The 115,343-nt window shown below is 61.9% G+C and carries 95 protein-coding genes and 2 pseudogenes (2 of these 97 running past the window's edge); 39 read left to right on the top strand and 58 right to left on the bottom strand.

The window, feature by feature from the left end; genetic code table 11:
* From selB to fdnG, 6 genes are all read right to left on the bottom strand, one after another.
* Positions 1-676, bottom strand: partial view of a selenocysteine-specific translation elongation factor gene (gene selB / locus P3T17_RS23140; protein WP_429409060.1) — the 5' end (the start) only. Its footprint begins 1,247 nt before the window's first position; the window shows 676 of its 1,923 coding nt (coding positions 1-676); its start codon is at positions 674-676; the stop codon falls past the left edge of the window.
* Positions 673-2,190 carry an L-seryl-tRNA(Sec) selenium transferase gene (gene selA / locus P3T17_RS23145; protein WP_429409061.1) on the bottom strand — a complete coding sequence of 506 codons (1,518 nt, stop codon included), beginning with the start codon at positions 2,188-2,190 and terminating at the stop codon, positions 673-675. The genes selB and selA overlap by 4 nt, the downstream gene beginning before the upstream one ends.
* Positions 2,191-2,206: 16 nt before the next feature.
* A complete protein-coding gene (gene fdhE / locus P3T17_RS23150; protein WP_429409062.1) occupies positions 2,207-3,139 on the bottom strand; it encodes a formate dehydrogenase accessory protein FdhE in 933 nt (310 codons plus the stop codon).
* Between the two features lie 75 nt (positions 3,140-3,214).
* Complete coding sequence (locus P3T17_RS23155) at positions 3,215-3,841, bottom strand: formate dehydrogenase subunit gamma (RefSeq protein ID WP_074267747.1); 627 nt, start codon at positions 3,839-3,841, stop codon at positions 3,215-3,217.
* Positions 3,828-4,763 carry a formate dehydrogenase subunit beta gene (fdxH, locus tag P3T17_RS23160; protein ID WP_429409063.1) on the bottom strand — a complete coding sequence of 312 codons (936 nt, stop codon included), beginning with the start codon at positions 4,761-4,763 and terminating at the stop codon, positions 3,828-3,830. Before fdxH ends, P3T17_RS23155 begins: the two co-directional genes overlap by 14 nt.
* A 15-nt stretch (positions 4,764-4,778) precedes the next feature.
* Positions 4,779-7,850, bottom strand: a complete 3,072-nt coding sequence (gene fdnG / locus P3T17_RS23165; protein WP_429409064.1) for a formate dehydrogenase-N subunit alpha — start codon at positions 7,848-7,850, stop codon at positions 4,779-4,781.
* A gap of 220 nt (positions 7,851-8,070) precedes the next feature.
* On the opposite strand from fdnG, the gene P3T17_RS23170 reads away from it, so the two are divergent.
* Positions 8,071-9,444, top strand: coding sequence for a YhjD/YihY/BrkB family envelope integrity protein (locus tag P3T17_RS23170; protein ID WP_429409065.1), 1,374 nt, complete (start codon positions 8,071-8,073; stop codon positions 9,442-9,444).
* A 383-nt stretch (positions 9,445-9,827) separates the two neighbouring features.
* Positions 9,828-10,967: a porin gene (locus P3T17_RS23175; protein ID WP_429409066.1), complete on the top strand. Its 1,140-nt coding sequence runs from the start codon at positions 9,828-9,830 to the stop codon at positions 10,965-10,967.
* A 138-nt stretch (positions 10,968-11,105) separates the two neighbouring features.
* Here P3T17_RS23175 and P3T17_RS23180 read toward each other — a convergent pair whose 3' ends face one another.
* From P3T17_RS23180 to P3T17_RS23205, 6 genes are all read right to left on the bottom strand, one after another.
* Positions 11,106-11,984, bottom strand: coding sequence for a proteasome-type protease (locus P3T17_RS23180; protein ID WP_074267741.1), 879 nt, complete (start codon positions 11,982-11,984; stop codon positions 11,106-11,108).
* Between the two features lie 73 nt (positions 11,985-12,057).
* Positions 12,058-12,855: a transglutaminase family protein gene (locus tag P3T17_RS23185; RefSeq protein WP_429288023.1), complete on the bottom strand. Its 798-nt coding sequence runs from the start codon at positions 12,853-12,855 to the stop codon at positions 12,058-12,060.
* 13 nt (positions 12,856-12,868) lie between these two features.
* A complete protein-coding gene (locus P3T17_RS23190) occupies positions 12,869-13,819 on the bottom strand; it encodes an alpha-E domain-containing protein (RefSeq protein ID WP_074267739.1) in 951 nt (316 codons plus the stop codon).
* A 160-nt stretch (positions 13,820-13,979) separates the two neighbouring features.
* Complete coding sequence (locus P3T17_RS23195) at positions 13,980-15,389, bottom strand: circularly permuted type 2 ATP-grasp protein (RefSeq protein ID WP_074269340.1); 1,410 nt, start codon at positions 15,387-15,389, stop codon at positions 13,980-13,982.
* 397 nt (positions 15,390-15,786) lie between these two features.
* Positions 15,787-16,239, bottom strand: a complete 453-nt coding sequence (locus P3T17_RS23200) for an HU family DNA-binding protein (protein WP_074267738.1) — start codon at positions 16,237-16,239, stop codon at positions 15,787-15,789.
* 213 nt (positions 16,240-16,452) lie between these two features.
* A complete protein-coding gene (locus P3T17_RS23205; RefSeq protein WP_429409067.1) occupies positions 16,453-17,925 on the bottom strand; it encodes a PLP-dependent aminotransferase family protein in 1,473 nt (490 codons plus the stop codon).
* 111 nt (positions 17,926-18,036) lie between these two features.
* Between P3T17_RS23205 and P3T17_RS23210 the strand changes: the two genes are divergently transcribed.
* Complete coding sequence (locus P3T17_RS23210; protein WP_429409068.1) at positions 18,037-18,474, top strand: carboxymuconolactone decarboxylase family protein; 438 nt, start codon at positions 18,037-18,039, stop codon at positions 18,472-18,474.
* Between the two features lie 128 nt (positions 18,475-18,602).
* Here P3T17_RS23210 and P3T17_RS23215 read toward each other — a convergent pair whose 3' ends face one another.
* Positions 18,603-20,126, bottom strand: coding sequence for a peptide MFS transporter (locus tag P3T17_RS23215; RefSeq protein ID WP_429288026.1), 1,524 nt, complete (start codon positions 20,124-20,126; stop codon positions 18,603-18,605).
* A gap of 503 nt (positions 20,127-20,629) precedes the next feature.
* Between P3T17_RS23215 and P3T17_RS23220 the strand changes: the two genes are divergently transcribed.
* Positions 20,630-21,202, top strand: coding sequence for a helix-turn-helix domain-containing protein (locus P3T17_RS23220; protein ID WP_074267734.1), 573 nt, complete (start codon positions 20,630-20,632; stop codon positions 21,200-21,202).
* Positions 21,203-21,225: 23 nt separating this feature from the next.
* Here the strand turns inward: P3T17_RS23220 and P3T17_RS23225 are convergent, their stop codons facing one another.
* Positions 21,226-22,104 carry an IclR family transcriptional regulator gene (locus P3T17_RS23225; RefSeq protein WP_429409069.1) on the bottom strand — a complete coding sequence of 293 codons (879 nt, stop codon included), beginning with the start codon at positions 22,102-22,104 and terminating at the stop codon, positions 21,226-21,228.
* A gap of 302 nt (positions 22,105-22,406) precedes the next feature.
* Between P3T17_RS23225 and P3T17_RS23230 the strand changes: the two genes are divergently transcribed.
* The 7 genes and pseudogenes from P3T17_RS23230 to P3T17_RS23260 all read left to right on the top strand — a co-directional run bounded on the left by P3T17_RS23230 (position 22,407) and on the right by P3T17_RS23260 (position 29,378).
* Complete coding sequence (locus P3T17_RS23230; protein WP_429409070.1) at positions 22,407-23,498, top strand: ABC transporter ATP-binding protein; 1,092 nt, start codon at positions 22,407-22,409, stop codon at positions 23,496-23,498.
* Positions 23,491-24,450 (top strand): ABC transporter permease, encoded by a 960-nt coding sequence (locus P3T17_RS23235; protein ID WP_429409071.1) that lies wholly within the window; start codon positions 23,491-23,493, stop codon positions 24,448-24,450. The genes P3T17_RS23230 and P3T17_RS23235 overlap by 8 nt, the downstream gene beginning before the upstream one ends.
* A gap of 22 nt (positions 24,451-24,472) precedes the next feature.
* Entirely contained in the window at positions 24,473-25,267 is a 795-nt protein-coding gene (locus tag P3T17_RS23240; protein WP_429409072.1) for an ABC transporter permease, read from the top strand.
* Between the two features lie 23 nt (positions 25,268-25,290).
* Positions 25,291-25,635, top strand: a pseudogene (locus P3T17_RS23245) ((2Fe-2S)-binding protein); the annotation flags it as partial.
* A gap of 122 nt (positions 25,636-25,757) precedes the next feature.
* Complete coding sequence (locus P3T17_RS23250) at positions 25,758-27,191, top strand: FAD-dependent oxidoreductase (protein ID WP_429409073.1); 1,434 nt, start codon at positions 25,758-25,760, stop codon at positions 27,189-27,191.
* Entirely contained in the window at positions 27,184-28,311 is a 1,128-nt protein-coding gene (locus tag P3T17_RS23255; protein ID WP_429409074.1) for an NAD(P)/FAD-dependent oxidoreductase, read from the top strand. The genes P3T17_RS23250 and P3T17_RS23255 overlap by 8 nt, the downstream gene beginning before the upstream one ends.
* Positions 28,312-28,331: 20 nt before the next feature.
* Positions 28,332-29,378 carry an ABC transporter substrate-binding protein gene (locus tag P3T17_RS23260; protein ID WP_429409075.1) on the top strand — a complete coding sequence of 349 codons (1,047 nt, stop codon included), beginning with the start codon at positions 28,332-28,334 and terminating at the stop codon, positions 29,376-29,378.
* 48 nt (positions 29,379-29,426) lie between these two features.
* Here the strand turns inward: P3T17_RS23260 and P3T17_RS23265 are convergent, their stop codons facing one another.
* The 8 genes from P3T17_RS23265 to P3T17_RS23300 all read right to left on the bottom strand — a co-directional run bounded on the left by P3T17_RS23265 (position 29,427) and on the right by P3T17_RS23300 (position 37,452).
* Positions 29,427-29,732, bottom strand: a complete 306-nt coding sequence (locus P3T17_RS23265; RefSeq protein WP_074267726.1) for a hypothetical protein — start codon at positions 29,730-29,732, stop codon at positions 29,427-29,429.
* 141 nt (positions 29,733-29,873) lie between these two features.
* Positions 29,874-30,812 (bottom strand): 2-dehydropantoate 2-reductase, encoded by a 939-nt coding sequence (gene panE, locus P3T17_RS23270; RefSeq protein WP_074267725.1) that lies wholly within the window; start codon positions 30,810-30,812, stop codon positions 29,874-29,876.
* 198 nt (positions 30,813-31,010) lie between these two features.
* A complete protein-coding gene (locus tag P3T17_RS23275; RefSeq protein ID WP_429409076.1) occupies positions 31,011-32,195 on the bottom strand; it encodes a thiolase family protein in 1,185 nt (394 codons plus the stop codon).
* A gap of 61 nt (positions 32,196-32,256) precedes the next feature.
* Entirely contained in the window at positions 32,257-33,678 is a 1,422-nt protein-coding gene (locus P3T17_RS23280; RefSeq protein ID WP_429409077.1) for an efflux transporter outer membrane subunit, read from the bottom strand.
* Positions 33,679-33,698: 20 nt separating this feature from the next.
* Positions 33,699-35,267, bottom strand: coding sequence for a DHA2 family efflux MFS transporter permease subunit (locus tag P3T17_RS23285; RefSeq protein WP_429409078.1), 1,569 nt, complete (start codon positions 35,265-35,267; stop codon positions 33,699-33,701).
* 63 nt (positions 35,268-35,330) lie between these two features.
* Positions 35,331-36,434 (bottom strand): HlyD family secretion protein, encoded by a 1,104-nt coding sequence (locus P3T17_RS23290; protein ID WP_174567549.1) that lies wholly within the window; start codon positions 36,432-36,434, stop codon positions 35,331-35,333.
* 74 nt (positions 36,435-36,508) lie between these two features.
* Positions 36,509-36,925, bottom strand: coding sequence for a MarR family winged helix-turn-helix transcriptional regulator (locus tag P3T17_RS23295; RefSeq protein WP_429409079.1), 417 nt, complete (start codon positions 36,923-36,925; stop codon positions 36,509-36,511).
* A 101-nt stretch (positions 36,926-37,026) separates the two neighbouring features.
* Positions 37,027-37,452, bottom strand: a complete 426-nt coding sequence (locus P3T17_RS23300; RefSeq protein WP_074267720.1) for a MarR family winged helix-turn-helix transcriptional regulator — start codon at positions 37,450-37,452, stop codon at positions 37,027-37,029.
* A gap of 195 nt (positions 37,453-37,647) precedes the next feature.
* Here P3T17_RS23300 and fliD point away from each other — a divergent pair, with 195 nt between their 5' ends.
* The gene (gene fliD, locus P3T17_RS23305) at positions 37,648-39,135 is read left to right on the top strand and encodes a flagellar filament capping protein FliD (protein WP_429409080.1); all 1,488 of its coding nucleotides are present in this window, start codon (positions 37,648-37,650) and stop codon (positions 39,133-39,135) included.
* A 17-nt stretch (positions 39,136-39,152) separates the two neighbouring features.
* Here fliD and P3T17_RS23310 read toward each other — a convergent pair whose 3' ends face one another.
* From P3T17_RS23310 to P3T17_RS23335, 6 genes are all read right to left on the bottom strand, one after another.
* Positions 39,153-39,920: an amino acid ABC transporter ATP-binding protein gene (locus tag P3T17_RS23310; protein ID WP_074267718.1), complete on the bottom strand. Its 768-nt coding sequence runs from the start codon at positions 39,918-39,920 to the stop codon at positions 39,153-39,155.
* Positions 39,917-40,585 (bottom strand): amino acid ABC transporter permease, encoded by a 669-nt coding sequence (locus P3T17_RS23315; RefSeq protein ID WP_429409081.1) that lies wholly within the window; start codon positions 40,583-40,585, stop codon positions 39,917-39,919. Before P3T17_RS23315 ends, P3T17_RS23310 begins: the two co-directional genes overlap by 4 nt.
* A 17-nt stretch (positions 40,586-40,602) precedes the next feature.
* Positions 40,603-41,358 carry a transporter substrate-binding domain-containing protein gene (locus P3T17_RS23320; RefSeq protein ID WP_429409082.1) on the bottom strand — a complete coding sequence of 252 codons (756 nt, stop codon included), beginning with the start codon at positions 41,356-41,358 and terminating at the stop codon, positions 40,603-40,605.
* Between the two features lie 61 nt (positions 41,359-41,419).
* Entirely contained in the window at positions 41,420-42,313 is an 894-nt protein-coding gene (locus P3T17_RS23325) for a transglutaminase family protein (protein ID WP_429409083.1), read from the bottom strand.
* Positions 42,310-44,943 (bottom strand): circularly permuted type 2 ATP-grasp protein, encoded by a 2,634-nt coding sequence (locus P3T17_RS23330; protein ID WP_429409084.1) that lies wholly within the window; start codon positions 44,941-44,943, stop codon positions 42,310-42,312. Before P3T17_RS23330 ends, P3T17_RS23325 begins: the two co-directional genes overlap by 4 nt.
* Before the next feature lie 27 nt (positions 44,944-44,970).
* Positions 44,971-48,510: a DUF2126 domain-containing protein gene (locus P3T17_RS23335; RefSeq protein WP_429409085.1), complete on the bottom strand. Its 3,540-nt coding sequence runs from the start codon at positions 48,508-48,510 to the stop codon at positions 44,971-44,973.
* Positions 48,511-48,872: 362 nt separating this feature from the next.
* Here P3T17_RS23335 and P3T17_RS23340 point away from each other — a divergent pair.
* Positions 48,873-49,928 (top strand): annotated as a pseudogene (locus P3T17_RS23340) (zinc-binding metallopeptidase family protein); the annotation flags it as partial.
* 370 nt (positions 49,929-50,298) lie between these two features.
* Positions 50,299-52,671 carry a tetratricopeptide repeat protein gene (locus P3T17_RS23345; protein ID WP_429409086.1) on the top strand — a complete coding sequence of 791 codons (2,373 nt, stop codon included), beginning with the start codon at positions 50,299-50,301 and terminating at the stop codon, positions 52,669-52,671.
* On the opposite strand, the gene P3T17_RS23350 is transcribed toward P3T17_RS23345, so the two are convergent.
* Both P3T17_RS23350 and P3T17_RS23355 read right to left on the bottom strand, forming a co-directional pair.
* On the bottom strand, positions 52,668-53,936 hold the full coding sequence (locus tag P3T17_RS23350; RefSeq protein WP_429409087.1) for a DUF3443 domain-containing protein: 1,269 nt from the start codon (positions 53,934-53,936) through the stop codon (positions 52,668-52,670). The two genes, P3T17_RS23345 and P3T17_RS23350, sit on opposite strands and share 4 nt — an antisense overlap.
* Before the next feature lie 10 nt (positions 53,937-53,946).
* A complete protein-coding gene (locus tag P3T17_RS23355; protein WP_429288133.1) occupies positions 53,947-54,396 on the bottom strand; it encodes a DUF2844 domain-containing protein in 450 nt (149 codons plus the stop codon).
* On the opposite strand from P3T17_RS23355, the gene P3T17_RS23360 reads away from it, so the two are divergent.
* On the top strand, positions 54,388-54,867 hold the full coding sequence (locus P3T17_RS23360; protein ID WP_429409088.1) for a hypothetical protein: 480 nt from the start codon (positions 54,388-54,390) through the stop codon (positions 54,865-54,867). The genes P3T17_RS23355 and P3T17_RS23360 overlap by 9 nt on opposite strands.
* 153 nt (positions 54,868-55,020) lie before the next feature.
* Here P3T17_RS23360 and phaP read toward each other — a convergent pair whose 3' ends face one another.
* Positions 55,021-55,440, bottom strand: a complete 420-nt coding sequence (gene phaP / locus P3T17_RS23365) for a phasin family protein (protein ID WP_074267708.1) — start codon at positions 55,438-55,440, stop codon at positions 55,021-55,023.
* 412 nt (positions 55,441-55,852) lie between these two features.
* Here phaP and P3T17_RS23370 point away from each other — a divergent pair, with 412 nt between their 5' ends.
* The 7 genes from P3T17_RS23370 (at position 55,853) to P3T17_RS23400 (ending at position 63,103) form a co-directional block, all read left to right on the top strand.
* A complete protein-coding gene (locus P3T17_RS23370) occupies positions 55,853-57,562 on the top strand; it encodes a methyl-accepting chemotaxis protein (protein WP_429409089.1) in 1,710 nt (569 codons plus the stop codon).
* A 317-nt stretch (positions 57,563-57,879) separates the two neighbouring features.
* Positions 57,880-58,335, top strand: coding sequence for a hypothetical protein (locus P3T17_RS23375; protein WP_074267706.1), 456 nt, complete (start codon positions 57,880-57,882; stop codon positions 58,333-58,335).
* A 141-nt stretch (positions 58,336-58,476) separates the two neighbouring features.
* The gene (locus P3T17_RS23380; protein ID WP_429409090.1) at positions 58,477-60,069 is read left to right on the top strand and encodes an SH3 domain-containing protein; all 1,593 of its coding nucleotides are present in this window, start codon (positions 58,477-58,479) and stop codon (positions 60,067-60,069) included.
* A 114-nt stretch (positions 60,070-60,183) separates the two neighbouring features.
* Positions 60,184-60,339 carry a DUF3309 family protein gene (locus P3T17_RS23385; protein WP_074267705.1) on the top strand — a complete coding sequence of 52 codons (156 nt, stop codon included), beginning with the start codon at positions 60,184-60,186 and terminating at the stop codon, positions 60,337-60,339.
* Positions 60,340-60,717: 378 nt separating this feature from the next.
* The gene (locus P3T17_RS23390; protein ID WP_074267704.1) at positions 60,718-61,098 is read left to right on the top strand and encodes a hypothetical protein; all 381 of its coding nucleotides are present in this window, start codon (positions 60,718-60,720) and stop codon (positions 61,096-61,098) included.
* A 140-nt stretch (positions 61,099-61,238) separates the two neighbouring features.
* Positions 61,239-62,795, top strand: coding sequence for an FAD-dependent oxidoreductase (locus P3T17_RS23395; protein WP_429409091.1), 1,557 nt, complete (start codon positions 61,239-61,241; stop codon positions 62,793-62,795).
* Positions 62,796-62,839: 44 nt separating this feature from the next.
* Complete coding sequence (locus P3T17_RS23400) at positions 62,840-63,103, top strand: hypothetical protein (RefSeq protein ID WP_074267702.1); 264 nt, start codon at positions 62,840-62,842, stop codon at positions 63,101-63,103.
* 3 nt (positions 63,104-63,106) lie between these two features.
* On the opposite strand, the gene P3T17_RS23405 is transcribed toward P3T17_RS23400, so the two are convergent.
* Both P3T17_RS23405 and P3T17_RS23410 read right to left on the bottom strand, forming a co-directional pair.
* Positions 63,107-63,994 (bottom strand): glycosyltransferase family 9 protein, encoded by an 888-nt coding sequence (locus P3T17_RS23405; protein WP_074267701.1) that lies wholly within the window; start codon positions 63,992-63,994, stop codon positions 63,107-63,109.
* A gap of 39 nt (positions 63,995-64,033) precedes the next feature.
* The gene (locus tag P3T17_RS23410; protein WP_429409092.1) at positions 64,034-64,993 is read right to left on the bottom strand and encodes a glycosyltransferase family 9 protein; all 960 of its coding nucleotides are present in this window, start codon (positions 64,991-64,993) and stop codon (positions 64,034-64,036) included.
* 443 nt (positions 64,994-65,436) lie between these two features.
* On the opposite strand from P3T17_RS23410, the gene P3T17_RS23415 reads away from it, so the two are divergent.
* Positions 65,437-66,309, top strand: coding sequence for a hypothetical protein (locus P3T17_RS23415; protein ID WP_429409093.1), 873 nt, complete (start codon positions 65,437-65,439; stop codon positions 66,307-66,309).
* 90 nt (positions 66,310-66,399) lie between these two features.
* Positions 66,400-66,816, top strand: coding sequence for a MarR family winged helix-turn-helix transcriptional regulator (locus tag P3T17_RS23420; protein ID WP_074267699.1), 417 nt, complete (start codon positions 66,400-66,402; stop codon positions 66,814-66,816).
* Between the two features lie 496 nt (positions 66,817-67,312).
* On the opposite strand, the gene P3T17_RS23425 is transcribed toward P3T17_RS23420, so the two are convergent.
* The gene (locus P3T17_RS23425) at positions 67,313-68,857 is read right to left on the bottom strand and encodes an MFS transporter (RefSeq protein ID WP_429409094.1); all 1,545 of its coding nucleotides are present in this window, start codon (positions 68,855-68,857) and stop codon (positions 67,313-67,315) included.
* A gap of 124 nt (positions 68,858-68,981) precedes the next feature.
* Between P3T17_RS23425 and P3T17_RS23430 the strand changes: the two genes are divergently transcribed.
* Complete coding sequence (locus tag P3T17_RS23430; protein WP_429409095.1) at positions 68,982-69,887, top strand: LysR family transcriptional regulator; 906 nt, start codon at positions 68,982-68,984, stop codon at positions 69,885-69,887.
* Between the two features lie 4 nt (positions 69,888-69,891).
* Here the strand turns inward: P3T17_RS23430 and dhaK are convergent, their stop codons facing one another.
* Positions 69,892-71,598 carry a dihydroxyacetone kinase subunit DhaK gene (gene dhaK, locus P3T17_RS23435; RefSeq protein ID WP_429409096.1) on the bottom strand — a complete coding sequence of 569 codons (1,707 nt, stop codon included), beginning with the start codon at positions 71,596-71,598 and terminating at the stop codon, positions 69,892-69,894.
* 216 nt (positions 71,599-71,814) lie between these two features.
* Positions 71,815-72,939, bottom strand: coding sequence for a branched-chain amino acid ABC transporter substrate-binding protein (locus P3T17_RS23440; protein ID WP_074269337.1), 1,125 nt, complete (start codon positions 72,937-72,939; stop codon positions 71,815-71,817).
* A 336-nt stretch (positions 72,940-73,275) separates the two neighbouring features.
* On the opposite strand from P3T17_RS23440, the gene P3T17_RS23445 reads away from it, so the two are divergent.
* A complete protein-coding gene (locus tag P3T17_RS23445; protein WP_429409097.1) occupies positions 73,276-74,370 on the top strand; it encodes a GlxA family transcriptional regulator in 1,095 nt (364 codons plus the stop codon).
* 88 nt (positions 74,371-74,458) lie between these two features.
* Positions 74,459-75,454: an asparaginase gene (locus P3T17_RS23450; protein WP_429409098.1), complete on the top strand. Its 996-nt coding sequence runs from the start codon at positions 74,459-74,461 to the stop codon at positions 75,452-75,454.
* Between the two features lie 37 nt (positions 75,455-75,491).
* On the opposite strand, the gene P3T17_RS23455 is transcribed toward P3T17_RS23450, so the two are convergent.
* Complete coding sequence (locus tag P3T17_RS23455) at positions 75,492-76,484, bottom strand: hypothetical protein (protein ID WP_429409099.1); 993 nt, start codon at positions 76,482-76,484, stop codon at positions 75,492-75,494.
* 386 nt (positions 76,485-76,870) lie between these two features.
* Between P3T17_RS23455 and P3T17_RS23460 the strand changes: the two genes are divergently transcribed.
* Positions 76,871-77,533: a hypothetical protein gene (locus P3T17_RS23460; protein WP_074267692.1), complete on the top strand. Its 663-nt coding sequence runs from the start codon at positions 76,871-76,873 to the stop codon at positions 77,531-77,533.
* Between the two features lie 13 nt (positions 77,534-77,546).
* On the opposite strand, the gene P3T17_RS23465 is transcribed toward P3T17_RS23460, so the two are convergent.
* A complete protein-coding gene (locus P3T17_RS23465) occupies positions 77,547-79,349 on the bottom strand; it encodes an ABC transporter transmembrane domain-containing protein (RefSeq protein WP_429409100.1) in 1,803 nt (600 codons plus the stop codon).
* A 180-nt stretch (positions 79,350-79,529) separates the two neighbouring features.
* Here P3T17_RS23465 and P3T17_RS23470 point away from each other — a divergent pair, with 180 nt between their 5' ends.
* Positions 79,530-79,745 carry a hypothetical protein gene (locus P3T17_RS23470; protein WP_074267691.1) on the top strand — a complete coding sequence of 72 codons (216 nt, stop codon included), beginning with the start codon at positions 79,530-79,532 and terminating at the stop codon, positions 79,743-79,745.
* A 118-nt stretch (positions 79,746-79,863) separates the two neighbouring features.
* On the opposite strand, the gene P3T17_RS23475 is transcribed toward P3T17_RS23470, so the two are convergent.
* The 3 genes from P3T17_RS23475 to P3T17_RS23485 all read right to left on the bottom strand — a co-directional run bounded on the left by P3T17_RS23475 (position 79,864) and on the right by P3T17_RS23485 (position 84,031).
* A complete protein-coding gene (locus P3T17_RS23475; RefSeq protein ID WP_429409148.1) occupies positions 79,864-81,054 on the bottom strand; it encodes a porin in 1,191 nt (396 codons plus the stop codon).
* A 406-nt stretch (positions 81,055-81,460) separates the two neighbouring features.
* Positions 81,461-82,786, bottom strand: coding sequence for a dicarboxylate/amino acid:cation symporter (locus P3T17_RS23480; protein WP_074267690.1), 1,326 nt, complete (start codon positions 82,784-82,786; stop codon positions 81,461-81,463).
* Positions 82,787-82,864: 78 nt separating this feature from the next.
* The gene (locus tag P3T17_RS23485) at positions 82,865-84,031 is read right to left on the bottom strand and encodes a mandelate racemase/muconate lactonizing enzyme family protein (protein ID WP_429409101.1); all 1,167 of its coding nucleotides are present in this window, start codon (positions 84,029-84,031) and stop codon (positions 82,865-82,867) included.
* Between the two features lie 115 nt (positions 84,032-84,146).
* Here P3T17_RS23485 and P3T17_RS23490 point away from each other — a divergent pair, with 115 nt between their 5' ends.
* Positions 84,147-85,058: a LysR substrate-binding domain-containing protein gene (locus tag P3T17_RS23490; protein WP_429409102.1), complete on the top strand. Its 912-nt coding sequence runs from the start codon at positions 84,147-84,149 to the stop codon at positions 85,056-85,058.
* A 213-nt stretch (positions 85,059-85,271) separates the two neighbouring features.
* Positions 85,272-86,369: a hybrid sensor histidine kinase/response regulator gene (locus P3T17_RS23495; RefSeq protein WP_429409103.1), complete on the top strand. Its 1,098-nt coding sequence runs from the start codon at positions 85,272-85,274 to the stop codon at positions 86,367-86,369.
* A gap of 122 nt (positions 86,370-86,491) precedes the next feature.
* On the opposite strand, the gene P3T17_RS23500 is transcribed toward P3T17_RS23495, so the two are convergent.
* From P3T17_RS23500 to P3T17_RS23510, 3 genes are all read right to left on the bottom strand, one after another.
* Positions 86,492-86,746, bottom strand: a complete 255-nt coding sequence (locus P3T17_RS23500) for a hypothetical protein (RefSeq protein ID WP_074267686.1) — start codon at positions 86,744-86,746, stop codon at positions 86,492-86,494.
* Positions 86,747-87,243: 497 nt separating this feature from the next.
* Entirely contained in the window at positions 87,244-88,155 is a 912-nt protein-coding gene (locus P3T17_RS23505) for an amidohydrolase family protein (protein WP_429409104.1), read from the bottom strand.
* Positions 88,156-88,249: 94 nt separating this feature from the next.
* Positions 88,250-89,548, bottom strand: coding sequence for an MFS transporter (locus P3T17_RS23510; RefSeq protein WP_429409105.1), 1,299 nt, complete (start codon positions 89,546-89,548; stop codon positions 88,250-88,252).
* A 290-nt stretch (positions 89,549-89,838) separates the two neighbouring features.
* On the opposite strand from P3T17_RS23510, the gene P3T17_RS23515 reads away from it, so the two are divergent.
* Entirely contained in the window at positions 89,839-90,693 is an 855-nt protein-coding gene (locus P3T17_RS23515; RefSeq protein WP_074267684.1) for an SDR family NAD(P)-dependent oxidoreductase, read from the top strand.
* Positions 90,694-90,748: 55 nt separating this feature from the next.
* Here P3T17_RS23515 and P3T17_RS23520 read toward each other — a convergent pair whose 3' ends face one another.
* Positions 90,749-90,973 carry a hypothetical protein gene (locus P3T17_RS23520; protein WP_143787668.1) on the bottom strand — a complete coding sequence of 75 codons (225 nt, stop codon included), beginning with the start codon at positions 90,971-90,973 and terminating at the stop codon, positions 90,749-90,751.
* A gap of 291 nt (positions 90,974-91,264) precedes the next feature.
* On the opposite strand from P3T17_RS23520, the gene P3T17_RS23525 reads away from it, so the two are divergent.
* Positions 91,265-92,170, top strand: a complete 906-nt coding sequence (locus P3T17_RS23525) for a DMT family transporter (RefSeq protein WP_429409106.1) — start codon at positions 91,265-91,267, stop codon at positions 92,168-92,170.
* An 8-nt stretch (positions 92,171-92,178) separates the two neighbouring features.
* Here the strand turns inward: P3T17_RS23525 and P3T17_RS23530 are convergent, their stop codons facing one another.
* On the bottom strand, positions 92,179-92,961 hold the full coding sequence (locus P3T17_RS23530) for an alpha/beta hydrolase (RefSeq protein WP_074267682.1): 783 nt from the start codon (positions 92,959-92,961) through the stop codon (positions 92,179-92,181).
* A gap of 309 nt (positions 92,962-93,270) precedes the next feature.
* Between P3T17_RS23530 and P3T17_RS23535 the strand changes: the two genes are divergently transcribed.
* The gene (locus P3T17_RS23535; RefSeq protein WP_429409107.1) at positions 93,271-94,149 is read left to right on the top strand and encodes a LysR family transcriptional regulator; all 879 of its coding nucleotides are present in this window, start codon (positions 93,271-93,273) and stop codon (positions 94,147-94,149) included.
* Positions 94,150-94,229: 80 nt separating this feature from the next.
* On the opposite strand, the gene P3T17_RS23540 is transcribed toward P3T17_RS23535, so the two are convergent.
* Positions 94,230-95,018: a phytanoyl-CoA dioxygenase family protein gene (locus P3T17_RS23540; RefSeq protein WP_429409108.1), complete on the bottom strand. Its 789-nt coding sequence runs from the start codon at positions 95,016-95,018 to the stop codon at positions 94,230-94,232.
* Positions 95,019-95,244: 226 nt separating this feature from the next.
* On the opposite strand from P3T17_RS23540, the gene P3T17_RS23545 reads away from it, so the two are divergent.
* From P3T17_RS23545 to P3T17_RS23555, 3 genes are all read left to right on the top strand, one after another.
* Positions 95,245-97,689 carry a glucose/quinate/shikimate family membrane-bound PQQ-dependent dehydrogenase gene (locus P3T17_RS23545; protein ID WP_429409109.1) on the top strand — a complete coding sequence of 815 codons (2,445 nt, stop codon included), beginning with the start codon at positions 95,245-95,247 and terminating at the stop codon, positions 97,687-97,689.
* Positions 97,690-97,727: 38 nt separating this feature from the next.
* A complete protein-coding gene (locus P3T17_RS23550; protein WP_429409149.1) occupies positions 97,728-98,714 on the top strand; it encodes a porin in 987 nt (328 codons plus the stop codon).
* A gap of 113 nt (positions 98,715-98,827) precedes the next feature.
* Positions 98,828-99,442 carry a LysE family translocator gene (locus P3T17_RS23555; RefSeq protein ID WP_429409110.1) on the top strand — a complete coding sequence of 205 codons (615 nt, stop codon included), beginning with the start codon at positions 98,828-98,830 and terminating at the stop codon, positions 99,440-99,442.
* A gap of 9 nt (positions 99,443-99,451) precedes the next feature.
* Here P3T17_RS23555 and P3T17_RS23560 read toward each other — a convergent pair whose 3' ends face one another.
* Positions 99,452-100,870, bottom strand: coding sequence for a PLP-dependent aminotransferase family protein (locus P3T17_RS23560; protein WP_429409111.1), 1,419 nt, complete (start codon positions 100,868-100,870; stop codon positions 99,452-99,454).
* Positions 100,871-101,104: 234 nt separating this feature from the next.
* On the opposite strand from P3T17_RS23560, the gene P3T17_RS23565 reads away from it, so the two are divergent.
* The gene (locus P3T17_RS23565; protein WP_429409112.1) at positions 101,105-102,433 is read left to right on the top strand and encodes an aspartate aminotransferase family protein; all 1,329 of its coding nucleotides are present in this window, start codon (positions 101,105-101,107) and stop codon (positions 102,431-102,433) included.
* A gap of 74 nt (positions 102,434-102,507) precedes the next feature.
* On the opposite strand, the gene P3T17_RS23570 is transcribed toward P3T17_RS23565, so the two are convergent.
* From P3T17_RS23570 to P3T17_RS23590, 5 genes are all read right to left on the bottom strand, one after another.
* Complete coding sequence (locus P3T17_RS23570) at positions 102,508-103,482, bottom strand: nucleoside hydrolase (RefSeq protein ID WP_429409113.1); 975 nt, start codon at positions 103,480-103,482, stop codon at positions 102,508-102,510.
* Between the two features lie 77 nt (positions 103,483-103,559).
* Positions 103,560-103,976, bottom strand: coding sequence for a cytidine deaminase (locus P3T17_RS23575; protein ID WP_429409114.1), 417 nt, complete (start codon positions 103,974-103,976; stop codon positions 103,560-103,562).
* 43 nt (positions 103,977-104,019) lie between these two features.
* Entirely contained in the window at positions 104,020-105,339 is a 1,320-nt protein-coding gene (deoA, locus tag P3T17_RS23580) for a thymidine phosphorylase (RefSeq protein WP_429409115.1), read from the bottom strand.
* Between the two features lie 54 nt (positions 105,340-105,393).
* On the bottom strand, positions 105,394-106,668 hold the full coding sequence (locus P3T17_RS23585; protein WP_429288086.1) for a NupC/NupG family nucleoside CNT transporter: 1,275 nt from the start codon (positions 106,666-106,668) through the stop codon (positions 105,394-105,396).
* 532 nt (positions 106,669-107,200) lie between these two features.
* Positions 107,201-107,722 (bottom strand): DUF6496 domain-containing protein, encoded by a 522-nt coding sequence (locus P3T17_RS23590; protein ID WP_429409116.1) that lies wholly within the window; start codon positions 107,720-107,722, stop codon positions 107,201-107,203.
* 153 nt (positions 107,723-107,875) lie between these two features.
* Between P3T17_RS23590 and P3T17_RS23595 the strand changes: the two genes are divergently transcribed.
* Positions 107,876-108,127, top strand: coding sequence for a hypothetical protein (locus P3T17_RS23595; RefSeq protein ID WP_074267669.1), 252 nt, complete (start codon positions 107,876-107,878; stop codon positions 108,125-108,127).
* A gap of 60 nt (positions 108,128-108,187) precedes the next feature.
* On the opposite strand, the gene P3T17_RS23600 is transcribed toward P3T17_RS23595, so the two are convergent.
* From P3T17_RS23600 to P3T17_RS23620, 5 genes are all read right to left on the bottom strand, one after another.
* Positions 108,188-109,396 carry an ABC transporter substrate-binding protein gene (locus P3T17_RS23600; RefSeq protein ID WP_074267668.1) on the bottom strand — a complete coding sequence of 403 codons (1,209 nt, stop codon included), beginning with the start codon at positions 109,394-109,396 and terminating at the stop codon, positions 108,188-108,190.
* Positions 109,397-109,450: 54 nt separating this feature from the next.
* Positions 109,451-113,071, bottom strand: a complete 3,621-nt coding sequence (locus tag P3T17_RS23605; protein ID WP_429409117.1) for a molybdopterin cofactor-binding domain-containing protein — start codon at positions 113,069-113,071, stop codon at positions 109,451-109,453.
* The gene (locus P3T17_RS23610; protein ID WP_429409118.1) at positions 113,068-113,583 is read right to left on the bottom strand and encodes a (2Fe-2S)-binding protein; all 516 of its coding nucleotides are present in this window, start codon (positions 113,581-113,583) and stop codon (positions 113,068-113,070) included. Before P3T17_RS23610 ends, P3T17_RS23605 begins: the two co-directional genes overlap by 4 nt.
* Before the next feature lie 31 nt (positions 113,584-113,614).
* Positions 113,615-114,814, bottom strand: coding sequence for an amidohydrolase family protein (locus P3T17_RS23615; protein ID WP_074267665.1), 1,200 nt, complete (start codon positions 114,812-114,814; stop codon positions 113,615-113,617).
* Positions 114,815-114,893: 79 nt separating this feature from the next.
* A protein-coding gene (locus P3T17_RS23620) for an ABC transporter ATP-binding protein (protein WP_429409119.1) crosses the window boundary here: on the bottom strand, positions 114,894-115,343 show its 3' portion. The gene runs 264 nt beyond the window's last position; 450 of the gene's 714 nt are visible here — the last part of the coding sequence; its start codon lies beyond the right edge, outside the window — the gene reads right to left on this strand; the stop codon is at positions 114,894-114,896.

Genomic DNA, 115,343 nt, shown 5'->3' on the forward strand with positions numbered 1-115,343 from the left:
GAATGCTGCGTACGCGCACCGTCGTCGCGGCCGGCGCGAGCATTACCGTATCGCCGGTGGTCACGCGTCCGGCGAAAACGGTGCCCGTCACGATCGTGCCTTGCCCGGTCAAGGTGAACACCCGATCGATCGCCAAGCGGAATAGCCCGTCATCGCGACGCGCTCGCCATGCGACCGCGGTTTCGTGCAGATAGGCTTTGAGTTGTGCTACCCCGGCGTCGTCTGACTGCGTCGCGTTGGTTTCGAACACCGGCGCTCCAGCAAACGACGACGCAGCGAGCCACACATCAATTTCTGCACGCACTTGCGCAAGACGCGCCGCGTCGACACGATCGGTCTTCGTCAGCGCCACTGCGCCGTGCGATACACCGAGCAGTTGCAGGATCGCCAGATGTTCCCGCGTTTGCGGCATCACGCCGTCATCCGCGGCGATCACCAGCAATGCAAAGTCGATGCCGCATGCACCCGCCGCCATCGTGTGAACGAGCTTCTCGTGGCCGGGCACATCGATCAAGCCCAATACGTCGCCGTTTTCTAGCGGCGTATAGGCATAACCGAGTTCGATCGAGATGCCACGCGCCTTTTCTTCCTTGAGCCTGTCCGTATCGACGCCCGTCAACCCGCGCACCAGCGTCGTCTTGCCGTGATCGATATGTCCAGCAGTCCCGACGATCATGCGTGCAACGCCTCACACTGCGAGAGGAACGTGGCTTCATCGACGGCTTCGAGGCAGCGCAGATCGAGCCGCAATGCATCGTCGGCAATGCGGCCAATGACCGGTCGCGGCAATGCGTGAAGCGCTTTCTCGAGTTTCATCAATGCTCGGCCGCTACGCTTGCCGGATGCAAGGCGCACCACCAGTCCGTAGCTAGGCAGCTGCTCGACGGGCAACGCGCCACTACCGATCTGGCTGAACATGGGCTCGGCGCTCACGATAAAACTCTCCCCGAGTGCGTGCTGCAAAAGCGGTAACGCGCGCCCGGCAAACGCCTGCATTTCCGCGGCTGGACGTGTCAGCAGACGCAGCGTTGTCAGGCGTTCACGCAGAAATTCAGGCGCCTGATAAAGGCGCAGGACAGGCTCGAGCGCCGCAAGCGTGAGCTTGCCCACACGCAGCGCACGTTTGAGCGGATGCTTTTTGATCTTGTGGATCAGATCGGCACGTCCGACGATTAGGCCCGCTTGCGGACCGCCAAGCAGCTTGTCGCCACTGAACGTCACGAGGTCGGCCCCGGCGACAATGTTCTCGCGCACGGTTGGCTCATTCGGCAATCCCCACTGCGCGAGATCGACGAGCGTGCCGCTGCCCAGATCGACTGCAACCGGCAAACCATGCCGGCGTGCAAGGGGCGCGAGTTCATCGAGCTCGACGCTTTTCGTAAAACCGCTGATCGCATAGTTGCTGCAATGGACCTTCATCAGCATCGCGGTGCGCGGACCGATAGCCTCTTCGTAGTCCTTCAGATGCGTGCGGTTGGTCGCCCCGACTTCGCGCAGCCTTGCGCCCGCGCGCGACATGATGTCGGGAATGCGGAACGCGCCACCAATCTCAACGAGTTCGCCACGCGACACGATCACTTCCTTCTTCGCTGCAAGCGCCGATAGCGTCAAGAGCACGGCCGCAGCGTTGTTGTTCACTACCGTGGCCGCTTCAGCGCCGGTCAGCTCGCAGACAATGTCGTCGATCAGATCGTCGCGATCGCCCCGGCTACCGGTTGCGAGATCGAACTCGAGATTCATCGGACGCGTGAGCGCTTCAACAACGGCGCGCACGGCCTCGTCGGGCAGCAGCGCACGGCCGAGATTGGTGTGCAGCACCGTGCCGGTAAGATTGAAGACGGCGCGTAGACGGCTCTGCGCGCGCTGCGCCAGCAGAATGGCGACCTGACTGATGACGTGAGATTCGTTGCACGCGGCGTCAAGCGACATGCCGCCCTGCAGAACGTCCGGACCGCCGTGAGACATCGCAGACGCTGTGGCGTGTCCATCATCCTGCAGTTCGGCGCCACGCCCAGCGCCGCCCTGCAGATTCTGCCGCAGCCTGTCGAGCGCGGCACGCACGGCGGCGAGCACCTGGGTGCGGCCGTATTCGGCGAGCAAAGGCTGCACGGCTAAGGACGACATGACTCGCTCCACGGCGGGCACACGTGCCAGCAGCGCGTTTAACGGGTTTCCCTGCACTTCGCTCACGCGACGTTTCTCCTGCTTAGGCATCCGATGGCACTTCAGGCCACAGCAACGGATTGGGGCTACTGCGCCGATAGCCTGCTTCGTTCATCAACAGATCGAGCGTGAGGCTCGCGAGGTCATCTGCGAGCGGCTCGAACTCGATGTCTTTCTCCTGATAGCCGATCTTGCGATACGTATGGCATTCATCGCAGGATTCCGCCTTGAGGGCCTCGTTACCGCCCGCGATGCCATGATAGGCGATCCCTTTGGTCGAATCGCAATTCGAGCACTTGGTGCGGACCACATGCCATTCACTGGAGCATAGACCGCATTGCAGATAACGATAGCCCTGATACTGACCGCCGACGCGCACGATGCTGGCAACTGGCAGAGCGCCGCAGACGGGACAAACACCCGGCGTGTCGAGATAGGGAATATCGCGCGCATCGAGACGGCTCGCAAGATCGGTCCAGACCACCTGGAGGGCTGCCATGATAAACGGGGCGGAGGCGGGATCGATTTCGTTATAGCGATGGGCCAGGACCGCGTCGGCCTGGGTATCGAGTTCTTCGAGGGTCTTTAGACGCAGGGCGTCGAGAACGTTGCCGAGTGCGGGGGTGATGGCGCCGGCGGCTTCGACTTTGTCCAGCAAGCGGTGCAGGACGGCGCGCCACTGCGGGTCTCGATCCGGTGAGAGGGCCGGGATTAGAGGCATGGAGTGGTGTTGAGCCTGGGTGATCGCTTCCCGCGACGGGAGGTTTGGGATGATGGTTGTTAGCTGCAGGTGCTGGGCTGCGGCTACTGTTGACATCAGTCTGATGTAAGCGGAGATCGGATTGCCAGCGGCGAGGTTTTTTAGTCTCGCTGCGCGGGTTTCAAATACTGTCGCCCGCTCCGGCAGGCGGATGCGCGGGATCGCTGAGGGGTCCTGGGATGCTATCTGTGATGGGTCTAGGATTTTTTGGGGCATATCAACTGCGGCTCTTTCTTTGTTTGCTGCGCGCGCTTCGGGGCGGGCGTTCTGTTACCTTGGCTTGCGGCCCTCCTATTTGACACTCTCCCGAAACCACTTAGGATGATGCTTCCTCGCCCAACCTAAAGTAACGGTACCACGCACCATAGCGCCGACGGACCCCTTGATCCAGATGGCGGCATAGATATGCACCACAATCCCAACAATGAGAACAAACGCGGCAAAAGCATGGACAAGCGCAGCAAGCCGAATCACCTCAACCGGAAAGTAAACCGAAAAATACCGTCGCCAGATAACAACCCCACTGCAAAGCAGTAAAACCAGACACCCCACCATAGTGAAAAACAAAAGCTTCTGCCCAGCGTTATACCGCCCAATCTCCGGCAAATTCTCCTCGCGATTCGCGAGTACATCATCAATCTGCCTTAACCACTGTACATCGTCACGGTCCAGATAGTTGTGATGCCAAAATCGCACTGCGAGAATCAGGAACGACACAAACATCACCAGACCCACAAACGGATGCAGGATCCGCGTCCACTGCCCGCCGCCAAACAACGCCGTTAGCCAGAACATCGACGGATGAAACAACGCTAACCCAGACAACGCCAGCATCACAAACGAAATCGCCGTGATCCAGTGATTCGTCCGCTCGTTCGCCGTGTAACGCACAATCAGATTCGGGTCATTTGACTTCATCGCTCTGCTCCTCGCGCTCGCCACGAATGCGCCTGGCCTCATCCCGCGCCGCCAGTTCGTCGTCTTCCGTCACCTCGTTCGGGCCAATCCGCGTGTAATGGAAGAAGCCGGACAGCGCCGCCAAAGCAATCCCCGCCACCGCCAGCGGCTTCGCAATGCCCTTCCACAAACGCACCATCGGACTGATCCGCGGATGATCCGGCAAGCCGTGGTACAGCGAAGGCTGGTCCGCGTGGTGCAGCACATACATCACGTGCGTCCCGCTCACGCCCGGTGGGTCGTACAGTCCCGCGTGCTCGAAGCCGCGCTCCTTGAGATCTTCGATGCGCTCCGCCGCGTGCTGCTTCATGTCCTCCTTGGTGCCGAACACAATCGCACCGGTCGGACACGTCTTCACGCACGCCGGCTCCTGACCCACCGCGACGCGGTCGGAACATAGCGTGCATTTGTATGCCCGATGGTCCGTCTTCGAAATGCGCGGAATGTTGAACGGACAGCCCGTCACGCAATAGCCGCAGCCAATGCAGTTCTCCTCATGAAAATCGACGATGCCGTTCGTGTACTGCACAATCGCGCCCGGCGACGGACACGCCTTCAGGCAGCCCGGATCCTCGCAGTGCATGCAGCCGTCCTTGCGGATCAGCCATTCGAGGTTGCCGTCCGGATTCTCGTACTCGGAGAAACGCATCACCGTCCACGAATGCTCGGTGAGATCCAGCGGGTTGTCGTACACGCCGTGGTTGATCCCCACCTCGTCGCGCAGGTCGTTCCACTCCATGCACGCCGTCTGACACGCCTTGCAGCCAATGCATTTGCTGACGTCGATCAGCTTCGCCACGGTGCCGGTCACCGGCTCCCGTACCCCCGGGGGAGGAGTCGTGGTAGCGGACAGGCGCTTGATATCCAATGATTGCAGTGCCATTTTTTATCTTGCCCTCTATGCCTTCTCGACCTTCACGAGGAACGACTTGAATTCCGGTGTCTGCGAATTCGCGTCGCCTACCACCGGCGTCAACGTGTTGGTGATGTACCCCGGCTTCGTCTGCCCCTTGAAGCCCCAATGCAGCGGGACGCCAACGGTCTGCACCTTCTTGCCGTCGATCATCAGCGGCTTGATCCGCTTGGTCACCACCGCTACGGCAATCAGATAGCCGCGATTCGACGATACTTTCACGCGGTCGCCCGCCACCACGCCCACCTCTTTCGCCAGGTCTTCGCCAATTTCGACGAACTGCTGCGGCTGAATGATCGAATTCAGCCGCGCATGCTTGGTCCAGAAATGGAAATGCTCGGTCAGCCGATAGGTGGTCGCCGTATGCGGGAAGTCCGCTGCCTTGCCGAAGGCCGCCCGGTCCTCCGGGAACACGCGCGCGGCCGGGTTGTTAGTGGCCTGCGCGTTCTGCGGATGCAGCGGGTTATAGCCAAGCGGCGTTTCAAACGGCTCGTAGTGCTCGGGGAACGGTCCTTCGTTCATCGCGTCGCGCGCGAAGAAACGCGCTACGCCTTCCGGGTTCATGATGAACGGCCCCATGCCGTTTTCCGGGGGCTCGTCCACCTTGAAGTCGGGGATGTCCGCCCCGGTCCATGCGGAACCGTTCCAGCCAATCAGCTTGCGGGTGGGGTCGAACGGCTTGCCGTTCAGATCGCACGATGCGCGGTTGTAGAGAATCCGCCGGTTCACCGGCCACGCCCACGCCCAGTTGAGGGTCTGGCCGATACCGGTCGGGTCGTCGTTGTCGCGCCGCCCCATCTGGTTGCCGGCCTGGGTCCACGAGCCGCAAAAAATCCAGCAGCCGCTCGCGGTCGAACCGTCGTCCTTCAATTGCGCAAAGCCCGATAGCTGCTCGCCCTTCTTCACCTGCACCTTGGTCGGGTCCTTCGCGTCGGTCAGATCGGTGACCGCGCGACCGCTGTACTCCATCGCCAGCTCTTCCGGCGTCGGGCTTTCCGGGTTCGCGTACGGCCATGCGAGCTTGACGATTGGATCCGGGAATTTGCCGCCCTGCTCCTGATACGCCTTGCGCATGCGCAGGAAAATCCCCGACATGATCTCCAGGTCGCTCTTCGATTCGCCTGGACCCTCTACGCCCTTCCAGTGCCACTGCAGCACACGGCTCGAACTCACCAGCGAACCGCGTTCCTCCGCGAACAGTGTTGTCGGCAAGCGGAAGACTTCGGTCTGGATCTTCGACGCGTCGACGTCGTTGTAGTCGCCATAATTCTTCCAGAACTCGGCGGTTTCGATGGCGAGCGGGTCCATCACCACCAGCCATTTCAGCTTGCCCAGCGCGGAAGCGGTTTTGGCCTTGTTCGGCGAGGATGCGAGCACATTGAAGCCTTGCGCGATATAGCCGTTCATCTTGCCCTGATCCATCAGTTCGATGGCCTGCAGCAAGTCGTACAGCTTGTCGAGCTTGGGCAGATAGTCGTAGCCCCAGTTGTTATCGGCTGTAGCCGCGTCGCCCCACCACGACTTCATGAAGCTCACAAAAAACGCGCCGTAGTTCTTCCAGTAGCTAAGCTGATTGGGCCGTAACTGCTGCGTAGCGCGCTTCTTGATGTAGTCGGCGTAGTTCTGCTCGCCTTCCGTCGGCAGCGTCATATAGCCCGGCAGCATGTTCGACATCAACCCGAGGTCCGTCAGCCCCTGGATGTTCGAGTGACCGCGCAGCGCGTTCATGCCGCCGCCGGCGATGCCGATATTGCCGAGCAGCAGTTGCACCATCGCGCCGGTGCGGATCATCTGCGCACCGACCGAGTGGTGGGTCCAGCCAAGCGCATACAGGATCGTCCCCGCACGCCCAGGCACGGCCGTCGTGGAAAGCATTTCGCAGACCTTCAGGAATTTTTCCTTCGGTGTGCCACAGGTCTTTTCGACCATCTCGGGCGTATAGCGCGAGTAATGCTGTTTGAGCAGGTTGTAAACGCAACGCGGATCCTGCAGCGTCATGTCGACCTTCACAAAGCCGTCGTCGCCACGCTCGTAATCCCACGAATCCTTGTCCGGATACGCGTGCTTGTCGGCGTCGTAGCCGGAATAGATGCCGTCTTTGAAGGCAAAATCCTGGCGCACGATGAACGCAAAGTCCGTGTAATTCTTTACGTACTCGTGCTGGATCTTGTCGTGTGTCAGCAGGTAGTTGATCACCCCGCCGAGGAACACGATGTCCGTGCCGGTGCGAATCGGCGCGTAATAGTCCGCCACCGATGCGGTTCGCGTAAAGCGAGGGTCGACCACGATCAGGCGCGCCTTGCGGTTCGCCTTGGCTTCCGCCACCCACTTGAAGCCACACGGGTGCGCCTCGGCCGCATTGCCGCCCATCACCAGGATCACGTCCGCGTTCTTGATGTCGACCCAATGGTTCGTCATCGCTCCACGGCCAAACGTCGGGGCAAGACCTGCCACCGTCGGGCCGTGTCAGACACGCGCCTGGTTGTCGAACGCCAACATCCCCATGCTGCGCACGGCCTTGTGCGTCAGATACCCTACTTCGTTGCTTGCGGCCGATGCAGCGAGCATCCCCGTGGTCAGCCAGCGGTTGACCTTCTTGCCATCCTCGGTGGTTTCGACGAAGTTGGCGTCGCGGTCGGCCTTCATCAGTTTCGCGATGCGGTCGAGCGCGTCATCCCACGAAATGCGCTGCCACTGATCGGAGCCGGCCGCCCGATACTCGGGATACAAGAGGCGGCTCGGGCTATGGATGAAGTCGATCAGGCTCGCGCCCTTCGGACACAGCGTGCCGCGATTGACCGGATGATCCGGGTCGCCTTCTATATGGATGATGCTGGCCGTGGCGTTCTTCGCGCCGTCACCGAGGCCATACATGAGGATCCCGCAGCCCACCGAGCAATACGGGCAGGTGTTCCGGGTTTCAGTGGTGCGCGACAGTTTGTACTGACGGACTTCGGCGAGCGCGGGGTCCGGGGAGAAGCCCATCAGGGCCAAGCTCGATCCGGCCAGCGTGGATGCCGTCACCTTCAGGAACTGACGCCGGGACATTTGCAGCATGGTCGCCCTCGGCATGGATGTTGTGTGGGTAGTAAAAAGTATAAGACGTTTACTTATATGTGTACGTGTGACTGTGCATGACCCCAGCCGGACATACCCTGCCGCGGGATCGTCCTTGTTATAGTGACAGGCATAGTGCTTGCAATACGTAAGGTCATACCCGCCGTGCCGCATCTGCACGTGAGCAACTTCCGGCGCCACGATCCCGTCAAGAGGCCGTATGGACATCGACACGCTATCCGCCGACAAATTGCAAAGCGCAGCGCGCCAGCAAGCCTCATGGGCAATCGGTGCGTTCAGGCAGTTCGCTGAAGACCGCTGTGCTGCGATGGCGGCAGCCATTGCGTTTTATGCGGCGTTCTCGCTGGCGCCCACGCTTGTCATGGTGATCGCCGTGGCAGGATGGTTCTTCGGCGCCCAGGCCGTGCGCGGCGAACTGTTCGCTCATATCCATGGGCTGCTCGGCGACGAAGCCGCCACCGGCGTGCAAACAATTGTCCAGAATGCCCGCCACGCGGGTAGCGCAGGCGGGATCGCGGCGATCATTTCGTTCGCGCTCCTCGCGATCGGCGCGTCGGCCACGTTCTCGTCGCTCAATAGCGCGCTCAACATCGTCTGGCCGCTCTCGGGACCGCGCTCGTCGAGCGTCATCGCGCTGGTGCGGGTCCGGCTCATTTCGTTTGGACTCGTGCTCGGCGTGGCGTTTCTGTTGATCGTCTCGCTGGTGCTCGATACAGCCATTACGTTTATCGGTCAGTGGCTGTGGGGCAACTCGCCCTACGTCGTGATCGGCAACCTGATGCAGTTGGCAGTCGGCCTGCTGGTGCTGGCCTTCGCCTTCGCCGCCCTGCTGAAATTCCTGCCCGACGCCGTGGTCCGCTGGCGCGACGCCTTGGTGGGCGGTGCGGTCGCAGCCGTGCTGTTCTCGGCGGGCAAGAAACTCTTCGCTCTCTATCTGGCCCATGCGGGCATGGCCAATTCGTTCGGCGCGGCGGGTTCGCTGGCGGTGCTGTTGATGTGGCTGTACTTCTCGGCCGCCGTGCTGCTGCTCGGCGCGGAGTTCTCGGCGGCGCGCGGACGTCTGCACGATCCGCGTGGCGCATGGGGGCAACTGGACCAGGCCCCGCCGGGCAGCCGCGCGAAGATGGCCTCGGTGTTCGCTGCTTCGACGATGTCCGGACGTACTGCAGGTCTCTCGCCCGCCGCCACGCTCGCGCAGGCCATGGCGCCGACAGAACGGCCAGACAGTCCGGACGCGCAGAGCACCGCTGCTAATGGGACTACGGCAGGCACCGCGGCAAGCGAGCCGGAAACACAGGCGCAGCAGGTTCAGCGGAGTCAACGCGGTCAGCAATCTCCAGCCTCGCGGGCGATGGACGTCCGCGCGGCCGCCAGCATTGGGCGCAAGGTTTTCCGGGCGGAGGGCCAGGCAACTCGCGCTGCCGCCTCGACTCTCCTGGAGGCTGGGCGCAAAGCTGTTGCGGCGGACCGCTATGTCAAACGGCATCCATGGAGATCGATACTGCTGGCCGCCGGCGCCGGGTTCCTCGTGACCGCGGTGACCGGCCGCCGCCGCGACGATAACGCCGGCTGAGACCTTTTTCGCGTCCCATACCAGGGAGAACACTCACATTCGGGCGCAACTGTCTAGCACGCAAATCAATCCAGCGTTGATTTCAATGGAATTTGACGATCTCGCGTCGCCCCACCCAGAGATACAAAAAGTTACATCCGCCCCGCCACGGACGCTTCTGTGACACATGCCAACGCCCTGACTATGAACGAAACAACAATAATGCGGAATTCGACATTCGGTGTTGCTGTATTAGCAACAATGTCCACTTTCCTTGATATATAAGCGTTTTCGGCCGGTGTCACGTTTACGAGACACTCATTTTTTTTCAGTATTACCCTTCAGACGGCCTGCGCTATTCTCCATCCCGCAACAACTAAACCAATCATCGCGTGGAGAAATGGATGAAAAAGTTCGCACTGTCTAGCCTCTCGCTGGCACTCTTGGGCGCAGCAGGCGCCGCTCATGCTCAAAGCAGCGTGACCCTGTACGGCGTACTTGACGATTCGATTCAGTACGTACACAACGCAAATGCGAGCAACCAGAACTTCTTCGGCCTGGCTGCAGGCAACCTGCAGGGCAACCGTTGGGGCCTCAAGGGTACGGAAGACCTGGGCGGTGGGCTGAAGGCTGTGTTCCAGTTGGAAAACGGTTTTAGCCCGAACAATGGCTCTCTGGGCCAAGGCGGCAAGATGTTCGGCCGTCAGGCGTTCGTCGGTCTGGCTAGCGACCAGTTCGGTACGGTAACCATCGGCCGCCAGTACGACCCGGTCGTCGACCTGGTCCAGGCAGTTACGGCTGACAACTACTGGGGCTCCACGTTCACGACCCCGGGCGACGTTGACAACAACGACAACAGCTCGCGTACGAACAACTCGATCAAGTACACGTCGCAAACGTATGCTGGCTTTCAGTTCGAAGCGATGTACGCATTCGGCGGCGTAGCAGGTTCGACAGGTGCAGGCCAAACATGGTCCGGCGCAGCAACGTACGCAAACGGTCCGTTCAGCGTTGCAGCGGGCTACATCCGCATGGACAACAGTGGCAAGAGCGCAGCAGCTCGCACCGCAGCCTGGGCGAGCACGTCGGACGGCACGTTCGACGGTACGACGGTCAACGACACGTTCGAGACTGCCAAGTCGATCGGTATTGCTTCGATTGGCGTGCAGTACGTAATCGGCCCGATCACCACGGGTATCCGTTACAGCAATGCACAGTACAAGCCGGACGCGTACTCGTCGTTCAACTCGACGGAGCGTTTCAACGTAGGCGCGGGCTTCGTGAACTATCAGATCACACCGGCGGCATTGGTGGGTCTGGGCTACACGTTCACTCACGGCTCCGGCTTCGGCGAGTCGGCTACGTATAACCAGGTTTCGCTGGGTGGCGACTACAACCTGTCGAAGCGTACGGACGTATACCTGGTCGGCGCGTATCAACGGGCATCGGGCACGGGCATCACTGCGACTGTGGCCGATTACGGCTACCCGTCGAACTCGACGGCGCAGGAAATCGTCAGCCTCGGTATCCGTCACAAGTTCTAATCGACTTGACGGACAGCTGAAGCAGGACGCTGTCAAAAGCCAGCCACAGGCGATAAGCCGGTGGCTGGCTTTTTTCATTGCTGCGGGGATTGTTTGCGCGACCTTCGGCAAATGCCGCGCACCCGTTCTACGGGTCTACTAGCGTTGCGCCTTGTGCTTCTCGGCTTGCGCCAGCGTCTGAGCCGGCTTCGCTTCGACCGCCTCATCGCCACCTACCGGCGCGCGATGCATCACCAGGGCGCGCTCGGGGCGCTGCGTCGGCACGTTGGCCGACGCCTGCCAGTCGGGATCGGGAATCTCGGAGAACACCTGACGCAGGCGCTCGCCCCACGTGCGGTGGATCATTTCAAAGTACGTGTTGTCATGATCGACCGAGACGAAGCGCGTCACGCGCAGCGCGTCCTTTTCGTACACCAGCAGATCGAGCGGCAGGCCCACGGACAGATTCGAGCGCAGCGTCGAGTCCATCGAGATCAGCGCGCACTTGGCGGCCTCGTCGAGCGGGGTGGTCGGGGTCAGCACGCGGTCGATGATCGGCTTGCCGTATTTCGACTCGCCAATCTGGAAATAGGGGTTCACCGCCGACGATTCGATGAAGTTGCCCGCGGCGTAAATCATGAACAGATGCGGCCGGCTCGCACGCGCCTTGCCGCTGGCGGCAATCTGGCCACCCAGAATAAAGCTGCAATTGAAGTCGACGCCGAATTCCTGCAGCGCCTGGGCTTCGCGCTGATGCACGTCGCGCACTGCCTGGCCGATGACGCGTGCCGCGTCCGCCATGGTCGGCGCGCTCCACAGCGTAGGGCGTTCGGGGTCGGATGGCTCGCTCAGCTCCTGCAGCACCGCCTGGGTCAGCGACAGGTTGCCGGCGCCCAGCAGCACCAGCACACGCTCGCCGGGCTGCTCGAACACCGTCATCTTGCGCGCGGTGCTGATGTGATCGACGCCGGCGTTGGTGCGAGTATCGGACAAAAAGATGAGTCCGTCGTCCACGCACATCGCCACACAGTAAGTCATAGAAAATATCCAGAAGACCAGCAGACGCCGCTATTGTAATGCGACGCCGCCGCAGCCTTTGGTGCGATCCACCTTACTGTGGTAACTGTGCACTAACCGTCACCGAGACGTTCAGCTTTTCCTCGAGTCCGCCGATGCGCCGTCCGCGGATCGGCGCGGCCGCTTCGTAATCGCGCGCCGCTGCCAGCCGGCAGTAGATTTCGCTTGCAAACGCCGCGTTTGTTACGTCGACGGAAATCCATCCAGTGCCGAGCCAGACATCGACCCAGGCGTGGCTCGCGCCATTCGGCACGTCGCCCGGCTCGATATAGCCACTGACATAACGCGCCGGGATGCCGCGCAACCGGCAGCAGGCCAGCATCAGGTGCGCATGGTCCTGACACACGCCGTTGCCGAGCGCGAGCGCCTCGGAGGCCGTACTGGTCACTTCCGTGGTGCCGGGCCGGTATTTCACGCGCTGTGCGATCTCCTCGGCCAGCTTAATCAGGCCGCGCGGCGAATCGAGCGCTGCCACCGACTGCGCCAGTTCGCGCACTGCCCCGTCGGCTTCGGTCAGCCGCGTGGCGCAGGTGTAGTGCTCGAGCGGAATGGGGCCGACCGCATCGCGCAGCTGGCCGTCGACCAGCGCAATCGTGTCGACCTCCCCCGAAACATGCAGGCGGATCTCGCTATGCGGCTTGTTCAGCACCAGCGTATGCAGCACGTTGCCATAGGCGTCGAAGGTGGAATCGAGTTTGCCGGGGGCGTCGATACTCCAGCGCCGCACCGTCTGCGAGGCGCCGCTGGAAGGCGTGAGGCGCAGCTGCTGGATCGAATAGTGAACCGTCGATTCGTAGCGATAGGCGGTGTCGTGGCGGATGGTCAGGTACATAAAAATAACTCCGTCAGGCCACTGGCAACATCAGATAGGTACGCGCAACGAGATTGCCCAGTTCGAACACCCGAGCCAGGAATTGCGTCAGATAAGCGTGCAGGCCGGCTTCGAAAATCTGCCGGATGTCGGAGTACACCAGCTCGGCGCGCAGCTTGCCGGCAAACCGCTCGCACTGGTTGGAGCCCGTGGTACGCAGCATCGCCAGGTTGTTGCAGACGCCATCCACGGAGGCGAGCAGCGAACGCGGCATCTGCTGGTTCAGGATCATCAGCTCGACCACGCGCGCCGGCGTGACGACATCGCGATACACCTTGCGATAGATCTCCAGCGCCGACACCGAACTGAGAATCGAAGTCCAGTAGTAGAAATCTTCGAGCTGGCGCGCGGCGTCGCGCGAATTCGGCTCGACGTCGGCAAAGCGCACGTCGAGAATCCGCGCGGTGTTGTCGGCCCGCTCCAGATACGTACCGAGCTGCGTGAAGAAGAACGCATCGTCCTGCAGCGCGGTGCCGATCGTCACGCCGCGCGACAGGTGCGAGCGGAACTTGACCCATTCGAACAGGCCATCCGGGCTCGTGGCGAGCTGCCCCGCCGCGATCCGCTCGGTGAACTGGAGCCAGGTGTCGTTGATCGTCTCCCACCATTCGGTGGTCAACGTGCCGCGCACGGCGCGAGCGTTTTCACGCGCGGCCTGCAGGCACGAATAAATGCTGGACGGGTTGGCAGCGTCCGCCACCATGAAATCCAGCACCTTTTCGCGCGTCGGTTCGTCGTAGCGTTGCGTGAAGGCCGACTCGAGTTCGGAGATGCGCAGCACCGAACGCTGTGCGCGGGCCTCCTGCTCCGGCGTCTGCGGCAGCAGCAGCGCCTTCAGATTGATATCCAGCATGCGCGCGGTATTCTCGGCGCGCTCCATGTAACGGGCCATCCAGAAGAGGTGGTCGGCAGTGCGGCTTAGCATGACGGCTTTCCATGATTGATGACGCTGGGCATTCCTGGCCCGCGCTGGTTACCCGTTCGCGCCGGCGCTTATACGATCTGATGTGAGCATCGCGCCGGCTTTCCTTGTCAGCGGGTGTGGCTGCCGCCGCTTTGCGACGGCAGCCACACCCGCGACCCCTTCAGTCGACCATCCAGGTATCCTTGGTCCCGCCTCCCTGCGATGAATTGACCACCAGCGACCCTTCCTGCAGCGCCACACGGGTCAGCCCGCCTGCGCACATCGTCACGGTCTTGCCCGACAGCACAAACGGCCGCAGGTCGATATGGCGCGGCGCGATGCCCGCCTCCACGAAGGTTGGACACGCCGACAACGCGAGCGTCGGCTGCGCGATATAGCCGGCCGGGCGCGCGATCAGACGCTTGCGAAAGTCTTCGATCTCGGCCGTGGTCGAAGCCGGTCCCACCAGCATTCCATAGCCGCCTGCGCCGTGCACTTCCTTCACCACCAGCTCAGGCAAATGCGCAAGCGTATAGGCGAGATCGTCCGGCTTGCGGCACTGGAACGTCGGCACGTTGTTGAGAATCGGCTTCTCGCCGAGATAGAACTCGATCATCTCCGGCACGTACGGATAGATCGATTTGTCGTCGGCAATGCCGGTGCCCATCGCGTTGGCGAGCGCCACGCGCCCTGCCCGATAAGCGGTCAGCAGACCCGGTACGCCGAGCGCCGAATCGGTACGGAACGCAAGCGGATCGAGAAAGTCGTCGTCCACCCGGCGATAGATCACGTCGACCCGCTTGGGTCCCTGAGTGGTGCGCATGAAGACATAGTTGTCGTCGACAAACAGATCTTTGCCTTCCACCAGTTCCACGCCCATCTGCTGAGCCAGGAACGTATGCTCGAAATACGCCGAGTTGTACATGCCCGGCGTGAGCACCACGACGACCGGATCGTCGACGCCTTCCGGCGCGACCGAACGCAACGTATCGAGCAGCAGATCAGGATAGTGCGCCACCGGCGCAATGCGGTTCTGTACGAACAGTTCCGGAAACAACCGCATCATCATCTTGCGGTTTTCCAGCATGTAGGACACACCGGACGGCACTCGCAGATTGTCTTCGAGCACGTAGAAAGCACCGTCGTCGCCGGCCCGCACCACGTCGACGCCGGCAATATGCGCATACACGCCGAGCGGCACATTGACGCCCTGCATCTCCGGACGATACTGCGCATTGGTATAGACCTGCTCAGCGGGAACGATGCCGGCGCGCACGATATTGCGGTCGTGATAGACGTCGTGGATAAACAGATTGAGCGCCTGCACGCGCTGCCGCAGACCCGCTTCGAGAGACTGCCATTCGCCGCGCGGAATGATCCGCGGGATCAGATCGAACGGGATGAGCCGTTCGGTGCCGGACAGGTCGCCGTTAACCGCGAAGGTGATCCCCACGCGGCGAAACAACAGGTCCGCCTCCGCGCGCTTGCGCGCGATTGCCTCATTGCCCTGCTTTACGAGCCAGCGCTCGAAGCGTGCGTAATGAGGCCGCACGACTTCATCGTGATGACGCATCTCGTCATAGCATCGCATGTCACGCCCCGCTCTTGTTGTCGGATAGAAGGCGAATGCGCTGCGCATTCGGGTGTTCATCAAGCATCAAAGCAAACGCTATGCCATTGGCTTTCCGCACACAAACCGGAGAAGGATGCACACGAACAGCGCATACGGCCCGCACGGCTTCGGCATCATCGTACTGCGGCGCCCCGCAATGCGCTACTCCGGTGCATCGGGCGCATCTCCATGGCGTATTGGCGGTCTCATACGCCCAGCCCGTGCGCGTTGCGCAACAAACCGCAGCGCCAATAAAAATCCCCGCGGATTCGCACCCGCGGGGATTTTGCACTGCCTGAACATTCAGCACATCAGCTCGGCGTGACGCCAACCGCTGTTATCGAACCGGCCATAACGAGCGGGACGTCCTGCACGATTACGCTGCTGCTGCGTCCTTCAGCTTCTTCAGCGGACGTGCCTTGATGCGCACGCTAGCCGGCTTGGCCGGGAACCAACGCTCTTCGCCCGTGAACGGGTCTTTGCCGAAGCGCTTCTTCTTCGCCGGCACAGCTTGCACGACGATCTTCAGAAGACCCGACAGCGTGAATTCGCCAGCACCCTTCTTGTGGACTGCGCCGAGGATCGTGTCTTCGAGCGCGGCCAGCACAGCCTTGGCAGCCTTCGGCTCAACAGCAGCCAGTTCTGCGACGTGTGCAGCCAGCGAGGCCTTCGTGAAGGTGTCCTTGATCGGCGACGGGGCGCCGCCAGACGCCTTCACGGCGACCTTCTTAGCTGCGACGACTTTCTTCGCAGGAACTTTCTTCGCAGCAACCTTTTTGGTCGGTACCGTAGCAGCCTTCTTGGCCACCTTTTTTGCGGAAGTCGGCATGTTTCTCCTACCTGTTGTTGGTCAGTGAATGCAAGAAGCGCCCGCGGTATGCGCACGCTTCAAGGCCGGATTCTACAAGCGCTATGGCGTTTTGCGCGACTCTTTTGTGTATTAGCGTTACGGTTTGTTGCGTCGCGCCGACTCCGCAACACTTTTTAACCCGTATTTCAGGGGGTAAACGTGAAACGGCGCATGAAAAATGAACCCTGGCGCTCAGCGTGCGAGACGGGGCATCAGCTTCGCAAGCGCCGTTAACGCAGCATCAATCTGTTCAACCGCGATGCCGCCGTAGCCGAACATCAGACCAGGCTGCGGCCTCGCTCGACGATGAAATCGGGCGATTCCGTAGAGCCCGATCGACGCCGCGCGCGCTGCTGCGATCACCCTTTCCTCGGTAATCGTCCCTTTGAGGCGCGCGGCCAGATGGATGCCGGCGGTCGGCACCACGGCGTCAAACCATGGTTCGAGGCCGCCTTGCAGATGCTCGAGCAGACACACGCGACGCGCCGCATAGATCTTGTGCATGCGCCGCAAATGCTTGGCGAACTCGCCATCCAGCATGAAAGCCGCAAGCGCGGTCTGGGTCAGCGTGCAGCCGTGCAGGTCGGCAACCTGCCGCGCCGTGCAAAGCGGCCTGAGCAATGGAGCGGGCGGCACCACGTAGCCGACTCGCAGCTCCGGGAAGATCGTTTTCGAAAACGTGCCGATGTAAGCGACCAGTCCGGCGCGATCGAGACTTTTCAACGGCTCCATAGGCCGGCCTTCGAAGCGATATTCGCTGTCGTAGTCGTCCTCGATGATCACTGCGCCGCGCTTTTGCGCCCATTCCAGCAACGCAACGCGACGCTCGAGACTCATCGGCATGCCGAGCGGAAACTGGTGCGAAGGCGTGACATAGACGAGCCGCGCATTGTCCGGAAGCTTGTGAACCATGAGGCCGTCCGCATCCACCGGCACGGCAACGACCTTCGCCCCGGCCGCCGCGAAGCAGGCACGCGCGGGCGGATAGCCGGGATCTTCGAGCGCCGCCACGTCGCCCGGACGCAGCATGACACGCGCCATCAGGTCGAGCGCGTGCTGCGCGCCTTGCGTGACGAGTACCTCATCTGCGTTGCACACGACCGCGCGGTTAAACCCGAGATAGCGCGAAATCGCGAGACGCAACTCCGGCTCCCCGGCGGCGTCGCGATAAATACCTGGACTGCGCGACTGCACTTGCACAGCCTGATTGATGCAGCGGCGCCAGACGTCGAACGGGAACAGCGATTTGTCCGTCATGCCGCCGATGAATTCGTGCGCCAACACGAGCTTCGATGCCGGCAACGACAAGCCGGCAGGCATGTGTTCCCAAAGCGGCTGTGCGCGCGCTTTAGAACGGGCTTTCGTCTGTGCACGCGCCGGTTCAACTGTCCGAACGTAGCCCGCATGTTGCACGGGTAGCCGCTGCAGACCTTCGGCAACGAACGTCCCTGCCCCTGTGCGCGCGCTCAGATAGCCCTCGGCAAGCAGCCGCTCGAACACATCAAGCGTCGTCTTGCGCGACACGCCGAGTTGCACCGCGAGATCGCGCGTGGAAGGCAAACGCGTGCCGCCCGCCAAACGTCCTTCGACGATGCCCGCGCGCAATTGCCGGTAGATCTGGCCCGCCAGGTCGCGGTGTCCAACGACTACGATGTGGATGTCCATCGAAGTGGTTACCTGAAATAGTCGATAAATGGCTATTTTATACGACCACTTTAAGGCCTAAGCTGACGTTCGTGGTCCCGTCTTGTGGACATTTTCAATCAGGAGCAAATCATGCAATCCCGTCTCGACTTCTACAAAGCGAGCCCCACCGGCACCCGCGCCATGATGGCGCTGGAAAAGGCCGTGAGCGAATGCGGTCTCGAGAAGCCGCTGATGGAACTCGTGCGACTTCGTGCCTCGCAGATCAACGGCTGCGCGTTCTGCGTCGACATGCATACTACCGATGCGCGCAAACGGGGCGAAACGGAGCGGCGTCTCGCGTCTGTCGTTGTCTGGCGCGAAGCGCCATTCTTCAGCGAACGCGAACGCGCGGCGCTCGAATGGACGGAAGCGCTCACGCTGGTTGCCCAGACTCATGTGCCGGATGCAGTGTGGGACGCGGTAAGACCGCATTTCACCGATCAGGAACTGGCCGACCTGACGATGCTGGTGGTCGCGATCAACGGCTGGAACCGGATCTCGGTCGGCTTTCGCAAGATTCCGGAATGAATGAAGCCGTACAGCGCAGTGACAGGAAACGGTCATAAAACAAGGCCGTAAACGGAACAGGGCGCGCCGCAAAGGCACGCCCTGTTCCGTTTATCGAGCGGGAAACGGCATCCGTTCCCGTCTGATGCTTACTTCGCTACGGCAGACAGTTGCCCTTCAGCCTGCGCGTTCTCGCGCGCTTCGTTCGAACTGCGATGATGCTCGCGCGACAGGCGGTTCATCAGCGGCAACAGCAGAACGGCCACCAGCGCACCGAGCGCTGCGAGCCAGCCGAGGCCCATAAAAAGTTTCGTATAGAGCGGCAGCGACTGCAGCGGATCGAGATCGCCGGAAGGCATCTGCGCGAAGTTCGCCACCACGCTGCCGAGGTATTGCGACACACCGCTCGCCACGAAGTACGCGCCCATCAGAAAGCCGCTCATACGCGCCGGCACGTAGCGCGCGATCATCGCGAGACCCAGGCCGCTCACCAGCAGTTCGCCGAGCGAATACAGGCCGTAGCCACCCACCATGAACCACGACGACACTCGGCCGTCCACCGCATAACGACCGCTCACTGCGTAGACGAAGAAGCCCGCTGCGACGACCGCGAAGCCAATCGCGTACTTCACCGCCACCGACACATCGTTGCCGCTCTTCGCCGCCCGCGTGTACATCACCGCGAGAATCGGGCTCAGCAGCATGATCCAGATCGGATTGAGCGCCTGGAACTGAGCCGCGCTCCAGGTGAAGAGCGAAGTGCCGAGCACGTAGAAATGCGGATCGACATTGCGAACCGCAAACAGCGTAAGCGACGTGGACATCTGCTGATAGAACACGAAAAACAGGATCGCCTGCAGTGTGAGAACCAGCGCAGCAATCAGACCGGCGCGTTCCGACTGTTCGCATTTCGCGAGCATGTAGCCGAAGATCGCCAGAATCGCGACACCTGCCGTGTAAACGCAGGCCACGGCAATCGCCTTATGCTGCAGCACGAACATGGTTGCGAGGCCGAGCGCGGCGCCACCGATTACCACCATGCCCACGCGATCCCAGCGGATCGGTTCGGAGTCCGGTGCAGAACCCACATGCGCCAGCGTGCGGAACATGATGAAGTAGTTCACCACGGCGAGCAGCATGCCGCCGCAGCACACGGCGAAGGCCGCATGCCAGCCCCAATGGTCCTTGATCCACGGCGTGGCGAGCATCGACACTGTCGAGCCGATGTTGACGGCCATGTAGTAGATCGTGAACGCGCTGTCGATACGCGCGTCGTCGCCTTCATAGATGCGGCGCACCAGATTCGCCGCATTCGCCTTGAAGAGGCCATTGCCCACGACGATCACGCCAAGCGAGCCATACATGTAGCCGAGCTGATCGTTCGGCATCGCCAGCATCAGATACCCGCAGCACAGCACCAGTGCGCCGAACACCATCGTGCGGCGGGCGCCGAGGATCTTGTCGCCGATCCAGCCGCCTACCGACGGCGCGGCATACACGAGCGCCGTAAACGCGCCCCAGGTGAGCGTGGCATGACTGTCGGTGAAGCCGAGCTTGTCGATCATGAACAGGACCAACAGCGCGGCCATTCCGTAGTAGCCGAAACGCTCCCACAGCTCGATCAGGAAGACGGTCGAAAACGATCGAGTCTGCGATACGGTTGAATTCATCATTAATCTCGTGTTCTTGGCAACGGCGCGCTTCGGTGAGCGCGCCGCCCGTATGTCCGCGCCCAGGATCGCCGTGCGCGGGATTTCAAGGAGCAAGCGAACCGAAAGCTTATGCCGCTTCGCGAGCGCTCGCGATTCTCCTGAGTGCCAACCTTCGCGTCACTCAGGGAATTCACTGATGCAGGTAACACCACGTAAGGGCAATCGAACATTTTTCCCATGCCTGCCGCGCGATATCATCCATTACTCCAAACGCATCGCGTAATTTAAGCGCCAGATGCATGAATGGTGCGAATTCCAAATAGACGCTGCTATCCTCTGCTGCGCCTCCGGACGGCACCTGTCACTGAGCAAACTGCCGACCAGAATGGGCTTCTGGCACTATAGAGAGTTTATTTCGAAAAAAAACGCCCCCGGGCATACTCGCGCTAGTGCGATGGCCTACAAGGCTATCAAATTTTGTTTACTTAAATCAAACATATTTTGACGGGCTGATTCATCTCGCTATGGTCACGAAAACTGAAAACAAAAATCCGGCCCTCGAGCTGGGTAGCAAGATACGCGCGCTGCGCCAGCGGCTGAAGCGCACACTCGATGACACAGCCACAGCCGCACGCATTTCAAAACCCTTCCTCTCGCAGGTGGAACGCGGCCTCGCCACGCCTTCGCTGACGTCGCTAGCGGGGATCGCCAGCGCGCTCGGCGTCACCGTGCAGTATTTCGTCGACACGCCCAGCGAAGAACGCTCGGTCAGCCGCGGCAACCAGCTGAAGTTTTTCGGTTTCGCCGATTCTGCGAACCTGTTCGCGCGCCTGACCAACCTGACAGGCGGCCGTCAGCTCGAAGCGATTCTGGTGAAGATGCCCCCAGGACAGAAACGCTCTGAGGTGAATACCCATGCAGGTGAAGAATTTCTGTATGTGATCAGCGGCAAGGTCTCGTTGACGCTGGAAGGCAAGACGTTTGCGCTGCAGGCAGGCGATAGCGCGCACTACGAGTCGACCGTGCCGCATAGCTGGGCCAATACGGCGCGCGGCGAATCGCTGGTGGTTTGGGTCGGAACACCGAGATTGTTCTGATAAGGGCGCCCCGCCACCTTCGGTCAGGCCACCCGCTCGTTCGTCATGACACGTGAGAGGCCATGCATTGGCCGGCGCAATGCCACATCGAACGGGTTGGTCTGCGGTCCGAGTGCCTGAGCCTGGCGCCGCAATAATTCGACCACCATCGGCAGACGGTCGTCGCCGAGACGCGCGGCTAGCGTGCCGACGCTGAGCGCCGCCACCGCCACGCCGGTGCGGTCGAGAATCGGCACCGCCACGCCGGCCATGCCGTCCAGCACGCCGCTATTGCGGCCTGCGTACCCGAGTTGCCGCACCCGTTCGATTTCGGTACGCAAATAGACTTCGTCGAGCACGCCGTAGCCGCGAATGCGCGGCACATTGAAGCGAATGATTTCCTCACGCTCGGCTTCCGGAAGAAACGCCAGAATCGCGAGACTCCCCTGCCCAACGCCAAGTGCCACGCGCCCGCCAATATCGCCGGTGAACGAGCGAATCGGGAACGGCCCTTCGCAGATGTCCAGACATACCGCGTCGAAACTGCTTTTGACCAGCAGGAAAATCGTGTCGCCAAGGCTCGCGCACAATCGCAACAACGCCGGCCGGCACAGCGTGCGCATGCCGCTCGGATTGCCCGCCTGAGCCGCGAGCGCAAAGAACTCGACGCTCAGGCGATACAGCTTCGAATTCTCGTCCTGCTCGACCATTCCCTCCGCGATCAGCGCGTGCAGGATGCGGTGTACCGTGCCCTGGGTCAGCCCCACCGCTTTCGCTAGCCGGGTGACGCGCCCGCCATCGGGTTGCGCATCGGCCAAGGCGCGGATGACGGCAAACGAGCGCTGCAGCATGCCCGTGCCGGGTGCGTCGGGGGCATCGGGCGTGTCGGCATGGGGGACCCCTCGCTTTGCGGCAGCATTCATAGTTTTTCCTCAAACTTATTCCACTGTACGGAACACTATAAAGATTTTTATTCGTCAATGGAATAGCCGGCCGCTACCCTCGCGCACGCACTTCCTCCTGAATGTTAGGGATTCCTCGCGCATCACAGAGCGGAATGATGCGCCGCCATTCCGAACAATTCATTCCGATCAATGGAATTTTTTCCATTAATATACCGCCAAACGGAATTTGCATTTGACGACGCATAATTTGGCTAGCTAGAGTCGGCTCCATCAGAAGCGTTGTCGATTCAGCCGGTGCCTAGCCACCGAAAGGCCAGATCATGTCGTTCCTCACACTCACGGACGTGACGAAAACGTTCGGCGACCTGCATGCCGTCGCCGACGTGAATTTGTCGGTGGAAAAGGGCGAATTCGTTTCGCTGCTCGGTCCTTCCGGTTGCGGCAAGACCACTACGCTGCAGATGATCGCGGGCTTCGTCGAGACCACACGCGGGCGCATCGTGCTCGATGGCCGCGACATCACACATACCAGGCCTAACCAGCGTGGACTCGGCATCGTGTTCCAGAGCTACGCCCTGTTTCCGCACATGAGCGTCGCGCAGAACGTCGCTTTCGGTCTGGAAATGCGCGGCATCGGCAAAACCGAACGCGCCGAACGGGTACGTGAAGCGCTGGCACTGGTGCGGCTCGACACGCTCGCACACCGCTTTCCACGCGAACTCTCCGGCGGCCAGCGGCAACGTGTGGCGCTGGCGCGCGCCATCGTCATCGCGCCGCCCGTGCTGCTGCTCGACGAACCGATGTCGAATCTCGACGCCAAGCTGCGCGAGGACATGCAGTTCGAACTGCGCGCGATCCAGCGCAAGATCGGCACGACCACCATCATGGTCACGCACGACCAGTCGGAAGCGCTGTCGATCAGCGACCGCGTCGTCGTGATGGAAGCGGGTCGCATCACGCAGGTCGATACGCCGTATCGCGCGTATGAGCGCCCCGAAAACCACTTCGTTTCGCAGTTCATCGGCAAGGCCAACATGCTGCCGGGCAAGATCGTCGCGCGCGATGGCAACGACATCCGCATCGACCTCGGCCACGATCTCGCCGAGACCGGCAATACCGCACAACTGCCGATGCGCGAGCGCGTCGTCAACATCGGCGATGCCGTCACGCTATGCATTCGCCCCGAAAAACTACGGCTCTGCGCAGCGGGCGCGGGACGTCTGCCCGCCACCGTCACCAGCCGCTTTTTCCTGGGCAGCCAATGGCTGTACCGGGTGGATTCGAAGCTCGGCGAAGTGCTGGTGTGTTGCCAGAACGAAGGTACGGAACCGTTAGCGGAAGGCGCCGCGGTCGGCGTGGACTGGAATAGCGACGCGATCCGCTTCGTGCAGCGGGAGGCACGCCATGGCTAGCGCGCCGCCTCTTTCCTCTGGTAACGCGGACAACGCCAACGAGAGCGGCAACGGCAGCAACGGCGATAGTGGTCACCGCGCCGGAAGCACACGCCGCACGCCATGGCATGCCTTTGTCCCGCTATGGCTGATGTGCGCGCCCGCCTTCCTGCTCTTCGCAGCGCTGGTGCTGATTCCGCTCGCGATGACGCTCGTGCTGACCTTCTACCGCTTCGATCCTGCGAGTGGTCCGATTGCTGCATTCCAGTTCAGCAACTACGCGGAAGTGTTGACGTCGAGCTACTTCCACACGATCTTCCTGCGCACTTTCGGCATTGCGTTCGTGACGACCTTGTTGTGCGTGGTGATCGGCACACCCGAAGCGTACGTACTGTCGCGCATGCGCGATCCGTGGCGCTCGCTGTTCCTGCTGGTGATCCTGGCGCCATTGCTGGTGTCGGTGGTGGTGCGGGCATTTGGCTGGAGCATGCTGCTCAATCCGGGCGGCCTGGTGAATCAGGCATTCGCTCTGGTGGGTCTCGGGCCATACAAGCTCGAATACACGACCTTCGCGATCGTTATCGCCCTCGTGCACGTGATGCTGCCGTTCATGGTGATCCCCGTGTGGACAGCCCTGCAGAAGCTCGACCCGCAAACCGAAAACGCTGCACTGTCGCTGATGGCCTCGCCTGCCACGACGCTGCGGCGCATCGTGTTGCCGCAACTGACGCCGGGCATCCTGTCCGGCAGCCTGATGGTGTTCGGTCTTTCCGCGAGCGCCTTTGCGATTCCGGGCCTGCTCGGTGGACGACGCCTGAAGGTGGCCGCCACGGCCGTCTACGACGAATTCCTCAGCTCGCTGAACTGGCCGCTCGGCGCCACCATCGCCGTGCTGCTGCTGATCGCGAACCTGATCGTGATGTTGACCTACTACCGGCTGCTGGAACGCAGGTACGCCCGGAGCATGGGCTAATCCGCCAGACGACGAGACTACGATGAGAAAAAACGGCCCTCTCGCGCTGATCTTTCATGCGCTCGTGATCCTGTTCGTGTTGGCCCCCCTCGTGATCGTGGTACTGGTCGCCTTCACGCCCGACGAAACCCTGACGTTGCCCACGCACGGTTTCTCGCTGCGCTGGTTCCACGCGATCCTCGACTATCCCGACTTCATCTCGGCGTTCTTCAACAGCCTCAAGCTTGCCTTCGCGTCGGCCACGCTGTCGCTGATCGTCGCGCTGCCGGCTGCACTTGCCATCGGCCGGGCGCGCTTTCCTGGGCGCGGCTTTCTGAACGGTTTGCTGCTGTCGCCGCTGGTGATTCCCGGTCTCGTGCTGGGCATTGCGTTGCTGCGATTTTTCGCGCTGATCGGTGCAACCGGCTCGTTCGCATGGCTCGTGCTGGCCCATATGATCATCATCACGCCGTTTGTGATGCGGCTCGTGCTCGCCTCGGTCAGTGGTCTCGATCGCAGCGTCGAGCATGCAGCCGCGTCGCTCGGTGCGGATGCGTGGACCACGTTTCGCCGCATCACCTTTCCGATGATCCTGCCCGGCATCACAGGTGGATGGCTGCTCGCTTTCATCAACAGCTTCGATGAACTGACGATGTCGATCTTCGTCACCTCGCCGCAAACCGTCACGCTGCCGGTGCGCATGTACATGTATGCGACCGAATCGATCGATCCGATGATGGCCTCCGTGTCTGCGCTGGTGATCTTTATCACGGCCGGCGCGATGCTGCTGCTCGACCGCGTGTATGGGCTCAATCGCATTTTGATCGGGCAGCACTGATGACCTCTTCTGCTTCGCCTACTATGTCCGGCACGCTGCACGTACCTGAATCCTCCGCTGAACACCGCCCGCAATTCGTACGCGTCGCGGAGCTGCGGCGCGCGCCGCTCGCTTTCGTGCTTGATGGCAAGCCGGTCAGTGCCTTGAACGGCGACACTGTGCTGACTGCGATTCTGACGCAGCAGCGCGAGGTCCGTCGCAGCGAATTCAGTGGCGAACCACGTGCCGGCTTTTGCCTGATCGGCGCGTGCCAGGATTGCTGGGTGCGCAGCGAAGATGGTGCACGTCTGCGGGCATGTTCCACTTTGCTCACGGAAGGCATGCGCATTGTTACGCACAGCGCTGCGCCGGTTGGCGCGGTGAATGCCGCGAGTAGCGTTGGTGCTGCTGGGGACGCTGATGCTGCTCGTACTGCCGGTACTGCTGCGGTCGCCGGTAACGCCGGTAACGCGCGAGATGCTGGCAACCCAGCCGCCGACGGAGCCACGCCATGACGCACGAACAACGCGTGGTGATCGTAGGCGCGGGACCAGCCGGCGTACGCGCCGCTGAAACGCTCGTTGCAGCGGGCGTGCGCCCCGTGGTGCTCGATGAAAATGCGCGCTGGGGCGGACAGATCTATCGCCAGCCGCCCGCCAATGTCGCATTCGAACGTACGAAGCAAACCCTCTACGGTTTCGAAGCCCGCAAGGCCGACGCCCTGCATACAGCAATGGCGGCGCTGCTGCCGCATCTGGACTACCGGCCCGACACGCTGGCGTGGTCCTGCGGGCAAGGGCGCCTCGACACATTGCACGCAGGACGCGAAGCCGGCGTGCCGTTCACGCATCTGATTATCGCCAGCGGCGCCACCGACCGCGTGCTACCCATACCCGGCTGGACCCTGCCGGGCGTCTATACGCTCGGCGGCGCACAGGTCGCGCTGAAGTCGCAGGGCTGCGCGATCGGCCAGCGCGTCGTGCTGGCTGGCACCGGTCCCTTGCTGTACCTCGTCGCGTATCAGTACGTGAAAGCCGGTGCGCAGGTCGTGGCCGTGCTCGACACCAGCGCGTTCTCGCAGCAGATCGCCGCTGCGCCGAAACTTGCACGCCAGCCCGTCACATTGGCGAAGGGGCTGTACTACGTGGGCTGGTTGCAGGCGCATGGCGTGCGGATCGAGCGCAACGTGACGCTCGTCGGCATCGGCGGCGGGCACCACGTCAAATCCATCGCCTGGCACGGTGCGGGCAACGGCGCAACTGAAGAGACCCTCGCCTGCGACGCAGTGGGCCTCGGCTTCGGTCTGCGTCCGGAGACCCAACTCGCCGATCTGGCCGGCTGCCGTTTCCGCTTCGATGCGCAGAATCGTTGCTGGCTACCCGAACTCGACGCCGCTGGACGCAGCTCGGTGCCAGGCATCTACCTGGCCGGCGACGGCGCGGGAATCGCCGGCGCCGATGCCGCGGAACTCGCAGGACGCCGCACCGCCCTCGCCGTCCTCGACGATCTGGGTATTGCCCATCCCCGTGGCCCCAACATGCCCGGCGCAGCATCGCTCGAGCGCCGCCTGCAGCGCATCACCGTGTTCCGCCAGGGCCTCGAAGCTGCCTTCGCGCTGCCCGCCGGCATTGCATCCCAATGGCCTGACGAGATGACCGTGTGCCGTTGCGAAGAAGTGAACGCGGGCGCGCTGCGCGGCTGCATCCGCAGCGGTGGAGCAACCGAGATCAACCGCCTGAAAGCGCTGACCCGCGTCGGCATGGGCCGCTGCCAGGGACGCATGTGTGGCGAAGCCGCGCTTGCCCTGCTGAGCGCGGAAACCGGCAAGCCGCTGGAAGCGGTCGGCCGGCTGCGCAGCCAGCCGCCAGTCAAGCCAATTCCGCTCTCTCCCGCGCTGTATGCCGACGACGTCGCCGAGATACCCGAAGAGGCCCGCGATGAATAAGCCTCTGCACTACGACGTCGCGATTGCCGGCGGCGGCCTGGTCGGCGCCTCGGCTGCGCTTGCGCTCGCCAAAAGCGGCCTGCGCGTGGGCCTGTTCGAACGGCGCTTCTGTGGCGCCCAGGCGAGTGGCGTCAATTACGGGGGCGTACGTTGCCAGGGACGGCCGGCCGAACAGATGCCGCTTGCCATGCGGGCACGGCGCGTCTGGGACCGCTTGCCTGAACTGATCGGTATCGATGGCGAGTTTGTAGTCTCCGGCCATTTGCGGCTCGCACGCAGCGAGTCCGATCTCGCCGCGCTCGAAACGTGGGCGCGGATGGCGCGCACGCACGGTCTCGATCCGCAAGTGATCGGCGGCAACGAATTCCGGCGCCGTTACCCGTGGCTGGGCGCCGCGGCCATCGGCGGCTCGCTGTGTGCCAGCGATGGCCACGCGAACCCGCGCCTCGTCTCGCCGGCCTTCGCTCGCGCTGCGCGTGCCGCAGGTGCGGATATCCGTGAGCAGACCGAACTGACCGAAGTCAGCCACGACGGCACGCACTTCCAGTTGCGCGCGGGCGATCAGCATTTCACTGCCGACTGGTTGATCAATTCGGCAGGCGCATGGGCCGACAAGATCGCCGCATCCTTTGGCGAAAGCGTGCCAATGAAGCCGATCTACCCGAACATGTGGGTCACCGAGCCACTGCCGCTCTTCATCACGCACAACCTGGGCGTGTATGGCGGCGGCATCTACGCGCGGCAAGTTGCACGTGGCAACTGCGTGGTCGGCGGCGGCCGTGGACACGGCGACGGCGAATACGGCCAGCCCTCCACCGACACCACCCGCGCCGTCATGCGCGATGCCTGTGCGTTGTTGCCTGCGCTGCGCGACGCGCTGCTGATCCGCACATGGAGCGGCGTGGAAGGCGAGACGCCGGACAGCAACCCGATAATCGGCGCGAGCCGCACCGTGCCGCGACTGCTGCACGCGTTCGGCTTCTCGGGCGGCGGCTTTCTGCTCGCGCCCGGAGTCGGCGAAGTGCTCGCCGATCTGATTACCCGCGGCGCGACCTCTACGCCGCTAGACGCATTTGCAATCGATCGTTTCACCTCCGTCCCTACCCTGCACGCTCTCTAGTCAAACCCAGGAGATCCATCATGAAACTATTCCGGACCATGGCGGCACTCGCCGCTTTATGTGCCTTCGGTGCTGCGACGCCGGCGTGGTCGCAGACCAAAACGATCTACATCGGCATGAACGGCGGCCCGATGGAGAAGGCCTATACGAGCCAGGTTTTCCCCGACTTCGAAAAAGCCAATGACGTGAAGGTGGTCGTGGTGCCGGGCACGTCGTCCGATATCCTCGCCAAGCTGCTCGCCAACAAGGCCAATCCGCAGATTCATGTGGTGTTTCTCGACGATGGCGTGATGGCGCGCGCGGTCAGCATGGGCGTCTGCAAAAAGCTCGACGACGCACCGGTGCTCAAGGAGTTGTACCCGTTCGCGCGCATGAAAGACGATATGGGCGCAGGCGTGCAACTCGGCATGACCGGCATCGCGTACAACAAGAAGCTGTTTGCCGAAAAGGGCTGGGCGCCGCCGACCTCATGGATGGATTTCGCCGATCCGAAGTACAAGGGCAAAGTGGTGTTCCAGTCGGAGTCGAGCAGCACGTTCGGCCTGCATGGCTTCCTCGCGATCAATCGTGTGATGGGCGGCAACGAGCAGAACGTCGAGCCCGCCTTTACGAAGTGGTCCACGACCGTCGGGCCGAACGTCGCGGAGTACATCCCCAACTCGGCCAAGATTTCGGAAATGGTGCAGACAGGTGAGGCCGCTCTGTTCCCGCTCACGCCGACCGGTGTCAGCGATCTGCAGGACAAGGGCATTCCGGTGGCTTACGCGAATCCGAAGGAAGGCGCGGTGCTACTGCTGGTCGACCTGTGCGTGGTGAACAACAACCCGGACCCGGCGCTCGCCCAGAAGCTCGCGCAATTCCTGCTGTCCGCTCCTGCGCAGACCAGGGCGGCCGACGCCGGCAAGCAGATTCCGACCAACCGCCTCGCGAAGATGCCGCCCGCGATGCAGCAAAGCCTCGGCAATGTCGAGGATCTGCTGCACAAGGTGACGGTGGTGGATTGGGATGCGATCAACGCGCACCGCGCGCAGTGGGATACGCGCTGGAACCGGCAGATCGAGCAGTAAGTACCCGCGGTGCGTGGTGCGTTGCAGCGTCGCTGCAGCGCGCCGCGCTTAAGCGGACATCATGACGGAAAGCGACACCGAGAACCAGATCGCGCACACGCCAGCCAAAAACAGACGGCGGGCCACGCGAATCCCGGCGTCGTTACTCTCCGACTCGACCGGGCGGGTTGCCATCCACGGCACCAGACCGAGGCAGGCGAAACCGCCCAGCGCGCACAGGACAACCAGCGCATCGGTGAATCTCCACGGCGCGGGCTCGTGGATCCCCCAGTAGCCGAGATAGACGATACCGATCGAAAACGTCGTCGCCGACGCCGAACTCAGCGCCACCACGGATCCCGTTGGACTCGGCATCATGCCCTCCTGTTGAACGACCGCCGCTGCGTTCGCGGCCTGATCGATTCTACTGCATGGCATGTTTCGTTCTAAGGCGTGCTGTGCGCCGTGCGCCGCAAAACCTCGCCAGCGGCGCCCCGACGCCCGGCTATTGCCCGACTATTCAGCCGTGCGTGCCTGACGAGCCTCGTAGGCCTTCAAATGGCTATAGGCGATGCGCAACAGCGACAGTCCCGAATCGCGCTGTTGCGCCGATCCGCCGCGCTGGATCAGATCGCCGAGAATGTGGTCCGCTTCCGTGCGGGCGTGATTTTCGACATCGCGCAGCATGGAAGCCGTCAACGGCGAAGGAGTGAAGAGTGTCTGGTTGGCACGCGCGTCGAACTTCGGCCCCATCGAGAAGCCGTTGTGCTCCGCCACGGCGCGGCATTCGCCGAGCACGCCTTCAATCACGCGACGGCCATCCGGCGCACTCAGAATATCGGCCACTGCGCCACGGAACAGGCACGTGCTCGCCGCGAGCGTTGCAAGGAACACCCACTTTTCCCACATGCCCAGCAGAATATTGTCGCTCGTCGCGACGTCGAAACCTGCGCCGGACATGACCTCGCCAATTGCGCGCACGCGCTCCGACAGGCCGCCTTCCAGTTCGCCAAAAGAGATTGCCTGAGATTCGTTCAGGTGAACAATCTCGCGCTCGCGGTTGAGTGTCGCTGCGATAAAACATTGACCACCGAGCACACGCGTTGCGCCGAACTTCTGCGTAAGGATATCGATGTGCCGCATGCCGTTGAGCAACGGCATGATCACCGTCGACGAGCCAACGAAAGGTTCGAACGACGCGATCGCATCGTCGAGGTTGTAGGCCTTGCAGCTCAGCACGACCAGATCGAACGGCTCGGCGGTATCGCCTGTCTGCACGGTCTTGACGTCACGCAGCGTGGCGTCGCCGTGCGCGCTCTTGATGACAAGGCCGGCACGCCGCAACTCTTCGGCCCGGCCGGCTCGCACGAGGAATGTCACGTCACGGCCAGCCTGAACCAGACGGCCGCCGAAGTAGCCGCCCACCGCACCTGCACCTACAACTAGAATTCGCATCGCTTTGTCTCTCGGGAGAATGTGTTGCGCCGTTCACGGGCACTGTGCCGCCCGCCGCCTGAAGGCCGCGGGACGCGAACCGGCGCATCTGCGTGAATGTAGCAAAAATTCCCGGTCCGCATCGACGCGGTGTGCATTGGGCAGCTCGCCTCCCTGCGCGCGCGCATTGGTGGCGACGCCGCTCCGCTTTCGCAAGGCTCAGAGAATTTCGAGCGCCAGCGCGATGCCCTGGCCGCCGCCGATGCACAACGTCACGATCCCGCGCTTGAGGCCATCGCGGCGCATCGAGTGGATCAGACGAGTGGTCAGCACGGCGCCCGTTGCGCCGATCGGATGACCGTGTGCGATCGCCCCACCTTCGACATTGACGAGCGCTTCGTCGACGCCGAGCCTGCGCAACACGGCAATCGGCACAGCGGCAAAGGCCTCGTTGATCTCGACCCGCTCGACGTCCTTCAACTGCCAGCCGGCGCGCGCCAGCGCCATCTGTACGGCCGGCACCGGTCCAAGCCCGAACATACCGGGCTCGACCGCCGCCACGCCGTACGCGACGAGCCGCGCAAACGGCTCGATGCCGTGCGACTCAGCAAAGCCGCGCTCCGCAACCACCATCGCTGCCGCACCGCTGTTCAGACCCGGCGCGTTACCGGCGGTAATCGTGCCGTCGGGGCGGAACGCCGGACGCAGCCTGGCCAGCGTTTCCACCGTGGTGTCCGGACGGGGTTGCTCGTCGCGTGAGAATGGCTGCGGTCCCTTGCGTCCTTCGATCTGCACGCTCACTACCTCGGCATCGAACAGGCCGCGCTCCTGCGCCGCCGCGAAACGCTGTTGCGAACGTGCGGCCCAGCGGTCCTGCGCCTCGCGCGTGATGTCCATCAGCGTCACGAGGTCTTCGGTATGCCAGCCGGAATGCTCGCCGGAAAACGCATCCAGCAAACCATCGCGCAGCATGCTGTCGTGCACCTGAGCGTTGCCCATCCGATAGCCCCAGCGGCCTCCGTCGAGCAGGTACGGTGCACGGTCCATGTTTTCCATGCCGCCTGCCACCGCGGCGTCGCCCAGACCCAGCCAGATTTCATTTGCCGCCGATGCGATAGCCTGCGCGCCTGAACCGCAGACACGGTTCACGGTCAACGCCGGTACCGCGACCGGCACACCGCCGCCGATTGCCGCCTGACGCGCCGGGTTCATCCGGTTGCCGGCCTGGATCACATTACCCAGCACCACCGAGCCCAGTCGTTCTGCCGCAAGACCGCTGCGACTCAGCGTCTCGCGCACCGCAACGGCACCGAGATCCGTCGCCGGCACCTCTTTTAGCGTCCCGTTGTAAGCACCAATCGGCGTTCTCACCGGATTGCAGATCACTACATCTCGCTTGCTCATCATCATCTCCCGCTATGAAGTACCGCACGACTACGCCCCGCATGCGCGAGGCAAGCGTGCCTCAATTGGCGGCCACCGCCGCCGGTGCATCCCATCCGCCGCCCAACGACCGGTACAACGCCACCGCCGCCAGCGCATGCTCGCGCTTCGCCTGATTCAATGCTTCGGAGTCCCGTAGATACGCTTCCTGCGCAGCCAGCACGTCGAGGAAGCTGGAAGCGCCGTCCTTATAGAGTTCGGTAGACAGCCGCAGCGCATGACCGGATGCATCGAGTGCACCGCCCAGGCGCTCCACCTGCGTGGAATCGCTGACCAGATCGCTGCGCGTGTCTTCGACTTCCTTGAGCGCCTGCAGCATCGTCTGCTGCAAGCCGAGTTGCGATTCGCGCAGCTTGCTTTGGTGCTCGTCGATATTGGCGGTGATACGGCCCGCGTTGAAAATCGGGCTGGTCGCGTTCAAGGCGGCGCTAAACAGGTTGTCGGTCAGGGTTGGCAAGCCGAGATACGACGACGCCAGCAAACCATCCGCGAGATTCAGATTGAACTGCGGATAACGTTGCGCCTTCGACTGCCCCACTTCCGCTGCGCGTTGTTCGACGCTCGCATAGGCAGTCCGCACATCGGGACGGCGCAACAATGCTTCGGAGGGCAGAACTTGCGGCACGCTTTGCGCCGGCACGGGGATATCGCGCGCCGTGGTCAGCAGCAGGTCATTGACGCTTTCCGGCGTACGTCCCGAGTAAACCGCGATCAGACTCAACTGATGCTGGATCGTCGACTGCACGTGCGGAATTTGCGCCTGCAGGTCCTGCAACTGGTTCTGCGCACGGGCGACGTCGAGCTGCGTCGACAGGCCATAGTGCAGCCGTTCTTGCGTCAGCTTCAACGCCCGGCTTCGAATCTGCTCGTTGTCGTTCAGGATCTGCAACTCCGACTGCGCCCAACGCAGATCGATGTAGGCCGACGCAGTGTTGGCCGCGAGCGCGAGGCGCAGTTCGTCGAGCGCACCCTCACGGCCCGAAACCTGAGCCTCGGCAGCCAGCACCGCGAGCCGCTCGCCGCCGAAGACGTCGGGCGTCCAGCTCGCCGCTACGCCGAAGCCAGCCTGACGTACATAGCCGAGCGGTGGCGGCGCATTCTCCCGTTGGTCCGCGGCCGTCGCCGTAGCGTCGAGTTCGGGCAGCAACGTCGAGCGTTGCTGCGTGGTGACGGCCTGTGCCTGCTTGACGCGCTCTACCGCGGCCTGCACATCCAGATTGCTGTTCAGCACTGACTCGACGAGTTGGTGCATCACCGGGTCGCCGAAATGCGTCCACCAGGTATTTGCGTCCACCGTATCTTGCGGTGCGTCGACGCTCCACGCGGCCGGCGCCACAGCCTGAGCCGAGTGTGGCAGATCCGCGTGCGTCTCGGGCTGTACCGCACAGGCCGCGAGTCCCAGAAGCAGCGCACTCGCCATGCTATATGCTGCGATCGATTTCATATCGCTATCCTGATCAATATCTAATGAGCGTCGGGAGGCGGAACATTCAGGCCGAACGGACGCGAAAACGCCACGCTCACCAAAGCCACCACAAAACAAAGCGCCACCGCAAGATAGGCGTCGGAGAAGGTCAGCACCAGCGCTTCGCGCATCAGAAGCGTGTGCAGCAAGTCCAGTCCCGCATGGCCAGCATTGAGCGTGTCGCCGCCGATCGCGGCGAGCCGCGCAGCCTGCTGTTGCAGTAACCCTTCGACTATCGGACGCCCGGCGGTGACGTGCTCGTCGAGCCGCTCGTAGTGCAGGTTCAGGCGATCGTTGAGCATCGTGCTGCTCACCGCAATGCCGATAGCGCCGCCCAGGTTTCGCATCAGGTTGAACAGCCCGCTTGCCGAGCGCAGCCGCGATTGCGGCAGCGAACCAAGCGCCATCGTGACGATCGGTGGCACGCAAAATTGCTGGCCGATACCGCGCAACGCCTGCGGCAACAGCAATTCCTGCCAGCCCCATTGGTTAGTCAACGGCACATACAGATAGCAGCCCAGACCAAAACACGCGAGTCCGAAGACCATCAGCCAGCGCATGTTGATCACCCGTGCGAGCCGCGAATACGCCACCAGCGCGATCAATTGAAAACACCCCACGGACAGCAGCGCGATACCAATCTGCAGCGAATCGAAACCGCGCACGCGCCCGAGGAACACCGGTGTCAGAAACACCGTGCAAAAGAGGCCAATGCCCGTGATGAACGACAGCAGGCTGCCAATGCCGAAGTTGCGGATCGCCAGCGCACGCAAATCGACGATCGGCTCTTTGGCCGTGAACGCATGCACGAGGAACAGAAACCCGCTGATGGCGGAGACCCACGTACACAGCACGATCACGTCGTCGCCGAACCAGTTCTTGCGCGGCCCTTCTTCGAGCACGTATTCGAGGCAGCCAAGAAAAAGCGACATCAGCAGCATGCCGAGGTAGTCGCCTTTTTTTATCAGCGACAGCTCGACTTTATCGATGTGCACGAACTTCGGCACCAGCACCGTGACTAATACGCCCGGCACGAGGTTCAGGTAGAACAGCCAGTGCCATGACCACTGATCGGTGATCCAGCCGCCGATCACCGGGCCGATAGTCGGCGCAAGCGAAGCGAGCGCGCCGATGGTGGTGGACGCAATCAGCCGCTGTTTGCCGGGGAAAAGCACGAACGCGGTGGTGAACACAGTGGGAATCATCGCGGCGCCGAGTGCGCCTTGCAGGCCGCGAAACAGGATCATCGAGTTGATGTCCCACGCGAGGCCGCACAGCATGCTGGTGATCGTGAAGCCGAGGGAAGAGAACGCAAACAGCCAGCGCGTCGAAAAAACGCGCGTGAGCCAGCCCGACATCGGGATCACCATGATCTCCGCGATCAGGTACGAGGTCTGCACCCACGAGAGCTCGTCCTGGCTGGCGGACAGGCCACCGCCAATATCCCGCAGCGAAGACGCGACGATCTGGATATCCAGCGTGGCCATGAAAAAGCCGAGGCACATCAGCGCGAATGCAAACGCCTTGGCGCGGGTGGGCTGGTCGGCAGGGTTCAAGGGTTGGGTCATGGTCGGCTGGTCTCAGACGGACGTGGACGCGAGCGCAGAGCCGCGCGCGATTCGGCGCTGCGGTCACGAATGCGCCGGCGTGCTGCCGCCGCTGCCGACATGTACCTTCACCGTCGCGGACAAGCCGGGGCGCAGCACGCCCAGCATGTCTGGAGGCACCTCGAGGTGTATCCGCACCGGCACGCGCTGCACGATCTTCGTGAAGTTGCCGGTTGCGTTTTCTGCGGGCAGGACGCTAAAGGTCGCGCCTGTAGCAGGCGCCAGACTGTCGACCACGCCGTGCAGCGACTTGCTGGAAGCGTCGAGCGACACGTCGACCGCATCGCCCACGCGCATCTTCTTCAACTGGTCTTCCTTGAAGTTCGCGTCGACCCACAGACCCGTCGAAGGCACGACCGTCAGCAGCGAAACGCCGGTATTGGCGAGCAACCCCACCTGGGCCGTGCGATTACCAATGTAGCCATCCACCGGCGAGCGGATCGTGGTGTATTCGACGTTCAGCTCCGCGACGCGCTGTGCCGCCTGCGCCGTCGCCACGCGCGCCTGCGCTGCACCGATTTGCGCGTCGAGCACGCTGATCTGGCGCTGCGCGGCCAGCAGCGCCGCGCCGCTGCGATCCACCGCGGCATGCGCCTTGGTGAGATCCGCATCGGCGCGTTCGACGATCTGGTTCGACACGGCTTCGTCCTTGACGAGTTCGCGGTAACGCGTCTCGTCCTGGGCACTACGTGTCAACTCCGCGCCCGATGCTTTCACCTCGGCCGCCTGCTCGGCGATGGTCGCCAGTTGCAGCGACTTCCTGGCCTGCAACTCGGTGACCGCTGCCTGGGCGCTCTGGACGTCGGCGGTAGCTTGCGCGAGACGCGCATCGTAATCGCGCGAATCTAGCCGGATCAGTACCTGATTCACCTGCACGTGCTGATTGTCATGGACCAGCAGATCGGTGACGAAACCGTTCACCTTCGGCGCCATCACCGTGACGTCGCCGCCGACGTAGGCATCGTCCGTGGTCTCGACAAAGCGGCCAATCACAAACCAGTACGACAGCGCCGCGGCCAGAACCACGGCCACGGCAATCACCGCGAGCAGCATCCACGGGGTACGTCGTGCCGGTTTTGCGAGGCCGGCGGCGCTGGGCGGAGCAATAGTCGAAGGTGTAGTGGACATGATGATGGTGTGTGTGTATGCACTAAATATTGGTCAAAGCGAGCGTGAAAACCACGCCACCCCTTACCTGCTAATCAGGCCTTGGTCATATCGAACAGCTCGCGCCGCAGCGATGCCGCGCGTTGAGCGCCGAAACGGCGCTCGAAGTCGTCCTGCGCCGCGTGCCAGCAAACGCGCGCGGCCGCGAGTTTCGCCTCACCGGCCTCGGTCAGGCTAAGCGCCAGTTCCCTGCCCTTCGCTGCCGCGCTGCGACTCTGCAACAGGCCATCGCGCTGCAGCGGCTGGATCGCACGCACCAGCGTGGTCCGTTCCATCACCATCTGATCCGCCAATACCTTCATCGTCATCGACGCCGCGCGACTGATCCGGCTCAGGATCGAGAACTGCGTGATCGTCAAACCAACCTCAGTGAGATGCCGGTCATAAAGCTGCGACACGTAGCGAGCGGCCTGGCGAATCGCGAAACAATCGTCATCGGGGAACACCTGCATCTCGTCGATCCTGATTACAAGTGCATACGCACTTACCAGCATAAAAGATGATCGCCAACCTTACAGCCTTGCAGTGCTAACGTGCGCGTCCGGTGGCCGCTTCACTCAGCGGTCATACCGAACAGTTCAGCCCGCAACGCCTTCGCCCTCGCGTGGCCGAACTTTCCTTCGAACTCGGCTTGCGCGTTGTGCCATGCCGCGGATCCTTGCGCGAAGGTCGCCTTGCCCGCTTCCGACAAGCTGAGCAGATAGGTCCGCCCATCGTGCTCCGATGCTTCGCTAACCACCAAACCATCGCGCTGCAGCGGTTTGAGCGCTCGCACCAGCGTTGTACGGTCCATCACCATCGAATCGGCCATCTCGACCATGGTGGCCGGCGCCCGCCGCGCCAGCTTCGCCAGAATCGTGAACTGCGCAGCCGTCAGCCCCACCTCGCCGAGATGGCGCTCGTAAAGCTGCGTCACATAGCGTGCGGCTTGCCGCAGCGCGAAGCAATTGCACTCGTCGTAAGAGATAGGTCGCGTCATGAGAGCGAGTCTATATGTGCGTACACACAGAGTCAAGAAGCAAGCAAATCGAAAACTTCTTGTAATCTCCCCGAATACGTTATTACAATATCTTACAAATCGATTCACCGGGGTTAGAACGGCTTGGGCACTTGTTTGAGCGCCCGCTTACCGCCGTTTCTATGTATCAAAAAAGACGCGAGGGGCCACCACGTCATGACAACGGTAACCAGCAACACCGCTTCCAGTTCAGCGAGCACCGCACTCCAGGAGGCCGCGCAATCGATCATCAGCGGCTCGACCAACTCGACCACTGACGTGAACGCCCTCGTCACAGCGCTCGTCAATGCGAAAGTGGCCGGCAAAACGGCCATGCTCGCCAGCCAGGCGACGCGCGACAACAATCAGTTGACCGCACTCGGCACATTGAAGTCGGTCCTGTCGCTGATGCAAAGCGCCTTGACGCCGCTCGCAAACGGCACCGCCTTCTCGAGTTTCACGGCCACCGCCAGCGGCAAGGGGCTCACCGCCACTGCCGGCAAAGGCGCTGTGGCTGGAAGCTACACGGTCGACGTCGACAACATTGCCTCCTCGCAGTCCATCACCTCGGGCGCGTTCAGCAGCAAAGAGGCGCTCGGCTCTGGCTCGCTGAAGATATCGTTGGGCGGCAACAGCACCACGATCAATATCGAACCGGGCAAGAGCACGCTTGCCGATATCGCCGCGGCAATCAACTCGGCATCCGGCAATCCGGGCGTGTCGGCCACGGTCGTCAACGGCGTGGACGGTACGCATCTGTTGCTGCACTCCACCTCCACAGGGCTGGCTAACGGCATCAACGTGCAGGTCACCTCTAGCGACGCTGAACTCAACAAGCTAAGCGTCAAAACCAGCACCTCGACCACGACGCCTGCCACCACGGTAGTGGACGATTCGGGCAACTGGAAGCAAAGCGTTGCCGGCCAGGACGCGCATTTCAGTATCTCCGGCATGGCGATCGCGAGTGCGAGCAATACCGTCACCTCGGCGATCGACGGCTTGACGTTGAACCTCTCCGACGATGCCGTAGGCAACCCGCAGACGCTGACGATCGCGCAGGACGTCACCGATCAGAAGACCGCCATTGGCGCGTTCGTCACGGCGTACAACAACTTCGTCACCGCGGCGGCTTCGTTCACGGGTTTCGATGCAACGAAGGCGGCCGGTTCCCAGGGTAGCGTGCTGCTCGGCGACTCGACGCTCAACGCGATACGCAACACGCTCTCCGGCGCGATGAGCGGCGGCGTGAAACAGGGCAGCGGCGCGTCGAATCTCGCAGGGATCGGCATCACGTTTCAGAAAGACGGCACGCTCAAGATCGACGATGCCAGACTGACTAGCGCGTTGAGCAACGACTCGACAGCGGTCTCAGCGCTCTTCAATTCGAAGACTGGTCTGGCTGCGTCGCTGGACACGTCGCTTACGTCGTTCCTGAAGACTGGGGGTTTGCTCGACACACACTCTGCGGCGCTCACTACTGATCTGAAATCGCTGACCACCCAGCAGGACCAGCTCACCGATTACACGGACAAGCTCACCAAGCGGTATGAGGCGCAGTTCACGGCGCTCAATCAGTTAATGGCGCAGACCAGCCACAACGCAGACTATCTGACCGCGTTGTTTGGCGGGAAGAATAGTGATGGGGCGTTGGCGAATAACAAGTAGGTCGCCAACCGCACACCTCACCCGCGCGACAACACAGCCTGCAAAAAAGCCTGCGTTCGCGGTTGCGTCGGCGCCGAGAAAATCTCCGAAGGCGGTCCGGCTTCGACAATCACGCCGCCGTCCATCACTACGACGACGTCGGCGACTTCTCTCGCGAAGCCCATTTCGTGCGTGACGACTACCATCGTCATACCTTCGCTAGCCAGCAGTTTCATCACCTGCAGCACTTCCCCAACCAGTTCCGGGTCAAGCGCCGAGGTGGGCTCATCGAACAGCATCACACGCGGCTGCATGGCGAGAGCGCGCGCAATCGCGACACGTTGCTTCTGGCCACCCGAAAGACTGGCGGGCATCGCATCGGCCTTATGTGCAAGGCCAACCTTCTCAAGCAACGCCAGCGCCGCGGCGTCAGCATCGCCTTTGCTCAAACCACGCAACATGCGCGGCCCCACGGTAATGTTATGCAGTACGGACAGATGCGGAAACAGATTGAACGACTGAAACACCATACCCACTTCAGCACGCAACGCATTGAGCGAGCGCTCCTTGAGCATGACGCCGTGATCCACCAGACGATGTCCGCAAATATCGACGGTGCCCCCCTCGGCCTGCTCGAGCCCATTGCAGCAGCGCAGAAACGTGCTCTTGCCCGAGCCGCTCGGCCCGATCACGACCACCACTTGCTGCGGCTGAATGTCGAAGTCGATGCCGTTCAACACCACATGCGAGCCAAACGATTTGGTCAGTCCGCGAATCTGAACGATAGGTTGCGATGCGTCGTTCATTGCACCATGCCCCCTGCGCGCAGATGGCGTTCGACGCGATGCAGCGCGTAATGCGTCGCCTGGGTCAACACGAGATAGACCAGCGCAATGACGAGATACACCTCGAGCGAACGATACGACACGCTGATGATCTTCTGTCCTTCATGCATGAGATCGTCGATCGTCAGCAGCGAAACCAGCGCCGAGTTCTTGATCAGCGCAATGAACTCGTTGCCGAGCGGCGGGATCATCCGCACCACGGCCTGCGGGAGAATGATGGCGCGCATCGCCTGCCCCGACGACATGCCGATCGAGCGTGCCGCCTCCATTTGCCCGCGGTCCACGGATTGAATCGCCCCGCGTACGATCTCGGACACATACGCAGCCGAATACAGCCCAAGCCCAAGCACGCCGCACACGAACGCAGGCAACAGGATGCCGAACTGCGGCAAGCCGAAGAACAGCAAAAACAGTTGCACGAGCAACGGCGTACCGCGAAAGAACGTCAGATAAGCGGTGCAAAACCCGTACAGCACGCGGCGTTTCGGCGTAAGCCGGCCAATGCCGATAACAAGTCCGAGCACACAACTCAGCGCGAGCGCCGCGGCAGTCACTTCCACCGTAACGAGCGCACCGTGTGCGATGTCGCTCCAGCCTGCGACGACCGGCGAGAAATCGAGTTCCATCTGGATGGCTTAGCCGTTTACTGTGCGTCGGCGCCGAACCATTTGTGGACAATCGCCGTGTAGGTGCCGTCCGCCTTGATCTTCGCAAGCGCGGTGTTCAACGCGGTCTTCAGTTCAGGCTCGTCCTTACGGACCGCAATGCCGTATTGCTCGGTGGTGAGTTGCTGGCTGATCACGCGAAAACCGCCGCGCGTTTTCGCCAGTTGATAAGCAGCGGGCTTGCCGGTGACGGCAGCGTCGACGCGGCCAATGCCGACCAGATCGAACATCTCCTGATTCTTCTCCACCTCGACGCGCTGCACTTGCGGGTAGTTGTCACGCAGGAAGTTGACCGACTTCGTGCCCACCTGCACCGAGATCTTCTTGCCGTTCAGGTCGGTGAGTGCCTTGATGGGCGAATCGGTTTTCACCAGCGCGACGAGACCACCTGCATAGTATGGCTCGGTGAAGTCGACCACTTTGGCGCGCTCGTCCGTGATGTAGATCGCCGAAATCGCAATGTCGAAGCGGTGCGCAATCAGACCCGGAATCAGGCCTTTGAAGTCGATATCGGTCCACTGCACGGTCTTGCCCATCACCTTCGCCAGCGCATTCATGATGTCGATATCGAAGCCAGTACGCGCGCCGTTTTCGGTGAACTCCATCGGCGGGAAGGTGGCATCGGTGGCGACCTGCAGTACGTTGGCGCCTTGCGCGGAGGCGGTCCCGGAGAAACCGGCGAACGTAACGGCGAGCGCGAAACACGCGAGAGACAACAGGCGATGCAGCTTCAAGGCGGCGCTCCTTAAGAGGATCAATGAAAGGCTCGATGCAAGGATCAATGCGACGCTCGATTCACTCAAGCGGAAGCACGCTCACCCCCACTTCAACACGATGCGCCCCGCCACCGAGAATCATCCCGCGCAACAAGGATACATCGCTGTAATCGCGGCCAATGGCCAGCGTCACGTGATCCATATCGGCCAGCACGTCATTGGTAGGATCGAGATCGATCCAGCCGCTGCCGGGGCAATGCACCGACACCCACGCATGCGACGCGTCCGCGCCAATCAGGCGCGGTTGTCCGGGCGGTGGATCGTTGCGCAGATAGCCGCTGACGTAGCGCGCCGGCAGCCCAAGCGAGCGCAAACAGCCGATCATCACCTGCGCAAAATCCTGGCACACGCCGCTCTTGAGTTCGAAGGCGCGCTCGGCCGGCGTATCGAACATCGTCGCCGAAGGCTTGTAGTCGAAGTCCTCATAAATGCGATGCATCAGGTCGATCGCTCCTGCTGCGATCGGCGTGCCGGGCGCGAAGCTCGGCAGCGCATAGGCACGCAATGCGGGCCGCAGCGTGATATTCGGCGAAGCAAAACAGAACTCGACTTCGGGCCGGAATTCGCCGCCCACGCGAAAACGCAGCGCTTCGGCCACCTCGTCCCAAGCCGGCGTGGTGTCCGGATCGAGCTGCGTCCAGCGCGGCGTCAGCTCCACCGTCGTTTCGCTGATCATTTGCAGCCGTTCGTGCGGCGCATCGAGCGTGAAGTACAGCACATCGTTGCCGAATGCGTCGACCCGGCTATGCAGATACGACGGCTGCGGTTCGATCGTTTCTTCGTGCGAGATGACACGCTGCCATTCGCACTCCAGCGGCCGGATGGTCGCCAGATGCTGGGCGGTCTCGACGAACGTCGAATAACGATAAGTGGTGCGATGCGAAACCGACAGGATGGTCTGCGCGGTCTTCATGACGATACCTGCGAAGCGAGCGTGTTGGCGTGGCTGAAATAGCGCGCGCTGATTTCATTGGCCGCCGCGGCGGCAAAAGCGCCGAGTTCGTCGCACACCTGGATCAGTGCGACATAGGCGCCGTTTTCATCGGTTTCGCACAGACTTTCGAGCGATGGCAGCGTGCCGGGCGGCGGCATCAGATCGACAAACGAGCGACTCCGGGCACTGCCCGCCGCAATCGAAATCTCGTCGAGCTTGCCGCACAGGCGCTCGTAGACCCCGTATAAACCACGCGGATTGGTCGGCTCGACCACCAGCAGATCGATCAGCGCCGGAACTTCGAGACGCCCTGGATAGAGCGAGCGATACGTGAGCGTGCTGTCGAAAAGCTGCAGCAGCAGATCGAATCCGGCGGGCGTCGCAAGCTGTCCCTTATCGGCTACCACGCGCAGGATCGACGTCATCGCCGCGACCCGCTCGATATGCCGGCCGGCGAACAACAGACGCCACGCTTCGTCGCGCGTCATGCGGTCGCCTTGCGCGCCGCTGATCGCCGAGAGTTGGGTTGCGAGGTGTTCGAGCGCATCCATCAAGGTGACGCGGTCGTAGCGGTCATAGCGTCCGCTGCCGGCCGACGCGGCGACGCCGTTCGCACCATTGCCGCCCGCCTGCGACACGCTCGCCGGCATCAGCTTCTGAAGCGCGTCGCGGAAATCGTTGCGCGCGGCGAGAATCGTGCGCCAATGATCATTCGACAGGCGGCCACGAATCTCGCCACTCGCCCGCGCCTGCGCAGACAGCACCTGGCCGATGCTGGCCGCGCCGTTGGCCTCGTGCAGATTGGCCACCAGCGTCCGCTCGAAGGCCTGCAGCGAGTCCTCGGCGCGCACGTCGCCGGATTGCACCAGGCCGCAGTACAAGGCCAGTTCGACCAGCGTCTCGAACATCGCGTCCGCGTCGGCGCTTTCGAGCGAGCCGAGAATCAGGCGCAACAGCCGCACGTTGTTTTCAGCGCGCTCGCTATAGCGGCCGGCCCAGAACAGATTCTCCGCGGCACGGCTCGACACCGTACGATGCTTGCGCGCGAGATCGGCGGGCTGCATCGGCGATGGCAACAGCGTGAACGTGGAGATCGGCTGGCTCGATAGCACCCACGTGTCGACGCTGCTGCCGCCGAACTGCATCGAGACAGTAGCCTGCCGTTCCGCCGCGAGGCGCGTGAAGCCGCCAGGCATCACATGCCAGCCGCCGTCGAAATCCGCGATGGCATACACGCGCAGCACCGACGGCCGTCGGCCAAGTGTGCCGTCCTCGAAACGAGGCGTGCACGAATACGGCAACGGAAGCTGGATCGTGAAGTTATCGGGCAGTGCTTCAATACGGCTGCGCCACGCTTCGAGATTCTGTAGACCTTGCTCCAGTCCAGGTGGACTGTCGCGCCGCGCCGCGGGCCAGGTCGGCACGAGAAAGGCTTCATCCAGCCGCCTGAAGGCGTGCTCGCGAGCCGCTTCCTCGCCGCACCACCACGTCGGCACGCCCGGCAGCAGCAGATCTTCGCCCAGCAGCGCCTCGGCGATGCCCGGCAGAAAGCCGTGCAACGCGGGCGATTCGACGAAGCCCGAGCCCGGCACGTTCGAGACGATCACGTTACCTGCCCGCATCACCTGCAACAGGCCAGGCACACCGATGCTCGAATCCGCGCGTAGCTCGACCGGATCGCAAAACGCGTCGTCGAGGCGGCGCAGCACCACGTGCACGCGCTCGAGGCCTGCGAGCGTCTTCAGATACAGCTTGTCGTCGCGCACCGTGAGATCTTTGCCCTCGACGAGCGTCACGCCCAGGTAGCGCGCCAGAAAAACATGTTCGAAATAGGTTTCGCTGAACGGCCCCGGCGTGAGCAGTGCGATATGCGGGGAACTGTCCGCGGCGTCGCCATGCATCACGGCGCGCGCCGACTCCACCAGCGTGGCGATCAGTTGCGAATAGGTCGGCGCGAGCCGGTTCACATGCAGCGAGCGGAACGGCTCGGCAAACTGGCTCGAAACGATCAGCCGGTTTTCCAGCGCGTAGCCGAGGCCCGAAGGCGCCTCGGTACGATGCGACATCACGGTCCAGTTTCCATTGGACGCACGCGCCAGATCGACGGCGACAACGTGCAGATACTGGCCGCCCGGAGGCGTAAAGCCGCGAACGGAACGCAGATAACCCGGATGGCCGAACACCAGCGCCGGTGGCAACTGCCCATTCTGCAGCAGGGTCTGTGGGCCATAAACATCGGCCACCACCGCGTTCAGCAACTGCGCACGCTGCATCACGCCCTGCTCGATTTCGGCCCACTCGGCCTCGCCAATCAGTAACGGTAAGAGATCGAGCGCCCACGGCCGTGGCTCGCCCTTGTCCGCGTAGACGTTGTAGCTGATGTCGTTATCGCGGATCTGCTGCGCGACCGAGGCGGTGTTGTTTTCAAGCCTGGCGATACCGTCTTCGCCTAGCAGATCGAAAAACTGCCGCCACGGTTCGCGCAACGCCCCGGACGAATCGAGCAACTCGTCCCAGTGCCCATCGCGGACCGGCAGCACCCGCAGGAGCGACAGCGCATCCGCGTGAGCCGCGGTTGCCTCAAAGGGAAAAGTCGATTGAAAGGCCAAGGTCGTGTCAGGTTAATTGTTTTCAGATCACCAGTAGCGTAAGTCCAGCGTGAACGGGAATTCCAGGCTGCGTTGCGGCGCTTCGGCCACGAGCGGCCCAGGTGTGTGACCCATCGTGAAGAAGCGCGCGCGCCGCCGGCTTTCGGCCTCGTACGCGTTGACCGGGAAGGTCTGGTAATTGCGCCCACCCGGATGAGCCACATGATACTGGCATCCGCCTATGGATCGCCCAGTCCAATTGTCAACAAGGTCAAAAACCAGCGGTGCGTCGACGCCAATCGTCGGATGCAAGGCCGACGGTTGCGACCACGCGCGATAGCGTACGCCGGCCACGTACTCGCTGACGCGGCCCGTGGGCTGCAGCGGCAACGGCACGCCGTTGACCGTCACGACGTGGCGGTTCTCGTTCAGGCCCAGTACGCGCACTTCGAGCCGCTCCACCGACGAATCGACATAACGCACCGTACCGCCGGGCGCCCCCTCCTCGCCCATCACATGCCACGGTTCGAGCGCACTGCGGATGGACAGCGTCACGCCGCTGGTGGTGGTTTCGCCCACCAGCGGGAAACGGAACTCGAAATGCGGCGCGAACCACGAGCGGTCGAACGCGTAACCAGCCTCGGCCAGGTCCGCGAGCACGTCGTCGAAATCCATCTGAACGAACGTGCCGAGCAGGAAACGGTCGTGCAGTTCCGTACCCCAGCGCGTGAGCCGCGCGGTGTACGGCGTCTTCCAGAAGCGCGCCACCAGTGCGCGCAGCAGCAACTGCTGGACCAGGCTCATGCGCGCATGCGGTGGCATTTCGAAACCGCGCAGCTCGAGCAGACCGAGACGGCCGGTCGGGCCATCGGGCGAATAGAGCTTGTCGACGCAGAACTCGGCGCGGTGCGTGTTGCCGGTGACGTCGATCAGGATATTGCGCAGCGAGCGGTCGATCATCCACGACGGCAGTTGCCCGCCCTCGCGGCCGCCGAGCAGGTCGATCTGCCGCTGCAGTTCCCGGAACGCGATCTCCAGTTCGTAGACCTGGTCGTTGCGCGCCTCGTCGACGCGTGGCGCCTGGCTGGTCGGTCCGATAAACAGGCCCGAGAACAGATACGACAGCGAAGGATGGTTGATCCAGTACGCCACCAGGCTTGCAAGCAGATCCGGCCGGCGCAGGAACGGACTGTCAGCAGGCGTCGCGCCGCCGAGCACGAAGTGATTGCCGCCGCCGGTGCCGGTGTGGCGGCCGTCGGTCATGAACTTCTCGGTGCTCAGATAGGTTTCGTGAGCCGACTGATAGAGGTACTCGGTGTGATCGACCAGTTGATCCCAGCTCGAAGCCGGGTGGATGTTCACTTCGATCACGCCCGGGTCCGGCGTCACCTGCAGCAACTTCAGACGCTGATCGCGCGGCGGCGGATAGCCTTCGATGACGATCTTCATGCCCAGTTCGGCGGCGGTCGCTTCGACGGCGGCCAGCAGATCCAGGTAGTCGTCGAGCTCGGTCAGCGGCGGCATGAAGACGTGCAGCATCTTGTGGCCGCTGCCGAAGGTTTCGGTTTCGACCTTCGGACCGGCTGCGCGGGCCGGGTCGCGCGCTTCGACGCACAGTGCGGTGCGGGTGATCCAGCTTGCCGATTCACCGCGTTCGGGCACGCGGAGGGAGGCGCGTGAGGCGTCTGAAGCGTCGGCGCCAATGCCGGTGCCCGTGCCTGTACCGCCAAGACCACTACCGGCTGTGCCCAATGCCGCCGTGCCGCTAACGCCGCCATAGCCGCCTGCGCCCTGGCCGTCCGCCGCGTTAGCATCTGCGCCAGAAGCACCGCCCGCACGTCCCGCCCCACCCGTGCTGCCTTCATACTGCATGCGCAACTGCGCCGCGCTGCGCAGCGGCGCAGGCGGCGCGAACGGATCGTGCGCGTGCTGGTACGGATAGTCCGTCTCCGAGACCCACGGCAGCGCATCGAGCGGCAGGCGGTAGCCCATCGGCGAATCGCCAGGGATCAGATACATCCGGTCTCCGCGGAAATACCACGGCCCGGTGACCCAACGCGGCCCTTGCAGCGGCAGATCACGTTCGCGCGACAGCGGCAGCACGTAGCCTGTCACCGACGCCAGCCCGCTGTCGTACACGCGCCGCAGGCGCACGCGCTCCATCTCGTCGTCCAGACGCGATTCGAACGGATCGACGTTGACCGGCAGGCGACGCTCGCGCCACAGGTAGTACCACGTGTCCTCGTAACCAGGCTTGATGAACTGCGTATCAAGCGCGAGCTTGCCCGTCAGGTGGGTCAGGAAACGCCTTGCGTCCTCGGCGGTATAGCTGCCCGGCTCGCGCTCGTCGGCGAACAGCGTGTGGTCGTGCCAGCACGGCTCGCCATCTGCACGCCAGTACAGCGACAGCGCCCAGCGCGGCAGTTGCTCGCCCGGATACCACTTGCCCTGACCGATATGCAGGAAGCCATTCGCGCCATACCGCGCGCGCAGCTTGTCCATCAACCCGACCGCGTAGCTGCGCTTGGTCGGCCCCAGCGCGTCTGTGTTCCATTCCGCGGCGTCGCGGTCGCGCACCGCGACGAAGGTCGGCTCGCCACCCATCGTCAGGCGCACGTCCATGGCCTCCAGTTCGCGGTCCACGTGCGCGCCCATCTGCAGCACGTCGGACCACACTTCCTCGGTGTACGGCTTGGTGACGCGCGGGGTTTCCAGCACCCGCTGAATCGACATCGTGTGCTCGAACTCGACTTCCGACTCGTCGACCGCGCCCGAAATCGGCGCGGCGCTGCCCGGTTCCGGCGTACAGGCGACGGGAATGTGTCCCTCGCCCGCCAGCAGACCCGAGGTCGGGTCGAGGCCGATCCAGCCCGCGCCTGGCAAATACACTTCGCACCATGCGTGCAGGTCGGTGAAGTCGATTTCGGTGCCGCTCGGGCCGTCCAGCGACTTGGTATCCGGCGCCAGTTGCAGCAGATAGCCGGACACGAAGCGCGCCGCGAGCCCCAGTTGGCGCAGTGTCTCGACCAGCAGCCAGCCCGAGTCTCGGCACGAGCCGGCAGCCGTGGTGAGGGTCTCTTCGGGCGTCTGCACGCCAGGTTCCATGCGGATCAGGTAACGAATCTCGCGCTGCAACCGCTGGTTGATCTCGACCAGAAAATCCGCCGTGACCTTGGGCGAGCGGTCGATGCTCGCCACGAATTCGGCAAAGCGCGGGGTCGGCTCACGCTTGACCAGATACGGCGCCAGCTCGGCTGCGAGGCCAGGCGCGTACTCGAACGGGAATTTCTCGGCGGACGGCTCGAGGAAAAAGTCGAACGGGTTATAGACGGCCATTTCGGCCACCAGGTCTACCGTGATCTTGAACTCGCGGGTCTTCTCGGGAAACACCAGCCGCGCCTGGTAGTTGGCGAAGGCATCCTGCTGCCAGTTGATGAAATGCTCGGCCGGTTCGACGCGCATCGAATAAGACACGATCGGGGTACGGCAATGGGGCGCCGGACGCAGCCGCACGACTTGCGGCGACAGTCCGACGAGGCGGTCATAACGATAATGTGTGACATGGTTCAGCGCGACACGTATAGACACACCTGACTCCTAGGCGAAGAATGGCAGCCCGCCAAAAAGCAAGCTTCATGCCGTTGGTAGAAAAACTTTCCGGGTTCGGTCCTGATTCGACCCGGGTTTGGCCTGCCGGCCGGAAAACACACCCTGCACGCATCGCAGTGGACGTGGCAGCCTTCGCGAGCCCGCGCGCGAGCGTCGAACGCCCTTCGCCAGGCCGCCCCGCAACGGGCGTTGCCGACCGCGCGCACCAAAGCGGCGCACTCCACATGCCCCATCATGCACGTAATGTGCGTTAAACCAGTGACCTCTGGCAAATGCGGCATGAAGATTGCGACGTCTTCCGCGACAGTCACGCCTCCCCGTTCCTTACTAGAAGCCCCGCCATGCGAACCTTCCACTGCAACCGCTGCGAACAACTCGTGTTCTTCGAAAACGTCCGCTGCGAGCGCTGCGAGGCGCTGCTGGGCTACCTGCCCGATCTGGGCGAACTCAGCGCCTTTGAGGAAGCCGGCGACGGGCTGTGGCGCAGCCTGCATCCCAAGGCCGAAGGTGCGCTGTATCGCCAATGCCACAACTACGCGGTCGAAAACGTCTGCAACTGGATGATCCCGGCGGACCAGCCGGAGACGCTGTGCCGCTCCTGCCAGTTGACGCGCACCATCCCGAACCTCACCGCGCCGGACAACCGGCTCTACTGGTACCGCCTGGAAGTCGCCAAACGGCGCCTGCTCTATACGCTGGCGGCGTTGGGCATCAAGGTCGAGTCGCGCCATGAGAATCCGCAGACGGGGCTCGAGTTCGAGTTTCTCGAAGAGACGAGTCCCGGCGAGAAGGTCCTCACCGGCCATGACAACGGCCTGATCACGCTGAATATCGCGGAGGCCGACGACGCTTACCGGGAGCGCACCCGCACTGCCATGCACGAGCCCTACCGGACGCTGCTTGGGCATTTCCGGCATGAAACGGGTCACTACTTTTTCGACCGGCTGGTGGTCGGCACGCCCTGGCTGGAGCCGTTTCGCGCGCTGTTTGGCGACGAAAGCGTCGACTACGCCGCGGCGCTCGACACTTACTATCGCGACGGCGCCCCGGCCGACTGGTCGCAGTCGTACGTGAGCGCCTACGCGACGATGCATCCGTGGGAAGACTGGGCGGAAACCTGGGCGCATTACCTGTTGATCGTCGACGTGCTCGACACCGCCACCTCGTACGGCGTGGCGCTGATCCCGCTCGACCCGAGCGATCCGACGCTCACCGACCAGACGCCGGTTGAAGACGCCAGCTTCGATAACCTGATGAAGCGCTGGTTTCCGCTGACTTACGCGCTCAACAGTTTGAACCGCAGCCTCGGCATGCCGGATGGGTATCCGTTCACGCTAGCCGCGCCGGTGGTGGAGAAGTTGCGGCTGGTGCACCGGGTGATTGCGGCGCAATCGGCGGCAGGGGTGGAACCTGCGCAGGCGGCCCAGGCGGCGCAGGCGCCGGGGCCGAAGGCAGGGGCCCAACCGGGTCAAACAGGTCAAACAGGTCAAACGGGGCAAGCGGGGCAACCCGGTCAAACGAGCCAGCCGGGCCAAACCGCCTCAGCGGCTGAGCCCGCTCCGGCGCCGCAACCCGATCAACCACAGCAAGCGCCGCAAGACACGCCCGCCCCGAATCCTGCAACCGCTCCGTAATATATTGTTACCAATAGTAAACCTTGGTAGTGAAACGCTCGCTATCCTGCCCGTTCTGGCGGAGAGGCACCGGCTGATCGGCCTCGGCTGACTCCGCCCAAATCGCCACCCCCAAGAACAAGGCAGGACTTCGATGCGGACCGACCAGTGTCTCGCGTTGGCCATAGAGCGTCACCTCGCGGGCGATCTCAACGGCGCACGCACGCTCTACGAAACCGTCCTCGCCGACGAGCCCGCCAATGCCGACGTGATGTTTCGCCTGGGCGTGCTCGGCCTGCAATGTGTCGCCTACGACGACGCCCTCGCCTGGCTCGACCGCGCGATTGCGCTGGCGCCGCAGGAGTCCCGCTACCATTTCGCGCGCGGCCAGGTACTCTCGACGATAGGACGTTTCGACGACGCCATCGATACCTATCGCGCCCTCCTCGCCTTCGACGCCACCTCTGCCGATCTCTGGTTCGCGCTCGCCAACGCGTTGCAATCGAGCGGCGACCTTCGCGCTGCGGCGTCGGCTTACGAGTCCGCCGCCTTGCTCGACCCGGCGCAGGTCGACGCGCTGAACAACCTGGGCAACTGCCATCGGCAACTTGGCGCGCCCGAACGCGCGCAAGACGCGTATCGCCGCGCCCTCTCGGTTCAGCGCGATCACGCGAATGCTTTAACCAACCTCGGGACCCTGCTGCAGGCGAGCGGCCAGATCGACGCCGCCGTCGAACTGCTCAACGAGGCGCTGCGCGTCGCGCCCGATTCGCCGTCGTGCCTGCTCAACCTCGGCGTGGCCTTGTGCGAACGTCGCCAGTTCGACAAGGCGGCAGCCCTGCTCACGCGCACGCTCGAACTCGAGCCGCGCTTCCCCAAAGCGGCCTATAACCTCGGTAACGCGCTGCACGCACTCGGCCAGCGCCGTGACGCGCAGACGCAGTATCGCAACGCGATCGCACTCGACCCGCACCACGCAGACGCCTACAACAATCTAGGCAACGTCAGCAAGGAACTGGGCGAATACAAAGCCGCCGCCGAAGCGTTCGACGCCGCGATCCGCGCACGTCCGGGGTTTGTGGCCGCGTATAACAACGCGGGCAATCTGATGCGCACGCTGCGCCGCACTGCTGATGCAGAGGCGCTCTTCACAGCCGCGCTCGGCTTTGATCCGGATCATTCGGCTTCGCACAACAACCTCGGCAACGTGCTGAAAGACTGTGGCGCGCTCGACGAAGGCATCGTCCACTACCGGCGTGCAGTGGAATGCGATCCGGGCAACGTCGTCGCACATAGCAATCTCGCCTATGCGCTGACGTTTCAGGCCGAGCATGGCGAAGCCGTGCTCGATGAGTGCCGCCGCTGGTCCGCGCAACATGAAGCCCCGCTGCGCGCCGCGCGCAAGCCGCATACAAACGACCGCACGCCCGGCCGCCGTCTGAAAATCGGCTACGTGGCGGCGGATTTCCGCGATCACTGCCAATCGCTCTTCACAGTACCGTTCTTCTCGCACCACGATCATGAACAGTTCGAAATCTACTGCTATGCGAGCGTCGAGCGACCTGACGATCTGACGCGGCGTCTCGCCGGCTACGCCGACGTGTGGCGCGACGTGCGTGAACTGGACGATGACGGCCTCGCGCAACAGGTCCGCGCGGATGGCATCGACATTCTCGTCGACCTGGCCATGCATATGGCCGACGGCCGGCCTTTGCTGTTTGCCCGCAAGCCGGCGCCGGTACAGGTGGCATGGCTCGCCTATCCGGGCACCACAGGCATCGAGGCGATCGACTACCGCCTGACGGATCCTCATCTCGACCCGCTCGACTCACACGACACAGGCGCGAACGACGGCCACTACACCGAGCGCTCACTGCGCCTCGCGGACTCGTTCTGGTGCTACGACCCGCTGACGAACGTGCCGGGCGTGAACGCGTTGCCGGCGCTGACGACGAACCACATTACCTTCGGATGCCTTAACAATCCCTGCAAGCTGACCGATCGCACGCTCGCCATGTGGGGCGCCGTGTTGCGCGAAGTGCCCGATGCCCGTCTGCTCCTGATGGCGCCGGCCGGCAACGCGCACCGCAATCTCGCACAGCGCATGGAACAGCAGGGCATCGATACGCAGCGTGTCGGCTTCGTACCGTTCCAGCCGCGCGCCGATTATCTGCGCACGTATCACCAGATCGACCTCGGCCTCGACACGTTTCCGTATAACGGTCATACCACCAGCCTCGACTCGCTGTGGATGGGTGTGCCGGTCGTGACACGGGTCGGCGAGACGGCTGTAGGACGTGGCGGGCTGAGTCAACTGGCGAATCTGGGACTGACCGAACTGGCAGCATACTCAGACGATGCGTTTATACGCATCGCCGTCGAGCTTGCCGCGGACAGGCCCCGTCTGGCTGCATTACGGCAAACCCTGCGGCCGCGCATGGAGCAATCGCCGCTGATGGATGGCGCGCGTTTCGCGCGCGCCGTCGAGGCGACGTATCGGGAGATGTGGCAGGCCTGGTGTGCCTAGTACGCGATATACGGCCCGGTGCCACCCGGTGTCGATTGCTGCTCGACTGCCGCGTAGACACTGCGGCCGTAGAAGAACGGCAGGCCCCAGTCGAATATCGTTGAAGTCACGAACGCCGGCCCCGCCAGCAGCGGCATCACCGCATCTCCGCTGGAAGTCTGGGTTAGCGCCGTGGCGTTGCCTACATCGAACGACACCGCACTGTTGATGCCGTTCACGCCTTCGATCACTGCGCTTAACTGCTCGGTCGAGGCCGGACAGTAGTACGCGTTATTCGGGCTCGCGCAGACAGGCAATCCAGTGGTCTGGAAGAACAGGCCGGTCGAGCCGCTATCCATGATGCTGTTCGTGTAGGTCGTGCCGTTTTGCACGGTCGAGAAGGTGCCGTTGTTCGGATTGACGCCGATCACCTGCGCACTGCCAAGACCGTTGTTGGTCTCGGTGCCGATGCCGAACACCAGTTGTCCGGCAAGCGACGCGGCACCGCTCGAAGCGGCGGCGGGCAACATCAGGACAGAACCGTTATTGTCGGTGCTGAAGTAAGGAATCGGATTGGCCACCTGCAGCGCTTCCGCGAGGGCGAGCGACGTGCAGGTGGTCCCCTGGCAGCCGTAATAGGTCGCTGGCACCGCCTGCTGCACGCAGTTATAGCCGCAATCATGCTTGAACACGCCAATGCCGAGCACGCCATTGGCGGCAAGCGCGGTGGGCGCATTGCGCGACGCGCCAACGCTGCTGCAGTCCGACGGCACGGCGCTGTAGTTCGGATCGATCACCTGGATCGGCAGCGAAGCCGCCTTTTCACCGCCTATCTGCACATCGGCGATCCGCACGGAACCCCACGTATAGCCATCGAAGAACTGCATGCATTCGGCCAGCGGATTGGCGAGAGCATCCTGTTCCTGCGGCAACGCCACCGACGCCGGCAATTGCGACGCGAACACCCGCAGACCCCATGAGCCGGTGTCGACCAGCACGTGATTGATGGTTTGACACTGCGTCGAACCGGGCGCACAGACCGTCACGCTGACGAAGGGCATGTTCGGCACGTCCGTCACGCCGGAGTCGACGGTCACCGTCGCGACGTTGGCGGCCAGCGCTTGGGCGGCAGGCGCGGTAGTGGTAGCGGTCTGCGTCGACGTGGAAGCATTCGACGCGCTGGTGCTCGCACTGCTGCTGCCACCGCCACCCCCGCCGCATGCGGCGAGCAACAGGGCAAAGACTGCAACGGCGAGCAGCTTAAGGAACGAATCAGATGGGCGCATGATCGCTCCGTTATTGGATGACGTTGACATCGACGCCCGCAGGCACCGCTTGCGGCAGGTACGCATGTCCCGCGAAGGCACGCAGATGACCGCCCGAGAACACCACGAGATCGCTGTTCGACACGGCCAGCGGCGTGGCGCGTCGTGTCGCGGTGGCTGCGACGTATTGGTCGAAAGCCGCGCCCAGCGTGGTCTTCAGATCCGGCAGAGTCGGCCCTTCCCATGCAACGCCGAACACCGTGCCATTGGGTGCGACGTACTCGCGCACCACCGTGCCCGAAGACAGCGTCATCAGATGCACCGTGTACGCGGATTGCGAAGTACTGCTATGCGATATGGCATGCATCACCGCCTGGTCACTGCTGATGCTGCTGACCTTCTGGCCCAACGCGGCTTGTGCAGGCGAAGAAAGCGCACAGATTGCCCCGAGCATTGCGCAAGCAATGCCTGTATGAAGCATCGTTTTCAAGTGAATTCCTTCGAGGTGAAAGCGCTCGTGATCCTCATCGCGATCGCGAACGACGAATTAGGGGCGCACTTCTCGACCGGCGGGCACTGGTGCTGCAATCACGCCTGGAGAGGTTGCGTGAATGCGTCTACGGAGTGGCGGCGCGAAACTTTAGTGAAGGAAAACTGCTCTCGCAATCGTTTGGCGGGGAATCCAAACTTGCGTGGTGACGGAGGTTGTTTGACTTATGGAATCGGCGCCAACACCAGCGGTGCATACGCGTCGATTTCCGCTATGGCTCGCGTTTTAAGCGAACAGCATCTATGCGGGCAGGATTTGCAGCAAAAAAGTTATGACGCGCCGACGCTTGGTTTCGTTTTATTAAATGAAAGCTACATAAATGCAGATCAAGCAGCTTTTCCTCATACTTTTCGTTCTGCGAACTTTATTTTCTTCGAGGAACCCGGCACCGGCTTCATGTGAATTCAGGTGGACCCGCGGCGGAAAGCTAACCGTAATCTCCTGCGTTCCGGCCTCCAAATGAAAATGCCGGCGATGACTGCGTACTTCCAGTCAGCACCGGCATCTGTTCGACCGCATCGGTTTGCTCTCGGGGCGAGAGCAAACGCGAGGCCGTTACTGCTTCGGTTGCAAGAGCGTCTTGAGTTCCTGCACGTTCTCTTCTACGCGCTTTGCGATCACCGCATACGACTCAGCCTGCGATTGATACGCTGCCTGCGCGAGCTGTTGCATATCGGCCAGGGCTTTATGCAAGGTTTGCTGGACCAGCTCGGCCGTTTGCGTGGGAGCGCCTCCCGTAGCGGAGAACTGACCCGCCAGGGTCTGCAACTCGCCCAGAGTCGAACGGAGCATGTCGGCCTGCTTTTGCGCGAGCGACTGCATGCCCTGCAACGCAGCCTGATTTGCCGTTACCAGCGCCTCGACGTCCTTACGTCGCGCTTCCATGATGGCGGGCACGTCGAAGCCAGGTAGTTTGAACTGCTCCAGCATTTTGGTGAATTCGCCAAAAGGATTGGCGGCGTCAAATCGTTCCATGCTATTTCCTCCAGAGCAGATAGTTACATGTCGTGCCAGCACACGACGTAATGATGCGCCTTCTGCCGCTATTGCGCCAGCTAAGGGACAGAACCGTGGGCCCGAACCGGGTTTGATCATCCCGCGTTGCGCGATTCTTACGGGCCCTTACTACGCTCGTTCATCCGCCGCACATTCACCACGCTTGCGCGCACTGTCAGCGCGTTTTGAAGCGAACGTAAACCGAATGAAATAAGCCTCACTGCATCTGCAAATCGATGTGCAATTCTGCGGCCCCATACCTCAAGAACTCATCCTGCAGGTCGTTTACACGGGTACGGCCCAGCGTCGCGCGATGGGGATTCCGGCGAAACAAACACGCGCGCATTCCCTCCGCAAAGATTGATTACACCATCGTCACAGGTATCCCCGCATGAACAAGTTGACCAATACCATCAGGTTCAAGATCATTCTCGCGCTCGGCGCCTGCATCGTTTTGATGATCGCTATCGGCTTGATGGGCGTTCGTGGGCTCTCGACCATGAGCTCCGACATGAACTCCATGTACACGGGCAGCACCGTGCCGATCGAAGACCTCGCTGCCACGCAGGCCGACGCGCTGAAGATTCGGCTGATGCTGAGCCGTCTGATGGGCATGCACGATGCGAACGACCAAAAACAGGCGGTCGGGCAGGTTCGCGAACTACAGAAAAAACTCAACACTTCGTGGACCGACTACTACCCAGGCAAGGTCTCCGATGATGACGAACGCAAGGTCGCCGATCAGATCGCCGCGCAATCCGCCGACTTCAAATCGCAGGTCGACACCGTCCTCTCCGCCGTCGACGGCGGTACGTTCGACGCCAGCAGTACGTCCCTCGAAAAAATGCGCGACGTGGGCAACGCGCTGTCCGACACCATCGATCAGGACATCGATATCAACGCGGCCCAGGTCAAGCAGACCGCGGATCAGGGCGTGGACACGTTCCACACGCTGCTGTGGGTCGCCATCGGCACAATCGTGCTGGGCCTGATCGTCGCCATCGCTGCATCCATGTATCTGTTGAAGACGATCATGATTCCGCTCGGAGCGGCACTGAATGTCGCGCAGCGCATCGCGGAAGGACAGCTCGAAAACGAACTCAGCGTTCACTCGAAGGACGAATTCGGCCACCTGCTTGGCGCGCTCAAACAGATGGACACGCAACTCGCCAGCATCGTGCGCGGCATCAAGACTTCGAGCGAATCGATCATGGTCGCTTCGAGCGAAATTGCCGCCGGCAACATGGATCTGTCTTCGCGCACCGAAGAGCAGGCTGCGTCGCTGGAAGAAACGGCCGCCAGCATGGAGCAGCTCACCGCCACCGTCAAACAGAACTCCGAAAATGCCCGTCAGGCCACCACGCTGGCCGGCAATGCATCGGAGATCGCGGACAAGGGCAACACCGTTGTCGAACGCATGCTGGTGACGATGGGCGATATCACGGCGAGTTCGTCGAAGATTGCCGAGATCACCACGCTGATCGAGGGCATCGCGTTCCAGACCAACATTCTTGCGCTGAACGCCGCCGTGGAAGCGGCGCGTGCCGGTGAACAAGGGCGCGGTTTCGCGGTCGTGGCGGGTGAAGTGCGCAGTCTCGCGCAGCGCTCGTCCAGTGCTGCGAAAGAAATCAAGGACCTGATCCAGAGCTCGGTCGCGACGATTCACAGCGGCTCGACGCAGGCCGAAGAAGTGGGCCGCACGATGACTGAGGTACAGCAGGCCATCAAACGGGTCGCCGATATCAACGCGGAAATCTCTGCCGCTTCCGATGAGCAAAGCCGCGGTATCGAACAGGTGAACCAGGCCGTGAGCCAGATGGACGAAGTGACGCAACAGAACGCGGCGCTGGTCGAAGAAGCATCGGCTGCAGCCCAGTCGCTGGAACAGCAGGCCGCGCAGCAAAAGCGGGCCGTCTCCGTGTTCAAGGTGGCCGAGAGCCATTCGGCCGCCGCGCCGCGTGCGCAGCGTGATGCGGCTGCTCCCGCCAAAAAGCGCGCTCCCATCATGCGCCCCGCAGTCAAACGCGAACCGCTTACCGCAGCCGCTCAACCCGCCGTTGCATTGTCCGACGCCGGTTCGAACACCTGGGAGACGTTTTAACGCTTGACCCACCCACGGTGCGCGATCGCGGATCACAACAGATTGCGCACCGTTCGACACTTCTCCAGACAGGCCAAGGCCTCCGGATTTATCAAACCGATCTGCTGGAAAATTCTGTAAGACTTGGCCGATGTATTCGCAACGCTCCGGCTAACCGGCGTCCCCTCGCGACATTCACGGCGCAATGTTAGTGCCCGCCTGCAAGGTTGTGTAAGGTCCAGACGGACTTCCGTAACCCTACAATCGGCTATCTCCACTATCGTGTCCACATGGTCGGCGCACTGTCGTGCCGACGCTGATCCGATGGAATCGATAATATGAAAAAGGCCTTTGTGAGCACGGCGGTGGCCGCGCTGCTGATCACCGCTACGTTCTCTGCAACCGCACAGCAAGACACCTCGCCGCCACCTCAGATGGACGGCCTGATGGGTCATGGCCAACCCTCTCACGGCGAAGGCATGCCGCCGCCCCACGGTCCGGGCTTCGCCGTGATCAACGACCTGGAACAGTTACGCAGGCTTTACGCGATGACCGGACACGAAAGCGAAATCATCGGCGTCTATCACGATGTGCTTAACAAGACCCAAGACCCGATGTTGCGGCATTTCATTTATGAGTCGCTCGCGCGCGAACAACTGAAGCCGGCGAATCCGGATCAGGCCATCGCAACGCTGCGTACCAGCCTTGCCGAGGATATCGTCGAGGCCAACCGCGCGCCTCACGGCGAGCACGCAGGCGCCGACGTGCCGCACGCCTCGTCTCAGACGCAGTAATACGCTCGCCGAAGTTGGCTAAGTGATTGGCCAAGTGGTTCACCGCGCGACTCGCCGATTAGCGCGCTGCGCGGTTCTCGCTGGTGGACAGCAGGCAGACCGTCGTATTATCTGCACCTTGGCCACCCACCGTCGAGCACCATGCCGTCTGCCGCAGCGCCCCGCATCGAGTCCGCCTCCCCGCTATTGCCTCGCATCGCCCCGCCACCTTCGTGGCGGGCTCGCTCCCGCACGTGGCTGTGCCTGCCCACCGCTGCGCTGTGCCTCGCGCTCGCGGCGTGCGCCACGCCGCCGTCTGCGCCCACTACGCAGGTGCGTATCGGTATCGATCCGGTCAGCGTGTTCCCGATGGACGCCTACGACCAGGACGTCGATCACTGGATCGACCCGGCCAGCCCTGGCTACGATCAACCGTTCCTGAGCGCTGCGGACCAGCAGACTCATTTTGAAGCGTTGCGCGCCCGCTACTTCGGCGCAGCAGAAAGCGATGCTTCGCCGTGGAATCGCGCTTACGTCGACACACGCGTCTACCGCGATGGCGGAGCAGACATCGCCGCCCTGCAGCGCCGCCGTATTGCGGAGTTCGACAACACCGGCAAGGCTGCCGACGAACTCGGCTACGGCCAGAACTTCCGGCCTCACACAAAGGCCTGGATCGACGCCATCGAGCAGAACATGGATGTCGGCCAGTTCGAGCGAGCGCCAGGATACTCGGCTGCGCGCCGCGCCATTGCAACCGGCAACGTGCTGGTGCGTGAACTGCCGACCATCGACCCGTCGTTCTACGATCACCGCCTCGCTGGCGAAGGCTATCCGTTCGACAATCTGCAAGTCTCGGCCGCCCGTCCCGGCACGCCGCTCTATGTGCTGGGCAGCAGTCTCGACGGCGGCTGGTACTACGTGCAGACGCCCGATGTGCAAGGCTGGGTGCGCAGCGACGAGGTGGGCCTCGTGAACGACGCGTTTATCGACATCTGGCGCAGCGCGGCACGCAACGGACTCGCCGCCGTCGTCGTGGCATCGGCGCCGGTGCGCGACAGCCAGGGCACTTTCCGTTTCGATGCACCCGCCGGTACCTTGCTGCCGGTCGCACCCGACGATAGCGCAACCCAGCGCAGCGTGATGGTCCCCGCCCGCGACGCAAACGGTCATGCCGTGGCGCGCATCGCACAACTAAGCGATGCACAGGTGGCCACTGCGCCCCTCGCAGCCACGCCACGCCATCTGGCGATGCTGATCAAGGCGCTGATCGGGCGGCCATATGGCTGGGGCAATGCCGACTTCTACAACGATTGCTCGTCCGAAACGCAAAGCATTTTTGCCGCGTTCGGCGTATGGTTGCCGCGCCATTCGTCGACACAGATGAGCGCTGGGCGCATGACCGACCTGTCCGCCGACACGCCAGAGCAACGCATCGCTTACCTTGCCGAGCACGGCGTGCCGATGCGCACGCTCATCTATATCGGCGGCCACGTGATGCTGTATCTCGGCAACACCACGCGCGACGCTCAGGTGGTGCCCGTGGTCTATCAGGACGTGTGGGGCTTGCGCCCGGCGGACAACAGCCGCCGCGCGGTAATTGGCGGCTCGGTGATCTTTCCGCTGCTCGCGCATGTCCCCGAGGACCCAAGCCTTCAATCGCTCGCGGCCACGCGCATCTTCCAGATCAGCATCATCGGCGCGCCTGGCGAAGGCACGCCCGTTCAACCCGACGACGACAATCCCGCCGGCTGAACACAGCTTCGCTTCCCGGTTACCTTGACCCTGGCATGGCACTTGCAGCAGGTAGCTGCAAGCGCAGGGGCCTCAGGCCCCTGTCATGATCAACCACAAGTATCCGGAGGCGTTATGTTGGGAACCATTCTTCTGATCGTTCTGATCCTGCTGCTCATCGGCGCCTTTCCAGCATGGCCGCATAGCCGCTCATGGGGTTATGCGCCGACAGGCACGATCGGTATTGTCGTCATCGTCGTGATCGTTCTGGTCGTGATGGGGCAGATATAACCCAGATGTAGCGACACCGCGAAACGCGTAACCCGTCAGTTTTACCGTTTGGTTTGTCAAACTGGCGGGCTGCGCGTCCACCTGACCATCCGCAGTCCCAACTACTGGCAACGCGCCGCCCGCACCGCGCAGTGATTCTTACACTGCCCCGGCAATCCGTGCATTGTTGTTTTGCGCATCTCCCATCCCTCCAGCACGTAACACCAGACCGGCATTGTCCACATCCAGAGCAGGCGTCAACCGCCCGCCCTTCTCTTCGTCTCGTCGCGATCTGCGCCTTGGCGCCGCGCCAAAGTGAGGCACGCTGCTTGCGGCCCATAAAAGTGTGCAGATGGATATCTGTCTGCGTGACAACCCTACCTTCTGGAGGATCTGAAAATGAACAGCACAACGAAGAAAATTCTTGCATCGGCGCTCGTCATGGCCCTGTCTGGTGGTGTCTATGCAGCAGGTGGTGCCGGAGGCGCTGGCGCGGGTGCTGGTGGCGCCGGGGCCGGTGCTGGTGGGGGTGCCGGCGTAGGCGGAGCCAGCGGCAACGGCGGCGGGATTGGTACAGGCGGGACGGTTGCACCTAGCGGCCCCGGCAGCGTGAAAAGTCCGGCTGACACCAGCGGCTACGGTTCGCCGGGCACGACCGCTACTGGCGGCGGGATGGGTACAGGTTCGGGAGCATCGCCTAACTCGGCCACCAGCCCGCGTAACAACATGACCAGCCCGAACCAGATGGCCCCGAACGGCACGATGCAGAACGGCCAGTAACGTGGCCAGCAACTTGACGGCGCGAAGACGCGCCACATAAAGCGGCGGCGCGCGCGCCGCCGCCCCCTATTGCCTGGGTTGCAAGAGTACGTCTGCAGCCCACATGACTTGCCTGACTCGCGTTCTTTGAGGAACCCACCATGCCAACAGATGCCCGGCGCGTCATCAGCCTGACGCAACTAGCCACAGAGCACGCGACACGCGTCGAGGTAGACGGCGAGAAGATCCTGCTCGTACGCGATGGTGATACGGTGCGTGCCTTCGGCGCAGACTGCCCCCATGCGGGCGGCCCACTAGAAGAAGGCGCCCTTTGCAACGGCCATATCGTTTGCCCGTGGCACAAGGGAACGTTCGACGCCACCAGCGGGGACGTCCTCGAACCGCCTGCACTCATGGGGCTGGACCGTTACCCGGTCGAAGTGCGCGATGGTGAAGTCATGGTTACGCCGCAAAAGCTGGAAAGACCGCGAGCGACGGAGTTCAGCGATACGCCGAAATTCGTCGTGATCGGCGCAGGCGCGGCAGGTGCGGCAGCCTGCTCCGAGTTGCGCAGAATCGGCTTCAATGGGCGCATTACCCTGATCGGAGAGGAATCTCAGGAGCCGTACGACCGGACCGCGCTGAGCAAATTCGTGCCATCGGGGGAGATGGCCGTCAAGGATGTGCCGCCGCTGTTACCCGGGCACTGGCTGGAAAACGGGCAAATCGAGCGCATCACCGCGACGATCGTCGAGCTCGATGTTCCAAAGCGCCAGATTCGCCTCAAGGACGGGCGCGAACTGACGTACGACACCGCGCTGCTGGCATCTGGAGGCACGCCCAAGGCTCCGCCCATCCCCGGCTGCGAGCTTGGATCCGTGCACATGCTGCGCAATCTGCAGGACGCCAGTGCCTTGAGCGAGACGCTGAAATCAGCACAGCATGCCGTCATCGTCGGCAGCAGCTTTATCGCACTCGAGGTGGCGTCGGCGCTGCGCGAGCGTGGCACACAGGTCACCATCGTGTCGCCTGAAAAAGTCCCCTTCGAGCGTCAATTCGGCGCCCGTCTCGGCACGCTGTTTCAGCGCCTGCACGAGAGCCATGGCGTCACATTCAGACTGAACGAGAAGGTGACGGAACTTACCGGCGATACGCGCGTGCGGGACGTCGTGCTCGAAAACGGCACGCGCATCGCCGCGGACGTGGTTCTGCTTGCCACAGGCGTTGCGCCCGCCACCGGTTTCGTCAAAGGACTGCCGTTGCAAAAGGACGGCAGTGTGCTGGTCAACGCCGGCATGCAGGCAGCACCTGGTCTCTATGCCGCCGGAGATATCGCGGCGTTTCCGTTATACGAGGATCAGGAACCCGTACACATCGAGCACTGGCGTCTCGCGCAGCAGCACGGATTTATCGCCGCGCGAAACATGCACGGTGCGCGCAAGCCTTACGCGGGTGTGCCGTATTTCTGGACTTATCACTACGGCATGAACTTCGAATACCTGGGGCACGCCAGCGGTTGGGATACCGTAACAATCGACGGCGACCTCGAGCAGCACCATTTCCTCGCCCTGTTTGTGAAGGCGAACATCGTCGTAGGAGCACTGGCCTGCGGGCGCGAAGCTGCAACCGCGCGCCTGATCGAATCGATGCAAATGGGAGTGTCGCCCTCCGAGGCGCTTCGACTAGCCAAGGAGCAGGAAAACGCCACCGCCGGGTGAGCGGCCATTTATCAAAACAATCCCGAAACCACAGCGAAAAAACAATGAACCACCGAGACGTGGAACAGGAACTCCGGCACCTCGAATATGTGTTCGGACACATCACGGCCGCCAATACGGTCCCATCGCTCACGTACTGGCGCGGCCGCCTCAATTCGCTGCGCCAGGCGTCGATCGCGCCGCAACAGCGCAACCGCATCAATCGTCTGGAGCAACAGCTACTGAAGCTTGAATTACCCGAGCGTGAGACCGCCGGGCCGGCGTCGCAAGAGACGCGCACCCATCCCCCTCAGCGTGCGCCGCGTTAACCGTCAACGTGGATCGACTTCGAGGCGCAGGCGATCGAACGAGCGCAACACACGGCCATCGGTAAGCGCCGTTTTCCAGTAGCGTTCCTTGAGTGCGCCGCCGAGGAGCAGGTTGTAGGGCAGCACAATCGCCCCATGTCCCCAGTTAGGGCGCCAGGTGCGGGCGATGCCGCGTCGCATGAACAGCGACAAAGTCGGCACCCCCAGCGCGGACGCCAGATGCCCAAGACCGGAGTCGTTGCCGATAAACCATCCGGATTCGGCAATCCAGGCCGCCACATCCCCGAGACTGTCGAATGACTGGAGCCGTTGGGCCGCCTCATGGTCCATCAGCCAGGTGTGCCGTTCGCAGGGCGCAACCAGAAAGGTCGGTTGAAAATCGCGCTGCACGAGCTTGCGCACCAGCGCGAGAAACTTGTTGCGCGGCCACATTTTTTCCACGTGACTACCGGTGGGATGAATCGCCACTCGCCGCTCGTGGATCCGAAAGCGAATCCAGTTCGGCACAGCAATCCCATTGTGGCGTGTGACGTCGGCGAGGCCAAAGTTGTCACGCGCCACAGCAACGATCATGTCGATCATATGCCCAAGCGCCTGAAACGCTTCACAGCGGACGATTTCGCAGACTTCGCCATCCGCCGCCAGCGAGGCACCCAATGGGGTCGCGCGCAACTGGATCACCAGATCGAATTTTCCGCTCGCCTCCCGCTCGTGACGCACGTCGACGCCCGGGAACCAGTCGGCCAGATCCGCTATCACCCAGCTAAAGACGGTGAGGCGGTAACCATTCCTTATCAGGTTGTTGACGAGCACCATCATCAACAACGCATCGCCGATGGCCGTCGGCATTGCTACGGCGATCGACGCGGCACCTTCAAGCTTCGCCTTCATCTTCCACACATCCCCGTTGAACTTCTTATGTGCGCCTAACTAACCCGCCGCGCGAGAACGCAACCCGCTAAAGGCCTTGACCACGCGCCGGACGCTGATGCTCTCGCGCCACCAGCGCTCCTTGAGCCTCGCCGTCGGCACCCACCATGACGGCAAAACAATGACTCCGGCCGTGAAGCCCGGACGCCAACGCTGCGCGACGCCGCGCCGGCGGAAGATAGTCAACGTCGGAATACCGAGCGCAGACGCCAGATGTCCGACGCCAGAATCGTTGCCGATAAACCAGCCGGATTCGTAGAGCCATTCCGCCAGCTGCGCCGAGGAAGCAAACGAACGAAGCGGCGGTAGCGGGTCGGCACGTTGCTCCCAACGCGAACGCTCGCGCTCTGCGAGAATGAATTCCACCTGCATCCCGGTTGCCTGGAGACGGCGAAACAGGTCGAGGAAGCGCTCTGGCGACCAACGTTTGTCAGGCGTGCTCGCCTCCGGATGAACCGCCACACGCGAGCCGTGTTTACGAAACACCAGATCGGCTGGCGGCCGCATGCCATTCGAAACCACCACGTTTTGAAGCTCGAATCGCGCTGCTGCGAAATCGGCGAAGCGCTTCGCCATGCAATGCGGGTTATCGGCGTATTCCACGTCGTGCAGGTCGATAAAGCCCGGATGCCAGTCTCCCACCTGCGCGAGCGGCCGGTCGCGATGCATCTGGATGACATGCGCATAACCGGTGAGCACGTTGCGCACATCACCCGGCTCGAGCGCGGGGGCAACGCTCAGATTCGGGAACCACGCGGCAAGCGCATGGGCGTGGGCGCCAAACACGTCTACCCGCCAGCCGGCGAGCACAAGATTGTTCGCGACGATGAGCAGGTTCAGGGTGTCGCCCAAGGCGGGCGACATGACGAACGCGACGCTTTGCGGGCCGGATTGCACGTCAGGCAAGCCGCTGCCGATCGAACCGGTGCGATCCGCCTGATGCGCCTTGTCATTCCCCATACTGTCAATCCGGCCAAAGTCGATTCGCTCGAATGTTGCCACAAGAACGGCTAAATCATGGATTTCGGAGTCTTGCACCATATTTCGATTTTGAAAGCCTGGAGAACCTGCGCGCGAAGCCAACCAGGTGGTCCGCTTTGGCGATTTGATTTCGAAGCATTTCTTGAGGTGCTTGCAGCGCCCAGCCAGCCGGCCCGTGCCGCGTACCGAAGCGCTAGCACCGGCGCGACTCTGCCCCCTTCGAGCGGCGCGCGCGGCACGCGTTTTCTCGCGAAGCGCTGAAACTTTCGGTAAGACTCTTGAGTTCGTGACGCGGCGCGCTTCATGCACTATGCCGCTGGAATCGACCGGGAGGCGCAGCCATGTCCGCTTTCGATTTTGACTATGGGGATCCCCCTGTGCATCACGCCGTCCGGCTCATTTTCTGACCGTCATTTCCAGCCATGCAAGTTGTCGTGTGCCTGACCTCGTTCAATCGCATCGATTGCGCGCGCATCTCCATGGAGATCATCAAGCTCAACTGGGCCTACAAATGGCCTGTGGTGCATGCCTGTTCGGATGACGGCTATACGCGTTATATCGAAGACGTCCTCGTCAAGCGCGAGCCGCGACCGCTGACCTCCGGCGCAGCCGATCTGCTGCTCGCCTCCGTCACGGCGGCCATCGACCGCTTTCAGGCCGATTACGTTATCCACCTCGAAGCCGACACCTGGATATTCGATCAGAACGTCATCAGGCGGTACCTCGATAAGCTCGCGGAAAAACCTCATGCGATGATCGCCGCCTCCTCCTGGAGCACCGATTGCATCCCGCAGTGGAAACGCTCGCCGTTGCTCGGAAGGCGGCTGCGCGCCGGGCTCGCTAGCGCCATCAGGCCGCTTGGATTCCGCTATGGGATTCGCGAGAGAAAGTCGCTCTCCACCCAGTTCTTCATCGCGAGGGCAACGCCCGCGTTCCTGGACATGCTGTCAGGGATGCGCGTGAAAGACGGCGACTTTCTGGAGAAGGAACTGTATGCGGCAGTGGTCGAGCGCTTCGGGCGGCGCGCGATCATCAACATGCCGGAGCGCGAGCCGGTCCATCCGCACTTCCGGCACGCTTGCGAGCCGCTCAGTCTGTTCTGCCAGCATTGGCCGAGCGCGGAAGACGCTCCGACGGATCGAACCCATCCGGACCTTACGCAGGACGACCGGCTGCGCGGAAAGAAGGAATGCCTGGCGACGGCGCCTTTGATGCGCCGTGGTCCGTACATGGAGCGACTGCTCAACAGCAGCGATTTGCGCTATTACAACGGCAACGCCAAGCGGTCGGGCTAACGCGCTCAACAGATACCAGGGTGAATTAGCGGAGCCCTCGCCTGAAAACATTAGTTGCCAAGCTAATCATATTGCGCTTTAATACGCTCCATGTTCGATCATTGCCTTTACTTCAACTCCGTCGCCCTTGGCCGCCTGGTCGAGCGCGAATGGACTATTGCCTACGCCGGCTTTGGACTCACACCGGCGCAAGGGTTTGTGCTGCGTGTCGTGCTTGCAACGCCGGGTTGCTTGAGCAGTCAGGTGGCCGATCTACTGGGCATCGCTCGTCCCACCGCTACCCGTCTCATCGACAACCTTTGCGACAAGGAGTTGGTGGAACGGCGTCAGGGTGAAGCGGACGGCAGGGAATGGGGCGTATACCCTACCCGCTCGGGCAAGGCACTCGAGCGGCCCATCAACGAGGCGAGCGCGGACATTGCCAAAGCGTTGCGCCGGAAAATTGGGCCCGGCCTGTTCGAATCCGCTGTCTCTACCATGCACGACGTCCGCAAGGCACTCGATTAGCGCAGTCCGTTTGTTCGGTTGTTCATTTTCCTGCGCCAATCATTGTTCGCTCATTTTTCACCACAAATGATTGCCTTGCTAATCAAATTGAGGAAGCCCGAATGGAAAAGCTTGCGCTACAGCGTCTGAATGTCTGTGAGGCCTCTCAGCGAGGCGCGCTCAAGGCGGAAGGAAAGCGGCACTGGACGGTTGGCATCGCGATTACGCTAGCTGCGATTGCCTTGTTTGCGATCGCTGCTGTTTTAGCGGCTTCAAGCGTGCCCGCCAACAACGCCTTGTGTCTTCAGAAGGTTGCAAACGATGAGCACGTAAGCCTTGACGCGTTCTTTCAGAACCCCGCACGACAGGACGCGCTAGTGGAGGCCGCTACCCTATGTTCACGCTAAACCGCAAGCGAACCGCAAAACGAGGCAGGCGGCGCGGAAAGCCCGGCGATGATCAACCGGCTTGGCGCGCCGCAACAGCCCGCCCGACAGGCTAGCGTTTTGGCGACCTGTTATGCGACATAGTTCGCTGCCCTGCGCTGCCGCACGCCAGGACCGAACGTCAAGGCGCTAAGCAGCGCTAAAGCCCAAACGCCGAGACCACCATAGAGCATCACCAGACCAAACCCATGCACGAGCGCGGCATGAACGATCGCGCCATGCGAATCGATCGTCGCAAGTACCGCATCATGGTTTAGCAAACTCATGTCCCCTGCGGCCACTTTTTCGGCGAGCTGCTGCAATTGTCCCTCGTCGGCAATCGCCTCAAGCGCATGTTTCAGGTACGACAGCACACCTTCAAGAAGAATAAACCCCATCACGGCGATGTTGATCGCAAGCGTGATCAGCCGCGCACTCATGTCGATGCCAGAAGCCATCCCCGCGCGGTCCGCAGAGACTGCGCCGGTGGCCGTGTTCGTTACCGGCGTGTTGGTCAGACCCAGCCCGATCCCGGACAACAAACAGCCGGGCAACATCGTGAGCCAGTCCGCATGCTCGGCACTACTACCGAACTTCATCAGAATGAAGCCGAGGCCGATTGTGAACATGCCAAGCGGAATCACCCTGCGTGCCTCGTAGCGAAGCACGAGCCGCTCGGCTAGCGGCGGAACGACCAGTGTGGGCAAGGTATAGGCAAGCAGCGACAGCCCGGCGCTAACGCTCGCATAGCCCAGACCCCCATGAAAATAGATCGGCAGATAGATCATGAACGGCCAGAAACTGAAATTCATCCCCATCGAGCCGAACAGCGCGCCCGAAAAACTGCGGATGCGCAGCACCGAGAAATCGAACATCGGCCGCGGACTGCGCCGCTCCACCACCAGGAACGCGATGAAACTCAACACCGCCACGGCAATGATGCTGATTGCAGCGACGCTCCCGAAACCCAGATCCGGGCCTTGCGTAATGTAGTAAACGAGCCCGAAGCACGCCACGGAAAGTGTGACGACGCCCGCCACATCCAGACGTTTCGCCTCCGGATCGCGCGACTCCTGCACGCCGGCGAAGACCAGGCCCAGTGCCATGAGCGAAACAAAAACGTGGATCAGAAAAACCCACTGCCAGTTCGATACCGCGACGATCACGCCGCCAATGATGGGACCGAATCCAAGTCCGATGCCAAGGATGATTCCCCAGGCTGCAAACGCCCTGCTGCGCTCGCGGCCTTCCTGAAACTGATGCGAAAGCACCGCCACCTGGCAGATCAGCATGGCGCCTCCGCCGATCCCTTGCAGAAACCGGCTCGCGATCAAAGCCGACACGCTCTGCGCGATGCCGCAAAGCAACGACGTGATCGCAAACAGCACGATCGTGGCGGCGTACACGCGCTTTCGACCGAAGCGATCCGCGAGTGCGCCGGTTGCCATCAACACGGTTGTGCACGCAATCGTGTACGCATTCATGATCCATTGCATCGACTTGAAATCACCGTGCAGCACGGTCTGAAGCGTCGGGAGAATGGTTGGTACGCTGGAAATTTCGAGGCCGAACATCAATGAGGTCAGGCAAACCGCAGCCAGTGCGAGGGCGTTTCTCGGATTATGGGTGTGCGTCATGGGTACCACCGGAGGTTGGATAAGGTCCGATCGCGCAAAGCGCGAGTTCAGGATTAATATATCGGGACCACACTTCCCCATTGACGAGAGTTTTTCCCTTGAATTATTCCTGCAGGGACCCAATATGACGGACCGGCTCGATGGCGTAACGACCTTCGTACAGGTGGTCGACGCGGGCAGTTTCACGCTGGCGGCCGAGCGCATGCACCTCACGCGCTCGGCTGTCGGCAAGGTGATTACGCGGCTCGAGACCCGGCTCGGCGTGCGCCTCCTGAATCGCACGACGCGCAGCCAGACGCTGACTGAAGCCGGCCAAGCCTATTACGACCGCTGCGTGCGGGCGCTAGCCGAACTGGAAGCGGCAGAGGCCGACCTGGAGAGTGAGCGCACCGACCCGCAAGGCCGCTTACGTGTCAGCGTGCCGATTGCGTTCGGCCATCAATGCGTCGCGCCGGTGCTGTTCGAACTTGCACGCCAGCACGCGCAACTGCAGATCGATATGTCGTTTACGGACCGGGCCGTGGATCTCATCGAGGAAGGGTTTGATCTGGCGGTGCGTATCGGCGATCTGCATGACAGCACGAGTCTGGCCGCGCGCCGTCTCGGTGTGCAGCACATGAGCATCGGCGCCGCGCCGTCTTATCTGAAGCAGTACGGCATGCCTGCGGACCTCGACGACCTCCACGGGCATGCCGGCATCGCCTACTCGCGCGGTGGAGTATCGGCGCCTTGGCGCGTGCTCGATAGCGACGGCCATCAACAGGAATTGCGCATCACACCGCAACTAAGCCTCGACGACGTCCAGGCAATCGCAGACGCCGGCATTGCCGGCTTCGGCCTCGTGCAATTGCCATGCTGGTTGCTGAAACGCCACGTGCAGACAGGTGAGCTCGCCGTCGTGAGAGAGCGCTGCGGCGTGCGGGCGCAGGACATCCACGCGGTGTGGCCAAAGACGCGTTATCTGCCGCTCAAGACCCGTTGCGCGATCGATGCCCTCGTGGCAGAAATTCCGGACATGATTCGCGCCTGACGCACTAGCTACCCTGCAACGCTGTTCGTATTGCAGCAAGCCAAAGTCCCACTGCGTGCGCACCAGGATCGGCGAAACCGAGCGCGCGCTTGCCGACGTAACTGGAACGCCCTAGCCGCGGACTCATCGATGCCGTCTGCTTCGCACCAGCTTTGGCTGCATTGACCGCGGCCAGCAACGCAGCGTCGACATCAGCCGAATGCGCGAGCGCGCCTTGCAATGCTTCGGCAGCAGGCTGAAGCGCGTCTACCATCGTGCGATCGCCAGGATGCGCACCGCCGAGTTCCATCAGCGCCGCGACGCCCGCGCTAAATGCGTCTGTCCAACGCTTCGCATCGGCCCCGGTGGATTGATCGAGCACACTGCCCGCACGCAACAACATGACGGCATAGAGCGGCCCCGAAGTCCCACCCACGACGCGCCGGACTGTTGCGGACACGGCCCGCAATACCGCACCTGGCGCCGTCTCTGCCGGGTAGTTGCCGATTTCCTGAAGAATGCCACGCGCGCCGCGCGAGAGACTGATGCCCAGGTCGCCATCGCCCACACGTTGATCCATCTCGGTCAGGACCGGTTCCGCATCGATCAGGCACGCGCAAACCGCTTCGATTACACGGCGCAACCGGGATTCGCGGGCGAGCCGCGCGTCGTGGCTCTCACGAGGCGCGGTCGGCGCGTCTTTGATGGACGCCTGTGCAATACGACCGCTCAAAGCGGGCCAAGCCGACGTATGTGCAGGCGCGTCGAGCCACGCCAGCCGCTGATCGTCGAGGCGTAATAAGGTGAGCGAAACACCGGCCATTTCTAGCGCGCTCAAGAAAGTGCCAGCCCACGCGCGCTCGACGCTGATGTGCCGCTCCCGAAGGTAGCGCAGTGCTGAAGCGGCCACAATGCTCAACTCGCTCTGCGGCGTGCCACCGAGATTGTTCACCAGCAACGCGACCCGCTCGCTCGTCTGCAGCGCAAGGTCGTCGACGATTTTCGTCAGCAGCCTCGCGACGATCGCATCAGCGGACTCCAGCGCGCCACGTTCGACGCCTGGCTCGCCATGGATCCCTAGCCCCCACTCGATCTCGCCATCGGCCAGCGTAAAACCCGCCTTACCTGCCGCCGGCACAGTGCACGGCGTCAACGCCACGCCCATGGTGCCGAGCTTGCTGGCGGCCTCGCGAGCCACCTGGGCCACTTCTGCCAGCGGACGTCCCTCGGCGGCAGCCGCGCCCGCAATCTTGTGAACCAGCACCGTGCCGGCCAGACCGCGCCGGCCGGCGTGCTCACCGCTTGCTGCCAGCGCGACGTCGTCCGCAACGATAACCATCTCGACCTTGGTACCTTCTGCGCGTGCGATCTCCGCGGCGAGGCCGAAATTGAAGCGGTCGCCCGTGTAGTTCTTGACGATCAGCAGCACGCCTGCGGGACCCGCTACAGCGCGGATTGCGTCGAGCACAGCATCCGTCGACGGCGACGTGAACACTTCACCTGCTACCGCTGCGCTGAGCATGCCCGCGCCGACATAACCCGCGTGTGCCGGTTCATGTCCCGAGCCACCACCGGAAATCAGCGCGACCTCGCCGCGCCGGGCGGCCGCTTCTGCATCCGCACGCACGATGATCGTGCCGCCCTGCAGCAAGGAAAGGTTGGGGTTGAGCGCAGCGAGTCCGTCGAGCATGTCGGGGACTACCGCGGAAACATCGTTGATGAGCTTTTTCATATGCGCCAGCTTCCTTGTAGGCCGCGGGCCCTGTCTCCATCACGAGCCGGTCGCGGCTGGGGTTGCGAGTCTGTCGAGAAACAGTTGCAAACACATCACCGGAAACCGGACTTTACCGCGGCTTGGCGTATAACGTCGAATTGCACGGCAATGCAGGAAACCAGGACCACGAAAAGAAGCTGGAAACGAAGCGGCGCCTAGGCCCCAACCAGACGCTCACATCTTCACCACCGTAAGCAGGGTCTGCTTGCCGCTCTTGTAGTCATAGAGCGAGATCGCACCCTGCTTCAGATCGCCATGCGCGTCGAACTGGGTACGGCCCAGTACGCCGACAAAATTTGCCGCCGGCATCGCCGCGAGAATGCTCGCGGGCTGCGTCGAATTCGCGCGCTTCATTGCATCGACGATGATATACACGGCGTCGTAGGCAAACGGCGCATTCAGCTGCACATGTTGATGAAAACGTGCTTCGTAACGCTGCTCGAATGCAGGACCATCCGGCATCTTCTCAAGCGGCATGCCGGCAATCGAGCACACGACATTGTCGGCGGCGTCACCCGCCAGCTTCGCCAGTGAGTCGGCACACAGACCGTCGCCACCCAGCACCCGCGAAGTAATGGCAAGCGCACGCGCCTGCTTGGCAAACGGACCGCCAGTGGCATCCATACCGCCATACATGATGATGTCCGGATGCTCACCCTTGATCTTCGTAAGAATCGAACGGAAATCGACCGCCTTGTCGGTGGTCGCGTCGTGCGACAACACGTTGAGCCCATCTGCCTTCGCCTGTTTCTCGAACTCGTTGGCGAGGCCCTGGCCATAGGCGGTTGCGTCGTCAACGATCGCTACGGTTTTCGCCTTCAGGTCCTTCTGTGCGTAATTCGCCAGGGCCGGTCCCTGTTGCGCATCCGTCGCCACCACCCGGTACGCGGTCTTGAAGCCCTGTTGCGTGTACACCGGATTGGTCGCCGAGGGCGACACTTCGACGATGCCGGCATCGCTGTAAATCTTCGACGCCGGAATCGTGGTGCCTGAATTCATATGACCAACCACCGCGGCGACATGATCGTCGACCAGCTTTTGCGCCACCTGGGTGCCCTGACGCGGATCCGAAGCGTCATCCTGAGCATCCAGTTCCAGGGTCACCTTGTGGCCGTCGATCACCAGTCCTTTCGCATTGATTTCTTCCACGGCGAGACGCGCGCCGTTTTCCGTGTCTTTACCCCACTCGGCGTTCGGACCGGTCAACGGTGCGACGTGACCGATCCTGACCACTTCGTCCGCACGGGCCAAACCTGTGCCCGCCGTAACCAGCCCACCCAGAATGCCGACCGTCGCCATACGACGAAACCCTGCGAACATGCTCATACCTCACCCGCCATAGTGTTGGTTCAATCAGGAACGCGCTGCGCGAAGCAACTGACAAACACCTGCAACGGGCCACGATGGCCTTGCGCGTTCACCTACCCCAGCCAGGCATCGCCAGATGCGATATGGCTCAAGGGTTAGGGCGAATGTAGTCAGAACGAAAAGATCGGCATTGAACCGATCGGTCCGAAAACAGAAGAATTGCGGCAGCGCGGATTACCCTTATTTGATGCGCCCAGCCGGCCTTATACTGGCCGTGTTCAATTGTTTGTTCTGCTCAAGTTCCGTTTCTTCGATCAGGAAATCGTCATGCGCCAGACCGACAATGCAATTCGCGGGGACGATTGTCCCGCGGGCCGTGAGCTGGTCGAGCATCTGGATCACGCCGCGGACATGCCGGAGCAGCGCGGTAACCGCTCCAGCTCCGCGGAGCTCAACGTGGGTTTTCTGCTTTGGCCGCGCTTCCCGCTGCTCTCGCTGGCTGGACTGTGCGATGCGCTGCGTCACGCCGCCGATCTCGGCGATCAGAGCCGGCCCTTGCGCTGTTCATGGACCATCATCGGCGAACAGAACGAGGTAGTCGAGGCGAGTTGCGGCGTGACCGTAACGCCGCAGACTGCATTTCCGCCAGTGGAGCAGTTCGATTACATCGTGGCAATTGGCGGCTTGCTGCCGCATCTCGACGACGCCCATCCACGCTATTGGGATTACCTCCGGCAAGCAGATCGAGCGGGGATTCCGCTAATCGGCATGTGCACAGGCAGCTTTGTGCTGGCGCGCGCGGGGCTAATGGAAGGCCACGTGGCCTGCGTACACAGCTTCCATCTTGAGGATTACCAGCAGATGTTCCCCGCGCTGCGCGTCATCACGCACAGCGACTACCTGATCGACGGTAATCGCATCACCTGCGCCGGCGGCATCTCCGTTATCGAACTGGCGACTCGTCTGATCAGCCTGCATTGTGGAGCCGACCGCGCGTCGAAGGTGATTCATCAGATGACAGTCAGCCGGCAAAGCGGTACCTCATTCGTCGAACGGCGTCGCGCGCTAGGCTATCTCTCCGTTGAAGACGTGACGGTGCGGCACGCGATCATCCTGATGGAGGAGAACCTCGAAGCACCGCTGAATATCGCCGTAATCGCCAAAATGAGCGCCACCAGCGTGCGGCAACTCGAACGCGCTTTCATGACAGCCATGAAAACGTCGCCTAACGAATTTTATCGGCAGATGCGCCTGCGCTACGCACGCTGGATGTTGCTCAACACCGCCCGACGCGTCACCGACGTCGCGTACGAGTGCGGCTTCGCCGACTCCGCACACTTTATTCGCGTGTTCAAGGAAACCTACGGCGTGACGCCCGGCAAACTGCGCGCCTCAGTTGGGGCGCCCGCAACGGAGGCTTGACGGTAGCCCGCCCCCCTGTCGCTTTTCTTCTATTTTTCTGCAGATTGGTGCAATCGCAGTGCCCGGCTTTACCCGTACATTGCCTGTCATGAAAGACAAGGCCCACATCGTTGTGATCGGTACAGGCGGCACCATCGCAGGACGCGGAGCATCGTCCGTCAACACATCGGACTATGCGTGCTCTGTTCTATCGATCGACGAAGTGCTATCGGGTATCCCACAAGCGCACGCTATTGCGCGCGTAAGTGCGGAACAACTGATGCAGATCGGTTCGGAGAACTTCTCAACCACGCATCTGCTGACACTCGGCAAACGCATCGATACGCTGCTCAAGCAGGACGATATCGACGGCATCGTGGTGACGCATGGCACCGACACGATCGACGAGACCGCTTACTTTCTGCACCTGACATTGAAGAGTTCGAAGCCCGTGGTGGTAGTCGGCTCGATGCGGCCACCGTCTTCGCTCAGCGCAGATGGCCCGTTGAACCTGTATAACGCGATTCTCGTCGCCGGCAGCGAAACCTCTCACGGCAAGGGCACGCTGGTCGTTGCGAACGATGAGATACATAGCGCGCGCGATGTCGTCAAGACCAGCACGTTCAAGCTCGAATCGTTCCGCTCACCCTATGGCCCGCTCGGATATGTCGTCGAAGGCAGCCCGCGCTATTACCGCACGCCGGCGCGCCGCCATACGCTCAGTACCCAATGGTCGATCGATGCGATAGACGAGTTGCCGGAAGTCGGCATTGTCTATGCACACGGCGGCATCGATGCCGCCGTGATCGACGCCACCGCGCAATCCGGCGTACGAGGCTTGATTTACGCGGCTACCGGCAACGGCAATGTCGCGGCGCATGTCGTCGGCGCGCTGCAGCGGGCAAGACGCCGCGGCGTGCAGATCGTGCGAGCCTCTCGAACCGGCAGCGGCATCGTGATACGCAACGCCGCGCAACCGGACGACGAGTACGACTGGCTCGTCGTCGACGATCAGGTGCCGCAAAAAGCGCGGCTTCTGCTGATGCTCTCGCTTGGCAGCGAACAACGCAGCGCGGATCTGCAGGACGCGTTCTACCGCTACTGAAGCGCAACCAGCCGCTGCGGCCTGCACGGATTCCCGCTCAGCTTCCAGTCAGTTGCTCAAGACTGTCTACATTCTCCGAATACGTCCCCGTCTGGGTGCCCACGGTAACGACAACATTCACCGACGACACCCCTGAAGCCGTAATCGTTTCAACCGCGCCATCGTCCGTCAGCTGAATCACTCCGCCTTCCAGGTTGCCGTTGCTGATCGTAACCGTAGTAGGAGTGGTGACCCCGAAGGAAATCACCGCGTCGCTCGCCTGCACGCTGATCGCGCCGCTGGACGACAGCGTGTCGCTAGACGGATCTACGCCGTGCAGACGCGAATAGGCAAGCGCAGTAATCGTGATGGTGCCGCTGACGTTTCCAGAGCTCGCCGTATGCGTAATGGCCAGCGTGACCGTCGGTGCGCTTGCGGTCGTCGTGGTGGCGCCCGTGGCGGCATCGTAGCTCATTGAAAACGTTACCGTCCCGTTGACTGACGTGACGCCGTCGGGCGAAGTCAAGGTCAGGTTGTTCGCGGTTTCAACGGCGGTGTACGACCAGTCCGCCGAATTGTTGCCCACCACACCCTGCGCGCTTTGCACCTGCACCGTCACCGAACCGCTGACCGACGCACTGCTCGATACGGCTGGAGCCTGCACCTGCCCCACGCACTGGTTGAAGGTAACTGTTGCCGTCTCCCCGCTTTGCAGACCGGATGCACCTGCGTTCTGCGTGGCGATGTCGATCGAGCCACTGCCAGGACACAACTTGGTAGTTGTGGCCGCGCTCGACGTGACACCGGTCACCAAGGACTGCACGACTGACGAATAGATCGCGCCCACGCCGGGACCGGACAGAATTCCGAAGGCCGCCGCATAGCGGGCAACCGGTTCGCTCTGCACTGCCGTCGAGAGTTTTAGCTGGTTCGAAGCAGCGGTACTGCTGGCGCTACCCGACCCTCCGCCACCGCCGCATGCACCCAACAGGGCCGATGCCGCGATAAGCGCGACTGCAGCGAATGACCGTGACGCCTGATACAAAGACATGCTTGCTCCACTCAAAAATGCCGGCGTGCACACGGTCCCGCCACTCGCAAACGAAGGCGCTCGTGCGCCGCGTTTAATCAGACAAATCGGTTCGTCTGCATGTCCGTGTGTGCGAAACGGACGAACCAATGAACAGAGTGATTATCGAAGCGAGGCGTCGTCGGCAATCTCACGAACAGGCCTTAAAAAGCAGGTCTAATCTGCGCAGGCGAATCGATCATTTAGGATTCCGGCAATACTTACCCGCAGAAAATTCCGGTTGCGCGAAGTTCGACTTCACGAATCAGAACTGCTGTGTGATTTCCCCGTTGTTCATGCATTTGAACTCGCCGCTCGAACCGTAAAGTCTCTTCCACAAGACGGATTTCGTTTACGGAGAAGGCGCGGTGAAACAGGTAAAGAATGCTGCTCTCGCAGCAGCAACGGTAATACTCGCGGCAAGCGCAGCGAGCACGGTAAGTGCGCAGGAAGTGTATGTTCAGGGTGGCACGCTGGGCGCCGGCGTCGGCGCTGCATTGCCGCTCAGTTCGTGGGCCGGTGTGCATGCCGAACTCGAAGGCTTCGGTCTCTCGCATTCGGTCACGGTGGACGGCAATGTTTACGATGGCCGTCTCACGCTGTTACAGGGTGGGCTGTACCTCGATCTGTTTCCGTTTTCGTCGAGCGGCTTTCGCGTGACAGCCGGCGCGCTGATCAACAATGACGAGTTGAAGGCGCACGCTGTCGCCAACTCGGACGGCAACTACAAGATCGGGAATAGTTACGTGCCCGCCGTCGGCGCTGCTCCATCCGCAACCGCCGAATTTCCGCACGTGATGCCGTATCTCGGCATCGGTTACGGGCACAAGCCAGTTTCGAAGGGCTTTGGGGTGACGTTCGATCTGGGCGTGGCCTATGGACGTCCACACGTCGACTACAGCGTGCCGCAGATCTACACACTGTTCACGACCCAGGCGAACATCGATCAGGAAGAGCAGAAGCTCAATAATGACGTAGCCCGCTACAGGTGGTACCCCGTTGCGCAGATCGGTGTGACTTACCGGTTCTGAGTTGTGCGCGTTATCAGAAGTCCGGTTGATGACTCGCAGTCGCCGCCGTCTGCGCCAGCGGCTCACCAAACTGCAACGCCGCTAGCTGGGCATAAAGCGGCGAGCTCAGAAGAAGTTCGGCATGACGTCCCTGCGCAATGATGCGTCCATGTTCCAGCACGATAATGCGGTCGGCCTGCTGAACGGTCGCTAGCCGGTGAGCGATGACCAGCGTGGTGCGGTTTTGCGCGGCATTGTCCAGCGCCTTCTGCACGAGACGTTCGCTGGCGGCATCGAGTGCGCTGGTGGCCTCGTCGAGCAGCAGGATGGGCGGATTCTTCAGGATCGCACGAGCAATCGCAATGCGTTGCCGCTGTCCGCCGGAAAGCCGCACACCGCGTTCACCGAGAAACGTGTCGTAGCCCTGCGGCAGTTCTTCGATAAAACCCGCCGCAGCGGCCATTTCCGCAGCGCGCTGAACTTGCGCGAGCGTGGCCTCGGGCGCGCCGTAGCGAATGTTATCAAGCACGCTACCCGAAAAGATCACCGATTCCTGTAGCACCACACCAATCTCACGGCGCAGTTCATCGAGCGGCACCTGTCCCGTAGGGACACCGTTGATCAGAATCGTGCCGCCCTGTGGGTCGTAAAAGCGCAGCAGCAATTGGAACAAGGTGGTCTTGCCGGCGCCGGACGGTCCCACTAGCGCAACATGCTCGCCCGCGCGCACGTGAAGCGAGAGCGCGGATAGCGCAGCGATGCCGGGGCGTGACGGATACGAGAAGCTCACGTTGTCAAAGCGAATGCCGTCCCCGCGCGCCGGCAATGTGATAGTGGACTCGGCTTGTACCACTGGCGAGCGCGCGGCCAGCAGCTGCAGCAACCGCTCAGTCGCGCCAGCCGCGCGCTGCAGATCGCCCCACACTTCCGCGATCGCCCCTACCGCGCCAGCGGTGAACACCGCGTAAAGAATGAACTGGGACAATTGGCCGGCCGTCATGCGCCCGGCCAGCACCGCCTGCGCCCCAAGCCACAGCACGAAGACAATCGCGCTGAACACCAGCACGATCACCACGGCGGTCAGCCACGCGCGCGCCCGGATACGCGTGAGCGCAGTTTCGAAAGCCACTTCCACCGCGCCGCCAAACCGCTGCGCCTCGAAAGGCTCCTGCGTATAGGACTGCACAGTAGGCATGGCATTGAGCACCTCGCCCGCCAGTGCGCTCGTGTTCGCTATCTTGTCCTGACTAGCACGAGAAAGACGCCGTACGCGCCGTCCGAAGATGACGATAGGTGCGACCACTACGAGCAACGTAACGATGATATAGCCCGACAACACAGGACTGGTCACTACCAGCATCGCTACGCCGCCGGTCAGCATGAAGAAGTTGCGCAAGCCCATGGAAAGGCTCGTGCCGACCACGGCCTGAATCAACGTGGTGTCAGCCGTAAGCCGCGACAGCACTTCTCCGGTCTGCGTGGTTTCGAAGAACTGTGGGCTCATCCCCAGCACGTGCTCGTAGACCGCGCGCCGCAAGTCCGCCGTTACGCGCTCCCCTAGCCATGACACCAGATAGAAGCGCAGCGCCGTCGCGGCAGCGAGAATCAGCGAAACGAAGAACATCGCGAGGAAATAACGATCGATGTGCACGCGTTCGCCGCTCGCAAAGCCACGGTCAATCAGGTATCTGAACGCCACCGGCAACACCAGCGTCGCACCTGCTGAGGTGATCAGAGCGAGGAACGCGAGCGCCCAGCGCCCGGCATACGGACGCAGGAAGGGAAACAGGGCAAACAGCGGCGCGATACGCCGTGAGGCCGGTGCAGGGTCTGGCATGAGGATTCCCAAGGGATCGAAGATCGCCTCGATTGTGCCAGTCCCTGCCGATTTGAAGTTGTTCCCCCGCGAAAAGACTGACGCCGCCCAGAAGATTGCCAGCACCCCGGCAGCGCCCGCTTGCTGTGAACGTCCAGAAGGATCAAGATCGGGGCGACACATTCCTCACAAGTCATTCCCATGACAGACCTACCCGATCCTGATCCCGACGCCGATAGCGATCCCGACAAACTGAAAGGACCTGGCGGCATGTCGTTGCGTCAGATCCACGAACAGGTGCAAAAGAGCGTCGAACGCGATCGCGAAGCGCGCGCCGGCCATGATGCTCAGGCCATGCCGCGCAGCAGATGGCAGCGTTGGGTGCGGTACGTGTGGGGGCGTAGCGGTCGCCGCTGAGAGTTCAAGCTGCGCGCGGCCCTCATATCGGCCCGCGAGCGGAAGTCTGCAAAAAATACACGGCCCCGCAGCACGCCTCGCGGCGCCCTGCAGGGCCGTACCTACACGCTAGCTACGATCAGAAGCGGTGCTTCAGACCAACCGCCACAACAACCTGCGAGTTATTCGACGACGGATCCAGACTGTAGACGCTGGCGTCGAACGCTGCATTGCCGTTGCCGCCGCCAACACGCTGATACACGCCTTCCAGATAGACATCCGTGCGAGCCGAAAGGAAGTAATCGGCCTGAGCCATCACCTGGTTCCAGTGCGGCGTGGCCGACGTAAAGCCCTTCGTCGCGCCGCCGAAGCCGCCCGTCGTGTACGTGTACGCAACGCCCAGACTAAAGTCCGGCATCACGAAGTAGCGGCCGTTGATTTCGAAGTTGTCGAACTTGATATAGCTGCCGCCGATCGCACCCGTAGACGTGCTGCCACCCTGCCAGATGCCCGTCACGTTGTCGGTGACGGAATGCGTCCACACCGCGCCAACGGAGGACTTGCCGAACTTGTACTGGACACCAGCACCGTAGATCTGCTGGCTGCCGCCCGTCGTGAGCTGGTCGCCGTCGCCTGTGCTAACTGCGCCCGTTGCGTTTGCCAGTGCGGACTGCGCCGTGCGGTTGATCTGCAGGTATGCGGCCGCGACGTTGAACGGACCATACGTGTAGCTCGTACCCAGGCTGTATGCGCTGTTGTTGGCAAAATCACCCGCCTCGCCGGAGAACGCATACATCGCGCCTGCCTTGAAGCCGCCAAACGAAGCGCTGCTGAACTTGACCGAGTTGTTCAGACGCAAATCGTTGTTCAGGTTGTCGTTGTCGTACACGTGCGACGCAAGGTTGCCGCCGAAGCCCGAACCCGTCGCGCTCAAAGGTGCAACGTAGTCGACCATGAAGTCGTATTGACGACCGAGTGAGAGCGTGCCGTACTGTTCCGAACGCAGACCGACCCAGGCTTGCCGGCCGAACAGGTCGCCACCGTTCTTCAGGGCGCCGCTGTCAACGTTAAAACCGTTCTCGAGCCAGAAGACCGCGGCAAGCCCACCGCCAAGATCTTCCGAGCCGCGCAGACCCCAACGCGACGTGAAGACGTTGCCGCTTTGCATCGACCAGGAGCTGGCGCCCGGTGATGTGGCGCTCGATTCCGACACACGCGCGTTGTTCTGGTAAACGACGCCGGTATCAATGAGTCCGAAGAGCGTGACGCTGCTTTGCGCGTGTGCCGCTCCAGCCAGAAGCATGGCCGACGCAGCGGCCAGATATCGCATCTTGATCAAAACCTCACCCCATATTCAAGTTCGTGTTTCCCATCTGGCGATCGGCGACCGCCATGAAAACGGGTGGAGTATAGGGTTGAGCCCAATTGCAATGAATGCGCAAATCGTGGAAATCAGCCTTCCTGTTTTTGAGGGCAAAAATTCATAAAACTTTAACGTTACTGAATTCAATGGCTATTGACGCGGCTACTCAAGGGACAACATTAAATGTACATCTCTCAGGGAGAGATATCGCCAGCCCATGAGCCAGGCAGGCACTTCCCTCATGTCGCAATTTAGCTACAGGAAGCGCTGCATATTCTCATAAGACGTAACTGAACCAAAGGACGATCGTCATTTGAAATTTCAGCGTCGGCCAACTGAAATTTAGAAAATAAAGTCATTTATAAAATAAAATTTAATTTCTAAAAAAACTTTCATCTTTCAACGGTGGTGTCGAAGCCTCGATGTCAGTATCGGCATCACGGTCGAGCACCGCTCGCGCCTTCGTCATATCGAGCGCCCCCTCCCATCGCGCCACCACGATAGTTGCCACACCGTTGCCTATCAGATTGGTCACGGCGCGCGCTTCGTTCAGGAAGCGATCGACGCCTAGCAACAGCACCAGGCCGGCCACAGGAACCTTGTGCATGGTCGACAGCGTGGCCGCGAGTGCGACGAATCCGGCGCCCGCGACACCGGCTGAGCCCTTGGAGGTCAGCAGAAGCACGCTCATCACCAGCAACTGATCCCAGATCGTCAGGTGGATGTTCATGGCTTGCGCAATGAAGAGGGTTGCCATCGTCAGGTAGATTGCCGTGCCATCTGCATTGAACGTGTAACCGGTCGGCAATACCATTCCGACGACGGGCCGCGAACAACCCAGCTTCTCCATTTTGATGAGCATCTGCGGCAGTACCGCTTCGGTGGAAGCCGTACCGAGCGTGATGAGGATTTCGTCCTTGATGTAACGGAGAAACTTCCACAAGGACAAACCACATAGCCGCATGACGGCGCCCAGCACGACGATCACGAAGACGATCGAAGTCAGGTAAAGGCAGAACATCAGTTGACCGAACGATGCGAGCGTGCCGATTCCGTACTTGCCGATCGTGAATGCCATGCCGCCGAAAGCGCCGATCGGTGCGACATACATGACAATTCGAACCACGCCGAACATGCCCTGCAGGAACATATCGAGCATGTCGACCAGCGGCGCGGTACGTGGCCCCAGCTTGGCAAGGGCAATTGCGAACAACACTGAAAAGAAGATGATGGGCAGCATGTCCCCGTTAGCGAACGCGCCGACGATACTGTTCGGCACGATGCTCATCAGGAAATCGAGCGTGCCGTGCTGCTGCGCCGCGTGGGTGTAGCTTGCAATCGACGCGCTATCGATATGCGCCGGGTCGATGTTCATCCCGCTGCCAGGCTTGATGACGTTCACGACCAGCAGACCGATGGCGAGCGCGATGGTGGATGCGACTTCGAAGTAAAGAATAGCCTTGACGCCGACCCGCCCCGCCTCGTGAAGATCGCTCATGCGCGCAATGCCGACCACCACCGAAGCGAAGATGATGGGCGCAAGCGCCATCCGGATCAGCTTGATGAACAGGTCCCCTAACGGCTTGAGCTGATCGCCGGTCTCAGGATAGAAGTGTCCGACCAGAATGCCGGCGATGATGCCAATCAGGACCTGTACATAAAGCCTGGAAAGATATTTTCCAATCGTTGAAACCAGCATGTCTGTCTCCTGTCGTCCTTTTTGCTTTTTTGTGGACGCTGCGCCGGCGCTTTGAGCCGGCGCGGTTTCGCTAACGGCTTACGCGGAAAGCTTCTTCATCTCCGCAAAGAGATCGGCCTTGCCTTCAAAGCCGATACCCGGCAAGTCGGGCATGGTGATATGGCCATTCTCGACCTTCACGCCATCCGGGAATCCACCATACGGCTGGAACAGATCCGGATACGACTCGTTGCCGCCAAGCCCCAGGCCAGCGGCGATATTCAACGACATCTGGTGGCCGCCATGCGGGATGCAGCGGCTCGGCGACCAGCCATGCTGGCGAAGCATGTCGAGCGTGCGAAGGTATTCGACCAGCCCATAGCTCAACGCGCAGTCGAACTGCAGCCAGTCGCGGTCTGGGCGCATGCCGCCATAGCGGATGAGGTTGCGGGCGTCCTGCATCGAAAACAGGTCTTCGCCAGTCGCCATCGGATTGGCGTAGTAGTTGCGTAGCGTCGCTTGCAGTTCGAAGTCCAGCGGATCACCCGGTTCCTCGTACCAGAACAGGTCGTACTGCGACAACGCCTTCGCATATTGAATCGCGGTGTCGAGATCGAAGCGGCCGTTGGCATCGACTGCAAGCTTCTGGCCGTCACCCAGCACGCTCAGGATCGAATCGATGCGACGCAGGTCTTCGTCGAGCGATGCTCCGCCAATTTTCTTTTTCACCACCGTATAGCCCCGGTCGAGATAGCTGCGCATCTCGTCCTTGAGCTTTCCGTGGTCCTGGCCCGGGTAGTAGTAACCGCCCGCGGCGTAGACGAAGACCTTGCGATCGGGTTGACCGTTGCCGTAGCGGTCGGCTAGCAACTGGAAGAGCGGCTTGCCTTCGATCTTCGCGACGGCATCCCAGACCGCCATGTCGATTGTGCCGATGGCAACCGAACGCTCGCCGTGACCGCCCGGCTTCTCGTTCGAGAACATCGTGGCCCAGATTTTGTGGGGGTCGAGGTTATCCCCGGCGTCGTTGATAAGCGTGTCCGGAGCGGCTTCCAGCAGACGCGGAATGAAGCGCTCGCGCATCAATGTTCCCTGTCCGTAGCGGCCGTTGGAGTTGAAGCCGTAACCGACGACCGGCTTGCCGTCACGCACGACGTCGGTCACTACGGCGACCAGACTCAGCGTCATCTTGCTGAAGTCGATATAGGCGTTGCGGATCGGTGAGCTGATAGGGACGGTTTTTTCGCGGATTTCAACGATTTTCATGAGGGTCTCCTGGCGGCATCGCGCGTCGTCGATGCAACGGGCTGTAAGAGCCGCTAGGTTATGCCCTGCAAGTAGCGTTATGATTCACTGAAAGTCACTTCTTTATTAACTTACGGTGAAGACTGACCTCGCCTCCCACCTGCAGTTTTTCGTCCTGCTCGCACGCCACGGAAATCTGACCGCGGCCGCACGCGAACTCGATCTGACGCCACCCGCAGCGACCAAGCGGTTAGCCCAACTGGAGGCGCGGCTTGGCGTACGACTGGTGAATCGCACCACGCGCAGCGTCAGCCTGACCGCTGAAGGTGAAACCTACCTGCACCACGCGACGCGAATTCTGGCCGAGGTGCGGGAGATGGAAGATGCCGTTTCATCCAGCCGGTCGATGCCGCGAGGACTGCTGCGTGTGAACGCGACGCTGGGGTTTGGCCGCACCACGATCGCGCCGCTTGTTTCCGAGTTCGCAAAACGTCATCCGCATGTGGAAGTACAGCTTGACGTCACCGACCGGCCGATCGATCTCGTAGACAGTGGTGTCGATCTGGCCATCCGCTTCGGTTCATTGCCCGACAAGCGACTCAACGCGCGGCGCGTCATGTCGAATCGCCGATTCCTCTGCGCATCGCCACGCTATCTGGAGCAGCACGGCACGCCTGCGACGCTTGCCGACCTTTCCGATCACCAGTGCATCGTGCACCGCCAGAACGACGACGCCTATGGAATCTGGCGCCTGGTGCACAAAGGACACCCCGAAGTGGTAAAGGTGCAAGGCATGCTGTCGAGCAACGACGGTGACATTGTGCTGGGTTGGGCACTCGACGGACACGGCATCCTGGTCCGCTCGGAATGGGACCTTGCGAAATACCTGGAGAGCGGACGACTGCGCATTGTTCTGCCAGAGTTTGTGCAGCCCTCGGCAGACCTCTTTGTTTACTATCCAAGCAAGCGCAATCAGTCCGCACGCGCACGAGCGTTCGTAGACTTTCTGGTCGAACGATTTAAAAAACCAGTAATACCTGCTGTTTAGGCCGCTTCTCTCCGACACCGGCGGACCGCGCCATAACGGTATGGCATCAATTAACAATCCTTAACGAACCCGGCCTCCCGACTGCTGTTCGTTGCCTTTAAACTGGGCTCTCCGCCGCGAAATATAACCAGACTAGCCTGGACATCGACGCGTTCCCTTCCCGAACGTTCGATCTGGACCGCGCTCGGGTTCTTCCGATCGCCTATCGTCACCATGAATACACTTCAGACTCCAATCGTCCCTGTCGCAACCGTACTACTGGTCGACGATCAACCGATTGTTGGAGAGGTGATAAGACGCGCCCTCGAGAACGAGACCGGCATCCTTCTCCATGTCTGCACCGAGGGACGCGAAGCCCTCTCCACGGCGTGCCGGATAAAGCCCACGGTAATCCTTCAGGATCTCATCATGCCAGGCATAGATGGGCTGGATATCGTGCGCAGCTATCGCACTCATCCCGTCACGGCGAACGTCCCGGTTATCGTGCTGTCCTCGCGGGAACAGCCTACGGTAAAAAGCGCAGCATTCGTTGCCGGCGCTAATGATTACCTGGTCAAACTACCCGACTCGATCGAGCTGATCGCGCGAATCCGATATCATTCGGCATCCTATATTAGTCTGCGCCAGCGCGACGATGCGATGGATTTTCTCTCGCATGACATGCGCTCGCCGCAAACGTCCATTCTGGCCCTGCTCGAACTCTATCGCGCGGAACACGGGACGCTCACGCCGCTGCTCGAGCGTATTGCCACGCACGCCACCAATGCACTGGAACTGGCGGACGGCTTCCTCAATCTAGCGCGTGCACAGTCGGAATCGCGGCAATTCGAAATCGTCAACCTGAACGAGATACTGATCGTTGCCGTCGATCAGCTCTATGAAAAGGCTGTCGCTAAAGAATGCCGCATCTCCATCGAAGCGCCCGACACGTCGCTGGTGTGTCTTGCGGACAGCCTGCTATTGACTCGCCTCGTCACCAACCTGCTCGACAACGCATTGAAATACGGACCGCGTGACGCGACCGTGCGCTGCATCCTTGCGGATACGCGCGAGGGTCTGCTTATAGGTGTGGAGGATGAAGGCACGGGCATTCCGGCGAGGGAAACGGACCGCGTCGCGGAGCGCTTTGTCCGGCTGCCGTCTGGAGTGATCAATGAAGCGAGCGGCTTCGGTCTGGGGCTGGCATTTGTCAATTTCACCGCCACTAAACATAGAGGCCGCGTGATCATGAGCCGAACGGAGAGAGGCTTTATGATCGGCGCGCTCTTGCCTAAGGCCGAGCAGCTGCCGAGAAGTCTCGGTGCAAGGTAAAGTTGACCAACGAATGATCTGATGTTTGCAGCATCAGGCTCTGCATAGCAGCAATAACCGCAGGCGGGTTAGCCTTGCAAAGGCAAAGCTGACCACCCGCGGGATTTTCTTGCCGGGCAAGCTTACCGGGCCTGCGATTGACCCTGCTGAGCGGATTGCTGGTCTTGTCGGGCAGCGTCCTGCTTCGCCTTCTTCGCCGCCATATGATGGCCCACCGCGCATCCCCCTGCGGCGCCCACCGCTGCGTGGCCGTTGCCAACATAGTGGCCCGCAACGCCGCCAGCCGCGGCGCCTTTCAGGCATCCCGCAGCGTTCGCTTCGCCGGCCAGCGCCATTGAGACGATGCATGCGGTCAGTACGATAACTTTGGATTTCATCTGCTTTCTCCCTGTGAGTTCGGCTTGGCTTCATAGCCTTGCTTCTAACCAGGAGAGCGCAAGTTCCATTCCATCCATAGCGATTGGGGCAACGTGAAGCGAAAACGTCGCGGTTCGCGTCACGTACTCTTCGCACACTTTTAACTTTCGAAGTCTTTCGAAACCTAAAGCACTTACAAATTCCGGTCGATACGCGAGTGGTCAATGCAAGCTGCCCAAAGGACCAGGATGAACAGATCAGAATCACGTTCACACGCCAGGCGAACTGTATCGGCATCGCGCCTGCGTAGATTGCAATGGTATTTTCGGCCGCGGCTCGGCCTGCGCGACCTCGACGCGTTGCTTCGCCCAAAGCGCGGCGTGACAGGACAGCATGCCCGTCGATGACGGCGCCCGAAGCTGTTTGCGGTCTCCGTCCATGCGTGGGGCGTACGGCGCGAATACGCCGGGGCCCGCGGTAGACGCCGTGAAGGCAAACGAGGCCAGGCCGCGGATTCTCAGGACCGTGTGAGGGTTGGCTCTCGAAAGCCGTATAGCCGGTGCGCGTTCTTCGTCAGAATCGCGGTGCGGGTCTGCTCATCTGGCGCCCACACGGCGAGCGTATCGAGCAACTGCCCGACTGTCGGCATGGCGCCCCACAAAGCGACGTGCGGCCAGTCGGAGCCCCATACGCAGCGATCCGGCGCCGTCGCGATCAGGGCGCGCGCGTAATCGGCGGTATCGGCGTACGCGGGCGCCTGGGTACTCAGCCGGTATGCACCGGAAAGCTTGACCCATGCGCCGTCGCGCACCAGTGCCAGGAGACCTTTAAAACCCGCGGACCCAACGCCGACTGCGGTCGGCATGTGGCCCATATGATCGATCACGATGGCCGAGCGCAGCTTGCCGAGCTGCGGCGCGAGTTCAGGCAAGCTCCGCGCGTCCAGCAAGAACTGGATATGCCAGCCCCAATCGCGCGCCAATGCGTCGTACTCGGCCAGTTGCGAAAAACCGATGCCGCCTCCGCCGAACAGCACGTTCAGGCGCAATCCAACCGCGCCGGCGTCCGTCATGTCCTGGTACTCAGCATCGCCTAATCCTAGTGACGGCACCACCACGCCGCGCAACCTGTCCGGATTCGCACGCAGCGTTTCCAGCAGCAGCGTGTTGTCCTGCCCATGCACGCTCACCTGGACCAGCACGCCATACTGCGAACCTGTGTCGTCGAGCATCTTCAGATAGGCTGCGGGGGTGGCCGCTGGCGGCGTGTACGAGCGATCGGGCATCCACGGATAACGCGGCGGCTCTCCGATCACGTGCGCGTGTGTATCCACGGCGCCGGGCGGCATGACGAAAGTGGACGGCCCCGATTGCACTGCAGCGGGCGGCGGACACAGCGATGCATCATGATTTTCCGTTGAACCGGTCATTTAGGAATCCTTGCATGTTGGATTGCCCGGTCCGCGCGGCCATAACGCGTGCGGCTCCGAAGCAGGCTTAAAGACGAAGCATGCCCCGCGTGGCTCACGTCCCGTGCGGCAGAGACTTCTCAGAGGTCGATTCCGGCTGCTGGGCGGGGATCAGATGATCGGCATCGTCGAGCCGTCGTCCTCGCGTCTCGGGTAACGCCAACACCGTCACAAACACGGCCGCGTTGGCGATAACGGCGAGAATGCAAATCGCGTTTCCCAGTCCGGTCTTCGCACTCAGGAGGCCGACGAGGGCCGGAAACAAGGCGCCGATGCCGCGGCCGAAATTGTAGGCAAAGCCCTGACCGTTCGCGCGAAGCGCAGCGGGAAACAGTTCCGTGAGATGCGCACCGACTCCGCCGAAGATTCCCGACGCACAAAATCCGAGCGGGAATCCAAGGTAGAGCATTTGTGAATTGCTGAAGTTGACCTTCGTATAGGCGATCGTGATGACCGCAGACAGGAATGCGAAAAGCAGCATATTGCCGCGCCGGCCGATCCGGTCCGAGATATAGCCACCGCTTGCGTAGCCGATAAACGATCCGGTAATCAGCACAGCCAGGTAGCCGCCGGTGCCGATCACCGACAGGTGCCTGTCCATCCGCAGAAAGGTGGGAATCCAGGTGGCGATCGCATAGTATCCGCCTTGCAGGCCGGAGCACATCAGCGACGAACATACCGTTGTGCGCAGGATCCCGGGTGCAAAGATCTGCAGAAACGAGGGGCGTCTCGCGCTCGAGCGCATGATCTGCTGCGCTTTATGGAAGCTCTCAGGTTCCGCCACATGCCTGCGGATATAAAACACCAGTAATGCCGGGGCAAGCCCCACCCAGAACATGCTGCGCCAGGCCAGCGCTTCGGGGAGGACAGAGAACGCCACCGTGTAGAGAATGGCGGCGAGGCCCCAGCCAATCGCCCAGCCGCTTTGCACCACGCCGACAGTTTTGCCGCGATGCTCCGGCCGAACGATCTCGCCAATCAATACGGCGCCCACGGCCCACTCGCCGCCAAATCCAAATCCCTGCAACGCGCGCAGGACAAACAGTTGCTCTACGTTCTGTGACCAGCCAATCAGGAAGGTGAACACCGAGAACCAGACGATGATCCATTGCAGCACCTTGACGCGGCCGAACCGGTCCGCAAGGATACCGCCCACCCATCCTCCGGCGGCGGAGCAAAGCAGACTCACCGTGCTTAGCAAGCCGATCTCGCCCTTGCCGACGCCCCACAACGTCATCAGCGAGGTGACGACAAAGGTGAACACCATAAAGTCAAAGGCGTCGAGCACCCAGCCCGTGAAGGCGGAATGGAAGGTCGTGCGCTCCGCTTTGCTAAACGACGCGTACCAGTTCATCGCTTGTCTCCTTCATTGCAGCCTCGGTCTCGCGCCGCTGGCGAATGGAAAATTATTACAAGCTCACGACGGCACGGAAAGGATGTTTATGAAGATTCAGTAGATAAAAAAATTTGCGTCCCACCGGCTGAGCAACCTGCGATGCCTCGCGAGAATGGCTGTGCCTTGCGCCAGGCACGACGGCCACGTAAACCAATCGATCATGCTAGGATCATCAGCTCCCCTGTTCGAACCGATCGAAATCGCGGCCCTTGGTTGACGCCACGATTCCTGCACCAGCGAGGATTCCGATGACTCATTCTGCTCTCACTCCCGGCGCAGTCGCCGTGATCACTGGCGGCGCTGCCGGCATCGGCCTTGCTGCGGCCAAACGCTTCGCACAACTCGGCCTGCGTGTCTGTATCGCCGATCTCGGCGCTGAGCGCATCGCGCAAGCAGTGGAGGAAATCGCTGCGCTGAGCGCGAACGGCAAACAGGATGTCTTCGCACTCGAAACCGACGTGAGCGTCGTCGCCGACGTGCAGCGCTTGCACGATGCCGTCGTCGAACGATTCGGCGGTGTGGACGTGTTGATGAACAACGCGGGTATTCAGCCGGGCAGCAAGATGTTCGGGCCCGCCGAAAACTGGGAGCGCGTGCTTGGCGTCAATCTGTGGGGCGTGATCCACGGCACCCAGGTGTTCGTACCGGAGATGATCAAACGTGGTCGCCCGGGTCTCGTGATCAATACCGGTTCGAAGCAAGGCATCACCACGCCGCCCGGCGATCCGGCCTACAACGTTGCGAAGGCTGGGCTTAAGGCGTTCACCGAGGCATTGCAGCACGAACTGCGCAATACCGCGGGCTGCCAGCTCAGCGCTCACCTGCTGATTCCTGGCTTTGTGTTCACGGAACTGACACGTCACGGCCGCGGCGAGAAACCGGCCGCCGCGTGGACGCCGGAGCAAACCGTCGAGTTCATGTTGGAGCGTCTGGAAGCCGGCGACTTTTACATTCTCTGCCCGGACAACGACGTGCCGCGAGCGCTCGACGAGCGGCGCATTCTTTGGGCAGCCGGCGATATCGTCGAGAACCGTCCTGCGCTGTCGCGGTGGCATCCTGACCACGCAGCGGCGTTCGAGGCATTTATCAAGCAGCCTCGCTAGGCGCAGCTCTGGCCAACCGGCCCGATGCCGGGTTGGCTGAGCGACCTGGGTGCTATCAGGCGGTCGTATTGATGTTGCCGCCCAAGATGCTGTTCACGGCGGTCGAGGTCGACGATCCGCTACCCGTGGACGACGTGCTCAACCCTGCGTCCGTCGCGACCTTATGGCCGTGGTGGCCGCCGCCATGTGTGCGCTTCGGTTCAGATGTCTGCTGTGCAGCCGGCTTGCTGCTGATGCTTTGGGCGGAACTGACAGAGGAGGCAACGCTGGAAATGGACATGATGTTCCCCGTATATAGGTCGATGTTTTGATGTACGGCCGCGCAAGAAAGGGACCCATGCGCGCGCGCCATTTAACAACATCGCCAGCATGCGACGTTTACTGCGTCGTTTCAATGACGAAACCACATCATCGGGCAGCGCCCTGTTACCAGAAGTTACGGCGTGCGGACTTCGTCATTGTCCGGTAATCCCGGATTCTCTATCGCCGCCGGCCTCACTTATCACGCGCGACGCCGTCGCGGACAATTTGGGTAAGGGATTTCAGCCGAATTCCATTACCGGGAACCGCCATGAATACGTCCGCTTCACTGAGCATGCCGAGCACGCCGAATTCGATTCGGGCAGCTGCCGCCGTAGCTTTCACAATCCTGTCGTGGGCCGCGGCCTTTCCTTTCATCCGGCTTGGTCTGCAAGGGCTCACGCCGATGCAACTCGCGGCCGCGCGCTTCGCGACAGCAGCGGTGCTGGTCGTGGGATGGTTGATTTACGCGCGTCCGAAGCGACCGTCGCTGCGCGATTCACTGCTCTTTGTCCTGTCCGGCTTCCTCGGCATCGCAAGCTATAACGCGCTTCTGAACACCGCCGAACTGACCGTTGCGCCAGGCGCAGCGGCCTTCATCATGAGTACCTCGCCTATCTTCACCGCCATTCTGGCGACGGTTTTCCTGCGCGAAAAACTCAATCGATGGGGTTGGCTCGGCTCGGTGTTCAGCTTTGCAGGCATCGGTCTGATTGCATGTGGACAACCCGGCGGCCTCGCACCCGGCAGCGGCGCAACACTGATCCTGCTCGCTGCTTTGGCATCCTCAGCATATTTCGTGTTGCAGCGACGCCTGATTCCGATCTATGGGCCGCTCGCAAGCACTGCTTATACGCTGCTCGCCGGTGCATTGCTGCTATCTCCGTGGTTGCCGGGCGCCATGAGCGCACTTGCGGCACCTTCAGCATCGGCAGGAACCTTGGGTGCTGTGCTCGTGCTCGGCGTCTTCCCGGCCGCGCTCGGTTACGCGACGTGGACGATTGCCCTGGGCCACTTCGGTGCGGCGCGGGCGTCCAATTTCCTGTATCTGGTACCCGCGATCGCGATCGCGCTATCGATCTTTTTGACTGGCGAGCACCCCGCGCTGACGACCATCGCCGGTGGACTGATGGCGATTGCCGGTGTTGCCTTCGTCGCGTGGCGCGGACGGGTCTGACTACAACCTCACTTCTGCTGACCCGCCGCTTCGAGGATCAGGTTCGCCACTTCAGTCGGATGCGACAGCAGCGACACGTGGCTCGAATCGAGCTCGATCGTATGCGCATGCATCCGGTTCGCCATGAAGCGCTCCAGATCGGGGTTGATCGTCCGGTCTTCAGTCGACACCGCATACCAGGTGGGTTTGTCGTGCCACGCGGCGACCGTCGTCTTCGCCATCGTGATTGCCTTGCCAATCGGCTGCTGAACCGCGTAGTACGTCTCAGCTTCAACGGTAGGCAGATCGCCCGCAAAGTCGTGCACAAAGGCCTGCTCAGACAGCTTGCCGTAACCATCCGCCGACCACTGCAACCCCGCCGACGCCGGTGCGGCCGGGAATTTCTTCGTCAGCGCCGGATAGTCCTCGCCAGCGTCCGGCGCACGCGCCGCGATGTACACGAGGCCCGCTACCTTCGGATCGTCGCCGGCCTGGCTGATCACCATCCCGCCGTACGAGTGCGCGACCAGCAAGGTTGGACCATCCTGTTGCGCAAGCGCTCGCTTGACCGCATCGACATCCGCGTCGAGCGAGGTGGTCGGATTCTGCACCGCCGTCACGTGCAGGCCCTTCGCTTGCAGCAGCGGAATCACTTTCTGCCAGCTCGAACCATCTGCGAACAGACCGTGAACCAGCACGACATTCCTGATCGGTGCGGACGGGGCCGCAGCGCTGTCCTGCGCGAATGACGTCGTGGCGCTCACCAGCGTGGCGCAGGTCAGACCCGCGAGAACAAACGAACTCAACTTCATGAAACTTCTCCCAAGCATGTGTAGGACGAGATTCGCGGATTTCGTTCACCTCGTTGTGGTGACGCCATAGACGAACCATACCCAGGCAGTCATCATTTGGCCGATTCCTGACGGCCGCCGAACGAACGCTGCACTCTGGTGTACTTAGGAGCAAACACAGCGCTGGTGCAAACATTCCGCTCAGCGCAAAAATTTTTAGCGGCGTCGGCGCCGACTGTTGCGCAAGTTGCCATGCGAAAATGTCAGCCACTCGCCTCTTTCCAGCTGACAAGCGAATGACACGATAATGTTCACAAAAGGATTAACACTGTGAAACTCGAGTTACGCCACATTCGCTGCTTCATCGCGGTCGCGAGACACCTCCATTTCGCTCGCGCAGCCGAAGAGCTCGGCATCGCGCCCCCGTCCCTTACCAAGCAGATCCAGGAGACGGAGCGGCTGCTCCAGGTCCGTCTGTTCCACCGGACCAAGCGCTCTGTTGCATTGACAGCGGCGGGCGAAGCGTACTTGCCCGAAGCGACAGCCGCCCTCGCCTCGCTTCAGCGCGGTCAGGAACTCGCTGAACTGGCGGAACGAGGCGAACTAGGTCGCATCCAGATTGGCTTCATAGCCTCGGCGGCCTTTGCGGGGATCATGCAGAAGACCATAAGAGGCTTCCGGAAGCACCGCCCTAAAGTGGATGTCGTGCTCATCGAAGCACCGATGACCCAGATTCCGGGGATGCTTACCGACGGCCGGCTCGACGTTGCGTACATACGGCCGCCGTTGGACTTTCCGGACGAAATAAGGGCCGTCAGCGTCTATCAGGACGAGTTCGTGCTGGCCCTTCCGGACGACTCACCGCTTGCAGATCATGCGGTCATCAATCCGTCGCAACTGCGTGAGGCGTGCTTCGCGCTTCCAGAGCAGGAGTTCGGCACATTCGAAGTGGGCAGACGTGGACGCTTCCAGCCAAAACTGGGGCCGAGACCCGGCCCGCTGGCTGCGGTACTCGCGTGCGTTTCGCTTGGAAGCTTTGTGGCCGTCGTGCCCCGCACATTGTGCGACTGCCTGAACTTACCGGGCGTGGTCTATCGACCGCTTGGCGGCAAACCTGTTGTCTCGGAGATAGCCCTTACGTTCCGGCGACATGAGCGTTCCTATGCTGTCCGCGAATTTATTAAGTATGCCGGAGCAAATACGCGCTAGGTTGAGCGCTTGCCGCTACTCCGCCGGTTCGGGTCAAGCAACGCGGCTGCGGAGCATAAGTAAAGCCGGCATGACGAACGTCAGTAGGCGAATTTGAGGTAACTCTCGGCACTCTGGAAGGCGCCGGCGTCGTCGACCTGGGGCATGTGCCGGAGCAATCGCTTTGCTTTCGGGCCAAGTCGTTGAAAGACGTCGCACGGAACGTCGATATGCACTTCCGGCCTGAAATACCAGCTTCGACTGTATCCAATGACGACCATCGGACGCGGGGCGTCCGTGTTGTTTGGCGTACCGCGATGCAACGCTCTGACGTCGCGAATCATGACGTCGCCGAGTTCCATCGGAATGGCATGCAACGGAATCTCCCCCGCCACATATGCCCGCATCGCGTCTTCCGAGTTCATTCGGTGCGTGCCGAGCGTCGTTTCGAACGGGCCGTTATCTGCGGTGACGTCGCAAAGCGGAAAATTTACAGCGAGTTGAAACGACGGCGTTTCCGGCTCGTTGTCGAACAGGGCAGGTGTGTCGCGATGAACGTCCTGATACGTCGACCCGCGTAGTGGCGTGTCGGTCGCGAGTTGGCACATGACCGGGTCTTCACCTGCAACGCGTTCGACAATAGCCAGTACGTCAGGGTCGCAGAATATGCTTTCATCCGCGAACACGCCGGCAAACGGCAACGTGATGTAGTGCCGGTTGGCTCCGCGCACAGCCGTTGCGTTCTCCTGCAATCTATGGGCAAGGATGCCGTCGAAGGCCTGTCGCCAGCCCGAGAGCGTCTCCTTTGAAAAGTGCTGCTTCAGGAGCACCATCCCATCGCGATCGAATGTCCGCGCGTGCGCATCGTGTTCCTCGTTTGAGTAACGCATCAGAGTGTCCCCGTGTAAGTTCTATAAGGCTAACAAGCGGGCTCAGATAGATCAATCCTGGTGAATAGTGGTTTCGCCTTGAACGAACTCCCGCTTACACTGCTTACTGGCAGACGTACACCCGATACAAATTGATCTCGTCCCAGGGGTGGCACTTTTTTTGCGTCTGGCTTGGGTTGCTCTCCGGCGGTCTCATGTTCCTATAGAAATCCAAGGGGTCTACATCATGCAGAAGCGGGCATCGTCAGGCTTAGTGCATCTCCTCAGCGTTCTGTTCGCAGCCCTCGCCGGCTTGTATCTGCTGATCGGCGGGGCGTGGCTCATCTCGATCGGCGGGTCGCCCTACTATGTCGTCGCCGGCCTGGTCATGCTGGTGACGGCCGCGCTGCTTTACCGCCGGAACGCGAGCGCGCTTGGCTTGTATGCGCTGCTGCTGCTGTGCACCATCGTATGGGCGGTGTGGGAAGCCGGCTTCGACTTCTGGGCATTGACGCCACGACTCGATGTGCTGGTTGTGTTCGGCATCTGGCTGCTGCTCCCGTTTGTCTATCGCACCCTCGACGCCCCTGCGAAGTCCGCGGCACTGGCGTTGGGCGCCACCTTGATTCTCAGCGGCATTGTGCTCGTGTACGCGTCCTTCAACGATCCGCAGGAAATCAACGGAACCCTGAGCGCCAGTGCAGCATCGTCCGCAACCCCGGCGGCGGGCGGCACCGATGCCGATTGGCCTGCCTACGGCCGCACGCAGCACGGCACGCGCTACTCGCCGCTCAAGCAGATTACCGCCGACAACGTGAAGAATCTGCAGGTTGCATGGACATTCCAGACCGGTGATACAAAGCGTGCGACCGACCCGGTCGAGACGACCAACGAAGTCACACCGATCAAGGTGGGCAACATGCTCTACCTGTGTTCGCCACACCAGATCCTGTTCGCGCTGGATGCTGCAACGGGCAAGCTCGCGTGGAAATTCGACCCTGGCCTGAAAACGGATCCGAGCTTCCAGCACGTGACATGTCGTGGCGTCTCTTACTACGACTCGACCGCGGCGAGTACCGATGACAGCGGTCAAACAACGGCCTCGACCGCTGCCAATACCGGTAACAACGGTCAAACGACGGCCTCGAGCGCCGCCCCGGCGGTTTGCGCGCGCCGCGTGCTTCTGCCGGTCAACGACGGCCACCTGTACGCGCTCGATGCGCAAACGGGTCAACGCTGCCCGGATTTCGCCAACCATGGCGACCTCGATCTCCAGCATGGCCAGCCGGTGACCACGCCCGGTCAATATGAACCCACCTCTCCGCCTATCGTGACCGACAAGGTCATCGTCATCGCGGGTGCGGTGACAGATAACTATTCGACCCGCGAGCCTTCCGGTGTGATCCGCGGCTTCGATGTCAATACCGGCAAGCTGCTTTGGGCATTCGATCCGGGCAACAAGGATCCGAACGTCATTCCCGGCGAAGGGCAGCATTACTCGCTGAATTCGCCGAATTCGTGGGCGCCCGCGGTCTACGACGCCAAACTCGATATCGTTTACCTGCCGATGGGCGTGACCACACCGGATATCTGGGGCGGCAACCGTACGCCCGAGGAGGAGCGCTATGCAAGCGGCCTGCTCGCGCTGCACGCTTCGACCGGAAAGCTCGCCTGGTTCTATCAGACCGTGCATCACGATCTGTGGGACATGGACCTGCCGGCTCAGCCCACGCTGGCCGACATCACCGACAAGTCGGGCAACGTCGTGCCGGTGGTTTACGCACCCGCAAAGACAGGCAACATCTTTGTACTGGATCGCCGCACTGGCGCGCTGGTCGTCCCGGCTCCGGAACAGCCTGTCCCGCAAGGAGCCGCGCCTGGCGATCACGTCTCGCCTACCCAGCCGTTCTCCGAGCTGACGTTCCGGCCAAGCAGGAAATTGACGGGCGCAGACATGTGGGGCGCAACGATGTTCGATCAGATGGTGTGCCGCGTGATGTTCCACCGCCTGACCTATGACGGCACGTTCACGCCGCCATCGGTGAACGGCACCCTGGTGTTCCCGGGCAACCTCGGCATGTTCGAGTGGGGCGGCATGGCTGTCGACACCGATCGTCAGATCGCGATTGCCAACCCGATTGCCCTGCCGTTCGTATCGAGGCTGATGCCGCGTGGTCCGGGCAATCCTATCGAGCCGGCCGCAAGCGATGCGGGCGGCAGCGGCACCGAATCCGGTATTCAGCCGCAGTACGGCGTACCGTTCGGCGTGACGCTGAACGCGTTCCTGTCGCCGCTCGGTTTGCCGTGCAAGCAGCCGGCCTGGGGTTATGTCTCCGCAATCGATCTGAAGACCAACCAGATCGTCTGGAAGAAGCGTATCGGCACCGTGCGCGACAGCTCACCACTACCTCTTCCGTTCAAGATGGGAATGCCAATGCTCGGCGGTCCAATGACAACTGCGGGCGATGTGTTCTTTATCGGCGCCACCGCGGACAACTATATCCGCGCCTTCAGCACCAACACGGGCGAGCAGTTGTGGCAGGCCCGTTTGCCTGCAGGCGGTCAGGCCACGCCGATGAGCTATGAAATCAACGGCAAGCAGTACGTAGTGATTGCCGCTGGGGGACATGGCTCGTTCGGCACGAAACTGGGCGACTATGTCATCGCCTACGCATTGCCTGACGGGAACTGATCCGCGTGCGTAAACACGCGGTCTGCTCGCTTGCCGTTCTGCTTGCACTGGGCGCTGGCGCCCGGTGCGCCTACGCGCAAAGTTCGGTGACGCTATATGGTCTGATCGATACCAGCATCGAAATCACCAACCCCGGCTCTTCGTGGACACCACGAGTGGATTCGGGCGCATATCGTGGATCGCGGGTAGGCTTGCGCGGCGAAGAGCAGGTCGGCTCGGATACGCGCATCCTGTTCGATCTCGAGAACGGTTTCAATGCGGGCAACGGCGCACTGGCGACGGCGGGCACCCTGTTCAACCGCCAGGCGTGGATCGGCGTTGGTGCGCCATGGGGCGAAGTGCGGCTCGGTCGCCAGTACTCGCCGATCTACATTCCGTTCAAAGGACAACTCGACGCATTCGGCGCAGGCACGATTGCATCCGGACTGAACAACCTGTCGAAGATCACGCCGTATACGAACAACGGCCTCGCGTATCTGTCGCCCGATCTGCACGGCTTCACGACGACCTTGATGGTCGCACTGCCCCAAAGCGGCAACGGCAACGGTCTATCCGGCAACTACGAGACCTTCGATTACCGTAACGGGCCATTCCACATTTCGTACGCTCACCAGCAGACCTCAGGCGACACAGGACTGCGCGCGAATCTCGGCGGCGTGTCATACGTGATCGGCAAGACGACCGCTTTCGTGTCGTTCTTCAACGGCGACGGCGGATCGCCGCGTTATCACGACGACGGCATGTCGGTGTCGGCGCGCTACGCGGTCTCGACGCGCCTGCGGGCCTCACTGGGCTACACCTATATGCGAGACCGGTCGGGTGGCGACAACAACGCGGACCAGTTCAGCGCTGAATGCGAATACGACCTCTCGCCGAGGATGATGCTGTACGCGAGCGCCGGCATATTGCGCAATCGTGCTGACGCTGAGTTCACGCTGCGCGGTGTCGACGTGACCGGGCTCGCGCCGGCTTATCCGGGTGCGCCTGTGCGCGGCGTCCAGTTTGGGATGATCGACCGGTTCTAGAACCCGTGGCGAAGGACAATCTGTACCGGATGCCATCATCGAATCTGTACCGTTACTGTACCGGCTCTGGCCGATAGACTGCGTAAAAGCGTATCGTCACCGGAGTTACCCCCATGTCTTTCGAATCCCTCAGTGCGTTGCCCGCCGGCATCCTGTTCGCGCTGGTCACCAGCATCACGCCGGGGCCTAACAACACGATGCTGCTCACCTCGGGGGTCAACTTCGGCTTTCGCCGCACGCTCCCGCATGTGTTCGGCATTAGCGCCGGGGTCGTATTGCTGATGCTGTGCGTCGGTTTCGGGCTCGGCGAAGCATTCCACCGTTTCCCGGCGCTGTACTCGGTGCTGGAAATCGCCAGCGTCGCCTATCTGCTGTATCTCGCGTGGAAAATCGCTACGTCGGGCGAGGTGAAACTGCGCAACGGGGAGCGCCGCCCGATGAAATTTTACGAAGCGATCGCCTTTCAATGGGTCAATCCGAAGGCGTGGATGATGGTGCTGACCGCCGTCACGACGATTCACGTGAGCGAAAACTTCGGCAGCAATGTAATGCTGATGGCAGTGGTGTTCTACGTCATCGGTCTGCCCTGCATCTGTCTGTGGGCCGGGTTCGGTACGGCCATGCGACAAGTGCTCACGGACCCGAAACGGCTGCGCATCTTCAACATAGCGATGGCCTTGTCGCTCGTGCTGACGCTGTATCCGATCGCGGCGCGTCTGCTGGGTTAATCGACCGGGTTAATCGAGCTTCCCTTTACCCACGCGCTCGATAAACAGCCACAACGCGTCCTCGGTCGAATACGGCGCGTTGAAGCGGAACCACGCGCTCGCCGCATCATCCGGCCGGAAATACGAGCCCGGCGCGAGCCAGATGCCGTGAGCGAGCGCGGCCGTCGCCACCTCTCCTGCACGCTCCGGTTCGACCGGCAAACGCGCCCACAGAAAGAGTCCCGCACGCGGCCGGTGAAACACCTCCAACCCCAGCGCATCGAGCCGCTCTTCCACCACCGCATGGGCGGCCTTGAGCCGTTCGTTGACGTCCTCCACGTGACGCGCGTAGCGCCCTTCGAGCAGCACCTTGTCGACGATCCGCTCGATCGTTTCCGACGACGTCAGCCCCACCGCCATCTTGGTGCGTGCCAGTTCGCGCAGCACGTCGCGCTCGGCCACCACATAGCCGCAGCGCAACCCAGGCGTCACCGTCTTCGAGAATCCACCCACATACAGCACCCGCTGCAAACCCTCCATCGCAGCAAACAACGGCGCACCCGGCGGAGCGAGCTCGCGGCTCACGTCATCCTCGATCACCCACATGCGCGCGCGTTCCGCAATCTGCAGCAGACGGAACGCCGCGGCCATCCCAAAGGTCGCGCCGGTTGGATTCTGCAGCGTCGTGTTGACGAAAATCGCCTTGGGCCGATGCGCGGCCACCAGGGTTTCGAGGACATCCGTATCGACGCCCGCCGGCGTGCGCGGCACGCCGTACACGACCAGCCCCGCCAGCTTGAGAATCTGTAGCAGGTTGCAGTAGCCGGGATCTTCGACGATCACCACATCGCCCGCGCGAAGCAAGGTCCGCACGATCAGATCCAGTCCCTGGGTCGCACCTTGCGTCAGCAGCACATTCGAAACCTCGACCGGCAAGCCGTGGCGATCGAGTTGCCCGGCGATGCGCTCGCGCAGCGGCGCAAAGCCGTACGGATGACCATAATCGCCCATGCGTGGCCCCGGCACCCGGCTCATCGAGCGTAACGCCTGCTGCAGGCCGCTTTCGTTGATCCATTCGTTCGGCAGCCACCCGCCGCCTGCCTTGATCGGCACCGAATGGTCGGCGAACACGTCGGACAGCAGCCACGTCGCGGTGAGGCTGGGCGGTTGCCAGTCGGTCGCGCTCACGCGCGCGGCCTGCGCGCGCGACGCCACCCGATAGCCCGAACCCCGGCGCGCGACCACCAGACCCATCGAAACAAGACGGTTGTAGGCCTCCGTCACGGTAAAGGTGCTCAGCTCGTGGCTCGCCGCCAGGCGCCGCACCGACGGCAGCAACGCGCCGGCCCGCAACGACTGTCCTTCTATGGCGCTTGCAAACCCTTGCACCAGTTGCTCGACGAGGGTGGGCGCGGCGCGGCGGCCGCGTTCCAGTTGGAGTTCGATCATTGGGGCGAAAGCAAGGTTGCGAGCGGAGTCACGGCAAAAGGAGTGCAATATGGGCAAGTGAGGCGAGTTGCAGGACGCCCAAGCAACCAGCACAGTTTCAGCAACTTGACCTGCACAGTTAGCAGCGCAGTGCATCAACTGTTTATGTCCTCCATTTAACCGCGGACGCTACAGTTTCGCAACGGCAACGCCCCGAAGGAAATCTCCTCGGGGGACCACTTCGAGGAAAACACCATGACTTCGCGCCCCGTCATCGACGATCTGTCGTCTTTCTGGATGCCTTTTACCGCCAACCGCCAGTTCAAGGCCTCGCCGCGCCTGCTGGAATCGGCCAAGGGCATGTACTACCGCGCGACGGACGGCCGCGAGGTGCTCGACGGCTGTGCCGGACTCTGGTGTGTGAACGCTGGCCATGGCCGCGACGAGATCGTCGCTGCAATCACCCAGCAGCTTTCCACGCTCGATTTCGCGCCGACCTTCCAGATGGGCCACCCGCTCGCGTTCGAAGCGGCAACGAAAGTCGCCGAACTGATGCCGGCCGGCCTCGACCGGATTTTCTTCACCAACTCGGGTTCCGAATCGGTGGATACGGCGCTGAAGATCGCGCTGGCGTATCACCGTGCGCGCGGCGAAGCTCAGCGCACGCGTCTGATCGGCCGTGAACGCGGTTATCACGGCGTGGGCTTCGGCGGCATTTCGGTAGGCGGCATTGCACCGAACCGCAAGACGTTCTCTGGCGCGCTGCTACCGGCGGTCGATCATCTGCCGCATACGCACAACCTCGAACACAATGCATTCACGAAGGGGCAGCCCGCCTGGGGCGCGCATCTGGCCGACGAACTCGAGCGCATCGTCACGCTGCATGACGCGTCGACGATTGCCGCGGTGATCGTCGAACCGGTGGCCGGCTCCACGGGCGTGCTGATTCCGCCGCAAGGCTATCTGCAGAAGCTGCGCGATATCTGCACGAAGCACGGCATCCTGCTGATTTTCGATGAAGTCATTACCGGCTTTGGGCGTCTGGGCAAAGCGACGGCCAGCGAATACTTCGGCGTCACGCCGGACCTGCTGACGATGGCCAAGGCCATTAATAACGCCTCGATTCCGATGGGCGCGGTGGCCGCCAGCCGAAACATCCACGACACGGTCGTCAATGCCGGCGCACAAGGTGCGATCGAGCTGTTCCACGGCTATACGTATTCGGCGCACCCGGTTGCGGCTGCGGCGGCCGTGGCGACGCTCGACCTGTATCGCCGCGACGGCCTGTTCGAACGTGCCGCGTCGCTGGCGCCCGCGTTCGAAGCCGCTGCGCATGCACTGCGCGATGCGAAGCATGTGAAGGACATTCGCAATCTCGGCATGATCGCCGGGATCGAACTCGAACCGCGCGACGGCGCACCGGGCGCACGCGCCTATGAGGCTTTCGTCAAATGCTTCGAGGCCGGCGTGCTGATCCGCTTCACGGGCGATATTCTGGCGTTCTCGCCGCCGCTGATCATCAGCGAAGAGCAGATCCAGCACATCTTCAAGACCGTGCGCGACGTGCTCGCCACGGTGCAGTAAGAACTGCGGCAACACTTTGAGGTATCGGGCAGCGCCCGCGGCTACGTGCCGTCAGGCACCGCTGCCCGATCTGTTTAGCCGGCCCTGCCGACGATCGTCTCGAAGTAGAGTTGCAGAAAGCCCTCTACGTCGACGTCGACACACACATCCTGCTTCGCCACGTCATCCCAGTCGGGCGCCGGCACGCCCATCGTCTCCGGCTTCTGGACGGTTTGCCCAATCGCGAGACCTTCCACCACCACGCGCACCGCGCCACGCCGGATCTGATAAAGCTCAGGCGCCACCAGATAGGCAACCGCGGACGAATCGTGCACGTAGATGCCCTGCACGCCGGAACTGTCGACGTGAAACTGCTCATATGAGCGCGACACGTCCCAGATAAACTGCCCCACCTCGCCGCCGTGCTGACGGATGCGCTCGAGGTAAGCCGTGTTCATGATGGCCTTTTGCGTCACGTCTAACCCTGCCGCCGTGACTTTCCACGCAGCGGTGAAGACCTGATCGGCTGCGTCCGGGTCGGCAGAAATATTCGCTTCGGCACATGGCCTCACATTGCCTAACACGCCGTTGATGCCGAACGCGCCGCCCATGATGATCACCTGTTTGACCAGGTGCTGGATCTCCGGGTCCTCCTGCAGCGCGAGCGCGAGATTGGTGAGCGGCCCGACCGCGATCAGGTTGATCTCGTGCGGATGCTTGCGGATTTCGTCGATGATGAAACGATGCGCCGGGCGTGCGTCGAGGCGGGCACGGCCCTCGTCGGGCATATCGGGGAGCTCGATGTCGCCGAGGCCATTTTCCCCGTGGATATGCGGAATCGGCTCGGGTGCGGCCTTGCGCAGCGGCTTTGCTGCGCCGCGCGCCACGACGACGCCCGGGTCAGCGAAGCGTTCGACCAGATACACGGCATTGCGGGTCGTGGTTTCGATCGTCGCGTTGCCGAACACGGACGTCACGCCGATTAACTCGATCTGCGGATGACACGTCTGGAACACCAGCGCCATCGAGTCATCGACACCGGGATCGGTGTCGAAAATTACCTTGTGCATGATGGTTGGGCACTCATGTTGATTGCGTATGGGACCGCTTTAGCGTGCATGTGAAACGCACGTCGCCATGCCTGACGCTAAGCTGCAGACGCGCCGCCGTCCGGTTCGAGATAGAACGCGCCCGGTAATAATGCGGCGGCGCTGGTCACTTCGACCTTGCCATCCAGATTGCTCAGTACGACTTCGAGTTTGGGCGAGCCCAGTTCGATCATCACCTGACGGCAAGCGCCACAGGGTGCAATCGGGCCATCGGTTTGTCCAATCACAGCTAGGCTTTTGAATTGCCCCGGACGATAACCTGCTGCCACCGCGCTAAAAAACGCCGTACGTTCCGCGCAATTGCACAGGCCGTACGAAGCGTTCTCGACATTGCAACCATGGAAAATCTTGCCGTCGTTTGTCTCAAGCGCAGCGCCGACCAGGAAGCGCGAGTAAGGCGCATACGCAAGCTCGCGAGCTTTGCGGGCTTCGTCAATCAGATGTTCGTGTGTCACTACTCCTCCGCATCGGGGTCAGGAATCCGCGTTGTTCGGTTACTCAGCTGATCAGTTCGTACACGGTAGCAGGAACGGGCGAAGCGGTCTCGGCGAGCGTGCACGCTGTCAGGATGTCATGGGCCGCCCGTTCGGCGGCAGGAAGGTCGCTGGCATGAACAAGTGCCAACGGCGCTCCCGCTTCGACGTATTGTCCGAGTTCAACGACGTCTGTCAAACCGACCTGGTAGTTGATCGCATCATCGGGGCGGCGCCGGCCTCCACCGAGCCCGACTACCGCCAGTCCCAGCGCGCGGCAATCGATATGTGTCACATACCCTGCACGAGGTGCAGTAACCGGCACGATCACCGCCGCCTGCCCCAGATGACGCTCGGGCGCACCGATAAGATCCGCGGGCCCGCCCAACGCTCGCACCATCCGCGCGAAGCGCTCCGCCGCGGCGCCGGAATCGAGCACCGCGTTCAACTTTGCACAGGCTTGCGCGGTATCGCTGGCGAGGCCACCCAGTACGAGCATCTGCGCGGCCAAGGCCAGCGTGACCTCATGCAAGCGTGCAGGACGACGATGCCCGGTCAGATAATCGATCGCACAGCGCACTTCCAGCGCGTTGCCTGCGCAGGGGGCCAGCGGCTGGTTCATATCGGTGAGCACGGCGGTCGTCTTCATGCCTGCACCGTTGCCGACCTCGACGATGCTGCGCGCCAGTTCCAGTGATTGCTCGTAGGTCGGCATGAAAGCGCCGGAGCCGACCTTGATGTCCATCGTCAGCCCTTCGAGCCCTGCCGCAAGCTTTTTCGACAGGATGGACGCCGTAATCATCGCGATCGATTCGACGGTCGCCGTTACGTCGCGGATCGCGTAGATCCGTTTGTCGGCAGGCGCGAGCTGCGCCGTCTGACCGATGATCGCCACGCCCACTTCCCGCACGATCCGCTGAAACGTCCGCGCCTCAGGAACCAGGTTATAGCCGGGAATGGCCGCGAGCTTGTCGAGCGTCCCGCCGGTATGGCCGAGACCGCGCCCGGAGATCATCGGCACGAAACCGGCGCAGGCGGCCACCATCGGGCCGAGCAACAGCGAAGTCAGATCGCCGACGCCGCCCGTCGAATGCTTGTCGATCAACGGGCCCGGCAGACCGAACGCGTCCCAGGACAGCACCTGGCCCGAATCGCGCTGCGCCAGCGTCAGCGCAACGCGTTCGTCCACGCTCATGTCGTTGAAATACACCGCCATCGCGAACGCGGCCACCTGCTCGTTCGCGACGCTGCCGTCGACCACACCCCGTACGAATTCGCCGATCTCATCACGGCTCAGCGGCTGCCGGTCGCGTTTCTTGCGAATGATTTCCTGCGTCAACGACATAATGATCAGCTTAAGAAAAGGTAGGAGCCCCTGGCGTTCCGGTGACGGACGGACTCAATGAAACGACAGGAAAATCCCCGCAATGGCGGCGCTCATCAGGTTCGATAGCGTAGCAGCCGCTACGACACGCAATCCATAGCGCGCCACTTCCGCACGGCGTTCCGCGGCAACGGCACTAAAACCGCCCGTGAGAATCGCGATCGAAGAAAAATTAGCAAAGCCACACAGTGCAAACGACACGATCGCAAGCGTCTTCGGATCCAGCACCTGCAAGCCGGCCGCCGCGACCGACTGGGCGCCCTTCAGGTACGGCGACAGATCGACGTATGCGACGAACTCGTTGAGGATCAGCTTCTCACCGATAAAGTTGCCGGCGAGCGGTGCGTCGTGCCACGGTACGCCGATTAACCACGCGAGCGGTGCAAACACCCAGCCGAGGATGCTTTGCAGCGTGATCTGCGGATGACCGAACAGACCCGCGATTCCGCTGACGGTCGAATTCAGCAACGCGATCAGGCCAATAAACGCAATCAGCATGGCGCCGACGTTGATGGCGATTCTCAGGCCAATCGAGGCGCCTGCTGCCGCCGCCTCTATCACGTTGGCCGATTTCCTTTCGTCGAAATGCAGCCCTTCCAGCACCACCCGGCTTGGCTCCGTGGTCGGGAAGATCAGCTTGGCGAACAGCAGGCCGCCCGGTATGGCCATGAACGACGCGGCTAGCAGATACTCCAGGTTGACGCCGAGGCCCGCATAGCCGGCCAGCACCGAACCCGCCACCGAAGCCATTCCGCTCGACATGACCGCGAACAACTCAGCGCCCGTCATCTCGCGGACGAACGGCTTGACGAAAGCCGGCATCTCGCTCTGGCCGAGGAAGATCGTAGCTACCGCGGAACATGCCTCAACTCGGGTCACAGCCAGCAGCTTCTCGAACACGACACCAAGGCCGTTGATGATCCACTTCATCACGCCGATGTGGTACAGCACCGCAATCAGCGCAGTGACGAAGATGATCATGGGAAGCACACGCAACGCGAAAACGAAACCGCCACCGCCGAAGAGCTGGAACATTTTTGCGTCGACGAGACCGCCGAACATGAACGACACGCCGCGGTCGCCCATCTGCAGCACATTGTTGACACCACGCGCGGCGGCTGCCAGCGCTGCGCTGCCAAGCGGCACGAACAGCACTAGCGCACCGATCGACACCTGCGCGAGGAGCGCGGGAATCAGCGTGCGCAAACGGATACCACTTCGATTGGTCGACAACACGTAAGCGATCAGCAACAGAAAAACAATGCCACACAGACTGCGTAAGATATCCACGTTGTGCTCGCTGTTTGGAAATTAGAATTGGGGATGAGCGGATGGTCACAAAGCGGATTAAATTTCCCTTCGCATACCTATCTTCCTCCTGTCGTCTCTTTTGTCGATCTTATCCAGTACGTCGCCCAAGCGGGCACCGTATAGTGCAGCGCAAAGACACGTACGTCCACCCTCGGCCGGCGAACGGTCCATTCACTTCGACATGCTGCAGTGCGATGAACTTCTACGTCGCGTCGTTATAGGGAAGCCGCATCGATGCATCGCGCATCGTTGGGCTTTTCGAGCTTCAATCCTGTCCTATCGGTCAGGTTATAGATGAACAAAAAAATAAAGTACAAGGGTTTTGTGAGGACGCAGGATTTTGATCGCCTGGCCGCGCGTCGTGCAAGCGACCCGACCGTAGCGCGAAATTACCCAGACTTACGTGGGGTAAGGGTTCTGCATTTATTACATTCGCCCATCCGCATTGCACGGAAGGCAAGATCAGGCGGCGGCGTGGTACCGCCGCCCTTCTACCGCTTTTGCGCCCAACTCAATGATGCGAGCGCGCCGCTCTCGTATGAGCGGCTTTTTTCGCCGCGGCCGAACGGCCCGCGGTGCCCTTGGTGGCGACCGCCTTTTTCGCCGCCGCCGAACGGCTCGCTGCGGGCCGGCGGGCCGCAGAACTCTTCGCCTGTTTCGACATCGCCGCACTCGACGTGCCGCGTCCGCTCTCGCGCTTTAGCGCTGTAGTGGCGGCACGCGCGCGTTTTGCCTTGGATTCAGTGCTGGTGCTTTTGGCTGCGGTCTTGTGCTGGCCCGCCGCGTTGTCTTTGGCGGCCTTCTTGCGCGTCGCTTCGCTGGTCGTACCCTTCTTCGGCGCCTTCAGATCGACGCCGGCACGGCGCGCCTTCGACAGACCGATGGCGATGGCCTGCTTGGCCGATTTCACGCCGTGCTTGCCGGCGCACACGCGGTCGACCTCTTCCTTGACGAACTCCCCGGCCTGGGTACTCGAGGCTTTGCCGGCGCGCTTGTCCGCGTGGGCACGGTGGATGGTTTTCTGTTCAGGCATGACAGTCCTCCAGATTGGCTGTTGGCCTGTATCACGCAGCAACCCCTGTGCCTTGGCAAAAACGTGCGGTATCCGCGCGGACGGCGTATGGTTATAGCAAGGGCCGGCAGCTGCGCCGACTCTACGGTTTTCGGACCATCCGGGAGAAGCCGCATGAAGATACCCACCTTACGAGCAGGTGCCCACATCGAAGGCGTGCACTGGATTGCCGAATATGCCGAGGACGTCCACGAGATTCGCGTGTTTCGCGAGGGACAGGAAGTGGATGTGCATAACGCACCGTCGACGCTGTTCGGCGACGAGGAAAATGCCGGTTCGAAAAGCTGCGCCGATCATCGCGCCGCGGAAGCGGCTGTGCTTGCTTACCTGAAGCGTTTCGTCGCCGAGCACGACGCCGAAGAGTAGCGAACGCAGGCGCGGCGATTTTCACCGCACCCGCCACGCCTGGCCCGCTTTAACATGCAATCAATCAGCCGGACGCAGTTTTTTCACTTCGGCGTCCGAAGGCTGCACGCTCGCGCCGTCGATATAGTGGAACGACGTCATCACGCCCTTGCCGTCCTTCACGCCCGTCACGCCGACAAAAGCGCCCATGGTCGACTGGTTGTCCTGCGCGCGATACGACACCGGACCAAACGGCGTGTCGACGCTCAAGCCCTTGAATGCAGCGGCCAGCTTGTCAGGATCGGTAGAACCGGCTTTCTTCAGCCCATCCGCAAGCGACATCAACGCGGAATATCCGACCACCGAACCGAGACGCGGATAGTCGTGATACTTCGCCTGATACGCATCGACAAACTTCTTGTTCGCAGCCGTATCGATCGAGTACCACGGGTAGCCGGTCACGATCCAGCCGGTCGGCGCTTCGGCGCCAAGCGGATCCAGATAATCCGGCTCGCCCGTCAGCAGCGAAACCACACTACGGTCCTTGAACAATCCCGTCGTATTGCCTTGACGGACGAACTTGCCGAGGTCAGCGCCAAACAGCACGTTAAAGATCGCATCGGGTTTCGCATCGGCGATGGCCTGGGTCACCGCGCCAGCGTCGAGATTGCCTAGCGGGCTCGCCTGATCGGACACGAACTCGATATCGGGTTGGGCAGCCTGCATCAGCTTCTTGAAAGTCGCCACCGCCGACTGACCGTACTCGTAGTTCGGATACACCAGCGCCCAGCGCTTTTTATGCAGCTTGAGCGCTTCCGGCACCAGCATCGCGACCTGCATATAGGTGGAAGGACGCAGACGGTATGTATATTTGTTGCCGTCGGCCCAGACGATCTTGTCGGTCAGCGGTTCGGCCGCGAGGAAGAAAACATGCCGCTGCTTCGCGTAGTCGGCCAGCGCGAGGCCGGTATTCGACAGGAAGCCGCCGAACAGCACCTGCACGCCTTCGCCCGTCACCAGCTCCTGCGCGACGCGTACCGTATCGCCAGGGTTGGCGTTGTCGTCGCGCGAGACGACTTCGAGTTTCTTGCCGAGCACGCCACCCGAGGCGTTCACCTCGTCGAGCGCGAGATTCCAGCCGTTCTTGTAAGGACCGAGAAAGGCCGGCTGGGCCTTATAACTGTTGATTTCGCCGATCTTGATCGTCTCCTGGGCCACGGCCCCAAGCGCCGTCAGCGAGAGCGTCAACGAAACAGTCAGACGAGAGATCCATCCTGCACGTGTGGTCATGCGTTTCTCCGTTATCAGTAGTGGGTGCGAGAAGGCAAATGCGGGTACAGCGAATCAATCGGCGCGCGATGTCGCGCGAATACGCGCCACGCTTGCCTCGACGTCTTGCCATGCGGGCTTGCCGCCCGCGAATTGCTGACGCAGGTATGACACGAGTTCGGCTACCTGGGCATCGTTGAAACTGTCGCGGTAAGCCGGCATCGTACCGAGTTCGGGCCGTGCAGGCGAGTTGATGCCGTCCAGAATCACGCGAATCAGATTATCGGGCGCTGCGCTATGCAGATTCGTGTTAAGCGCGAGCGACGGATGCGCACCGAATAGCGTCGGTCCACTGCCGGTGTGATGGCACGCCGCGCAGGCGCCGTCGAACAGCCGTGCGCCCATGCTCGACGCTGTGGGCGTAGCCGCGCTGGCCTGCTCGTATTCGCGCGCCAGCGCTTCTGGATTCGCATTAGGACCCGCGGGGTTCAGCGAGGCAAGGTAATTCGCCATGGCGCGGATATCGCTGTCCGGCAAGGAAGCCAGCTCGCTGACGACCGATCCCATCGGGCCGGCCGCTACGCCATGCAGCGGCGCGTGCCCAAAGCGCAGATAGCTGAACAGTTCGTCTTCGGTCCACGGCACGGGCGCATTCGAAAGTGTCGTCAACGCAGGCGCTTCCCAGCCTTCCGCTATACCGCCGCCAAGAAACGCCGCGCCGGTTTTCTCGGCGCCGAATGCATTGCGCGGTGTATGACATGCGCTGCAATGGCCGAGGCCGTTGACCAGATAGGCTCCGCGATTCCATTGCGCGGTTTGCGTTGCCTCCTGCGTGAACGTATTGCGCTTCAGAAACATGGTGTTCCATGCGGCCATCAGGGGCCGCACGCTGAAGGGAAACGCCAGCTTCGTTTCAGGCGGACGTGAGCGTACCGGCGTTTGCGACATCAGGTAGGCATACAACGCCTGAAGGTCATCGTCCGATACGTTCTTGAACGACGTGTACGGGAAAGCGGGGTATAGGTGCCGTCCATCGCGATGGATGCCCTTGCGCATCGCCCGTGCAAACGCGTCGAACGACCAGTTGCCGATGCCCGTCTGCTCATCCGGCGTGATATTCGTGGTGTAGATCGTGCCGAACGGTGTATCCAGCGCGAGACCTCCCGCGTTCGGCACGCCGTTGTGTGCCGTGTGGCAGACGGCGCAGTCACCAAGCGAGGCGAGCAGTTTGCCGCGTGCGATCAACCCGGGTGCAAACGAAGTCGCTAGAGGCGGTGTGATCGGGGCAATCGGCTGAGGTGCGAACGAGGCCATGCTTAACCAGCCCGCGGTACCTGCAGCCAATGCGCCGAGGAAACCGAAACGCCAGCGCTTTTTCCTGCGCGCGGTTGCGGCCGCGGCCGCCTGCGCCGGGCCGTCGGCGAGCGCGGCCCGAATCACTTCCGGCGTGAACGGCGGCCTGCGAAACCGCACACCCGTCGCATCGAACAGCGCGTTTGCAATCGCAGCCGCACCAGGCAGCGACGCCGATTCGCCCGTACCCATGGGCGGCTCGCCGTGGCGCGGCATCATCACCACCTCGATGACCGGCACCTCGCGGAACGTCAGGATCGGATACGCGCCCCACTCCTGGCTCGTCACTTCGTTCTTGCCGAAAGTCACGCGCTCTTTCAACGCGCGGCTCGTCGCCTGGATCACGTTGCCGTGAATCTGGTGACGGACACCATCTGGATTCACCATCGTTCCGGTGTCCTGACCGACTACCACACGCGTCACCGCCAGTTCGCCGCTCTTGCGATTCACCTCGACATCCGCGACCCATGCCGCCCATGCCGCGCCAAAGCCGGGGAATTTACTGTGCACGTAGCGCGCGTAAGCGAAGCCTCTGCCGCGCGCGATGTCGCCTTCCTCTTCCTCTGCGTCTTGCGCTTTGAGCGCGACGCTGCGGGGTTCCCAGCCAGCTTTCTCTGCAACGGCTTTGACGAGATCGATCGCGCGCGGATCCGTTAGATGCTGCAGACGGAACTCGACCGGATCGACACCCGCGTCGGCGGCCAGTTCGTCGATGAACGATTCGTGTGCGAACGTGTTGGGCAACGCCGATACGCCACGCAGCCACGAGGCGCGGACAATCGGCGGCGTGTCGTCGCAAACGATGCGCATCGTGCGGTAGTCATAGGGCGGGACGGACGTGCGGTCGCCCATTTCGAACACCTGCGGCTGCGGCGAGATCGCTCCGGTCAACAGCAGCGCAAGTGTGGGTGCATCGTTCGAGGGGTAACGCGTGGAGAAGTCGTAGCCCGTGAGCTGGCCATTCGCGTCCACAGCGCCACGCACGTCCATCAATTGCGCTGCGCCTTTCGGTTCCCACCGGTGTTCGTCTTCGCGAGACAGTTGCACGCGCACTGGACTGCCCACCGCGCGAGAGAGTAAAGCGGCATCCGCGGCTACGTCGTCGGCGCAATTGCGACCGTAGCAACCGGCAGCGTCCATGCGCACCACTTCAATCTGCGTTTCTTCCAGCGACATCAGCAACGCCAGATCCGCGCGCAGCGAATGCGGGTTCTGTGTACCGGACCAGACCTTAAGCACACCGTCGCGATAGTCGGCCACCGCACACGACGGTCCGATCGACGCATGCATCTGGAACGGCCAGACGTACGTGCGTTCGAGCGTGTTGTCCGCTTGCGCCAGCGCCGCGTCGACATCACCCTCGATCAGCAGATCCCGGCGCGTCGAAGGATTCGCGCGCAAGGCGGCCTCGACCTCCTCGCTGGTTTCGAGCGCCGGCAGGCCTTCCACTGTTTTCCACTGCACGTCGAGCCGCTTTACCGCCTCCTGCGCGACCTCCTCGCGCACCGCGACGATGCCTACGAAATCGCGGATCACAACCACCTTGACGATGCCGGGCAGATCGCGCACAGATTCTTCGTCGACATGCAGCAGGCTGTTGCCGATAAAGTCGCCTTGCGCGACGCCCGCATAGGGCGGCCGCACTACCCGGCCGTGCAACATGCCCGGCAGACGCACGTCATGCACGAACATCAGTTCGCCGATCGCCTTGGCCGGAATGTCGATGCGCGCAGTGCTTTTGCCGACGATCCGATACGCCTCAGGCGGCTTCAAAGGCGTATCCGCTGCTAGCGTCAGCTCGATACGCCGCCCAGCGATCAGTTCGCCGTAACCGATTCCTTGCGCCCGGTCTTCGTCACGACGATGCACGATGCCATCGCGAACGTCCAGCGTCTGCGCGCCGACGCCAAAGCGCAACGCCGCTTGCCCGATCAGGTACTGCCGCGCCTGCGCCGCGGCCAGACGCAACGGCACGGCGGAAATCTGGATCGTTGCGCTCGCAATGGTTGGCCCCTGATTTGGCGCCTCGGTGGTGTGACCGAGCACGATCGAGACACGCGTGAGCGGCACATCGAGCTCTTCGGCGACGATCTGCGCGAGCGCCGTGCCGATGCCCGTCCCCAAATCGACGTGGCCGTTAAACGCCACCACGCTGCCGTCGCCACGCACGACGAGGAACACATCGGCCAATGTCGGCACAAATGACGAGCGCGATCCAGGTTGCCCGATCGCGGGTTTTACCGGCGCTTGCGGCGGCCGTACGACGACCAGCACGTTCTGCATGTCGTCGAGCTGCTGCCGCGACAGAGGCTGACGCTCGACGCTCACGTCCGGCCCCGTCATGCGTGCTCTCCTTCAAGCCCTTCATGCTCGCGACGGCGTGCTGCCAGCAATTCGGAGGCACGATGCACTGCACGCAGAATCTCGACATGCGTACCGCAGCGGCACAGGTTGCGTGACAACTCGCGCCGGATGGTGGCGTCGCTGGGATGAGGATCGCGGTCGAGCAGCGCTTTCGCGGTCATGATCATGCCGTTGAGACAATAGCCGCACTGCGCGGCCTGTTCGTCGATGAACGCCTGCTGCACCGGATGCAGTGCTGCACGCGTGCCCAATCCTTCGAGCGTGGTGATCTCCCGCCCTTCCGCAACCCTCGCCGTCGTTACGCACGAGCGGGTCGGCATACCATCGAGCAGCACCGTGCATGCGCCGCACTCGCCCAGCCCGCAGCCGAACTTCGGACCGTTCAGCGCCAGGTCGTTACGCAGCAGATAGAGCAGAGGCGTGTCGGCGCTGGCACTGACGACATGCCTCGCCCCATTCACCCTAAGCGTGAGGTTCTCGGGACGGTTCATGGCCACCACGCCGGCAGGTCGCTGCGCGCGTTCAGACAACCACCGGCACTTCGGTCGCCGGCGGCGTATTACGGCTACGCCGGCAACGGATCAGGCCGTCGATCATCACCATGCCAACGCCCGGAATGTCGCCAAGCTGTACGCTCTCGAGCAACGTGCTGCCGGCCGTATGCTGCGCACGGTCCATGAACACGAGATCCGCGGGGCGGCCCACTTCGATCAGCCCTTGCCGCAGATTGCGCTGCCGCGCCGTGTTGCCAGTCGCAAAGCAGAATGCGATTTCCGCCGGAACGTCAGCGAGGCTCGAGATCAGCGCGATCATCCGCAGAATGCCAAGCGGTTGCACGCCAGAGCCGGCCGGGCTGTCGGTGCCGAGAATGATGCGGTGCGGACACTTGAGTTCGATCGCATGACGCGCGGTCAGCAATGCAATGCGTTCATTCCCGTTGTGGACGATTTCCAGTGCGCGTGTGGATTGCTCGCACAGGTCGCAGACGTGACGATAAGACAAGGACGTGTGGCCGCCATTGATGTGACCGATAACGTCCGCGTCAGCCGCGAGCACTACGTCCTTGTCGATCAGACCCGAGCCGGGGATCGACGGGCCGCCCGTGTGAATCGTGCTTTGAATCCCGTACTTGCGCGCCCAGGCGACCATCTGGCCCGCTTCCTCGCCGGCCTTGACACTGCCGAGACCGACTTCGCCGAGCAGCTTTACGCCCGCTTCCGACAGTTCCTTGAAGTCTTCCTCGACCATGCCCTTTTCGATCACCGGCGCGCCGGCCAATACCTTAACGCCTCCGCCGACGCCCGCGCCGCGCATGCCTTCGAACGAGCGCTGCGCCGTAATCGCCAGCGCCTTCACCCCGATGATATCCTTAGGACGTCCTGGCAAGTGCACTTCGCCGGCTGAGATCATGGTCGTCACGCCGCCGTTCAGGTTCGACTCGATCCAGCCCATCTGGTTCTGGCGCGGCGTCCAGTCGCCGAAGACGGGGTGCACGTGCGAATCGATCAGGCCAGGCGCCACCGCCGTGCCTTTGCAATCGACCTTGGTGCGCGCGCCTTCGAGGTCGCAGTCTTTCTCCTTGCCAACCGCGACGATCACGCCATCGTCGATCACCAGCGTGTCGGCATCGAGAATCGGCTGATCGATATCGCCCGATAACAGCAGGCCGATGTTCGTTACGACAACCTTCCCCGACAACCCTGTCAACGTCTCTGCTGCCATCTGCTTCTCCCTTTCGCAACGACTACCCGAGGCGGCCACACGCGCGCATTGCGCGAGGCGTATGACCGCGTCGCAGGAATCAGACGCTCAAGTAAGCGCGCCTGACTGTTTCGTTCTTCGCGAGTTCGCCGATCGTGCCGCTAAAGCGGATCTGCCCTTTTTCAAGGACATACGCGCGGTCGCTGACCAGCTCGGCGAAGTGCAGGTTCTGTTCGGACAACAGAATCGACAGCCCTTCGCGCTTGAGTTCGAGAATCATGTTCGCCATCTGTTCGACGATCACGGGCGCCACGCCCTCCGACGGTTCGTCGAGCAGCACCAGATACGGATTGCCCATCAGCGTGCGCGAGACGGTCAGCATCTGCTGCTCACCGCCGCTCATCTGGCCGCCGGGACGTCTCGGCATCTCGCCGAGATTGGGGAACAGGCGAAACAGCTTTTCCGGGGTCCACTGCGGCGCGCCTTCGCGCGGCGGTTGCCGACCTGTGTCGAGGTTTTCCAGCACCGTGAGATCGGAGAACACGCGACG

The organism is Paraburkholderia sp. GAS82 (genome assembly GCF_050436285.1).
GTDB lineage: Bacteria > Pseudomonadota > Gammaproteobacteria > Burkholderiales > Burkholderiaceae > Paraburkholderia > Paraburkholderia phenazinium_B.

What these genes read in the sequence shown, in the direction of transcription:
- P3T17_RS23170 (WP_429409065.1), top strand. Translation starts at nt 8,071, where the DNA reads ATGGACATCGACACGCTATCCGCCGACAAATTGCAAAGCGCAGCGCGC.
- P3T17_RS23260 (WP_429409075.1), top strand. Translation starts at nt 28,332, where the DNA reads ATGAAACTATTCCGGACCATGGCGGCACTCGCCGCTTTATGTGCCTTC.
- P3T17_RS23610 (WP_429409118.1), bottom strand. Translation starts at nt 113,583, where the DNA reads ATGAACCGTCCCGAGAACCTCACGCTTAGGGTGAATGGGGCGAGGCAT.
- P3T17_RS23240 (WP_429409072.1), top strand. Translation starts at nt 24,473, where the DNA reads ATGAGAAAAAACGGCCCTCTCGCGCTGATCTTTCATGCGCTCGTGATC.
- P3T17_RS23530 (WP_074267682.1), bottom strand. Translation starts at nt 92,961, where the DNA reads ATGAAGTTGAGTTCGTTTGTTCTCGCGGGTCTGACCTGCGCCACGCTG.
- deoA (WP_429409115.1), bottom strand. Translation starts at nt 105,339, where the DNA reads ATGTCGTTGACGCAGGAAATCATTCGCAAGAAACGCGACCGGCAGCCG.
- P3T17_RS23565 (WP_429409112.1), top strand. Translation starts at nt 101,105, where the DNA reads ATGACTTCGCGCCCCGTCATCGACGATCTGTCGTCTTTCTGGATGCCT.
- P3T17_RS23345 (WP_429409086.1), top strand. Translation starts at nt 50,299, where the DNA reads ATGCGGACCGACCAGTGTCTCGCGTTGGCCATAGAGCGTCACCTCGCG.
- P3T17_RS23265 (WP_074267726.1), bottom strand. Translation starts at nt 29,732, where the DNA reads ATGCCGAGTCCAACGGGATCCGTGGTGGCGCTGAGTTCGGCGTCGGCG.
- P3T17_RS23300 (WP_074267720.1), bottom strand. Translation starts at nt 37,452, where the DNA reads ATGACGCGACCTATCTCTTACGACGAGTGCAATTGCTTCGCGCTGCGG.
- P3T17_RS23515 (WP_074267684.1), top strand. Translation starts at nt 89,839, where the DNA reads ATGACTCATTCTGCTCTCACTCCCGGCGCAGTCGCCGTGATCACTGGC.
- P3T17_RS23430 (WP_429409095.1), top strand. Translation starts at nt 68,982, where the DNA reads ATGACGGACCGGCTCGATGGCGTAACGACCTTCGTACAGGTGGTCGAC.
- P3T17_RS23615 (WP_074267665.1), bottom strand. Translation starts at nt 114,814, where the DNA reads ATGGCAGCAGAGACGTTGACAGGGTTGTCGGGGAAGGTTGTCGTAACG.
- P3T17_RS23520 (WP_143787668.1), bottom strand. Translation starts at nt 90,973, where the DNA reads ATGTCCATTTCCAGCGTTGCCTCCTCTGTCAGTTCCGCCCAAAGCATC.
- P3T17_RS23590 (WP_429409116.1), bottom strand. Translation starts at nt 107,722, where the DNA reads ATGCCTGAACAGAAAACCATCCACCGTGCCCACGCGGACAAGCGCGCC.
- P3T17_RS23475 (WP_429409148.1), bottom strand. Translation starts at nt 81,054, where the DNA reads ATGCGATATCTGGCCGCTGCGTCGGCCATGCTTCTGGCTGGAGCGGCA.
- P3T17_RS23315 (WP_429409081.1), bottom strand. Translation starts at nt 40,585, where the DNA reads ATGGAACTCGATTTCTCGCCGGTCGTCGCAGGCTGGAGCGACATCGCA.
- P3T17_RS23195 (WP_074269340.1), bottom strand. Translation starts at nt 15,389, where the DNA reads ATGCGATGCTATGACGAGATGCGTCATCACGATGAAGTCGTGCGGCCT.
- P3T17_RS23415 (WP_429409093.1), top strand. Translation starts at nt 65,437, where the DNA reads ATGCAAGTTGTCGTGTGCCTGACCTCGTTCAATCGCATCGATTGCGCG.
- P3T17_RS23325 (WP_429409083.1), bottom strand. Translation starts at nt 42,313, where the DNA reads ATGAAGACCGCGCAGACCATCCTGTCGGTTTCGCATCGCACCACTTAT.
- P3T17_RS23555 (WP_429409110.1), top strand. Translation starts at nt 98,828, where the DNA reads ATGTCTTTCGAATCCCTCAGTGCGTTGCCCGCCGGCATCCTGTTCGCG.
- phaP (WP_074267708.1), bottom strand. Translation starts at nt 55,440, where the DNA reads ATGGAACGATTTGACGCCGCCAATCCTTTTGGCGAATTCACCAAAATG.
- P3T17_RS23440 (WP_074269337.1), bottom strand. Translation starts at nt 72,939, where the DNA reads ATGGCGACGGTCGGCATTCTGGGTGGGCTGGTTACGGCGGGCACAGGT.
- P3T17_RS23465 (WP_429409100.1), bottom strand. Translation starts at nt 79,349, where the DNA reads ATGCCAGACCCTGCACCGGCCTCACGGCGTATCGCGCCGCTGTTTGCC.
- P3T17_RS23525 (WP_429409106.1), top strand. Translation starts at nt 91,265, where the DNA reads ATGAATACGTCCGCTTCACTGAGCATGCCGAGCACGCCGAATTCGATT.
- P3T17_RS23595 (WP_074267669.1), top strand. Translation starts at nt 107,876, where the DNA reads ATGAAGATACCCACCTTACGAGCAGGTGCCCACATCGAAGGCGTGCAC.
- P3T17_RS23355 (WP_429288133.1), bottom strand. Translation starts at nt 54,396, where the DNA reads ATGCTTCATACAGGCATTGCTTGCGCAATGCTCGGGGCAATCTGTGCG.
- P3T17_RS23230 (WP_429409070.1), top strand. Translation starts at nt 22,407, where the DNA reads ATGTCGTTCCTCACACTCACGGACGTGACGAAAACGTTCGGCGACCTG.
- P3T17_RS23470 (WP_074267691.1), top strand. Translation starts at nt 79,530, where the DNA reads ATGACAGACCTACCCGATCCTGATCCCGACGCCGATAGCGATCCCGAC.
- P3T17_RS23605 (WP_429409117.1), bottom strand. Translation starts at nt 113,071, where the DNA reads ATGACGGGGCCGGACGTGAGCGTCGAGCGTCAGCCTCTGTCGCGGCAG.
- P3T17_RS23155 (WP_074267747.1), bottom strand. Translation starts at nt 3,841, where the DNA reads ATGAAGTCAAATGACCCGAATCTGATTGTGCGTTACACGGCGAACGAG.
- P3T17_RS23350 (WP_429409087.1), bottom strand. Translation starts at nt 53,936, where the DNA reads ATGCGCCCATCTGATTCGTTCCTTAAGCTGCTCGCCGTTGCAGTCTTT.
- P3T17_RS23455 (WP_429409099.1), bottom strand. Translation starts at nt 76,484, where the DNA reads ATGTCTTTGTATCAGGCGTCACGGTCATTCGCTGCAGTCGCGCTTATC.
- fdhE (WP_429409062.1), bottom strand. Translation starts at nt 3,139, where the DNA reads ATGCCCCAAAAAATCCTAGACCCATCACAGATAGCATCCCAGGACCCC.
- P3T17_RS23445 (WP_429409097.1), top strand. Translation starts at nt 73,276, where the DNA reads ATGCGCCAGACCGACAATGCAATTCGCGGGGACGATTGTCCCGCGGGC.
- P3T17_RS23205 (WP_429409067.1), bottom strand. Translation starts at nt 17,925, where the DNA reads ATGGACATCCACATCGTAGTCGTTGGACACCGCGACCTGGCGGGCCAG.
- P3T17_RS23410 (WP_429409092.1), bottom strand. Translation starts at nt 64,993, where the DNA reads ATGGGGAATGACAAGGCGCATCAGGCGGATCGCACCGGTTCGATCGGC.
- P3T17_RS23290 (WP_174567549.1), bottom strand. Translation starts at nt 36,434, where the DNA reads ATGTCCACTACACCTTCGACTATTGCTCCGCCCAGCGCCGCCGGCCTC.
- P3T17_RS23500 (WP_074267686.1), bottom strand. Translation starts at nt 86,746, where the DNA reads ATGAAATCCAAAGTTATCGTACTGACCGCATGCATCGTCTCAATGGCG.
- P3T17_RS23280 (WP_429409077.1), bottom strand. Translation starts at nt 33,678, where the DNA reads ATGAAATCGATCGCAGCATATAGCATGGCGAGTGCGCTGCTTCTGGGA.
- P3T17_RS23510 (WP_429409105.1), bottom strand. Translation starts at nt 89,548, where the DNA reads ATGAACTGGTACGCGTCGTTTAGCAAAGCGGAGCGCACGACCTTCCAT.
- P3T17_RS23360 (WP_429409088.1), top strand. Translation starts at nt 54,388, where the DNA reads ATGAAGCATCGTTTTCAAGTGAATTCCTTCGAGGTGAAAGCGCTCGTG.
- P3T17_RS23250 (WP_429409073.1), top strand. Translation starts at nt 25,758, where the DNA reads ATGACGCACGAACAACGCGTGGTGATCGTAGGCGCGGGACCAGCCGGC.
- fliD (WP_429409080.1), top strand. Translation starts at nt 37,648, where the DNA reads ATGACAACGGTAACCAGCAACACCGCTTCCAGTTCAGCGAGCACCGCA.
- dhaK (WP_429409096.1), bottom strand. Translation starts at nt 71,598, where the DNA reads ATGAAAAAGCTCATCAACGATGTTTCCGCGGTAGTCCCCGACATGCTC.
- fdxH (WP_429409063.1), bottom strand. Translation starts at nt 4,763, where the DNA reads ATGGCACTGCAATCATTGGATATCAAGCGCCTGTCCGCTACCACGACT.
- P3T17_RS23540 (WP_429409108.1), bottom strand. Translation starts at nt 95,018, where the DNA reads ATGCGTTACTCAAACGAGGAACACGATGCGCACGCGCGGACATTCGAT.
- P3T17_RS23310 (WP_074267718.1), bottom strand. Translation starts at nt 39,920, where the DNA reads ATGAACGACGCATCGCAACCTATCGTTCAGATTCGCGGACTGACCAAA.
- P3T17_RS23200 (WP_074267738.1), bottom strand. Translation starts at nt 16,239, where the DNA reads ATGCCGACTTCCGCAAAAAAGGTGGCCAAGAAGGCTGCTACGGTACCG.
- P3T17_RS23480 (WP_074267690.1), bottom strand. Translation starts at nt 82,786, where the DNA reads ATGCTGGTTTCAACGATTGGAAAATATCTTTCCAGGCTTTATGTACAG.
- P3T17_RS23235 (WP_429409071.1), top strand. Translation starts at nt 23,491, where the DNA reads ATGGCTAGCGCGCCGCCTCTTTCCTCTGGTAACGCGGACAACGCCAAC.
- P3T17_RS23405 (WP_074267701.1), bottom strand. Translation starts at nt 63,994, where the DNA reads ATGAAGGCGAAGCTTGAAGGTGCCGCGTCGATCGCCGTAGCAATGCCG.
- P3T17_RS23420 (WP_074267699.1), top strand. Translation starts at nt 66,400, where the DNA reads ATGTTCGATCATTGCCTTTACTTCAACTCCGTCGCCCTTGGCCGCCTG.
- P3T17_RS23495 (WP_429409103.1), top strand. Translation starts at nt 85,272, where the DNA reads ATGAATACACTTCAGACTCCAATCGTCCCTGTCGCAACCGTACTACTG.
- P3T17_RS23295 (WP_429409079.1), bottom strand. Translation starts at nt 36,925, where the DNA reads ATGCAGGTGTTCCCCGATGACGATTGTTTCGCGATTCGCCAGGCCGCT.
- P3T17_RS23380 (WP_429409090.1), top strand. Translation starts at nt 58,477, where the DNA reads ATGCCGTCTGCCGCAGCGCCCCGCATCGAGTCCGCCTCCCCGCTATTG.
- P3T17_RS23255 (WP_429409074.1), top strand. Translation starts at nt 27,184, where the DNA reads ATGAATAAGCCTCTGCACTACGACGTCGCGATTGCCGGCGGCGGCCTG.
- P3T17_RS23560 (WP_429409111.1), bottom strand. Translation starts at nt 100,870, where the DNA reads ATGATCGAACTCCAACTGGAACGCGGCCGCCGCGCCGCGCCCACCCTC.
- P3T17_RS23215 (WP_429288026.1), bottom strand. Translation starts at nt 20,126, where the DNA reads ATGATGAATTCAACCGTATCGCAGACTCGATCGTTTTCGACCGTCTTC.
- P3T17_RS23400 (WP_074267702.1), top strand. Translation starts at nt 62,840, where the DNA reads ATGAACCACCGAGACGTGGAACAGGAACTCCGGCACCTCGAATATGTG.
- P3T17_RS23600 (WP_074267668.1), bottom strand. Translation starts at nt 109,396, where the DNA reads ATGACCACACGTGCAGGATGGATCTCTCGTCTGACTGTTTCGTTGACG.
- P3T17_RS23570 (WP_429409113.1), bottom strand. Translation starts at nt 103,482, where the DNA reads ATGCACAAGGTAATTTTCGACACCGATCCCGGTGTCGATGACTCGATG.
- P3T17_RS23220 (WP_074267734.1), top strand. Translation starts at nt 20,630, where the DNA reads ATGGTCACGAAAACTGAAAACAAAAATCCGGCCCTCGAGCTGGGTAGC.
- P3T17_RS23275 (WP_429409076.1), bottom strand. Translation starts at nt 32,195, where the DNA reads ATGAGCAAGCGAGATGTAGTGATCTGCAATCCGGTGAGAACGCCGATT.
- P3T17_RS23370 (WP_429409089.1), top strand. Translation starts at nt 55,853, where the DNA reads ATGAACAAGTTGACCAATACCATCAGGTTCAAGATCATTCTCGCGCTC.
- P3T17_RS23395 (WP_429409091.1), top strand. Translation starts at nt 61,239, where the DNA reads ATGCCAACAGATGCCCGGCGCGTCATCAGCCTGACGCAACTAGCCACA.
- P3T17_RS23185 (WP_429288023.1), bottom strand. Translation starts at nt 12,855, where the DNA reads ATGTACCTGACCATCCGCCACGACACCGCCTATCGCTACGAATCGACG.
- P3T17_RS23190 (WP_074267739.1), bottom strand. Translation starts at nt 13,819, where the DNA reads ATGCTAAGCCGCACTGCCGACCACCTCTTCTGGATGGCCCGTTACATG.
- P3T17_RS23210 (WP_429409068.1), top strand. Translation starts at nt 18,037, where the DNA reads ATGCAATCCCGTCTCGACTTCTACAAAGCGAGCCCCACCGGCACCCGC.
- P3T17_RS23385 (WP_074267705.1), top strand. Translation starts at nt 60,184, where the DNA reads ATGTTGGGAACCATTCTTCTGATCGTTCTGATCCTGCTGCTCATCGGC.
- P3T17_RS23505 (WP_429409104.1), bottom strand. Translation starts at nt 88,155, where the DNA reads ATGACCGGTTCAACGGAAAATCATGATGCATCGCTGTGTCCGCCGCCC.
- panE (WP_074267725.1), bottom strand. Translation starts at nt 30,812, where the DNA reads ATGCGAATTCTAGTTGTAGGTGCAGGTGCGGTGGGCGGCTACTTCGGC.
- P3T17_RS23225 (WP_429409069.1), bottom strand. Translation starts at nt 22,104, where the DNA reads ATGAATGCTGCCGCAAAGCGAGGGGTCCCCCATGCCGACACGCCCGAT.
- P3T17_RS23545 (WP_429409109.1), top strand. Translation starts at nt 95,245, where the DNA reads ATGCAGAAGCGGGCATCGTCAGGCTTAGTGCATCTCCTCAGCGTTCTG.
- P3T17_RS23375 (WP_074267706.1), top strand. Translation starts at nt 57,880, where the DNA reads ATGAAAAAGGCCTTTGTGAGCACGGCGGTGGCCGCGCTGCTGATCACC.
- P3T17_RS23425 (WP_429409094.1), bottom strand. Translation starts at nt 68,857, where the DNA reads ATGACGCACACCCATAATCCGAGAAACGCCCTCGCACTGGCTGCGGTT.
- P3T17_RS23450 (WP_429409098.1), top strand. Translation starts at nt 74,459, where the DNA reads ATGAAAGACAAGGCCCACATCGTTGTGATCGGTACAGGCGGCACCATC.
- P3T17_RS23485 (WP_429409101.1), bottom strand. Translation starts at nt 84,031, where the DNA reads ATGAAAATCGTTGAAATCCGCGAAAAAACCGTCCCTATCAGCTCACCG.
- P3T17_RS23180 (WP_074267741.1), bottom strand. Translation starts at nt 11,984, where the DNA reads ATGACTTACTGTGTGGCGATGTGCGTGGACGACGGACTCATCTTTTTG.
- P3T17_RS23175 (WP_429409066.1), top strand. Translation starts at nt 9,828, where the DNA reads ATGAAAAAGTTCGCACTGTCTAGCCTCTCGCTGGCACTCTTGGGCGCA.
- P3T17_RS23390 (WP_074267704.1), top strand. Translation starts at nt 60,718, where the DNA reads ATGAACAGCACAACGAAGAAAATTCTTGCATCGGCGCTCGTCATGGCC.
- P3T17_RS23285 (WP_429409078.1), bottom strand. Translation starts at nt 35,267, where the DNA reads ATGACCCAACCCTTGAACCCTGCCGACCAGCCCACCCGCGCCAAGGCG.